This is a genomic window from Bacillus sp. FSL W8-0640 (assembly GCF_038007725.1).
In the GTDB taxonomy this organism is placed as follows: Bacteria; Bacillota; Bacilli; order Bacillales; family Bacillaceae_G; genus Bacillus_A; species Bacillus_A cereus.
Map to the genome: position 1 here is coordinate 5,163,874 of NZ_JBBOXT010000001.1, position 110,162 is coordinate 5,274,035.

Genomic DNA, 110,162 nt, shown 5'->3' on the forward strand with positions numbered 1-110,162 from the left:
ATCTGTAATCCCCATTAACGATGGCGAAGCAAGTGGATTTCGCGTCATACCTTGCATAATTGCTCCTGATACCGCTAAAAAGGCACCTGCAACTACGCCCCCTATTGCTCTAGGCATGCGAAGCTCTTGAATTACATTATGATGTGTAATAGATCCATCAAACTGAAATACAGCTTGCCATACAGTCTTTAAACTAATATCTGCAGCCCCAAAAGAAATAGAAACTGCCATGCTTAAAGCTAACAAAACTGTACCCGCTACTAAAATAATAGAAGCGATAAGCGGTCTGCTCTTAATCTCTTTAACATTCTCTTCTTGCTGTTCTATACTGCTTGCGCTCGCTTCCATCCCTCAACCATCCTAACTAACAACATATATTTATTGAAATGAAATTTATTCTCAAATAGTAATAAAAAAATTAGGTGAATTGTTATTTTCCTGATAATGATTCTCAGAATCAGACACTTCTATTCTACCTATCGCTTTAAAAGACTGTCAACCATTATTTTGAAATATAAATTTATACAAATTGGAATTTTAATACAAAAGTTGTGTCTATCCTTTAGAAAACGTTCGTCCATACAAGAGTACTTTCGCAGAATAAATTATTCCTCTTATGGGCATAAAAAAGAAGAGTAATCTTTTCACTCTTCTTTTTCTTACTTATTTAACTTTGCTTCAATTTTTGCGATTAACTCATCTTCTGTTGGAGCCGCAACTGGACGGTTATTTACAAATGCGAATGATTTTTTACGACCAGGACCACAGTAAGACTGACATCCAACTTCAATCGTTGCACATGAATCTACTTTTTTTAACTTCGGAACTAACGTTTTAACGTTCGTTGCCTGACAGTCATCGCACACGCGAAACTCGTTTCCCATTATATAACACTTCCTCTATTTTAAACTTTTCTCAAGTACGTTTAAAAATAAACACTAAATGGTATTTTACCGCTCTTTGAAGCTCGTTGCAAGTTTCCCTACAAAGCCTATTCTCTACATAATGCTACATATTTTATATGCTCTCCTACAGAAGCGCTCACCATTCATGGGAAAATTTTTACCTTTCATCGAAATCTACCATATTTTTAAAAGCTTTGTATAAAAGTTTATTTTTTTGCCCATTATAAAAATAGGAAGTTCATAAAAAGAAAGGGAGTTGAATCTATGAAAGTAAGACAAGATGCTTGGACAGATGAGGATGATTTATTACTTGCTGAAACGGTACTTCGTCATGTTAGAGAAGGAAGTACGCAATTAAATGCATTTGAGGAAGTAGGGGATCAGTTAAATCGTACATCTGCTGCTTGTGGTTTCCGCTGGAATGCTGTTGTTCGCTATAGCTATGAACAAGCTCTTCAACTAGCAAAAAAACATCGTAAAGATAAAATGCGTGCTGCAAGCGGTGAACAAGCGAAAAAACGTTTACTTTATACACCACCAGCTTCAGATTCGATAACTGATTATGAAGAATTAGTACAAGAAGAATCAATCGTACAATATAAAGAAGCTATTCCATATCAAGAATCTACTGCTCCTGCTGCAAGAAGCTCTATGACAATGCAAGATGTTATTTATTTTTTACAAACAGTCGGATCTTCAAATATAAAAGTGACAGCTCTTGAAAACGAGAATACGAGATTGAAACAAGAAATTAAAGCACAAATCCTTCGGAATGAGGAACTAGAAAAGAAACTAGAAAAATTAGAAAAGCAATCTCATACTGTACAAGAAGATTACGAAACACTTATGAACATTATGAACCGAGCTCGTAAATTGGCAGTCATGGATGACGAAGAACGTTCTCAAACATCTTTCCGAATGGACCGAAACGGTAATTTAGAAAAAATTGCAGAATAAAAAGGATGCATGTAATGCATCCTTTTTATTATTTCACCTATAAGCTCCCCCTTTATATGTGAGAAAACTCCATTCTTCATTTTTTGCTATAATAGAGATTGTCATTTTAAAGATAAGGGGTTAGTTATATGAGCAATTCCCGTTCCATTTTATCTCAGCCAGAGTGGCGCATTGTAGATCAATCTAGTTTAGGACCAACATTCCATGCACTTCAGTCATTCGCAATGGATGACACATTATGCACAAGCATTGGAAATGGCAAGTCAGCGGCAACAATGCGTTCATGGGTTCATCACAATACAATTGTCCTTGGCATTCAAGATTCACGCCTTCCGCATTTAGAAGAAGGTATTTCTTTTTTAAAACAAAACAACTTCAATGTTATTGTCCGTAATTCTGGCGGGCTTGCGGTCGTGCTTGATGAAGGTGTTTTAAACGTATCACTTTTATTCCAAGAAACAGAAAAAGGTATCGATATTGACCTTGGATACGATACAATGTGGCATTTGATTAAGGAGATGTTAAAGGATTACGACGTTACTATCGAGGCAAAAGAAATTGTCGGCTCTTACTGTCCTGGTAGTTATGACTTAAGTATTCGCGATCAAAAATTCGCTGGTATTTCACAACGTCGTATTCGCGGAGGTGTCGCTGTCCAAATCTATCTCTGCGCTACCGGAAGTGGCTCTGAGCGTGCCGCACTCGTTCGTGATTTCTACAACCTAGCAATTCAAGGGGAAGAAACACGCTTTACGTACCCTGAAATTGTACCAAGTACGATGGCCTCACTCTCAGAATTACTTGGTGAAACCATTACAGTACAAGATTTAATGATGCGTCTTTTAAAAACATTGCAGCAATTCGCTCCAAAGTTAACACCATCTCAATTAACAATAGATGAGATTCCTTTATATGAGACGAATTTACAACGTATTATTGATCGTAATAATAAAGCACTTGGTTTAGAAAAATAAAGACCGTCGCTATAATAGCGACGGTCTTTATTTCAATTCATTATAGAATTAAAGTGCTTGAGCTGCTGTAATTAAAGCTAACTTGTACACTTCTTCCTCGTTACATCCACGAGATAGGTCATTTACAGGCATGTTTAAGCCTTGTAAGATTGGTCCTACTGCTTCGAAGTTACCTAAACGTTGAGCGATTTTGTAGCCGATATTACCAGCTTCTAAGCTTGGGAATACGAATACGTTAGCATCACCTTTAATTGTAGAACCTGGAGCTTTTTTCTCAGCTACAGATGGTACGAATGCAGCATCGAATTGGAATTCTCCATCTAAAGTTAACTCAGGAGCCATTTCTTTTGCAATGCGAGTTGCTTCTACAACTTTTTCTGTTTCTGGAGATTTCGCAGAACCTTTTGTAGAGAAGCTTAACATAGCAACGCGTGGATCAATGCCGAATAACTCAGCAGTTTTCGCACTTTCGATACCGATTTCAGCTAAATCTTGGCTGTTTGGTGCAATGTTAATTGCGCAATCAGCGAATACATATTTCTCTTCTTCACGTACCATGATGAATACGCCAGAAGTTTTTGTAACACCTGGTTTTGTTTTAATAATTTGAAGTGCTGGACGAACTGTATCAGCTGTAGAGTGAGCTGCACCACTTACTAGACCGTGTGCTTTGCCCATGTATACAAGCATTGTACCGAAGTAGTTTTCGTCTTTAAGGATTTTGCGAGCGTCTTCTTCAGTTGCTTTACCTTTACGGCGTTCAACGAAAGATGCTACCATTGCATCCATTTCTTCGTATGTAGCTGGGTCGTAAATATCAACGCCTGCTAATGTTAAATTCATGCTAGCAGCTTTTGCGCTAATTTCTTCTCTCTTACCAACTAAGATTGGTTTTACTAACTCTTCTTTTGCTAAACGCTCTGCAGCGCCTAAAATTCTTTCATCAGTTCCTTCAGGAAGTACGATAGAAATGCCTTTTCCTTGAACTTTTTCTTTTACTGTTGTAAATAAGTTGCTCACGAATAAACCCTCCTACATATGTTAAAAAAACTCTATCTTTAAGAATACTGCTTTTCTTCTATATTTTAAACTTATAGCTCCCAAAAAATAGATAAAATAAAAATGATTATATTTTCATAAAATTCAGCCGTTAAATTCACCTTGCTTAAACACTTAAATGTGACAATTTTATGCGCCAAGGTTTTATATAGATGATTTTAAAACTATATATGCTATAGTTAACGTGTAAAACTATCATTAACTGAGGTGAATAGAATGAGTGAAGCAACAACAACGTTAGATGGCTGGTATTGTTTACATGATTTACGTTCTATTGATTGGGCTGCATGGAAAACATTATCTAGCGACGAACGCGGACAAGCAGTGTCTGAATTTTTAAATGTCGTTGAAAAATGGAACGAAGTAGCTACTGCGAAAAAAGGTAGTCACGCAATGTATACAGTTGTTGGCCAAAAAGCTGATATTATGCTTATGATTTTACGTCCAACAATGGAAGAGTTAAATGAAATTGAGACAGAATTGAATAAAACAACTTTAGCTGAATATATGGTTCCTGCATATTCTTACGTATCTGTTGTTGAATTAAGCAACTATCTTCCAGCTGATGAGGATCCATACCAAAACCCGCAAATTTCAGCTCGCTTATATCCTGAATTGCCGAAAGCAAATCATATTTGCTTCTATCCAATGGATAAGCGTCGCCAAGGTGATGACAACTGGTACATGCTTCCTATGGAAGAGCGTAAAAAAATGATGTACAGTCATAGTAAAATTGGTCGTCAATACGCAGGTAAAATACGCCAAGTGATTTCAGGATCTGTTGGATTCGACGATTTCGAATGGGGCGTAACATTATTCGCTGACGATGTTCTTCAATTTAAAAAACTTATATATGAAATGCGCTTCGATGAAGTAAGTGCTCGTTATGGTGAATTTGGAACATTCTTCGTTGGAAACATTTTACCAGACGAAAAAGTAGAGAAATTTTTACACATATAAATGGTGAAAAGGAACGAAATTCGTTCCTTTTTTTATTCTTCTCTATATTTATCCTCAAAAATCTCCTTTTTTCTGCACTTTTGAAGAAAAACCGACATTTTTTCAAATTTATTGTAAAATTGTAACCTTTTTATATATAAAGATATGCTAAAATGATACGAGCTATGTGCTAAATAACGATGCGAAGGTGATAATCTATATGAAAAAAATTTTGTCTATTTTACTATTGCTTTTATTGTCAATTTCTTCCTTAGTAGTAACAACATCCCATGCGGAAGAAAAAATACATATTGAGGCAGCCGCTGCACTTTTATTTGATGCAGATACAGGAAAAATACTTCACGAGCAAAATCCAGATGAATTGCTGGCTATTGCTAGTATGTCGAAATTAATTGTTGTTTACGCTGTTTTAGAAGCAATTAAAGAAGGAAAAATCACATGGGATACGAAAGTAAATATTTCTGATTACGCTTATGAAGTCTCTCGTAATAATGAATTCTCTAATGTACCGTTCGAAAAAGGACGTCAATATACTGTAAAAGAATTATATCATTCTATTGTTATATTCTCTGCAAATGGATCTAGTATCGCTTTAGCAGAACTTCTTGCAGGAAGTGAGAAAAACTTCTTAAATCTTGCAAATGAACATGCTAAAAAGCTAGGATTAAAGAAATATAAATTTGTAAACGCTACTGGCTTAAATAACGCTGACTTAAAAGGAAAACATCCTGAGGGTACTGATCCAAATGCAGAAAACTCTATGTCAGCTCGTGATATGGGTATGCTTTCAAAAGCAATGATTACAAAGTATCCAGAAATGCTAGAGGATACAAAACAAAGATTTAGAAACTTCCCAGACAATCACCCAAAACCAATTCGTATGGAAAACTGGAATTGGATGTTACCAGGAGCTGCTTTCGCTTATGAAGGTACTGATGGTTTAAAAACTGGAAGTTCTGATACAGCTGGATACGGATTTACTATTACTGCTAAACGTGGTGATGTACGTCTTATCTCGGTTATTATTAAAACAAAATCAATGGATGAACGTTTCACAGAATCTCGTGAATTAATCGAATATGGATTTAATAACTTTGAAAAACAAAAACTAAAAGTTAATAAGAACAATACAATCTCTGTAGTAAAAGGGAAAGAAGACCAAGTAACTGTTGCACCCGAAAAAGAAATAACAGTAATTGCGAAAAAAGGTAGCAAAGAACCTTATAAAATTGGGACTGAATTAGATAAATCTCTTGCTGAAGATGGACATTTAGTTGCTCCTATTAAGAAAGATGCCAAAGTAGGCTCAATTACTTTAGAATCAACTGATAAATATGGTTTCTTAGACGGTAGTAAAAGTATGAAAGTTACTGCAAAAACGACAGAGGAAGTTGAAAAAGCAAATTGGTTTGTGTTAACAATGCGCTCTATTGGTGATTTCTTCTCAAACTTATGGTCTAAAGTTTTTTAATAAAAAAGCTGGCTCACGCTAGCTTTTTTTATTTTCCGCTCTCAATGTAAAACTTCGTTTGGTTGTCATATCTGAGCCCTTTTCCTCATACGTATGAACTAGTAATTGTTACACACTTCATCTAGAGATAAACCTCTTTCCAAAAGGTATTCCAAAAAGAGAGGTGACACATAATGGGAGTTATTGCTTATAACGAAGAAGATGTAAAGTTGTTAGCTAGACTGATGCGTGCTGAAGCCGAGGGAGAAGGACAACAAGGAATGTTAATGGTCGGAAACGTTGGGGTAAATCGTGTCCGCGGAAATTGTTTAGACTTTAAAAGCATTCGTAATTTACGTCAAATGGTTTATCAAAACCCCGGCGGTTTTGAAGCAACGCAAAAAGGATACTTTTATCAACGGGCACGTGAACAAGATATTGCCCTAGCAAGACGGACCATTCAAGGGCAACGTTTTTGGCCTGCCAACTTTGCCTTATGGTTCTTTAGACCTGAAGGGGCATGTCCACCGACTTGGTATAACCAACAAAACTCTGGTCGCTTTAAAAAGCACTGCTTCTTCCAGCCATCTGCTGGAGACTGCCCTAGCGTATATTAAGGAATAAAAATGAGGAGGGATTTTTGAATGGCACAGCAACAAAATCCGTACTATGGAACAGGTTTTTATCAACCATCTGGAACTTATGTACAACCGCAACAAATGACTCAACAACAGCAGCAAGCGATGCAACAACAAACAGCTCAAGCTGCGCAAGCTCAATATGCAATTTCTCAAGGCATGTTACCTCTAGAGCAATCCTATATTGAAAATATCCTTCGTTTAAACAAAGGTAAGCAAGCTACGGTTGTAATGACTTATGAACGTGGCAGTTCCCTTGGTACACAATCTTATACAGGTATTATTGAAGCAGCTGGCCGTGACCATATTGTTATTAGTGAACCGCAATCAGGAAAACGCTATTTACTACTAATGATCTACTTAGATTACGTAGAGTTTCCAGAAGAAATTACGTATTTACCTAGTCAACAAGCAACTTATACTCCAAGACCATAAAAAAAGCTGGCAAATGCCAGCTTTTGTTTTTTTATAATCCTTTTACAACTGCAGTCCCTACTAGAATCCACGCCACAATAAACGCTACACCACCAAGAGGTGTAATTGGACCAAAGAACTTAATGCCTGTCGTACTTAATGCATACAAACTACCTGAGAACATAATAATTCCAGCTACCATTAGCCAACCAGCAGTAGTTAAAAGTGATGATTGAACCTTATCCATCAATAAAGCAACTACGAATAGTCCACCTGCATGAAACATTTGATATGTAACGCCTGTTTTCCAAACTTCTAACATTTTTGCAGAAATTTTATTTTCTAAACCGTGTGCTCCAAAGGCCCCTAACGCAACAGATAGCCCCGCTGCAATACAACCTAGTAAAAAGAAAATTTTCATCTTAATTCCCCTTTTTTACCTTTATCATAAGCAATTTTTGCATATAAGCCAAACGATTTATCTTCTAAAAATCAAATAAAGAATTACCGTTTGCATCACTTTCTTTTATATATACTGGCTCCCCAGAAACAGGTGCAATTGGTTGCATAGTTGTTACTGGTTGTGATCCAATTACTTGCGATTGAATTTTCGGTTCTCTATATGTAGATGTTTCAACTTGTTCATCTAATAATAAGTCACATAAAGCACGCACAACTAATAAATGTTCTTTTGACTTTTGTCCTTCACTACTTTTTGCCTTCGCAATTTCATTCGCCATTTTATTTAAAATCTTGTCGCTAGATATTTGCATTCCTTATCACCTCGTACTTTGTAATTCTTTCTCGAATTGTCCCAATTTTTCTACTGAACCAAATACTATTATCATATCACGTTCTTTCAATTTTTCCTGCCCTGCCGGATTATGTATAATATTCCCATTTCTTGAAATCGCTAATATTGTTACATCAAACTGATTCCTTACATTACTCTCTAGTAACGATTTACCAACTAATATTGAATCTTTTCCAACTAGAATTTCTTCAATGACAAATGACTGTTCTACTCCATACAACACTGTATCAATATAATGAACGGTTAATGGATTTGCAATACCTTTTGCGATATGAATACCCGCCATACTAGATGGATTAATAACCTTATTTGCACCAGCACGCCTTAATTTCTCTTCAGTTTCTGGCTTTTCAGATCTCGCCACAATTTTAATCGTATCGTTTAACCCTCTTGCTGTTAATGTAATAAATACATTTTCGGCATCATTTGCAACAATAGCAACTAAACCAGCTGCTTTTAAAATTCCGGCATTATGTAATACTTGATCTTCCGTTGCATCTCCATGTACAAATAAAAGCTTTTCCTGCTCCAATATACTTTCATCTTTATCAACAACGACAAATGGAATATTCTTTTCTTGCAATTCATGTACAACTTGAAGCCCCACTCTACCGCAACCACATACTATAATATGATTTTTCAACTGCGCTATTTGTTTATCCATCTTCTTCCTCCGTACTGCATGAAATAAATTCCCTTCAATAATCATAGCTGCCACTACCCCAATTGCATACGTAACAATACCTACGCCAACAGGAATAATAAGAAGCGCAAATACTTTCCCCGTTTGCGTTACAGGAACGGCATCTCCGTATCCAACAGTCAATACAGTAATCATTGTCATCCAAAATGCTTGAAACAAACTAATCTCTTCAATCGTCATAAATCCTATCGTTCCTAGAATTACAACAAAAGTCATACATATAACTGCTATCCATAATTGCTTACGTGCATTCATACTGTGTTTCAACTCTTTTCTCTATCTACAATCTTTGCCAGTGGAAATAAAATACGTATATACTAGATACGGAATCTATGAAAGAGGTTGATATAATGAAGACATTTCTTTCCGCCTTACAATGGGCACTATTTATTTTAGCTGGAAGCCTTATTGTACCAATTAGTGTCGCAACTAGTTATGGTCTTAATGGCGCTGAAGCCATCGCATTTGTACAAAGAACATTATTTGTTCTAGGTTTTGCTGGTCTCTTGCAAGCTATATTTGGGCATAAACTTCCTATTCAAGAAGGTCCTGCTGGCCTTTGGTGGGGAATTTTCTCCCTTTACGCAAGTTTAGGCGTCGTACTATTTGGATCAAATAATGAGACACTTAAAGTTCTTCAATATGCTTTCTTATTAAGTGGTATTATTTGTATTATTCTTAGCGTTTTTGGACTTATTGATAAACTCGTTCGCTATTTTACACCGACAGTCATTGGAACGTATTTATTTCTTCTTGTCGCGCAGCTTAGTGGCTCCTTCTTAAAGGGAATGTTTGGCCTTGATGGAAAACATACAGAAGTACAACCTAACGTATTTATTCTTTCACTCATTGTTATTTTACTATCCTTTTTCATCATGAAGCTACCTATTATTGGACAATATTCCGTTCTTTTCAGTATCGTATGCGGCTGGATATTATTCGCATGCTTCGGATTATCTAATCCAATAACACCAGTGACAGACATAATCCGTTTTCCATCCTTATTTGTTTTCGGAATGCCTCGTGTTGAATGGAACATGGTAATTACGGTCATTTTCGTTACGCTCTTACTTCTAACAAATATGTTAGCAAGTATTCGCGTTGTACAAAAGGTTGTCTCTAAATATGAAGAAAGCGCTGCATCAGATCGTTTTAAACAAGCTGGCATTATAACAGGAATCAACCAATTGCTAGGCGGCCTATTTTCAGCTATTGGGCCTGTCGCTATTTCTGGATCAGCAGGTTTTATTGCAACGACTAATATTTATAAACGTCTCCCGTTTATATTAGGGTCAAGCTTTATTATTGTCGTTAGTATATTTCCAAAGATTACTTCATTCTTTGCAGCAATCCCTGTTGCAGTTGGTTATGCCGCTATTTATCCTGTATTCGCAAGCATGATTGGCCTCGCCTTTCGAGAATACGAAACTGTCCAGGATAAAGAACGATTATTTAAAGTAGCCGGTCTTTCAATCTTTACGGGAGTCGGAGTTATGTTTGTTCCAGCAGGAGCATATTCCACACTTCCACCATTTCTAGCATCGTTTTTAAGTAATGGTCTCGTTCTTGGATCTGTAATGGCAATCTTGCTAGAAATACTATTTTCTCGTTCCACAGCAAAACAAATATCTTAAATTGGAAAACTTCCATTATTGCACTCTACCTTTAGAGTTGTTACGATAAAATCAAACTTTAATCATTGGGGTTTTATTCATCCCCAATGATTATTAACCAATATTATGAGCAACACACTCATAATAATTTATCTACTTCTTTTCAAAGAGGTTTGATGTCTTACTATTATTCCTCAATCTCTTCATGAACATGTATTTTGATTTCAATTAAAGAAAGGAATTTTCTATATGACTTATAAAATGATTGTTTTAGATTTAGATGATACTTTATTACGTGATGACCATACTATTTCACCTCGTACGAAAGAAGCGTTAATGACTGCACAAGAGCAAGGCGTAAAGGTTGTACTTGCTTCTGGACGTCCAACGTTCGGTATGCGCAATGTAGCGAAAGAACTTCGTTTAGAAGAATACGGCAGTTTCATTTTATCTTTTAATGGTGCAAAAATTATTAACTGTAAAACAAACGAAGAAATCTTTAGTAGTACACTATCTCCTGAAATCGTTCACAACCTATTTGAAATTAGTCAAACTGAAGATGTATGGATTCATACTTATATGGGCGATGATATCGTAACGGAAGAAAATAATCCTTATACTGAAATTGAGGGCGATATTACTGGTATGCCAATTGTTGTAGTAGATGACTTTAAAGCTGCAGTTAAAGAGCCCGTAGTAAAAGTATTAATGAATAAAGAAGCTGAACGCCTTGTTGAAGTTGAAAAGAAACTACAAAAACAGCTAGAAGGCCAATTAAGCGTGATGCGTTCGAAACCATTCTTCTTAGAATTTACTGAAGCTGGTGTTACAAAAGGAACGAGCTTAAACAAACTGATCCAAAAGCTTGGCATTAAGCGTGAAGAAGTTATCGCAATGGGCGATAGCTATAACGACCAAGCGATGATTGAATTTGCTGGTCTTGGCGTTGCAATGGGCAATGCACCTGATGATATTAAAGAAATTGCAAACTACGTAACAGATACAAACATGAACGATGGTGTTGCAAAAGTTGTAGAGAAATTCGTTTTAAAAACGGATGTACTTGTTTAATATTTTCATTCACAAAACCTATTTGAAGTCAAATACTTCAAATAGGTTTTTATTTAAATTCTCATGCTTTTGTGACTATATTTTGAACTTTGCACTATTCTCGTAGTGTAAACTTTCTTTTTGTATATAATGAAACAAAATAGACTATTTTATTTTGAAAAAGAATACAAATTTACTATATACAAGCATACGTTAAAGGAGGCTACTTTATGTTATCTACACCAATCGGACGATTAAGAGCAATTGGACTAGTTGAGGGTATTTCTTTCCTATTACTATTATTTGTAGCAATGCCATTGAAATATTTCGCAGGATTTGCAACAGCTGTTAAAATTACAGGCATGGCTCATGGTGTTCTATTTATTCTATTCATCTTTGCAGTAATTCAAGTAACAATCGTACACCGTAAATCAATTTTATGGGCACTTGGAGCATTTGTTTCATCAGTTATCCCATTTGGCACTTTTGTACTAGATGCAAAATTAAAGAACGAGCAACAATAATAATAAAAAGGTAGTTAACGACTGTTAACTACCTTTTCTATTTATAAATTTGGAATTTCCCAATCAATTTCTCTTTCGCCCATATTAGCTAAAATCGTATTTACTTTAGAATATGGCTTACTACCAAAGAAACCACGTCTTGCCGATAATGGGCTTGGATGTACAGATTCGATAATATGATGATTCGGATTCGTAATTAACTTCTTCTTCGCCTGCGCATGGCGCCCCCACAATATGAAAATAACTGGCTTTTCACGTTCATTCAACAGTTCAATTACACGATCTGTAAAGTGCTCCCATCCTTTTCCCTTATGAGAATTTGCTTCGCCTTGCCGAACTGTTAATACGGTATTTAGTAATAATACTCCTTGTTCCGCCCATTTTACTAAATAACCGTTATTCGGGATTTCATAACCATATTCATCTCGAAGTTCTTTATACATATTTAACAATGACGGTGGTGTTTTAACACCAGGTTGCACAGAAAAGCTTAAACCATGCGCTTGATTCGGTCCATGATATGGATCTTGTCCTAAAATAACAACCTTTGTATTTTCATAACTTGTATACTGAAGAGCGTTAAAAATATCTTCTACCTTCGGATAAACAACATGCGTGCTGTATTCTTCTGTCAAAAAACTGGATAGAGTAAGATAATACTCTTTCTCGAATTCTGGTGCCAATAGTGGCTCCCAATCATTCTTTAAAACATTTTCCATACTGTCACTTCCTGTCTAATTAATTCACCATATCCTGTCTTGTAAATACTACGAACGAAATAACAAGAGAAACAACTGCCCAAACAGTTAAATTCATCAAAGAAAATCCCATCGATAAACCTTGTAATGCAGGTAATTTTCCTGATAAATAATCCGTTAATGATAAATTCACACTAAAAATATATTTGGCGCCTTCCCAAGATGTTGCGAACGAGCTTAAAATACCGCCTGCAATTAATGCAGCTAGCATAACGCCCATACCAGCTGGTGTATTACGAATTAAAACAGAGACCATAAATGATATAGTTCCGACAACGATAGCAACAAACCATGCTAGTCCATACGCCATTAAGATGTATTGCCACTGCGGAATAAGATGCACAAAGTTCGTATTTAGCGTTTCCTTATCAATAACAAATCCTGTTAAAACAGGTAAATTCCATCCCGAGTATCCAAATACAAGCCCTGATAATATGTAAGCAAACAAACCTACAAGAAACAGTATGAGCGAAATGAAAAATAACATCGTCACGTATTTACTAAGGAGTATTTTCCAACGCCGAATTGGCCGCGTAAGTAACATCTTCATCGTCCCATCACTTCGTTCTCCTGAAACGATATCAATGGCTACAATCATTACAAGAAGCGGAATAAATAATGTAATTCCTTGTTCAATAAATGCTCTGACAAAAGTCGGTGCACCCGGTGCCATCGGATTAATATCATGATCTAAATAATATTGTTGTTGCTCAACTCTTACCTTTAACCAATCACGCCATTCTTCTGGCAACCTAGAATTGTTCAACCGGTTCTGAGAATCAACAATTTGCTGTTGCAATGAAACCTTCCAATCAGTTGTACCGAGTCTTTTTTGTGTCGTTTCTATTTCACGATACTGCGCATACACAAAAAGCGGGATCAAGATTGCTAAAATAAGCATGACAACAAAAATACGTTTCTTGCGGTAAATCTTTTCTGATTCATTTAAAACTAGATTCGCAAATTCACGCATGCTGCTCACCCCTTGTGAGTTCAATAAATAAATCTTCTAGCGTAAATACAAGCTCCTTAACGCTATGTACATCTATTTCATTTTCGACAAAGTGTTTATTCCAACTACTTATAGATGCAATATCCATGCGGCATAGTAATCGATCGCCTTCTACACTCACTTCCCTTACTTCTTCGGCCGCTTCTAGCATATCTTTCGCCTTAGAAATTGGTGTAACAATCCATTCTACACGATCACTTGCTGTTTTAATTAATTCTTCAACCTTGGCAACTGTTATCATTTTTCCTTTATGAATAATAGCAACGCGATCGCATATCATTTGCACTTCACTTAGCAAGTGACTTGAAATAAACACGCTCATATTTTCTTCTTTTACAAGCTTATGTATAAATTCCCTAAGTTCTCTAATCCCTGCTGGATCTAAACCATTCGTTGGCTCATCTAATATGAGCAATTTTGGATTCCCAAGGAGCGCCTGCGCAATTCCAAGGCGTTGTTTCATACCAAGTGAGTACGTTTTTACCTTGTCATGAATTCTTTCATCTAAATGAACCATTTCAGCAATTTCAATAATACGTTCATCTGATATATCACCTAACATACGAGCAAATTGCTTTAAATTTTCCCATCCCGTTAAATATGTATACAACTCTGGGTTTTCAACGATACTCCCAATTTGACGCATCGCTTCTCTGAAATTTTCCTTAATCGAATAACCACCAATAGAAATCGTACCTTCTGTCGCCTTAATCAATCCGACTAACATTCGAATGGTAGTCGTCTTTCCAGCACCATTTGGTCCTAAGAACCCGAACACTTCTCCTTGCTTTACATCAAAGGAAATATTCTCTACAAGAGTCTTCTTTCCAATTACCTTCTTCAAATCTCGTACGGAAAGTATCGTCGTCATTTTACCCCTCCTTGTTCTAGTTTTAATTTACTTACAACATTTTGAACTAAACGTTCTGCCATATACGTATAACCTACTTCGTTCGGATGAAAATGATCAGAGTATAATAAATCTTTCCCACGGTTTTGGAATAAATCAAATGTCGGTGTAATATATACATTTTTATCGTTTAGCGCTAACTTCTCTAAAGATGCATTCCAGTCCACAACAATGTTTGAAGACCCTTTTAAATCTTCTACATCTTCAAAAGGATTGTATAAACCAAGCCAAAAAATCGGACTATCTGTATTTAATTTACGAATTTCTTCTATAATTTTCTTTGCTTCATTTTGAAACGTTTCTGTGTCAGGACGATACGTCTCTAAATCTATTTTCCCAAGCGATTCCCAGCCTGGGAACAAATCATTCCCACCAATCGTTAACACGATTACATCTGCTTGCTTAATTGAATATTGAGCGCCATTACTTTCAATTTGTTTTAATAAATCGGGCATTTTTGCACCACTAACTGCTAAATTTGTTAATGCAATTTTTTGCTTATAATCTTTTTGTAAATCCTCTTTCATTCGCCCAACATAGCCAATTCCTTCTTTATCACCAACGCCACGCGTTAATGAATCACCTAAACTAACGATTTGTAACGTTCCCGTTTTCTTTTTCTCTTTTGCCACTACATCGGTCTTTTTAATTAAATTTGAAGCTTTCGGATTTAATACATCATTTACACCTGAAACAAAGCCATATGCAAATAAACAGAAAGATGCAATTGTAATGAGTAGAATTACTTTTACTACTTTTGATCTCATATCAAAACCCCTTTTAGCCCTCATAGATTGTCCATAATTATACCAAACGAAATTTTGAAAAGCGATTTTCACACCTTCTCAATTACGTCGTTTCTCTATTTACTAACTCTGGTAATAACTCTATATGCTTCACATCTAATTTCTCTTCATTAATCTTTTCATATAATAATTCAAACGCTTTTACTCCAACGTTTTTACTAGAATGCGAAATCGTCGTTATACCCAATATATCTGCCACCTCTTGATCATCACACCCGATAATCGTAATATCCTCTGGAATACGAATTCCTTGTTTTTTTGCTTCTGTAACCATCCCCGCTGCAATATGGTTACAAGATACAAGGAACGCCGTCGGTTTTACTGACATATGAGCCCATTCTCTAATTACATTGCGTCCATCTTCCACTGTAAAACAACCCTCAAATTTCCAGGTCTCTAACGGTGTTACGATACTCTGTTGAAGCGAATCTTCATATGCCTTCTTTCGTCTTTGGCTATTAACACTATTACTTCTTCCAATACAATATCCAATATGTGTATGACTGGCATCTATTAAGCTTTTCATCCCAAGTGAAAATACTTTGTAGTAATCGATATGGACACTTGAAATGCATTTTGAATCTATTTCTTCACACATAACAATCGGGCCGAATTTTGTATATTCTTCAAGCTTCTCCTTACTATTTGCCCGAGAACAAATAATAACCCCATCAAGCTTTTTCATTTTTAACATATTTAAAATCTCTAGTTCTCTTTCTTCGCTATAATTCGTCTGGCAAAGCATCATATTATAATTATTCTTTGCTGTCTCTTTTGATATCCCCTCGATAATAGCGCTATAATATTGATCATTTACGTGTGGCAATAAAACGCCAATTACATTCGTTTTTCCTTTCACTAAATGAATTGCATTCACATTTTGCGTGTAATTTAATTCTTCTATAATCGCTAAAATTTCTTTTCGTTTCTGTTCATTTACGTACGGATGATTATTTAGTACACGTGAAACAGTTGAAACAGATACTCCAGCAAGTTCAGCAATCTTTCTTATATTTGTCATCTCATTTTCCCCTTCTCACAAAAATTCTCCCTTGACCTGGTAAGCTTTCCACAATATATCCTTTCCTAGCAAATACATTTAGAAAGGATATACAACTATGCTTCGATTCAAATTAGAATATATATTTTTCATTGGCGGTTTACTCATTCTTGCCATCGGTATTAATATGATGACGACAATTACTTCCTTTGGACTTAGCCCTTATGATTCCTTCTTTATTGCACTATATCAAAATTTTGGCATAAGTATTGGTTTTTGGATTTTTATGATTAACTTTGCCTTTACACTTATCGTACTCTTTTGGAATAAAAAACAAATTACAATAGGTACAATTGTAACGATGGTTCTTATTTCTCTTTTTGTTGATTGGATTGGTTCCATTACAACTATTATGGACGCTATCCGCTCTCTTCCAAAATATATAACACTTATTTGCGGAAATCTATTCGTTGGAGCTGGAATTGGTCTTTACATCTCTACAAACCTTTGCGCAGCGCCTCAAGAAGCTTTCGTTTTAACGGTTGCTGAGAAGAAAAAATGGACGTTTAGAAGAACAGAGATTTCATTAGCCTTTTTATTTTTAACGTTAAGCTTTTTATTAGACGGACCTATCTATTTTGGAACAATCATCTTATCCTTTACAACAGGCTGGATTATCCAAGCATTTATTCAAGTTGGTACGCAGATTTTAAATAGAAAAGAGCCTATTAAGCAAGCTGCTTAATAGGCTCTTTCTGTTTTATGGTAAGGATACTACTTAGCATCCCCTTCAATTCGATAGTTCGCTTTCAAACAATCTATTTCTTCATACCCTTGCAACGTATGTAGAATATAATCATAATCAGCAAGAGACGCACGATGCGTTACAATTACAATTTCAGCCTTTCCTTTCTCTTCAAGCGGCATTTGAATAATTTTCTCAAAGCTAACTCCGCGCTCAGAGAACAATGAAGTAATTTTTGCAAATACACCAATTTCGTCTTTTACATGCAGTCTTAAAAACTTTTTCACGACAATTTCGTCTGGCTCTTTTAATACTTTTTGATATTGTGGGACTACAGCACTATTTCCTGTTACCCCTAATCTAATATTTTGCATTACAGCAACTAAATCCGAAACAACAGCTGTCGCTGTTGGTAAACTTCCTGCGCCTGGTCCATAAAACATCGTTTCCCCAACTGCTTCACCATACACATACACAGCGTTATATTCATTTTGTACTGCCGCAAGAGGATGTGTATTTGGAAGTAAAGTTGGTTCAACTGTAACCTCCAATTTTTCACCATCTCGTTTTGCAAGACCGATTAATTTAATTGTATAACCTAAGCTCTTACTATATTCAATATCTTCCTCTGTAATAGAGGTAATCCCTTTTACTTTCACGTCTCCAAGCTCTACATTTGTAGAGAAACCGAGAGTAGCTAAAATCGTCATTTTTCTTGCTGCATCTAAACCTTCTACATCTGATGTTGGATCTGCTTCTGCAAATCCAAGTTGTTGGGCTTCTTTTAACACGTCGTTATATGCTCTCCCTTCGTCTGACATTTTCGTCAAAATAAAATTTGTCGTTCCATTTACAATTCCCATTACTTTCGTAATAAGATCTGAGGAAAGTCCTTCTACGATACTGCGTAAAATTGGAATTCCCCCTGCCACACTCGCCTCATAGAATAAATCAGCCTTATTATCTTTTGCTGTCGCTAATAATTCAGCTCCATGTAATGCCATTAAGTCTTTATTTGCAGTTACAATATGCTTTCCGCTCTTTAAAGCTTGTAAAATATATGATTTTGCATCATCAATGCCACCCATCACTTCAATGACAACATCAATATTTGGATTATCTAAAATTTCATTTGCATCTTGTGTTAATAGAGTAGAAGGTACCTCTACCTCTCTCTCTTTCTCAATGTTTTGCACTAATACTTTCGTTACCTTCACTGGACAACCTACTTGGTGTATGAGTCGTTCTTGATGATCCGTAATAATACGAACCACACCACTGCCAACTGTCCCAAGACCTAATAACCCAACTTGAATTTCTTTCATAGTACTGTCCACCCCTCAAAAATTGTGTTTAGATGAAATTATATGAGTAAAAAATCTGAAAAACAATGTATTTTGAACATTCGGAAAAATAAAGTTTAATCTTTACAAGGAAAACGTTGCCACGTGTTACACAATCCTTCTTTACAATATATAAGGGGTTTCTTGATACACGTAATAATTCAACCAATTAGAAAACAATAAATTACCATGACTCCTCCACCTAACAAGCGGCTTTTCATCTGGATTATTATGTTTAAAATAGTTTTTTGGCACATCAATATTTAATCCCTTGTCACGATCTCGTTCGTATTCTTGTTTTAACGTCTCACAACTATATTCGCTATGTCCAAGGGCAAACACTTGCCTTCCTTCTGGCCCAATAACAAGGTGAACACCTGCTTCTTCAGAGTTTGCTAACAATGTTAAGTCTTTCACTCCTCTAATATCATTCTCTCGTACTTCTGTATGACGAGAATGCGGAGCAAAAAACAATTCATCAAATCCTTGTAACAATTTCACATGTTGCTCGCAAACTTCATGTTCAAATACACCGAACATTTTTTCCTTAAGGGGATACTTTGGAACACCATAATGATAGTACAAGCCAGCCTGTGCTCCCCAGCAAATATGGAGCGTAGATGTTACATTCGTTTTTGAATACTCCATAATATGTTTAAGCTCTTCCCAATAATCTACCTCTTCAAAAGCAAGGGTCTCCACTGGCGCTCCTGTAATAATGAGCCCATCAAACTTTTCATTTTCAATATCACGAAACGTTTTATAAAAGCTTGTTAAATGTTCTTGCGTTACATTACGAGATAGATGTGATTCCATATGAAGCAAATGAACATCTAATTGTAACGGTGTGTTTCCAATTAAGCGAAGTAATTGCGCCTCTGTGTCTTGCTTCGTTGGCATTAAATTTAATATAGCAATTTTCAAAGCGCGTATATCTTGTGTTTCCGCTCGCTCCTTCGTCATTACAAAAATATTTTCTTTTTGTAACACTTTGCGAGCCGGTAAATCTTTATCAATTATGATCGGCATGTGTTTTGCCCCCAACTAGAGCTGCTTCCAAATCTGCAATAATATCAGAAACATCTTCTATACCAACTGATAAACGAATTAAATCAGATGTAACACCAGCTAAACGCTGATCTTCAGCATTTAATTGTCTATGCGTCGTACTAGCAGGATGTATAACGCAAGTTCGTGCATCAGCTACGTGTGTTACAAGAGTTGCTAGTTTTACATTTGCGATAAATTCTTTTGCTGCTTCTAATCCGCCTTTAATACCGAAAGTTAAAACACCACTAGCACCTTTTTTCAAGTACTGTTGTGCCAATGAGTAATTTTCATTACTATCTAAGCCCGGATAATTCACCCATTCAATACGTTCATGATTAGCAAGCCACTTAGCAACTGCAAGAGCATTTTCACTATGACGTTCCATTCGTAAATGCAATGTTTCTAAGCCAATATTGCTAATATATGCATTGAATGGGCTCATACAATTTCCATAATCTCTTAATAGCTGAACACGTGCTTTCACAATATACGCTGCTGCACCAAAGTTTTGAACGTAACTTACACCGTGATAACTTGGATCTGGTTCAACAAGTTCAGGATACTTTCCATTTGTCCAATCAAAGTTTCCACCGTCAATTACAATACCGCCTAAGGAGCTCGCATGCCCATCGATATACTTCGTCGTAGAATGAACAATAATATTTGCCCCATGTTCAAACGCCTGGCATAAATAAGGAGTTGCTAATGTATTATCAACGATAAAAGGTACCTCTAATTCTTTAGCAGCAGCTGAAAATTCTTTAAAATTTAAAACATTCATCGCTGGATTTCCTAACGATTCTGCATAGATAAGTTTCGTCTTGTCATTAGCAAGCGCCGTAATTTCATCTGCCGTTAAATTTGGATTAAAGAACGTAACATCAATACCCAGTTTACGCAAACTCACTCCAAATAAATTAAACGTTCCCCCGTAAACCGTTGAAGAACAAAGTAAATGATCCCCACTACTACAAATATTTAAAACTGCGAGCATAATAGCTGCTTGCCCAGAAGCCGTTGCAACAGCTCCTACACCGCCTTCTAAATCTGATAACTTCTGCTCAAATGCGGCTAGAGTAGGATTTCCAATACGTGTATAAATATATCCTTCTGCCTCTAAGTTAAATAGGGCTGCTAAATCATCTGAAGTATCGTATTTATATGTTGTACTTTGATAAAGTGGTAAAACACGTGGTTCACCATTTTTTGGCGTATAGCCACCTTGCACACAAATTGTTCCTTTTCCCCATGATTCTCCCATCTCTCATTCTCCTTTCTTTTATACAAAATAAAAAACTGCCCCTTTCCTGAAAACAAGAAAGGAGCAGTTTGAAAACACGCTCTAAAGGCTCTTTCTTATCTCTCAGGATTACTACCTGCAGGATTTGGCACAATTCCGTTATACGGCTGTTGCCAAGGTTTCATCGGGCCTGTCCCTCCACCTTTTCTTGATAAGACTATGCAATTACCGTTGATTTTATAGCAATAATTTCCTAATGTCAAACATTTTTCTGAATGTTCTAAAATAAATGTTAACAGTTTCATATAAAGCAACAAAAGAAATATATTCTAGTCTATTTCAAAAAAGACCTTTAAAAACCTCAAATCAGTCTATAAAATTAAATAAGTAATTTAACCTATAAATTCAAATTCCCCTAAAGTTAGCCTATATATTGAATAGGCCATCTTCTCAAAAAGATACTATATATATTCAATCCATTTTTCACTAGTATATTTCACTTTTTTACCTACTAAGATTTACATAACGGAGGTATAACATGACAAATAAAAAAGATATGCAGTACATACTTGCTCTATATGGCATTCTTCTAGGATCTATAGTAGGAGCTACAGTCTGGTTATTTTTAGTCACAATAAATATTGGAATCCACTTTATTTGGGGATACTTGCCTGAAGTTCTCTCTTTTCCCTCTTATTACACCCTTTGCGTAACAATAATTGGCGGGGTCCTTGTTGGTCTATCACAAAAACATTTCGGTACATACCCACGCCTTATGCCTGAAGTGATGGCTGAATATAAAAAAACTGGTCGAATCGAATATCGCTTTGTCCATCAGGCTACTTTAACAGCGATTATTGTTTTAATTTTCGGTGCTAGTCTTGGTCCAGAAGCCGCACTAGTTGGAATTATAGGCGGACTGTGCACATGGGTAGGGGATCGCTTTAAATTTGCCTTAAAGGGTATGAATGAGCTAACCGAGATCGGAATTGGAGCTACTTTAAGTGTCATTTTTAACGCACCATTATTCGGTTATTTAGCACCAAATGAAAATGAGGGGGAACAAATTGCTGCTTTTTCTAAAGGAAAAAAGGCGATTGTATACTTAGCTACTACTTTCGCAGGTTTTTCTGTTTATTTACTACTGAGTAAACTCGATAATCGTGGATCCTTTATTGTTGATTTTGGGGAAGGTGCACTTTCTTTCAATGAATGGATCGCATTTCTTCCACTTGCTAGTATCGGTGCTATAGTTGGTTTCTTTTATTTCAAGTTAGAATTCACATTAGAGAAGTTAATTCACCCTTTTAGGGAATACAAACTGACACTCGGAATTATCGGTGGTATTTTATTAGGAATTGCGGGAACTTTTCTTCCGTACACATTATTTTCAGGGGAACATCAATTAAAAGAATTAGTTGTTGAATGGAGCCATTTATCTTTTTGGATACTACTTCTTTCAGGGATTTTAAAGTTGTGCATTACTGCCGTTTGTTTGAACACAGGGTGGCGAGGTGGACATATCTTCCCAATTATATTTTCCGGGTCAAGTATCGGATACGCTGTAGCATCTATTCTTCCTATAGATCCAGTAGCATCTGTTGCCATCGTAACGACAGCAATTTCAAGCTATGCGTTACGAAAGCCAATAGCTATAACATTACTATTACTTATGTTTTTCCCGCTTAATTTACTATTGCCCATGCTTGGTGCAGCTGCTATCGGGAATGCCTTTCCGCTGCCAAAACATAACGAAAATAAAAATTAATAAAAATAGGCAGTGGGGATGAAAGCTCCACTGCCTATTTTTTTATTACACATGCTGCTTTAATAACGCTTCTAACTCCTCAAAATTATGCACTTCATATGTCGGTATAATCCCACTATCATTTAATTTCCTTTCTGGATTAAACCAACAAGTATCAATTCCCGCTACATATCCACCTTTAATATCCGCGCTTAATGAATCTCCAATAATCAGCCCTTCTTCAGGTGCAAAGTTAGGAATCCGTTCAAAAACATAATCAAAATACTCTTTCATCGGCTTTTGAAAACCTGTATCTTCCGAAACAAAAACATCTTTAAACAATGAATGTAACCCTGCATTACGCAAACGTTTATCTTGCGTCTTAGAAACACCATTTGTCACTATATACAACTCATACTCCCCTTGAATTTGATTTATAAATTTAAACGCACCTTGCATGAGTTGATTTCCTTCTTCTAAGTAGTTACGGTAATTATTTTCGAATAATATTCCGTCTACTTCTTCTCCATACTCTTTAAACAACAGAGAGAATCGTGTATTTACAACTTCATTGCGTGATAGTTCACCTTTTTCAAAAGCATCCCAAAGACCTTTATTTATTTTTTTATAACGAGCCTCTATCTCGTCTGTTAAAGGGATTCCCTTCTCTTCAAAAAGCACCCGTAAAGCCACTTTTTCAGCCTTTTGGAAATCTAATAATGTATCATCTACATCAAATAGCAATGTTTTATATTTTTTCATAAACTCATCACACTCTCTTTTCTACAAAAACAAATTTACATAAATCGTATCATTCCTTCTTGTAAAGATAATAGGAGATATCTCATACTATACATAGGGGTGAAAATATGAAAATCAGCAAAAATGAGGAAGAAATTTATCAATACATGCAAATCCATCAATTCCATACCCTATTTTCATTTCATGTCTTGCCATATGTAGAGCTACATTCTTTTCAAACGAAAGAGATGATATGTAGCGAAGGAAATACTCTCCCTTATCTCTATTACTTAATTTCTGGGAAGGCAAAAATATATATGAGTCATAAAAACGGGAAGGTTTCATTAATTAATTTTATTCAAGCACCATCTTTTATCGGGGAATTAGGATTAATAGGAGTAGAAAATATTACTAAGTCCGTTGAAGTACTAGAAGATTGTGTGTGTTTGGCACTTCCTCTTAAAGATTGTCAGCAACTTTTATTACAAGATGCAACGTTTTTACAGCACTTATGTAAATTTATTGGAGAAAAGACAATTACTCGCACTGAAAATTACGCAAAAAACTATAGTTATCCTTTTGAAAATCGATTAGCTGCTTTTATTTTATTAACAGAGCAAAATAATTGTTATATAGAAAAGCATACCGAGGCCTCGGAATATTTAAATGTCAGCTACCGTCATCTTTTATATGTATTAAATCAGTTTTGCCAACAAAATTATTTAAGAAAAGAAGGCCGAACATATTATATACAAGATCGAAATACATTAGAAAAACTTGCTGATGAACTAAAAATATAAAAAAACAGCATTAACGTTTACATGTTAATGCTGTTTTTTCGAGTGACGATTATACTTTTAATTAAAATTTACTTGCTACTTTAGCTGCTTCTTCAAGACCTGCAGCAATGATTTCTTCTGCTTTATCTGGGAATTGGTTATGCCCTTCAATAACTACTGTTTCCATGTTTGTTGCGCCGAAGAAGCCCATCATACTTGCTACATATTTAACAGCCATTTCTACCTCAGCTGCTGGACCTTCTGAATATACGCCGCCTCTTGCATTTAATAATGCAATCTTCTTATCTCCGATTAGGCCAACTGGACCCTCTGGCGTATATTTGAACGTTTTACCAGCACGGTTTAAATAATCAATATATGTGTGCAATACTGCTGGAATCGTTAAGTTCCATAATGGGAAGCCGAAAACAACTTTATCAGCTTCTAGGAATTGATTTAAATACTTATCAGCAACTGCTACTGCTTTTGCCTCTTCTTCTGTTAAATCAAATCCTTTACCTACCTTGAATGTACCATTAATCATATCTACGCCTACATATGGTAATTCTTCTTTATATAAATCAAGTTCTACTACTGTATCATTTGGGTGTGCTTCTTTATAGTTTGCTAAAAATGCCTCATATAATTTTACACTAACTGCTTGTTCCGCTGGACGGTTATTTGCTTTAACGAATAAAACTGTTGCCATTATTTATTCCTCCTAGTACTCACTCTTATGTTGTTATATGCTTTCAAAAAAGGTATCCCTTGTAATTGTTGTTTTGTTGCTTACAAACATATTTTATCTTTATATAATGACAATTTCGTCCTCACATAGACGTATTTTTCCATAAAAAAAGTCCACCTTCCAAAGGCGAACTTGGTCTTACGACTTTCGTCTTATACAATTCCATTTTTCACTGCATATAATGCCGCTTGCGTACGATCAGATAAATTCAACTTACTCAAAATGCTACTTACATGCGCCTTAACCGTCTTTTCTGTAATAACTAAAACAGATGCAACTTCCTTATTGCTCATCCCTTTCGCTAATAGCTGCAATACTTCATTTTCTCTCGCTGTTAGCACATCCACTTGAATAGAAGGTTCTTCTTCCTTTTCTTCTACAGGTAATGTTTGAGAGAGAAGAGCATTTGCTATATCCGGATGTAATTGAATATTACCTTTATATGCGCTTCGAATAGCCTCAACAAGCTGATCTGGTTCTACATCTTTTAAAATATACCCACTTGCTCCAGCCCTTAATGCAGGTAACACATGCGCCTGATCAGAAAAGCTAGTTAATACAATTACTTTCACATTTGGATACTCTTTTTTAATATATGCCGTCGCCTCAACACCATCCATTTCAGGCATGTATAAATCCATTAATATAACATCGGGAGTTGTTTCTCCTACTTTCACTAACGCTTCTTTCCCATTATTCGCTTCTCCAACTAACTCTAAATCTTCCTGTGTACTTAAGAAAAATGCTAATCCTTTTAAAACGACTGTATGATCATCAACTAACAATACTTTTATTTTCACAAACTTCCCTCATTTTCACATCATAATGGTACATTTACTTTTACGCTCGTTCGTTTATTACTACTTACAATTTTAATTGTTCCACCAACTAATTCTACTCTTTCACGCATCGTAGTCATACCTAGTGATTTCTTTTCTTTTATATTCTTTTCCACAAATCCCTTTCCTTGATCAACTATTTCTAATGATACATTTTTCTCATTCACTGTAAAATAAATCGTCGCTTCTTTTATACCTGCATGCTTACTTACATTGTTCAGTGCTTCTTGGCCTATGCGCCACAAAGCTTCTTCTACTACACGAGGTAAATCACGAACACCCGTAACTTGCTCCCTAATTTTCAGTCCCAAATTTTCACCGTACTGCTTTAGAGCTGGCAATAATCCTTTTTCTAATCCCGCCGGACGAAGCTGCCAAATTAATGTCCTCATTTCTTTCAAAGCTCCTTGCGCAAGTTCACGCATCTCATGCAAAGATTGATCTACCTTTTCATTTTTACCTTTTAAAACTGCCTCGGCGCCTTTTGTCATGAAGGTTAATGAAAATAATTTTTGCGAAACAGAATCATGTAAATCTCTTGCTAACCGATTTCTTTCTTCCATTCGCACAAGTTCACGGCGCTGCTCGTTTAACCTCAAATTCTCTATTATTAACGAAACATGGTTCGATAATGCTTGAATTACGTCTATTGTATTAGCATCAAACTCTCCATTATTCAGGCTAACACATAAAACACCAAATATATGGTTTTGAATATGTATTGGTGTAGCAATAACAGCTCGATTTAGATGTACATTATGTCCTATTTGATGTTTTATTAGAACTGGTTCATCTTGTTCTAACGCCCTCTTGGCCGCCTCTTTTATATCCTCTTTTAACTCTTCCTGAACGTAAGACGCTCGCAGAGATAATTCTTTTTCCTCCCTAATAAAAAGCGCTACTTGATTCCATTGAAATACTTCACCTACGTGATTTACCACTTTTTCAGGTAGTACATTAAACTTATGAATCGTTTTTAAATCTTGAATGAAACGCTCTAATTTCACATAATAATGTGCTCTTCTCTTTTCATTTTCATATAATTTTGTTCGCTTTAAAGCCGTACCAATTTGGAAGGCAACCGATTGGAGTAATACTAATTCTTCTTCTGAAAAATGTGTTTTACCCGGACTTGCAACATTTAACAACCCAAATTTTTCTCCCCCAGCTTTTAAAGGAACCGTAGCATGATGAAGAATGCCCTCCGTATCCCCCCAATTATATTCAATTGCATTATTAATTCTTTTACATTCAATAATATTAACGGCTCTCTCTAATTTTCCATCTACAAAACCTCGTAAACACCAACATTCACCTTCGCACATCGGGCGTTTATTTTCATATGTAAGTGCCTCTGGTAATTGATAATCAATTAACTTCGTATACTTCCCATTTTCATCCGCAAGAAAAATCCATCCTGTCGTTAAACCTGTTACACTTAGTAATTTCTCTAGGACAGCTTGCAATACATGATATGTATCATTTGATGTATTTAATGTTTCTGCAATTTCCTTTAATATAACTAATTCATTTGTACGATTATCTCGAAACATACTCAGTCTCCTGCATACAAGATTTTAAATAGCTCTTAAAATAAATCATCTACTTTTCACTTTGTACTTATTCGTAACATTGATATAATGGTGAGAACATAGTTTTCATTATATCACTCGAGGGGGCTTTCATAATGACATTAAATAAAGCACTTACTATCGCTGGTTCTGACACAAGTGGCGGTGCTGGTATACAAGCAGATTTAAAAACATTCCAAGAACTGGGCGTATACGGAATGACATCTCTTACAACAATCGTAACGATGGATCCACATAACGGTTGGGCACATAACGTATTTCCAATCCCAGCTTCTACATTAAAACCACAATTAGAAACAACAATTGAAGGTGTTGGCGTAGACGCTTTAAAAACAGGTATGCTTGGATCAGTAGAAATTATTGAAATGGTTGCAGAAACAATCGAAAAGCACAATTTCAAAAATGTAGTAGTTGACCCTGTTATGGTATGTAAAGGTGCTGATGAAGCATTACATCCTGAAACGAATGATTGCTTACGTGACGTTCTTGTTCCAAAGGCATTAGTTGTAACACCAAACTTATTTGAAGCTTACCAATTAAGTGGCGTAAAGATTAATTCTCTTGAAGACATGAAAGAAGCAGCGAAAAAGATCCATGCTTTAGGTGCGAAATACGTCCTAATTAAAGGCGGTAGCAAACTTGGTACGGAAACTGCAATCGACGTCCTATATGATGGAGAAACATTCGACCTTCTAGAATCAGAAAAAATTGATACGACAAATACACACGGCGCAGGTTGCACATATTCTGCTGCAATTACAGCAGAACTTGCAAAAGGAAAACCTGTGAAAGAAGCAGTAAAAACTGCTAAAGAATTCATCACAGCTGCTATTCGTTACTCATTCAAAATTAACGAATACGTAGGTCCAACTCACCATGGTGCATATCGTAAATTTGTTGTATCAAAAGAACTTGTCTAATATATAAATAAAAAACACTCACAAAGTTCATACATTGCCTCTGTGAGTGTTTTTTATAAGCTTTATGTCTTCTGGTCATCTTATCTTTAAGATACAGAGCTGACCTTATTCCTACCATTTCGTTTCGAGTAGTATAACGCATCATCCGCCGCTTGAATAAATTGCTCCGGTGATTCTTCATATTCTGAAACCCCCACCGAAACAGTAATTTTTATTTTCGTTTCATCTAACAATTGAAATGAGTGACTTTCAACAGCTGTACGAATTTGCTCGCCCGTAAGAATTCCGTAAGCTAATCCCTTATTCGGTATCAAAAGCGCAAACTCCTCTCCACCCTTTCGAAAAGCCAAATCTGGAAATTGTGAAGTTTCTCGTAAAATACATCCTACTTGTTTTAGCACTTCGTCCCCTGCAGGATGCCCGTACGTATCATTTACATACTTAAAGTGGTCAATATCTATAAGTAGTAAACAAAACGAATCATTTTTCATGTTCTTATTACTAATATGACGATTCATCTCTAAATCAAACTGTCTTACGTTTCCTAAACCTGTCAATGCATCTATCGTTGCGTATTGTTTCATCTTTTGAAATAACTCATTGGATTGTAAAACATAATTTGCACTTATGAATGTTATGTAACCTGTAATAATACTAGAAATTAAATATAATCCCACTATGTGGATCTCTTTAATTAACCATATATATAACGCTGGGATTAGAATAGATAAAATATATGTGTGTAACCATACCCACTTTCCCCCTAAAGAAAGCTTCATGCGCGAAATAAAGATACTCCCTATTCCTATCGCAATGATTGTATAAAAAGCCACTTGAGAAGCTAATGAATAATCCATAAACAACAGCCTAGTTACTAAAATCATACCAATTGTTATGGTACTCGCTATCGGTCCTCCAATAATAACAGCTAGAATAACAGCTAAGTAGCGTAAATCCAATAGAATGGTACCAACACGAACACTGAAATACATTAATACTATACCTAGTATCCCAGTAAAAATGCCTACTACACATTTCTGCCCAAAAGAGAATCCTTCTTTTAACGGCTTATCCCTTAAAAGCTGACCTCCAATAAAAATAAAGGAAAGAATAATTGTTGTATTTACAAATAAGTCCCTTAACATAAAATAATCTCCCTACTTTTCCATCTATCCCCTTCCTCACCTTATTGTATACGAAATACCTTTAATTCCCAAATATTTTGTTTATTTTTGCTGTTCCACGTGAAACAGCAAAAAAATAAAAAGGGCGAAAACTCGCCCTTTTTCATTAACAACAGCGTGATATTTTTCCACCCTTTGCATTAAATCTTGCTTCTTGTGCCTCAGCAAAAAATTGCTTTTGACATACAACCTCTTCTTCAGGATGATGCTTTTTCATATGCTCCACATATACTTCATAACTTGGTACCCCAACGAGCAAACTAATAAAGCGTTTTCTTTCACCCCATACTTGCCACAACTTTTTAAGCATAGTTCCTCGACTCACTTTCATCTCTAGGAATATATGGTGCCTCTTTTAACGGCATTGGCTTATTTCTTAATACTTGGATCCAAATTCGAAGTGCTGAAATTAACACAGCGATTACAACTATCATAAAAATTCCGCAAAGCGCTGCATCGATATAATCATTGAAAATAATTTGCTTCATTTGAGCAACATTTTTTGCTGGCGCTAACACTTTTCCCTCATCTAATGCTCCCTGAAATACCTTTGCATGCGATAGAAATCCAATTTTAGGATTTTCATGAAATAGCTTTTGATATCCCGCCGTCATCGTTACAATCAGCAACCCGACAGTTGGAATAAGTGTTACCCAAACGTATGCCTTTTTTCCCATTTTGAACAAAATTGTCGTTCCAAGTAATAATGCAATACCTGCTAGCATTTGATTTGCAATACCGAAAAGTGGCCATAATGTATTAATTCCACCGAGCGGATCTATTACCCCTTGGTATAAGAAATATCCCCACCCTAATACACATAATGTTGTAGCAATTACATTCGCTAATGTAGAATCCGTTTTCCCAAATGGCTTATATACATGCCCTAAAATATCTTGAATCATAAATCGGCCGACACGCGTTCCGGCATCAATTGTTGTTAAAATGAATAGAGCTTCAAAGAGAATCGCAAAATGATACCAAAATGCCATCATGGCCGTTCCACCTATTACTTGTGAGAAAATATATGCCATACCTATCGCTAATGTTGGCGCACCACCTGTACGTGATAAAATTGTTTGCTCTCCAACATTTACAGCGAGATCTTTTAGTTCATTTGGTGTAATAGCAAATCCCCATGAGGAAATAACTTGAGCTGCCTGCGAAACATCTGTACCGATAAGTGATGCGGGGCTATTAATTGCAAAATACGTTCCCGGTGTTAATACACAAGCCGCAATCATCGCCATCGCTGCTACAAACGACTCCATTAACATTGCTCCATAACCGATTGGCTGTGCGTGTCCCTCTTGCTCGATCATCTTCGGCGTCGTACCTGATGAAACGAGAGCATGGAATCCAGACACTGCACCACAAGCAATAGTAATAAATAAGAACGGGAATAAGTTTCCAGAAAACACAGGACCAGTTCCATCAATAAATTTCGAAACTGCTGGCATTTGTAAATCTGGTGCTACAATTAAGATACCGATTGCTAACCCTACAATTGTTCCGACTTTTAAAAATGTACTTAAATAATCACGTGGTGCTAAAAGCATCCAAACTGGTAATGCCGATGCGATAAATCCATATACAATAAGCATAATAGCAATTGTTTCACCACTAAATGTGAACATACTTGCAAGTGTTGGATTTTCTGCTACATACTGTCCTCCAACAAGAGATAAAATAAGTAGGATAATACCAATTACTGATCCTTCTCCAACACGACCAGGCCTAATATAGCGCATATAAACTCCCATTAAAATAGCGATAGGAATCGTTGCTGCTATCGTAAACATTCCCCAAGGACTTCCGATTAGTGCCTTTACTACGACTAACGCTAATACTGCTAATAAAATAATCATAATTCCTAAAATACCTATCATTGCAATTAGTCCTGTAACAGGTCCAATCTCATCCTTAATCATTTCTCCTAACGATTTACCATTACGTCTCATCGAAGCAAATAAAATGACAAAATCTTGGACAGCCCCCGCAACAACTACCCCAACAATAATCCAAATGGTTCCTGGTAAATATCCCATTTGTGCTGCTAAAATCGGTCCTACTAAAGGTCCCGCCCCAGCAATCGCTGCAAAGTGATGTCCAAACAATACCCACTTATTTGTTGGAACATAGTCTTTCCCATCGTTTAATGTATGGGCTGGTGTTTGCCGATTATCATCTAAATTAAAAACCTTTCTCGCTATAAATCTACTATAAAAGCGATAAGCAACTGCATATACACATACGGCAGCTACTAAGAGCCATACAGCATTAATGGTTTCACCTTGTGATAAAGCTACTACCCCAAAAGCACCTGCTCCTACTGCTGTAATAATGCCCCAAAGTAAGATCGATTTCAATGTCTTCACATACAATTCCCCCAATACTATTTCTTAGTGGAGATTGTACTAAATTTTCTGAATATTTAACTTGAATCCTCCCTATCATGAAGGATTTTCAGTTTATCATGTTAAAATACTCTCATTACCTACTATAATTCAATGTTATTTCGAAGGCGTTTTACATAATTACGACTGACTGGAATCGGTTGCTCATCATACCTATCTAAATACAAATTATACGTGCCATTATAATAAGGTTTCAGTTCTTTTACATATGACATATTAATTAAATAGCTTTTATGTACACGTAAAAAATCATATACATTTAGCTTATTTTCTAATTCCTGAAGTGTATATGTTGAAATATACTGATTATTCGTTGTGTAAATTGAAACAGTTTTATTTTCTTTATTTTTACTTACATATACAATATCTTCTGGGAGAATATATCGTATACCCTCTTGACTTTCTATCGGTAGTTTCCGCAAATAACTCTTTGCTTTCTCACCTTGTTCTTTACCTATTTTATATAAAAGAAATTGTAAATCTTCTTCACGAAATGGTCGCAATAAATAATAAAATGCTTGGAAACGAAAAGCTGTAATAGATTCTTCTATGTTTTCACCTACAAAAATAAATTTTGTATAGCAATTTATTTCTCGTAATAAACTTGCATATTCAAAACCAGTACCATCTAGTAATTTGGAACTTAAAAAAACAAAGTCTGGTATATGTTTTTTCATCATAAATAAAGATTCTGTTCCTGTCTTTGCTTCAAAACATTCTACATTTCTCATATTTTCAGTGAAATTTTCAGCTAACTCTCTTCTCTCTTCTGCCTCTTCCATGATCAGTAAAATTTTCATTTCTTCAACCACCTAATTCTTTGTCCATATGTCCTGTTGTATACATTCGCTTTTATAAGAAATAATCCCTTTTTCTTACTATACCATTATTTATCTAAAAAAACAGAAAAAAGGAAACCACTTCGGTTTCCTCTCCCCTTTTATCCCGCACTAACTGCCTATAAAGATCCGAGTAGTGTAGGATAATAAACGGTCAGGGATACGTTTAAATTTTCACTTTATACTAATTCTCGTTGCTTCGTTTCCTGTCCAAGTATTATTACAGCGAATACACCAATTAAAATTGATCCACAAAAAATCGTAAATATTAATGATAGTGAAGCTTCTGAGGCAACTAAATATCCCACTAATAGTGGCCCAAGAATACCACCAATACGACCAAATGCCGCTGCCATTCCTGCACCTGTACCACGAATAACCGTTGGATACTGCTCAGGTGTATAGGCGTATAATGCTCCCCAAGCACCTAAGTTAAAGAAGGATAGTAACATACCTGCCACGATTAATACTGTTAATGAATCCGCAACCCCAAACAAATAAGCACTGCAAGCTGTCCCGATTAAATACGTAACCAAAACAAATTTACGACCGAGACGTTCAATAAACCAAGCAGCTGTGAAATATCCTGGAAGTTGAGCTAATGTCATAATAAGTACGTATTGGAAACTTTTTATTAAACTAAATCCTTTTAGCACCATTACACTCGGTAACCAAAGGAACATTCCATAATAGGAAAAAACAACACAAAACCATAGAATCCATAGCATAATTGTTGCTTTACGATATTCCCCAGACCAAACTGATTTTATATTTTCAATAACAGATGGCCTTTTTTCAACTTTTTGGAACCTTGGGGAATCCGGTAAATTCCATCTTAAATATAAAGCATATAATGCTGGAACTGCACTCAATACCATCGCAACTTCCCAACCATATTTAGGAATAACAAAATACGAGATAAGAGCTGCAATTAGCCATCCACCTGCCCAAAAACTTTCTAATAACACAACAATTTTCCCACGTTCATGCGCTTCAACACTCTCTGATACTAGTGTAGAGGCAACCGGAAGCTCTCCGCCAAGCCCCATACCAATTAAAAAGCGTAAAACGAGAAACATCGCAAGTGTTGTTGTTAATGCAGTTAAACCACTACCGATAGAAAATAATAATAATGTAATAATAAAGACTGATTTTCGCCCTATTTTATCTGATAGTATCCCAAAAATAAGCGCTCCTACTGCCATACCGATTGAGTTAATACTGCCTATCCAGCCCATTTCTTGCGTACTTAATCCCCAATCCTTTTGCAAGGCTACCATTACAAATGAAAGCATTCCAACATCCATTGCATCAAATAGCCATCCAAGCCCAGCTATACCTAGTAGTTTGCGCTTCGAAATTTCTTTAACCTTGCCCACTAGAAGTCCTCCTCACACAGGTGTCTTTACACATCATTTTACATGTGTGAATTGTATAAGTAAAATACTTTTGTGTAAAAAATTCTCCTTCATCATTCCCAAAAAGTAAAACGTCTATCCCGATTGGTGAGAGCTAATAATCTGTGGGGATGCCTCACTGATTAAAGTTTCAATTTATTAAAAATGAACAAATAAAAAAAGCAGCGATATTTCGCTACTTTTTCGAACGCATTACTTCTTTTAAAAATTCCGCTAATACTAACTGACGACGCCAGCGTGTTGGATTACTGCATAATCTATAAAACCACTCTAAATGAATCGCTTGAATCCATTTTGGTGCACGTTTTACCTCTCCAGCCCATACGTCTAAACTTCCACCTACTCCAACAGCCATTTTCGTTTCTAAACGATGCTTATTGTTTTGGATAAAGTTCTCTTGTCTCGGGAAACCAAGTGCAACAAGTAATAAATCTGGTTTTGCTTCTTGAATGCGAGAAATAATATTCTCTTCGTCTTCTTGTTTAAAATAACCATCTTGTATACCGGCGATGGATACAGCTGAATATGTCTTTGTTAAATGATCTGCTGCAGCTTGTACAACATGCGGCTTTGCACCTAATAAGAAAACAGATACCGGCTTACTATCTTCTGATAACTTCGCAAGTAAATTACACATTAAATCAAAACCTGCTACACGTTCTTTTAAAGGTGTACCAAGCATCCCGCTTGCCTTTACAACCCCAATACCATCAGGTGTAATTAAATCTGTATTCAATAATGTTTGATAGAACTTTTCATCCTTTTTTGCACACATAACAATTTCAGGGTTTGCTGTTACTACCTGAAACGTATGAGTTCGCTCCGCTTCTAGTTGTTCTTTTAAATATTGGACCGTTTCATCCATTGTCATTGTAGAAAAAGGAACGCCTAGAATATCAACTGTTTGTACTGCCATAGTTAACTATCCTCTCTATCATTACAAGTTTTTCGCTATTAATTGCTTATATGTTTCCTTTGTATCTTCATATAGTTTTTGAAGTGAGAAGTTCATAGTAGCATGCTCATAAATATGTTTACCCATTGCTGCTAACTCTCCAGTTTTCCACTTATCATACGCTTCTTCTAAAGCTAATGCTAATGCCTTTCCATCACCTGTTGGCACAATCCATCCGTAAGTTTCATCTACGATTAATGGTTCAATTTCTCCAGCCCTAGTCACAATTGATGGTACGCGTTGATTTGCCGCTTCTAATAAAACTAGTGGGAACCCTTCACTATGGGAAGTTAATAAATTTATATGTGACGACGCAAATAATTGTTTTACATCTTGACGATGTCCTAAAAACTCTACTTTATCGTTAATCCCTTTTTCAGTAGCTAATGACTTTAGATTTTCTTCTAATGGGCCATCGCCAACTAATAATACTTTAATTTTCTCTAATTTTGTTTGTTGTAACGCATCGAATAAAACTTCATGTCCTTTGACAGGATGTAATCGTGCTACTTGGATTGCCGTAAATACATCTTCATCAATATTGAACATTTCTTTTTTATTATAGCCTTCTGCTTTTTCCTTATCGTATTCAATTCCATTATAAATAACATGCATCTTTTCATTTGAAATACCTAATGCTGCCAGGCTTTTTTTCAATCTATTTGTTACAACGAAAAATAAGTCTATATTTTTTAAGGCTTTCAAATTTAATTTCGTAAAAATCCAACCTTTTAAGCCCTGTTTAGTAAAGTCTTGAAATGGATCACTATGAATAGTCGTTACCCATTTTGCCTTTATTCTCTTTTTCATTAAAGAAACATAGAAATTAGCCCTAGGGCCATGTGTATGAACTACATCAAATTTTTCTTTATTAATAAATTCACTTATATTCTTTAAAATGGATAAATCATAGCGCGATTTTTGTGAAAACACATGGACTTTTATCCCTAACTCCCTTGCTTCCTTCGCAACAATTCCATCTTCAAATACTGCTAATTCTACTTCACCAGTTGGAAACTGATCGAGAAGTGAAATAATATGTGTTTTCCCTCCTCCATCTTCTGCTCCTGCATTCATATGCAATATTTTCATATTTTTTCCTCCTTTAAATCCTCGCTACGTTTCCATCTATTTTTATTTTACTGTACTAAAAAATAAAAGCTAACAAAAGTTAGCTTTTATTTTTATCATTCAATTTCTAGGTCTACTATTAGATAAGCTAACACCACTACAAAGTAAATCCCAACTCCTGGTGCTGTTAAAATATGTCCTGCAATATAAGCAATACCTAACGCTAACAATAAGCTTGCTGAAATCATTCCATATTTTATATTAAATATGTCCTTAAATCTCGTAGCAAATGCTAGTAGAATTCTTAGCCCGTAATAAATAAATGGAATCATTAGTAATACAAAGCCAATAATCCCGAAATCATAAAACCAATCATGGAAGTCCATTTCAATTAGTTTTGGATCTGGCTGCTTTTGTTCATTGTATTTAAAGTTACCTGCATAACCCATTCCTAATAACTTTTGTGACATTGGCGCTTCTTTAAAGAACTGCTTATGTCTTTCTTCATATACTTGACGTCCACTGAAAATAAGATTTTCTTGATTTTCTTTCTTTTGCTCTTTCTCAAGCTCTTTCTTAACTTCCTCTTCTATCTTCGCCTTTTCTTCTGGCTTTTCAACTTTATGATGATTTTCTTCTTTTGCTTTAAGTTCTTGCTCTTTTTTCAGCTTCTCTTTAATTTCTTTTTCTTTTTGACCTTGCTGCGCCACATTTTGCTCTGATAAATAATTATTGTGAATACCCATATTTTGTGCTAATGGCGTTTGTTTAAACGTTCCGACTACACCAGCTAATAGGACAATAGCAATTACTGCATTAAGTGCAAGGGATTTTTTGTTCGGATTTTTTCTATCAAATAATAATTGTAGTAAAATAATCCCGATTGCTGCCACTAACGTAGCACCAATTGAGCCCATTCCTACTTTTGTACCAACTTGAATTAGCGAATAAATCATTAAAAGTGATGGAATCCAATATAAAATGTGTTTCCAGCTCTTTGTTTTTTGAATAGAATATAGTACTACAATAGGGAAAATAATAGCTAAGATTGAACCTAGTTCATTCCCTGCATAGAACCAACCTCGAGAACCAACCTTCATCCATTCATAACTACCAAAGTCAGTAGATGTTGAAATAGAAATAACCATAATTGCGTTAATGATTAATGTAGAATATACAATACTATTTCGAACCTTATCACTAATATTAACTGTCTTTTTCAATGATTTTAAAGCTAAAATGTATGATCCCAGCATGATATATATATATAATGCTTTCGCAACGAATTTAACCTCTTCACTAAGTACAATAGGATCCTTAACTAGTTTGTTATTAATAAATCCTATCCCTAAAACTCCGGCTAACAATATAAGATAAATTAAAAACTTTCTATTTTCCTTCTCTTTTGCCTGAATTAAAATGTAAATACCACCAACAGCCATAATAAGGAATCTTACTAAAATTCCAACGGTAGCATTTGACTTTAATAAAGTGATGCTAAGAGACGTTAATAAATCTAAAACAGGCTGTAAAATAATAAAAAAGAGCAAAAAATGCTCAAATCTAACCCTAGCTTGATTTGCTAACATTCCAAGACCTCCATACAAAATCTTAACATTATCTTTTAATCATAATTTTTTATCATTCAAACACACCTAGCAATTATAACATAACTCATATTCAAATCGAGAACTATTTTTCCAGCTAAAACTAGCCAGGACAAGTATTAATCAGTAATAGAAATTATCGTCCTTTAGCTATACTCCCCTATTTTTATAAAATCTATCTAACAACCACCCCCTTATTTTTGTCAGTATATAAATATTTTTTTATCATTTTATACAAATATAAATAACCTACCTATAATTGTAATGTTTTAACAAATAAACAACATCAAAAAATGTAAAATTAATCTTTTCATATCTTTTTCAAATTACTTTATGGCTATTTTCCAAACATTTTCAAACGCTTTCTTTATGAATTTTATCCGTTTTTCTACATGTAGCGAAAAGTAATTGTTATTTCCAATACTTTAGTGTATATTTTTTCTCTGGAACATCTTTAAGAGGAAGGGATTAAGGCCATGTTATTAATCGATATATTTACGTTTCTTGGCATTATCGCCGCTGCCATTTCTGGTACATTAGTTGGTTTAAAAAAAGATTTAGATTTATTTGGTGTCCTTTGTTTAGCTGTAGCTACTGCGCTCGGCGGCGGTATTATTCGTGATATCATGATTGGTAACCTGCCCCCTGTCGCATTTGTAAAACCCATTTACTTTTTCGTAAGTGTATTATCAGCATTATTTACTTGTATGTTTTTTGAGCGCATCAATAAACTTCAAGTCGTTATTATGCTTTCTGATGCTGTTGGCTTAGGTGTTTTTACAGCTATTGGTGCAAATGCGGCAATGTCACATCATGTTGACGCCTCATTTCTAGTTGTTTCAATGGGAGTCATTACAGGTATTGGAGGCGGTATTTTGCGTGACATTTGTGCTCAAGATATCCCTTACGTATTCCGAAAAGAGATTTACGCAATCGCTTCTATCTTAGGAGCAATTAGCTTCCTAATCACACACGCTATGGGGGCGCACGTGTTAGCTTTCTATGTTTGTTTATTAGTAACATTCATTATTCGTGTCGTCACTGTAATATATAATGTTCATTTCCCTGTTTTCTTTAAAACACATGCTAAAATTAATAAAGGCCATTAAGAGAATTCTAGATAGAATTCTCTTAATTTATATACTATTCAACGAACTAATATAGAGTAATTATATATAAGCATATATAATTACTCTATATTAGTTTTAAAATTGAAAACGTTTTATATACAGGGGGAAGAATGATGCTTGGGGTTTTCAAAAAAAATATTAATAAAACAAATGCCAGTATAATCGAATTAAGTAAGGACCAACAAATAACTTTTAATGTCCCTACTAATTCTGAATTAAAAATTCAAATGGATATGCTACATATTTCAAAAGAAGATTTACAAGTTGTAAAAGTACTACAGCCTTTTATTTATGCAGAAATTGATTGGATTACTGAAAAATTCTATGCCAACATTACAAAACAACCTAATTTAATTACTATTATTGAACGTTACAGCTCTATTCCAAAACTAAAACAAACTTTAAAAACACATATTAAAGAATTATTCAGCGGCAATATGCATGAAGATTTTATTGAACAGCGTGTTAGGATTGCCAAAAGGCATGTACAAATTGGTTTACATCGAAAATGGTATACTGCTGCTTATCAAGAATTGTTCCGCTCTATCATGAAGATTTTGCAAACAAAAATAACAACAATCGATGATTTTTCCTATTCTATAAATGTTATAAATAAATTATTTACTCTTGAACAAGAACTTGTTCTTGCAGCTTATGAATCTGAATATGAAAGAATGCAAAAAGAGCATGAGAAAGAAAAAGAACTAACTGCTATGACAATTACGCATATCGCAACAGAACTAGCTGCTGTATCTGAAAAAACAAGCTCTTCTATTCAAAAACTAACCGCCAAATCTGAAACTATTGTAGAGATTGCTAAAACAGGTACATCATTAGCTACAACATCTGAAGAAAAAGCCAATAAAGGGAAAGAACAATTAAACCAGCAAAACAAACGAATGGGATCTATTCAAATGAATATGGAAACGATTATTACAGATACTCATGAACTCCTTAATATTTCTAACAAAATTAATGAAATCATAGATATTGTTAAATCGATTGCGGAGCAAACCAATTTACTCGCACTAAATGCAGCTATCGAGTCTGCACGTGCTGGAGAATTTGGGAAGGGGTTTTCTGTTGTTGCTGGTGAAATTCGAAAATTATCAGAGCAAACGAAAGAATCTATATTTAACGTTACAAAGCTCGTTGAAAAAACAAATGAACAAATTACCCGTGTCTCGTCTTCCGTGAAACAAATTAGCTCTCTCGTATCGGAAGGAACGGATAGTATGTCAGCAACAGATCGATACTTCCAAGAAATTGTAAAAGATATGTCTAACTCAAAAGAACAGAATAAGAAAATTGAACACGAGCTACAAGCTATTTCACAAGTAATGAAAGGAATTCAAGATGATTCCTCACAAATGGCTCTAACAGCCGATAATTTACAACTAGAACTAAATCGATAAGATAAAGTGAAACTTTAATCAACGGGGGTTTTGTTCATCCCCCGTTGATTATCAGCCCTCACCAATCGGGCTTTTACGGGCAGCCCGCCCCCCACCTAACTTCTTTGCTTTCGCTGATTTTGAGGTGGGGGTCTTACTGCCTGGAAAATAGCGGGATCAAATTCAAGTCAGGCATACTTTTCATCTGCACTGACTACTAAATTTCATCTTCCATCAAAAAAAGAATCCAGAATGGATTCTTTTTATTTTCTGAAAAATATTTTTTGACAATACACATAACTCATATAAACACCAAAGCTCTGCAAAATGAACAATGCCGGCATAATTACATTGTAATATGCCATATCTACTTGAAAGAGCTTTAACAATACGTAGCCACTAATTAAAAATAAGAACAACATATATCCCTCATTTTGTTGTTTCTTAATAAGGAAGTGTAATAGAGCTATAGTCATAAACAATGTTACGGCTATATATATCAGTTTTTCACATTTGAAAAGAATAGAATTTACCCCTTCATCTGAAAACTGATTTATCATCGGCTCTAAAAGTTTAAATCTTTCTCCCTCAATCTCTTTTAACTTTTGATCAATATGCTCTGTTACACTTTGATTTTTCGATATTTTTTCTTCATGTTGCGTCTTTCCAATTAAAACAGATTGAACATACGTCTCATTTGAAATCGTATATTGTGACAATCCCATTGCCTTAATTCCATAATTCACACTAAAATGGGCACTATAAAATAGAATAAGTATCCCTATCATTTTTAGTAACACCTTTTGTTTCGTTGCTGATTGAAATACTTCGATTAATAATACATATACCGTAATAAAAATAGGAAGAAATAATCCCATTGGGAAAACCATATTACTAAATGCAAATAAAATCGCTGAAAACACCCACATATAAGGATGATCTAATCCTTTATATAAAAGTATGTAACAAGCAAAATAAAATAAAAATATTGCAAGTGATTCAGGAGTTAATACGGAACTCATGAATATATTTGGAATATACAGAGCATAAAAGATAGAAGCAATACGACCGCATTCTTCTCCAAAAACCATTCCCGCAATACGATAAATAAATAATGCTGTTCCTGTGCAAAATAGCACATTAAATAGTTGTAAAGCGAATAATGAATCACCAAATATACGAATAATTACCGACTCATATATAATAAAAGGCAAATGAGTTACAGTCCCTATATTATTACCAATTGCAATCTGCTTTGCAGACTCATACATCACTTTCATATCACCAATTATTGGAGCATCTACAAATAACAGCATACTAACCCTCACAACTATAGATATACTTATAAGAAAAATAAGAAATTGTTTATCTGTAAAACGATATTGTAGAATTGATGCCACTAACAAAATAAGTATGACGAAAATTGCTAATATGATTGTTACACTTGTTGTACTTCCTCCAAAAAATTGCTTACTTGTCTCAAATGCTGCCCAACAACTATAAACAAAAAATGCGAGCATCGCACCGATTGTAATTTTATTGAAGAAAGATGAAAAATTTGTTTGTATATGATTCATATGTCCATTGCACCTCTATTTCCATTCATAACAAAACGATTCTATCATGAATGGGGACACGGCTGATAGGGAATTTCTATGACAAATACATAGTCATTACTTTTTACTTGCAATGTAAGCGAATCCTCTTTTACACTACATTTTAGATAAAATAAATTTTCTTTCAGTTACATGAATACAAATACAGAAGTTTAAATAATCCTCTTTTGGAATACACTTTACTTCATTAAATATCTAATATGAGTAATCTGCTTACACATATTATTCTGATTGAAAACAGACTATAGGGGCTGAATATATGGAAAAGAAATTCATGCGAGAATCTAAAGCAATTAAGACAACACGTGTTTTTCCTAACGATTTAAATAATCACCAAACACTTTTTGGAGGGAAATTATTAGCAGAAATTGATAGTATTGCTTCAATTGCGGCTGCAAGACATAGTCGTAAACATTGCGTAACAGCATCTATTGATTCAGTTGATTTTTTAACTCCAATTCACCAAGCTGATTCTGTTTGTTATGAAGCATTTGTATGTTATACAGGGAAATCTTCAATGGAAGTTTTCGTAAAAGTAATCGCAGAAAACTTATTAGCAGGCGAGCGTAGAATTGCTGCTACTTGCTTCATTACATTTGTGGCAATAAAAGATGGAAAACCTTCATCCGTACCACAAGTACTTCCTGAAACTGAAGAAGAACATTGGTTACACACAACCGGTTTAGAACGCGCGGAAAACCGAAAAAAGGGACGTTTAAAAAGTAAAGAGATGGCTGAAGTTTTAACTTTAAGTAAGCCATGGAATATATAATACGATACTCTCACTTCATACATGCACAGGTTTATTTCATCCTTGCATGTATTTTTTATTGTAAAAAATTCCACCTCTTATCTTTTATTTACTGTTTGTCTCCTAAAATAATCCACCAGTTTTTCCTTTATTTTGCTATACTATTAATGGTATATTAGATAAGGTTCGTTTAAAAATAACTATAATATAATTAAGTATATAAGGGATGGTGCGATAATGTCTATTGAGGTACCAATTTCAATACCAAAAACGTTAATTATTATTCCTGCGTATAACGAGGAAGAAGCAATTGCAGATACATTAACAAGATTATTAAAACTAAAACAGCATTTTACAGAATTAAGCATTTGCGTTATTAATGATGGATCACATGATAAAACAGCTCAAATCGTAAATGATTTTCCTGTTCACCTTGTGAACTTACCATATAACCTAGGTATTGGCTCAGCTGTACAAACTGGTTATAAATACGCTTATGAGAATGGATATGATATTGCGATTCAGTTCGATGCTGATGGGCAACATAATCCTGATGATTTGTACAAAATTATAAAACCTATTGCTGAAGACCAATGCGATATGGTGCTAGGTTCACGTTTTACAGAGAAAACAGCCTATAAAGGTAGTATTTCTAGAAGAATTGGTATTTTTTATTTTACTGCTCTACTGAAAGTACTAACAAAACAAACCTTTATGGATCCAACTTCTGGGTATCGTGCTATCAATAGAGAAGTAATTAAGATTTTTGCACATAATTATCCAAAAGATTATCCAGAACCAGAAGTCCTTATTCATTTAAAAAAGAAAAAATTACGCATTAATGAAATATCCGTAAATATGCAAGAGCGTCAAGGGGGACAATCTTCTATCACACCTCTTAAATCTGCATATTACATGATTAAAGTAAGCCTTGCTATATTGATGCAAAAAATTGTGAAAGGTTGATAATAAATGCCTATAATTACCTTTTCATTTATCTTCATTCTATTATTATTTTTATTAATTATTAATTCCATTCGTCGTGGAGCTTTAGAAACTAAATATGCTATTTTATGGATTTTTGTTTGTGTTGCAATGGCTATTTTAAGTTCTACTGAAAAAATTATAAATTGGATTGGCCAACTATTACACGTAGAATATCCTCCATCTGTTTTATTCTTATTTGGACTATTATTCTGTTTCATATTAATTTTTGACTTAACAAGAAAAATTTCTAAATTACATCATCAACTTGTAACGTTAACGCAAGATTATGCGTTATTAAAGCAAAAATTAAAAGTAACGCAACCTGAAACCGATAAAGAATAGTTTTCTATTTAAATATGAATATATACAAAAAAACATCTTAATTTTTTAAAAAAATTAAGATGTTTTTTATTGCAAACTATTTTTTTCTAATTAATAATTTACTAATTTTCATAACAGTTGCCACGGTCCCAACTCCAATTATAATAAATAAGAATGGTATTAACGGTAATGCATATCGTTCATATGCAACATAAAAACATGTTAAAGCTGTTTGCAATAAAAGGATTGACCATAAAAATGTAGTCTCTCTCCACCTTTTTAAAAGGAAAATAAATGAAAGTACTGTACATATTAAAAACGTCGTCTTAATAAAATTATATATTTCATTCATATCCTTTGCAGAAACATTGAATACTTCAATATTATGCTCTATAGAATAATACGGTTTTTTCCAAAGAATTTCTGGCTTCAAAACTAAATAACTCTCTATCATAGATTCCTTATCAGTTTTCCACCATTCCTTCATTTTATCAATCGCTATTTTTTCTTCTAATTCCATAAATTCATGTGCTTCAAGATTAGGGTATTTTGCATGTAACTCTATTTCAAGTTCCCCCATATCCTTACCTTCTGGGTAACCTTTCCCTTGATACGTTCCAAGTAATAACGGATTCCCTGCCCCAGCAGTTAGTGGGATAAATTTATCAAATTGAATGTAATTGCGAGCCCACCATGGTCCAAGTACGATAAGTCCTATTCCTATGCTTATAATCGCTTGCTTCATCATAATACGGAATGGGTAGCGTTTCATTAAAAGATACCCAAATAGTAAGATTGGATATAAGGCAATTTGTACACGGAGGTACAGTGCTAAAAAGTAGAAAATTAATACAATCAGAAGATGTTTCGTTTTATGAGTATCAGCTAATTTTAAACTCCAATATACTAATCCTAATGAAAGGAATAGAAACGGTCCTTCTGTTAAAGTTAAATTTTCCATAACAATCTCTGGAGGATACACAGCTAATAAGAAAGCACCTATTAATCCTGCAGCAGAATTCAATAAATAAGTACCAATCTTATAAGTTAGCAAAATACTAAGTACCCCTAATAGGATAATAATTAATTTTGCTACAAAAAGACCTTCACTGCCATTTCCAAAAAAATAAAATACAACAGCTAATAAAGCTGGAAAACCCGGCATAATATGAATCGTTGGTTTATCTGGTTCATGATATGTTAACATCCCTGTTTCCAATAAAATATTTGCCGTTTTTTGATAACCTATATCATCGCTAGCTATAGATAGATCTGCACCATGTGTTTGTAAAGTTGCAAAACGAAGTGCAAAACCGACTATCATAATAATCCCTAAAAGGATTATATTAGATTTGCGAGTAAATCGCCCTAACATCTCATCTTCTCCCTTCAGATACATAATTTTCAAAATATATTTCTATATTTTTACAACACAATACGTTCTATAATAAATACTTTTTATACAAAGTACAACAATAGAAAGTTGATTTACAAAGTTTATATGCGTTAAACTTATACAGATGTTCTTGTAATCTTCTTCCTTCCAAAAGGCTTGTATATATGATGCAAGACATAAAAAACTTGAGGAGATAAAAATTCTATGATGGAACAAAAGCAACTTGTTTCTGTTGTCATACCCCTGTATAACACGGAAAAATATATTGAAGAAACGATGCAGTCAATACTAGATCAAACATATAAAAACATTGAAATTGTAATTGTAGATGATGGAAGTAAAGATCAATCACCTTCTATTGTGAAAAACCTTGCTGAAAAATACCCAGGGCAAGTAAAATACGTTCATCAAAAAAACCAAGGTGTTTCGGTAGCCCGTAATACAGGTATCGAAAATGCTAGCGGAGAATATATCGCTTTTCTTGATAGTGATGACTTATGGCATCCAACTAAAATTGAGAAGCAAGTCGAAAGTATGCATAAAAACGAAATGGACGCGTGCTATTGTGGTTATATGAATTTCTACGAAGAAACAGGCGAGAAGGTTGAACATACAACAAACTTTATTAAAGGTGATATGGCAAAAGCATTCCTAACACATCAAGTTGTTGCTCAAACAAGTACTTGGATTTTCAAACGATCCATCGTAATGGATCATAACATTCGTTTTACACCAGGATGTAGTTGGGGAGAAGATTTAGAGTTTTTATTTAAACTTATGAGTTTGACAAATGTATGTTATGTCGATGAATACTTAACTTATTATAGAATCTTATCAGAAGGAAATCTTTCTTCTAAGTATAAAGATTATGAATTAAAAACAACAAAAGAGCTAGAAGTATTCAATCGTATGAAAGATTGGGTACATAATAAATCTCAAGACTTCATTACGAAAGACCCTCAGTCACTGATTGAGATTCTTGAGACTTATTTATTCCCTTATACAGTCATCAATAACGCTTGTATATATATTAAAGAAAACTCTCGATTAGATAAATCACAAGTTCAATTAATCAAAAAAGATATAAGGAAATATTGCCGTAAAATCTATTCAAAGAATGGAAAGCGTAGTAAAAAACTATATGCAATGCTTTGGTTTGTACGAATTAAATTTCTGTTTTCTTAAACTGAAAATATAACGATACTCTCTCTTTCTGTGAACAAATTAAATTTACAAATAGGACAAACTAACCGGGTCCTAAAGAATAGAAAGGTCTTTTCTCATGAAAACAAATAAAATTCTAAAAAACGCATCCTACCTCTTTGTAGGAAACATTACTGTCCGCTTTGTACTGGCTATTGCAACAATTTTCTTTGCAAGATATGTTTCTCCAAGTGATTACGGTATGTTTACAACTGCGTTAGCAGTTTCAGCTGTTATTTGTTACTTTACAGATGCAGGTTTAACACATACGTTTATGCGTGAAGGAACGAGAAGCGATGCTAATATTAGTGTGCTAATAAGTAGTTATTTACGTATTCGTTTAATATTAGCTATCGTAATTTCTGTACTTTTCGCTATTTTTGCCCAGTTCTTCTATCCCGATGCTTACTTACGTGCGATGGTATATTGGGTTGTCCTACCAACAATGTTCGGAGCAACCTTACAAGGTGTTGGTATGGCTTACTTCCAAGTAACAGAACGCATGCAATTTACAGCTATTATTTCTGTACTACAAGGTGTAACAGCTGCTGCTGCCCTATTACTAGGGATGTCTTTCCAATGGTCACTTATGATGGTTGCTGCCATGTACGGGGTATCTAGTCTTGTAACAGGTGTTATCGCCTTTATAATGACAATACGTTACACGAAAGTCCATAAGGGTTGGGATAAAGGCATTTTAGATCAACTACTTATTTTCACGATCAACGGAATCATTATTATGCTCTTACCACAATTGGGCCCTATTATATTAGAAAAGGTTTCAACATATAAGCAAGTTGGATTCTTTGGTGCTGCATCTAAAATACCTGCTGTACTATATCAAATACCTGGAGTAATTGCAGCTGCTTTTTATCCAAGACTTTTTGCTTTTGGTAATGAGAAAAATATTGAAGAACATAGAAAATTATCAAGTTTTGAATTAAAACTTATGTCTTTTTTAGGAATGGGAATTTCTATCCCCTTTATTGCTGATCCAAGTTTCTGGATTGTTAGTTTATTAGGAGAAAAATACGCTCCCGCTGGTGACGCTCTTGCTATTCTAGCGTTTATGGTTATTTTACAATCAATTAACTATCCACTAGCCGATAATTTAACAACGATTGGCCAGCAATGGAAACGTGCAACAACAATGACTATTGGATTAGTTGTTGCCATCATAGGTTATATTGTATTAGGTAGTAAATATGGAATGATGGGGGCAGCTGCCGCAGCCATCATTACCGAAATTACACTATTAATTGGATTTACCCTCTTTATTCGTAAAGGCATGCAATTATTAGTTAAAGGAATTATATTTAATTCCTTAGCCTTTATTATTAGTTACGGTATATACCGAATTGCATTAATCAACTTACCACCATTAGTTGCTTTAACTCTTACTGGTATACTATACGGTATAATCGGAATTGTAATTGATCCTCAAATACGTGGATTCGTTTTAGGATTTATAAAACAAAAGCTTATTCGCAAACATGCTTAAAAGCAAAAAGCTTTTCCTATTTAAAAATGGAAAAGCTTTTTGCTTTTTTATATACCATCATTTTTCTTCAGTAAAAAAATGCTATATATTCCAGCTCAAATTGACTTACTTTCTGAAAATGCCTTATACTAAATTACATGTAAACTATGAACTTCAACGCTTGTAAAAATATATATGCTTCAACAAAAATATATATTTTCTCATGTTAAAACTAAAGAACACACCTTTAAAAATTGGTGTGTTTTTATATGCTACCTAAAAACTAGTTGCTACATGTAACGACTTTCAAAGGAGGATTATCAATTTTTATGAGCATAAAGCCGAATAATAAATTCTTTTCCAAGAAAACAATAATAATTATGCCAATATTATTATTGTGCGCTTTTGCTTTTCATTATTTCTTTTTAACATCTAATCAAGCCTTTTCTGGTACAGGGGATGCGTTACGTCAATTTGGTTTTTTTACGTTTCTTCTACAACATGCCTTTAAAGATGGCAACCTTTTTTGGTCTTTTGATTATGGATTAGGTGGAGATTTATTTGGAGAGTTTAGTTATTATTACAGCACATCACCGTTTTTCTGGATTACACTGTTACTACCTAAACTAAGTCTTGAGCAAGTATATGACGTGAAATTATACATGAGTATTTTAAAAAACTTTTTAGCTATGGTATTCATGTATGGTTCTTTACGTTACCATAATAAAACAGCATTCTCATCTTTTGTTGCTGCTATTATATATGGTGGTTGTATTACTTTCATCCGCCACTCTTTACTATGGGATTTCATGGCTGATGCCATTGTATTTTTACCATTAGTAATATGGGGACTTGATAAATATATTATTGAAAAGAAGCGCGGACTTTTCCTAATCGCTGCTACTTTAATGTTAGCATCAAACTTTTATTTTGCTTTTATCACAAGTATTTTCATATTTATTTATGCATTATTCCAATACTTTGCGACACAACAAAATAAAACGATTGTCTCTTTTCTAACTTATTATATTAGAATCGGTTTATTGTATGGATTATCACTCGGTTTAGCCGCCGTTTGCTTCCTCCCATCAGTTAATGCCGTATTTAGTGCTGATCGACTATCAAAAAAGTTTGAGATACCATTATTATTTGAAGATAAATTTTATAAAGATTTAATGGAAAATATTTTCTTCATGTATAATGCTGAAAATCATCAATTAGCTTTACCAGCTTTAATTTTATTCTTAATCGTATTTGGAATGTTTATACGTGATAAACTCGTTAAAAATAAAGTATTCTTTACGTTATTCATGTTCATTCTGTTTATGCTTCCATATACATATTCTGTGTTTAATGGTTTTTCAGCAATGCAATCTAGATGGTTCTATTTATTTGTATTTGTAATTGCCCAAACAATTGCATACATTCTAGATTGGATGATTATTCATAAGAAAGACTACAAATTACCTTATTTAATAAGTTTATTAGTGTCTATTGGATTATTCATTTATGCATTTTATAGAAAAGCAAATATAAATGTAACTGATAAACCTTTACAAGACGTTGATAACATTTTACTCGGAACTGTCGTTCTTTCTGTTATTACAGTATGTTTATGGCGTTATATTTCCAAACCTTTCATACAATTTTTAGTTGTATTGAATGTACTCGTTAGCACAATTTCTATGAATTATATGTATGCGAATAATATACTTAGCACCGTTTACGGACAGAGCCAGATTTCAACTGAAAAGTTACACGAACCAGGCTATGATAATAAAGAAGAAATTGCTGCAATTCGCTACATACAAGAAAATGATAAAGACTTTTATCGTATTCTTAATCCATATAGCGAATATAACACACCAATGCTACAAGGTTATCATGGCTTAAGTACGTATCAAAGCTTAGTTAATTATTATGTCCATGACTTTATGAAAAATAAATATGGTGTATTCCAAATGTACGATACACCTTCAATGTTTTATCAAGCTGATAGTCGACTACTACTTGAAAATATGCTAGGTGTAAAATATCGCGTATTAAGTGCTGATACAGATTCAAGGAATGTGCCTTATGGATATAAACTATTACAGCAAGTAGGACCGTATAATATTTACAAAAATGACTATGCTTTACCGTTAGGATATGTATATGATTCGGCTATAAGTGAGGAAGAATTTTCTAAATTAAACTTCGCTCAGCGTGATCAATTATTATTACATGCTGTTGTCGTTAATAATACAAAAGAATTTTCATTAAACCATTTTAATAAACAAGACCTTAAATCAAAGGCAGTATCTATTAAAACGGAAAAAGCAAAATTCGAAAACATGGAAAAACAAGAAAATAAACTAATTGTTCATGGCTTTGGAAATATGATTGTACCTATCAATTATCCTGATACACCTGGTGATCTACTGATAGAATTAAAATTAAAAAATGCAGGCACATTCAATGCAACTGTTAATGGAAAAACGATAGGAAAAGGGGACGATGCTGGTGCATACTCTTATCCGTTAGAAAGGTTTGTTTACAATTTGGGCAATGAGCGTCCAGAAAACCTAACTATCTCTATTGATATGGCAGGTGAGTATGAATTAGGTGACTTGCAAGCAAATATTGTAAACTATGAAAGTGTACAAAAAGAAACAAAAAAACTAACTGAAAATAGGCTTGAAAATATTTATTATAAGAACAATTATTTAAAAGGGGATATCAAATCAAATAAAGACGGGCTCTTATATTTATCTGTCCCATATAGTAAAGGCTGGACTATAAAAATTGATGGAAAAGAAACAGAATTTACGAAAGCGAATTCTGCCTTTATCGGTGTTCCCATTACAAAAGGTTCACATGTAATCGAAATGACTTACGTTACACCTTACTTCAAATTAGGTATGATTATATCAATCATCTCACTAATTATCTGTATAGCTTTACTAATTTTCAAAAATCCAAAAGCACGACGAAAATTTTCTTTTAAAAAGCAATAATGAGCAATCAATGAATCATGAATCTATCCAATTGGATAGATTCATATAAAAACGCATAACATTGTTTTAACCCACTACAAACAAGGAGTGTCAAAAATGACTCTTTCAATCGTTGTACCATGCTACAATGAAGAAAAGGTGCTTCGAGCCTTTTATTCAGAGACTTCTCTTGAAATTCATAAATTAACTACCGATTATGAATTTGTTTTTGTTAATGATGGTAGTAAAGATGATACTTTAAATATTTTACGTGATTTAGCTAGTTCAGATTCGTCAGTACACTACATATCATTTAGTCGAAATTTCGGAAAAGAAGCTGCAATGTTAGCTGGTTTAAAATATGCTACAGGCGATGCAATTGTTATTATGGATGCTGACTTACAACACCCTCCTACGTTAATAAAAGAACTGTTAGAAGGATATAACGACGGCTACGACCAAGTCATTGCAAAAAGAACAAGAACTGGTGATTCACCCGTTCGCTCTTTCGTCTCTCGTCTTTACTATAAAGTGATGAATAAATTTGTAGATATTGAATTAGTAGACGGTATTGGTGACTTTAGACTTTTAAGTCGAAGAGCAGTAGATTCTTTATTATCTTTAAGTGAATACAACCGATTTTCAAAAGGCTTATTTTCTTGGATCGGTTATAACGAATTAATCATTGAATATGAAAATGTATTACGTTCTGATGGAGAAAGTAAATGGACCTTCTCGAAATTATTAAATTACGGAATTGATGGTGTAATTTCATTTAATAATAAACCGTTACGTCTATCTATATATCTCGGATTACTAACAACCATTTTAGGACTTTTATACGTAATCACTACGTTCGTTCAAATCATCCTTGGTGGTGTGGAAGTTCCTGGTTACTTTACTCTCATTTCCGCTATACTATTTATTGGCGGTATTCAACTCATATTCCTAGGTGTTATTGGTGAATATATCGGTCGTATTTATTATGAAACAAAACGTAGACCGCATTTTATTGTAGCTGAAAAGAAAGTTAGTGAAGTTAAACAAAAGGCATAACCAAAAAGTTACTTCTGTAGGTAGAAGTAACTTTTTTATATACTAACATTTACAAACACTTCTTTTGAAAAAATATACATTTTGAAATGATGGCATTATATGAAAGAATTTAGTATCATGATTCAAGGTACTATTTCAAGTTGGACGGAGGATACTATGAGCTTATTAACAGTTGAAAAATTAGGACATACATTTGGTGATCGTACATTATTTAAAGATGTATCTATGCGATTATTAGCAGGTGAGCACGTTGGATTAGTTGGTGCAAACGGTGTTGGTAAATCAACATTCATGAATATCATTACTGGTCAGCTTATTCATGACCAAGGTCGTGTAGAATGGACACCGGGCACACATTACGGCTACTTAGATCAGCATACTGTTTTAACGCCTGGACGTACGATCCGTGACGTACTAGCGGATGCATTTTTACCGTTATTCGAAAAGGAAAAAGCTTTAAATGAAGTTACAGAAAAAATGGGAACTGCTACACCAGAAGAACTAGAAGAACTTCTTGAACAAATGGCAGAAATACAAGATGCACTTGAAGCAGGTGGTTTCTATTTACTAGATATGAAAATTGAAGAGGCTGCACGTGGTCTTGGAATTGATGCTATTGGTTTAGATCGTGATGTTTCAGCACTAAGTGGTGGACAACGTACAAAGGTATTGCTTGCAAAGCTATTACTTGAACAGCCAGAAGTATTATTGCTTGATGAACCTACTAACTATTTAGACGTTGAACATATTCATTGGTTAACAAATTATTTAAAAGAATACCCACATGCATTCTTATTAATTTCTCATGATACGGAATTTATGAACAAATGTGTTGATGTTATTTTCCATCTAGAATTCACAAAAATGACACGCTATACAGCGACATATGAAAAATTCCTAGAACTAGCAGAAATCAATAAAAACCAACATATAAACGCTTATGAAAAGCAGCGCGAGTTTATCAAAAAGCAAGAAGACTTCATTGCAAAAAACAAGGCTCGTTATTCAACGACAGGTCGTGCAAAGAGTCGTCAAAAGCAACTTGATCGCATGGAACTTATTGATCGCCCAGAAACAGCAATTAAACCTGAATTCTCATTTAAAGAAAGTCGCGCAAGTAGTCGCTTCGTCTTTGAAGGTGAAAATGTAGAAATCGGATATACACATCCGCTACTACCAAAGCTATCAATGACGATCGAACGTGGTGAAAAAATTGCTATTGTTGGATGTAACGGTGTTGGTAAATCAACGTTACTAAAAACAATCTTAGGTAAAATTAAGCCTTTAAGCGGTAAAACAAGCCTTGGTGACTTCTTAGAGCCTGCATACTTTGAGCAAGAAGTTAAAGCTGACAATATAACACCAATTGATGATGTATGGAATACATTCCCTGGTTTAGACCAGCATCAAATTCGTGCGATGTTAGCAAAATGCGGATTAAAAAATGAACATATTTCTCGCCCATTAAGTCAATTAAGTGGTGGAGAACAAGCAAAAGTTCGTTTATGTAAGCTAATGGGTGAGGAAAGTAACTGGCTACTATTTGATGAGCCGACAAACCATCTTGATGTTACAGCAAAAGCGGAACTTAAGAAGGCTATGAAAGCATATAAAGGAACAATCCTCCTTGTATGTCACGAACCGGACTTCTATGAAGATTGGATTACAAAAGTTTGGGATGTTGAAGAATGGTCTCAAAATAGTAAATAGTCTTTAAGAAAAAACTCCTTGTGTAGACAAGGAGTTTTTTACTTATTTTTATTAAGAATTTTTTATATTGTAGTATCCTATAAGTCGTAATCGAAATTCTTTTAATTCCGGATACGCCTCTAAATTTGCTAACATACCTCTAATTACTGGAATTCTTGGATTAAGCAATCGTATTTCCGCCTCTAAAACATCTAACGTTACTAACAACTCATCATCCTCTAATTGATCAGCTAAACTACGCTTAAATACAATAATTTCTTTTAAAAAATGCTCTTTAACTTGTTCCTTAATAAGCTCTGATTTACAAAGGAATTCTCCAAGCTTTTCTTCATGTAAAATAGGTTCTTCCGAAGATTCTACTAAGCCATCTACTAAATGATCTACTCTTTTTAAAATAAAAGCAGCGACATACGATAAATCAATTTCTGGTGCTTGTAAAATAATTAACTCTAAATAACCACGGCATATGCCTTCTACTATAATTACTAAATCCAATAAATATGGCATAACCTTTTCACCATAAATGGACAATAAACTATTCCGATAAAATGCATGAGACTCTAACTTCATCCGCATCATAAATTCTTCTACTTCTTTATTAAACGGAATTGCATTTTCTCTCGCATGCATAATAATAAATTCTTTATGCTTTTGTATATCATTAAACTGACAATGTAATTGTTTTGCAAATTTTTCACGTGGTAATAAAGACTCTTGTTCAATATCCAGCATTTTCTTTTGGATTTTGTCATAATAATATCGAAGTGTCGCTAATAAAAGCTCATCTTTCGATTTAAAATATAAGTAAAAAGCTCCCTTAGATATACCACTAGCTGTCACAATTTCCTGCACTGATGTCGCATTTACACCCTTAGTAGCAAATAACTTCATAGCCGATTCTATAATTAAACGCTCTTTTTCTTTCATATCTTCTCTCCTAAATTTAATCTCGCATCTTATTATAAATGTATTATACCATCCCTTTTTATTGACGATTGACCGAACGGTCAGTTATATTATGTATTAGACTGACCAGTTGGTCAATATAATACAAAGGGAGCGCAAACATGAACAAAATCATCAATTTCTCGTTAAAAAATAAGTTCGCAGTTTGGCTACTAACCATTATTGTTACTATTGCGGGGATCTACTCTGGACTCAATATGAAGCTGGAAACAATTCCTGATATTACAACACCGATTGTGACAGTAACTACGGTCTATCCTGGTGCTACACCAGAAGAAGTAGCTGATAAAGTTTCAAAGCCGATGGAAGAACAACTACAAAATTTAAGCGGTGTTAACGTTGTGAGTTCATCATCTTTTCAAAACGCATCTTCTATTCAAGTAGAATACGATTTTGACAAAAATATGGAAAAAGCAGAAACAGAAATTAAAGAAGCTCTCACAAATGTAAAACTCCCAGAAGGTGTTAAAGATCCTAAAGTTTCACGAGTAAACTTCAATGCTTTTCCCGTTATTTCGTTAAGCGTAGCAAGCAAGAATGAATCTTTAGCTACTTTAACTGAAAATGTAGAAAAAAATGTTGTACCGGGATTAAAAGGACTTGATGGTGTTGCATCTGTTCAAATTGCTGGTCAACAAGTAGATGAAGTACAGCTCATCTTTAAGAAAGATAAAATGAAAGAACTAGGACTAAGTGAAGATACTGTAAAAAATGTGATTAAAGGATCGGATGTATCTTTACCACTTGGCTTATACACATTTAAAGACACGGAAAAATCAGTTGTTGTAGATGGCAATATTACAACGATTAAAGCATTAAAAGAACTTAAAATCCCAGCTATACCTTCCTCACCTAACGGTCAAGGTAGTCAAAATGCTGGCGCTGGTGCACAAACGCCACAAATGAATCCAGCCGCTATGAACGGGATTCCAACAGTTACATTAGATGAAATTGCTGACATTAAAGAAGTTGGGAAAGCAGAATCCATTTCTCGAACAAATGGAAAAGAAGCAATTGGAATTCAAATTGTGAAGGCCTCTGATGCAAATACAGTTGATGTTGTAAATGCAGTAAAAGATAAAGTAAAAGAACTTGAGAAAAAGTATAAAGACTTAGAGATTATTTCAACATTCGATCAAGGTGCACCTATTGAAAAATCAGTAGAAACAATGCTGAGCAAAGCAATTTTCGGTGCTATCTTTGCGATCGTTATTATTATGCTGTTCCTACGAAATATTCGAACAACGTTAATCTCTGTCGTTTCAATACCACTTTCTTTATTAATTGCTGTTTTAGTCATAAAGCAAATGGATATTACGCTTAACATTATGACACTTGGAGCAATGACCGTTGCTATAGGCCGCGTTGTCGATGACTCAATTGTTGTTATTGAAAATATTTACCGCCGTATGTCGTTATCAGAAGAGAAATTGCGCGGAAAAGATTTAATTCGTGAAGCTACGAAAGAAATGTTTATCCCAATTATGTCTTCTACCATCGTAACAATTGCTGTATTTTTACCACTTGGACTAGTAAAAGGTATGATTGGTGAAATGTTCTTACCATTCGCCTTAACTATCGTCTTCGCTTTATTAGCATCATTACTAGTAGCAGTTACAATCGTACCGATGCTAGCTCACTCTTTATTTAAGAAAGAGAGTATGAGGGAAAAAGAAGTACATCATGAAGAAAAACCAAGTAAATTAGCAAATGGGTATAAACGCATACTTGCATGGGCTTTAAATCACAAAATTATTACATCAAGTATCGCTGTCCTTCTATTAGTTGGTAGTCTTGCACTTGTACCAGTTATCGGTGTAAGTTTCTTACCTTCTGAAGAAGAAAAAATGATTATCGCAACATACAATCCTGAACCAGGTCAAACGTTAGAAGACGTTGAAAAAATTGCAACAAAAGCTGAGAAGCACTTCCAAAATAATAAAGACGTCAAAACAATTCAGTTCTCATTAGGTGGAGAGAATCCAATGAGTCCTGGTCAATCAAACCAAGCAATGTTCTTCGTGCAATATGATAACGACACGAAAAACTTTGAAAAAGAGAAAGAACAAGTCGTTAAAGATTTACAGAAGATGTCTGGCAAAGGCGAATGGAAAAACCAAGACTTCGGAGCAAGTGGCGGTAGTAACGAAATTAAACTATACGTTTACGGAGATAGCTCAGAAGACATTAAGCCTGTCGTAAAAGATATTCAAAATATCATGAAGAAAAATAAAGACTTAAAAGATATAGATTCTAGTATTGCAAAAACATATGCAGAGTACACTTTAGTCGCAGATCAAGAAAAGCTGAGTAAAATGGGCTTAACGGCTGCTCAAATTGGAATGGGACTTTCTAATCAACATGATCGCCCTGTTCTGACAACAATTAAAAAAGACGGTAAAGATATCAATGTATATGTAGAAGCTGAAAAACAAAATTATGAAACAATCGATGACTTAACAAATCGTAAAATTACAACACCACTTGGTAATGAAGTGGCTGTGAAAGATGTTATGACTGTAAAAGAAGGTGAAACTTCGAATACAGTGAAACACCGCGATGGCCGTGTTTATGCAGAAGTAAGTGCAAAACTAACATCTGATGACGTTTCAAAAGCATCTGCCGCTGTTCAAAAAGAAGTAGATAAAATGGATCTTCCTTCTGGCGTAGATGTTTCTATGGGCGGCGTTACAAAAGATATTGAAGAATCATTTAAGCAACTTGGCTTAGCGATGTTAGCTGCGATTGCCATTGTATACTTCGTTCTTGTCGTTACATTTGGCGGTGCCCTTGCACCATTCGCAATTTTATTCTCGCTACCATTTACAATTATCGGAGCTCTTGTTGCCTTATTAATCTCCGGTGAAACATTAAGTGTGTCTGCAATGATTGGGGCGCTTATGTTAATCGGTATCGTTGTAACAAACGCAATCGTGCTTATCGACCGCGTTATTCATAAAGAAAATGAAGGACTATCAACACGTGAAGCTTTATTAGAAGCTGGTGCAACACGCCTTCGTCCAATTTTAATGACTGCAATTGCAACAATTGGTGCTCTTATCCCGCTTGCATTAGGATTTGAAGGTAGTGGCTTAATTTCTAAAGGACTTGGTGTAACGGTAATTGGTGGATTAACAAGTTCAACGTTATTAACACTTCTTATTGTTCCAATCGTTTATGAAGTATTAAGCAAATTTAAAAAGAAAAAAACAAAATAACAAAAAATAACCTCGCTAACTGCGAGGTTATTTTTTATTTCCAAACAAGACTAGAAAATCACCATAGCCTTCTTTCTCTAATTCCTCTTTTGGAATAAATCGAAGGGCTGCAGAATTAATGCAGTAACGAAGTCCATTTGGTCCTGGACCGTCTGGAAATACATGCCCAAGATGTGAATCTCCTTCCTTACTTCTCACTTCTGTACGCGTCATATTATGACTCACATCCATCTTTTCTTTCACACTTGCTGACATAACTGGTTTTGTAAAACTAGGCCATCCACATCCACTATCAAATTTGTCTAGAGAAGTAAATAGCGGCTCACCTGAAACGATGTCTACATAAAGACCTTCCTCTTTATGGTTCCAATACTCATTTCGAAATGGTGGTTCTGTACCATTTTCCTGCGTTACATAAAACTGCATCTCATCGAGTTTTTCTTTTAAATGAGCATTATCCTTTGGCCAATGTTGCTTAATAAAAGCATCTCGTCCTGAGCCTTTACGATATAACTCATAGCGGAATGTGTTTTTCTTATGATATCCTTGGTGATATTCTTCAGCTGGATAAAATGTAGCTGCTGGTAGTATTTTTGTCGCAATTGGTTTTGAAAAGCGCCCACTCTGCTCAAGTCCTTCTTTTGAGGCTTCTGCTTTTTTATGTTGTTCTTCATTATGATAAAAAATCACTGTTTCATAAGACTGTCCGCGGTCGTGGAATTGTCCTCCAATATCGGTCGGATCAATTTGTCTCCAATATATATTTAACAATTCCTCATACGACATTTTATTTGCATCAAATCTAATTTGTACCGCTTCATAATGTCCTGTTGTTTCTGAGCACACTTCTTTATACGTTGGGTCCTCTTTATGACCGCCTGTATAACCTGAAATAACCTGTATAATGCCCTCCATCTCTTCAAATGGAGAAACCATACACCAGAAACACCCTCCAGCAAATGTAGCTAACTCTACCTTTTCATTTACAGCCATTACTTCACCCCTATTCTATATTCTCCTTACAGTATGGCATAAGAAACATAATGTTATAAAAGAAAAAGCATCGAACATCGATGCTTTTTCTTACTTCACTTTATTTTTTCCAACATCCTTCTCCATTTCATCACTTGTCACGTCTAAAACATCTAGTAAGAAAATGAAGATTGGAATACCGATAATCAGTCCCCATACACCTAAGAAGTGCTCTGAGAAAATTAATACCATAAAAGTATAGAAAATCGGTAAATTTGTTTTTTGCGACATAAACTTCGGATTTAATACGTAACTTTCAAGCGCATGAATCACTGTTACGATAACTAAAATATAAACAACGTACATAATACCGCCAATATTGTAAGCAATCATACAAAGTGGGAATAACGAAATGATAACCCCCGCTACTGGAATTAATCCAAGCAAGAAAATCATTAATGCTAAACCTAATAATTGCGGGAATCCTAATATCCATAATGCGATAACTGAAAGAACACAGTTAACAACAGCAATTAAAAATTGTGCTTCGATTACCTTTCCAAATGAACGTGCAAATTTCTTTCCGAAGTACTCAATTTCAGTATAGAAAATTGCAAGCCTGCTTTCTTTAAACTTTGCAGTAAAACCAACAATACGAGATTTTTCTAATAAGAAAAACAAACTCAAAATTAAAGAAAGTAAAACCTGAAGGCCAAATTTACCAACATTCGTAATCGATTTATACAAAATGTCTACGCCTTGTCCTACATATTTAGAAAGCTCCATATGATTGACAGCATTAACTGCATACTTAATTAGTTCACTATCTGGTGGGTTTCTTAAAAATACATTGAATTGGTAAATCAGTTGTGAAATTTGTATCGTCAATACTGGTAAATATTTAAATAGCGTAATAGCAATTCCACCAATTAACATTACATATAGAAATGCTATAATAATTTTTCGATTAATAGGCATGAAATGATCTAATTTGCGGGAAATAAACTTTTGGAATCGATCCATTAAATACGTGAGAATAAACGTAATTAATATTAAATTCAACATACTTTGCAGCCCGTATAACACGAGAGCAAGTATTACTAATACGAGTAACCTCTGAAATCCTTTACTTTGAAACAGGTTTTTTATTTGCATAATCGACGAATACTCTCTCCTGTCCTATAAACTAAAACGTTAATAAGTAGATTTCTCTCTCTTTTCTACTTTTAATTATTCATTCATATTAAGATTTTTATAAACTCATTATATGCCTACCTTAACAGGTATATAGTAGCTTACTTCTTATTTTACAATACAATGACCTAATTCAAAACGTATTCTACATAGTATTAATGAAGATTTAAGGAAACTTATATTTTTTTAAATAGGTCTTACCACTACTGTAACATAAAAAGCAAGCTATCAGTAGAAATCTGTCCTACAAATAGCTTGCTTTTCTTGTTTTTTAAGTAAGTTTTACTATCCAATGAATGGTATGAACATTGGGATGACAACTACTGTTACAACCCCAACTACTGTTACAGCAATACTTGCCATCGCTGCCTCTACCTCACCCATTTCAATTCCTACCGCAACTCCTAATGCATGACCCGCTGTTCCAAGTGCTAAACCTTTTGCAATCGGATGTTTCACTCTAAATGTTTTTAAGAATAATGCTCCTAATGCGTATACGATAACTGCGTTGAAAATAACTGCAAACGATGTAATTGCTGGAATACCACCAATACTTTCTGAAATTGGTAACGCAATTGCTGTTGTTGCTGCTTGTGGTAGCATTGAATTCATTAATGCTGTATCTAAACCGATTGCTTTTGCAACAATGAACACGACAATTACTGAGCAAATAGATCCAACCACGATAGCTGATAAAATTTGCCACCAATATTTTTTCAACTTATCAACTTGTTTATAGAGTGGGATAGCAAATGCAATTGTTGCTGGCTCTAAGAAGAAACTAATCATTTTTCCGCCAGTATTATATTCTTCAAAAGTAAAGTTACCTACCTTTAGAAAGACAATCCCTAATACCATCGCTACGAATAATGGTGTAAATAGGAAGAACCCTTTTGAATGCTTGAATAATAATGTTCCGATTCCGTATGCGATTAATGAAACGACGATTCCGAAATATGGAGTCATTGTGCTTGCCATGTTCATTACCTCCTAACAATATATAAATGCAATGGTTACGCAACCTTTCCGTGCTTGCGTCCTTTATTTACTACTTTCAATTCTTTTGTATCTTCTGTTTCTTTTTCATCTTTTCCTAAAATAAATTGTGCAAATAACCCTGTTACAGCAAGTAAAATAACTGTTGCTACAACAATTACAGTTAAAATTTGTACAAAGTATTGCCCCATTACACCAAGAGAATTAATAACTGAAATACCTGATGGGACGAATAAGAATCCAATAATACCTGTTAAAGCTGTTCCGAGTGATTCAACTTGCTCCAATTTAATAACTTTTAAACATAATAGACTAAATAAAATAACTAACCCGATTACCGATGAAGGCATTGGAATTGGTAAATGTGTTGCAATAATATTAGAAATTAACATAATAGCTGAGAATATGAATGCTTGTGATAAGAAACTATATACTTTTTTCGTACTCATTTTGGCCACCTCTTTCGATTTGGTACCTTTATTGTATAGGATACAAACGTATAAGTAAGCGTTTACATAACAGAACGTCAAATATACAGAATCAGTTACAAATATAAAAGGATGAAATACAAAAGCTGCTTCTTAAATACGAAGCAGCTTCTTGAGTTCTTTTGCATATGTACGGCTAACAGGTACTTTCGATCCTTCTTTCATGATTAAATTATAAGTAGAATTAAACCATGGCTGAATTTCAGTAATATGATTAATATTCGCAATAAAGCTACGGTGTACGCGCATGAAGCTTGCTTGTGGTAACTTCTTCTCTAAAATTACAAGTGTATCATGTGTTACATACGTTTCCCTCGTTGTTTTTACTGTTACTTTCCCATCTACAAGCCCTACATATATAATATCTTCAATATTCACAAGTACGATTGATTCTTCAATTGGTAATGCTAATTTATGCATCTCTGCTGTTACATCTGTCCCCTTTATTTCGTGCTTCGTTTCTATTTGCGCTTGTTTTTGTTTTTTATACTTCTTTAATGTCTGCACAATACGCTCTTCATCAAATGGTTTTAAAATGTAGTCTAACGCATCTACTTCAAATGCTTGCAGCGCATATTGATCATAGGCAGTAGCAAATACAATTGCAGGTGGATTTTTCATCTTCTTTAATATATTCGCGATTTCAAATCCGTTATCATCGGATAATTGAATATCTAAAAACACAATATCTGGTCTACTTTGCATTAGTTCTTCTAATGCGTCTTCCACACAATCAGCCTCACCAATTATCTCAACTTCTTTCGTTCTCTCTAATAAATACTTTAGTTCATCACGTGCTAACATTTCATCGTCAACTACTAATACTTTTAACACCCGGCTCTTCCTCCCCTACTTTTTTTGGAATAATAAAGGTAATCTCCGTCCCTTTATTTAATTCACTTTCAATATGAAGCATCGTTTCTTTCCCAAATAACCCAATAAGACGTTCATTAATATTATATAAAGCTGTTCCAGTCCCTTTCTTTGACGAAACTACCATCTTTCCTAATTGTTCTAAACGTTCTTCCTCAATTCCCTGTCCATTATCTTTTACTTCAAAGTGAACCATACCCTCTTTTTCAAAAACATGCACTTCCACTTCGCATACTGGTTGCTTCTTCGGAAAAGCATGTCGCAATGCATTTTCAACCAATAGTTGAAGAACAAATGGTGGTACTAAAGTTGTCTTTAGCTCATCTTCAATATACATCTTTACCTCATACTTATTTGGGAACCTTGCTTGTTCTAGTGATAAGTATGCCTGTACATGGTTTAATTCTTGTTCTAGTGGAATCAATAACTGACGTGCCCCTTGCAAATTACAACGGAAATACACGCTAAGCTGTAATAATAACTTCCTTGCTTTTTCTACATCTGTTCGGCATAAAGCTGATACTGTATTAATCGCATTAAATAAAAAGTGTGGGTTAATTTGCGCTTGTAATGCTTTTATCTCCGCATCTTGAAGTAATTTACTTTGCAACTCAGCTTCTCCTAACTCTAACTGCGTGGAGAATATTTTTGCTAACCCTTCTGCTAATTCCTCTTCCACACGACTTAACTGGTTAGGATTTTTGAAATAGAGTTTTAATGTCCCTATCGTATTTCCATGCGAAGTTAGTGGAATTACAATCGCCGCTTGCAAAGGGCAGCCTTCATGTTGACAATTAATAACCTCACGTGATTTCGCTTTCATTATTTTCCCTGTGTTTAACACTTCTTTCGACAAACCGGTTATTAAACTATGTGAAGGAATATGGTGATCTGATGCTAATCCAACATGAGCTAATATTTTCTCTGTATCTGTTAAGGATACCGCATCTGTTCCTGTAAAACGGTGAATAATTTGTGCCACATGCTTACATGATTCTTCTGTTAAACCTTGGCGGAAATACGGTAACGTTTTATCTGCAATACGTAATACTTTATGAGTCTGAAGTGCCTTTGCATTCTCCTCCTGACGCAAAATAGCTTGTATCATAGAAAGTAAAATAAAACTTCCAAAACTATTTACAAGAATCATTGGTATCGCTATTGTTTTCACAACGCTAATTCCATCCTCTATAATTAATAAAATCATAAGCATTTCTAAAGATACGATAAAAACACTTAAAACTGCTGAAAATTTAGGAGTAATTGTACGATTATATTTTTTGAAAATATATCCGATATAACCAGTTATAATCCCAGCTAAAATAGAAGAGATTGCGCAGCTTAGCGCTGTCGTACCACCAAGCATATAACGATGAATACCAGCAATAAATCCGACTCCAACCCCTACAATAGGGCCACCAAGTAAGCCGCTAATACCAACACCCATAATACGCGTATTCGCAATTGTACTTGAAGAAGAAACACCTTGTAACCAGTTTTCATTCATAATCGTATTTCCTGCTATTTCAATCCCAGTGTAATTGCTTACAATTGTAAATACCGAAAAAATACAAATAAGCTTAAGCTTATCTACATAGCCATCCTGTTTATGAAGGAGGCGTCTGAAAGTTTTAATATGAGAGAGTAAAAATCCTAAAATAACTATAAGTCCGACTCGTTCGATCATCATGAGTACTAAATTTAGCATCTTTGATTCATTCCTTTTTATTTAGTTAGTTTTATTATGGGAAAATAATGAAGTCGGCGTCAAGAAGAACGAAATATTTTTCGAAATATTTTACACATAATAACTTCCTCTTTATTTGACAATACAATAGAAGAGTGCTAAAAATAAAGTAATATAATACAGTCCTTTAACCCAACCCCGTGAGGTTGAGAAGGAAGTCGGAATATAATATACGTATGTTCTTTTTTGGGGATACGTATGCTTTTTTGGCCTTCTCATCATATCAGGTGAGAAGGCCTTTTGTTATTCTTCCATAGCGACTGTAGAAAATAAGGAGGAGTAATAATGAACGTCACTACTGATGTACAACAAACAACAGAGGAGACGAAAGCGAAAAGATATAAAACATTATTTGGTTCTGCGCTAGGATATGCAGCAGAAGGTTTAGATATGTTGCTATTATCTTTCGTACTTGTCTATATTTTAAAAGAGTTTCACTTAAGTCCTGTTGAAGGTGGAAACTTAACATTAGCTACCACAATAGGGATGTTAATTGGTTCTTATTTATTTGGATTTATTGCTGATTTATTTGGCCGTATTCGTACAATGGCCTTCACAATCTTACTGTTTTCACTAGCAACCGCACTCATTTATTTCGCAACAGACTACTGGCAATTATTAATTCTGCGCTTTTTAGTTGGAATGGGAGTTGGTGGTGAATTCGGAATCGGAATGGCCATCGTAACAGAAACCTGGTCTAAAGAAATGCGAGCTAAAGCGACATCTGTTGTTGCACTTGGATGGCAATTTGGTGTACTGATTGCTTCACTCCTTCCAGCATTTATTGTCCCACACTTTGGATGGAGAGCCGTTTTCTTATTTGGATTAATTCCAGCTTTACTAGCTGTCTATGTCCGTAAAAGTTTAAGTGAACCGAAAATATGGGAGCAAAAACAACGCTACAAAAAGGAACTGTTGCAAAAAGAATCTACAGGTAAATTAACAACTACTGAAGCAGAACAACTAAAACATATAAAAAAATTCCCACTTCGAAAGTTATTTGCCAATAAAAAAGTAACAATTACAACAATTGGTCTTATTATTATGTCGTTTATCCAAAACTTCGGATATTACGGAATCTTCACATGGATGCCCACTATTTTAGCAAATAAATATAACTATACATTAGCAAAAGCAAGTGGCTGGATGTTCATTTCTACCATCGGTATGCTAATTGGAATTGCAATCTTTGGTATTCTAGCTGATAAAATTGGTCGCCGTAAAACTTTTGCAATCTATTATATTGGCGGTACAGTATACTGTCTCATTTACTTCTTCTTATTCACAGATTCAACATTATTATTATGGGGAAGTGCATTGCTTGGATTCTTTGCAAATGGAATGATGGGAGGATTTGGAGCAATTTTAGCTGAAAACTATCCTGCTGAAGCTCGCTCTACCGCTGAAAACTTTATTTTCGGTACAGGACGTGGGTTAGCTGGATTTGGGCCTGTTATTATTGGCTTACTCGCTACAGGTGGCAACCTACTTGGAGCAATGTCCTTGATTTTTATCATCTACCCAATCGGGTTAATTACAATGCTACTATGTGTACCAGAAACAAAGGGAAAAGTATTAGATTAAACGTAAAAGAGGAAGCATCTCATTTAAGATGCTTCCTCTTTTACGTTTTTATTTATTTTGATTTACTAGCCTTCTGAAATAAGAATGCAGTTTTATCTTCTTCTTTTACAATACCTTGTTTTAATGCTAATTCTCCCGCAACTTTAGGCGCTAACCATAGCATTGGGAATAACAAAATTGATACCGGAACTGCCGTCACCACGATAAACGATTGTAGCGCATTAATACTTCCTTCACCCATATATAAAAGAATTGCTGCAACTGCGCCCATAATAAGCGACCAAAAAATTCGCAAACTAATTCTAGGATCTCCGTCTCCAGTCACTGCCATTGAAATGGAATACGCCATTGAATCCCCTGTTGTCACTACAAATAAAATTGTTAATAAAAGAAATGCTGGTCCAATAATATTAGAAAGTGGCAATTGTCCTGTAATTGCAATCATAGCTGCCGGCATACCAGATTCACTTAATGCGTCCGAGATAGACCCAGGATTCATCAACTCATAAAACACGCCTGATCCACCTAATATAGTAAACCAAAACGTTGTAATAATAGGTGCGATAATTCCAATTGCAACGATGATTTCTCGAATCGTTCTCCCTCTTGAAATTCGACTCACTAAAATTGCCATCATTGGTCCGTATCCAATAAACCATCCCCAGAAAAAGATTGTCCAAGATCCTAACCAACTTGCATCACCACGGTATGTGCTCATCGGTATAAATTCATTTACATAAAATCCAAACGAAGAAACAAACGAATCAATAATAAATCCACCTGGCCCAAATAGTAATATGAATGCCATTAATACAATTGCTAATCTAACATTTAAATTACTTATAATTTGAATCCCTTTATCAATACCTGTTACTGCCGATATGGTAGACACGGCCACCACACAAACAATAATTGCTAATTGAGTAGTAAACACATCAGAAATTCCAAATAATTCTTGTAATCCATAACTTGCTTGTAAACCTAAAAATCCAATTGGGCCAATTGTACCTGCAGCTACTGCAATAATTGCAGCTGCATCAATTATCGTTCCAAGCAGGCTCTTTCTTAATTTTTCCCCAAAAATAGGATATAAAAGCGTTCGAGGTTTTAGCGGCATATCTTTATGATAATGTCCATACATCATAACTACCGCACTAATTGTACCTAAAATCGTCCATGCTAAAAATCCCCAATGCATATAACTTTGTGCTAAAGCAGGCATGACTGCTTCTTTCGTTCCAGCAGATATACCATCATGTATTGGTGGCACCGTCATCAAATGATACATTGGCTCTGCTGCTGCCCAAAAAACGCCACCTCCGGCAAGTAATGTAGACATAATAATAGCAAGCCATTTTGCCGTACTAATCTCAGGTTTTTCTAATCCTCCAAGCTTAACTCTCCCATATTTGGAGAACGCCATACACATCGCAACAATAAATGTACCTAATAATAAAACTTGCCAGAAGGCACCGAAATATTTAATTGAAAAAGCGAAACTTTTATTAATCACACTCTCTACATAATCCTTGTTCAAAAAAACTGCAATTACAAATAATAAAAGTGAACCACCACTAATAATAAATACAGGCCAATCAGTTTTTCGACTCTTCATCCTCATTTACACTTCCTCCTTCCTCAGCAATCTAAAAAAACAACTTTATTATGTTTTATTGTTTAAAACCAAAACACAATAATTATATATGCATAACATTTTATCGACTTCCCACACACTTATGTTGTCCCTAAAAATATGCCAAATCCCTTATTAAAAAGAAAGAATTTCTTCCTCTTACATAAAAAAGCAAAACAAAAGACCTTATATTTCTATAAGGTCTTCGAAACAGAAATTTGATTATAACATAAGGAACTCCTTGGTTCAAAAAGCCTCTTCCAAAAATAACCGAGAGTAAAGGCTTCCATTTGCTACATAACAGTAATTAAAAAAAATTATATTTCACAGAAAAAACCTACACTAAATATCATTTATGAAAGAAATTTGGCTTCAAAATTTCATTCGGATACGGTTTATGATAAATGTGGGTGGTAGCTGGAGATAATGGTGGAATAAGCCATACCCAATTACCTGTTACAACACGACCACAAGCAGCTTCTTGCTTCTCAAATTGCTGAAATTGTTGTGCAGCAGTATGGTGATCAACAATACTAACTCCTTGTTTTTTAAAGGAGTGTAGTACGGCAATATTCAACTCAATTAGCGCCTTATCTTTCCATAAGGTACCGTTTCTCGATGTATCTAAATCCATCATCTCCGCAACAGCCGGAAGTAAATTATAACGATCATGATCTGCTAAGTTGCGCGCCCCAATTTCTGTTCCCATATACCATCCATTGAACGGAGCGGCTGTATAAGAAATACCGCCAATTTCTAAACGCATATCTGAAATCATTGGAACACCATACCATTTTACTCCAAGTGATGAAATAGGGTATTCCGGGTGTTCAATTGGCACTTCTTTTACTTCTTCTCTCGGAATTTCTTTATATATAGGCGCTTTTCCATCTATAGAAAACACAAGTGGCAATACATCGTAATTCGTACCTTCTCCTTGCCAACCAAGCTCCTGACAAAAGTCCGTAAATGTAGCGGAATGAGAATCACCAATCACTCCCGTTTCTGTTTTATATCCTGCATATCGAATCAATTGGTGATTATAAATTCTTATATTATTTTCTTCACCTTGATATTGCTTAAAAATCGTAATGGTTGGTTTAACTTTTCCGTCGTTCGTTGCATATTTAATATGATGAATTAATGCATTATATACACCCTCTTCATCATTTACTTCGCGCGCATCTAATATGTGCATCTTACTCCAAAATAGTCTTCCAATACATCTATTACTGTTACGCCATGCCATTCGTGAACCATGAACAAGTTCTTCAAATGTATGCTCATATGTCCCTGTCTTCTCTATCTCAATTTGAATTTCTTTTATACGTTCTTCTATCAATTGTTCTTTATGAAGCTCCTTATAACAAATCGTAATAAAATTACTTGCTTCCTCTATTAATTGTTTCGTTTTACTCATAAACAATCTCCTTCTATTTCAACAAAACCCTGCTACTTTACAGTATAAGCAAAAAGGATAGGAGTCACAAATGAAAGTGAGAGTGTTACTTTTATTGTAATATTTTTCAGAAAATTAATGGAATTACTATTGACTTATATGGAAAATGGGTGTATTTTTGACTCAGGTAAAGTATTTTTACCTAGACCAACTTTTTAAGTCGAAAGGAGGGAATGTTATGTCTTCATTTCAATTGCCAAAGCTTTCATATGACTATGATGAACTAGAGCCACATATTGATAGCAATACACTTGCCATTCATCATGGAAAGCACCATGCGACATACGTAAACAATTTAAATGCTACTTTAGAAAATTATACTGAATTACATAATAAATCTTTAGAAGAATTGCTATGTAATTTAGATGCTTTACCGAAGGAAATTGTTACAGCTGTACGAAATAACGGTGGTGGTCACTATTGTCATAGTCTTTTTTGGGAAGTGATGAGCCCACGAGGTGGCGGTGAGCCTAATGGAGACGTTGCAAAAGTAATTGATTATTATTTCAATACCTTTGACAACTTAAAAGATCAACTTTCCAAAGCAGCTATTAGTCGTTTTGGAAGTGGCTATGGATGGCTTGTTCTTGACGGTGAGGAACTCTCTGTTATGAGTACACCAAATCAAGATACGCCTTTGCAAGAAGGGAAAATCCCCTTACTCGTAATTGATGTATGGGAACATGCTTATTATTTAAAGTATCAAAATAGGCGCCCAGAGTTTGTTACCAACTGGTGGCATACAGTAAACTGGGACCAAGTAAACGAGAAGTATTTACAAGCAATTCAATCACAAAAACATTAGTCGTACGTATAAGGTAAATTTGGTAATGTAAAATCAGTATTGTCGAAATCCTCCAGAATCCCCCGGATTGCCACCGGGGGATTTATGATTACTTCATTGTATTTATATAATGTTTTAAAATATTTTTTATTTCTAGTTTCAGCTCTCGGAACAAAAATCCGAATTCACGAGCCTTTCCATTATGTAACGTACAGTTAGTTACCTCATTATAAGGAGCTATATTTCCCCCAGCTTTCTGAATGAGTGCTTTTATTCCTGTCTTCTCTTCTATGAAATGAATAATTTCTTCCATAGAAACTACTCCGTTACTACAGGCGTTAATTGGTCCTCTCACATTTGCCATTCCGCACCAAGCTAGAAACTCTCCTGCCTCTTTTTCATGTATAAATGACAAAGTTCCATCTACATGATCCACAACGATAGGTTTTTGGTTCACAATACATTCAACGTAAAATTGTAACCTTTTCGTATAATCATTTTCTCCAATAACAACTGGAAAACGCACTGCAACGACTGGGAATGTTGCATGTTGAAATACAACGGCTTCAGCTAATCTCTTTCCTTCACCATAATTGAAGTCATTCCTATCTCCATACGCGATTGCATACTCGTATGGATTAAAGTCTTCTTCTGATAAGCTTAGGGCAGGTTCATAGACGGCCATTGAAGATGTCATAACATATTTCTTCGTTTTCCCTCGTAACACTTCACATATTACCTTCGCTGCATTCGAGCTATAGCATAAATTATCGTATACAATATCATAACTTTTATCTCCTAGACGCTCTGCTAGTTGTTTTTCATCTTCCCTATCTACAATAAGTCTTTTTACTCTACTGCCAAAAGAATCTTCCGTAATTCCTCTCGTCGCAATCGTTACATCGTGCCCCTCTTGCAAAAGTGCTTCTACTAAATATTTACCAAAAAATCTTGTTCCCCCTAGCACCAATACTTTTTTCAACTTCATCATCCCCACTTTAGCAAATTGTAAAATACTACCTCTCTATTATAAGTGCTAACATATAAAAAGCATGGAATTCGTTTAACGATTCCATGCCTTTATACAGATAATATATTAACGTACTCGATATTTATAAATACAATAACAGAAGTATAAAATAGAAATTACAGATACATAAACCCATAATTCATATACGAATCCCTCTCCCCACACTCCCATAAAATAAAAGAGTGAAGGTAAAGTCAATGTTACCCATGATTGTACGAAGGCAATCCTTCCAAGATATTGATTAATGTTCTTCTTTTGTGTATTTAATACAAAGAATAAATACCAAAGTAATGCCCACATAAACCACGTTAACGCATTAACAACATCATGGAATTGAACAAATGAAACAACCATATAGAATAAGGCTATAATTGCTACCCAAATACAAAACCATCCTAGACCACTACTATCCATTCCTTTTATAAAAGTAACACCTACATATAAATAAGTTAATCCAAATAAGAAAGTAGCCGCATATGAATACACTGTCCAATTGCTTTGGTCAGAAATCATAATCAAATAAAACGGAATAATAATTTGTAGTGCACCCACAAATAAATTAAAAACACCCGCACTTTTCATCTCTGCTTTCCCTAATATAACAAGACTATTTAAAAATAAAGCTGCTCCTGAAAGTAATAATCCTACATAACCCATATATATTCGTGTGAAAATCTTTACCTTTCACACTTTTAACCTCCCCACACTATAAAATGATACTTATATTATTTTTCTTCCCATTTAAAACTACATACATAATTTTTCACCTAAATAAGTCAGACCTCCTACCTCAAAAAAAGGAGTGAACTTAAAACGCTTTCAATAATAAATAATCCTATCAAAACATGAACTAGGATTCCTTGATTATAAACGTACTCTAGCAATGATACAAGTGTTGGAATACATTTCAATAATACGCTTTCAATTCCCATAAAAAATTAATAAAATAATACATTACTCTATCTCATTCTACTACCTTCTAGCATAAGATATTGTAAAATCATATCATTTAAAACAGCGAACGTTCTTTTCTAGGTTCGCTAATAAACTTAGTAGAAAATGAATATAAAAAATGACCTCTTGCTTTTATGCAAAGGTCATTTTTTATATTCATCATTAAACTTCTAAATAGCCATTTTTATTATTTGATTGCCATTTCCAAGAGTCAGCACACATTTCTTCTAATCCGCGTGTTGCCTCCCAGCCTAATTCACGCTTTGCTTTCGATGCATCAGCAAAACATACTGCCACATCACCTGGGCGACGCTCTGTAATTTTATAAGGAACTTTCTTGCCCGAAACTTTTTCAAACGCTTCAACCATCTCTAGTACACTATAGCCCATGCCTGTGCCCAGGTTATAAGCATCTACTCCTGTTGTACTCAGTACTTTCTCAAGCGCCTTTACGTGACCATTTGCTAAGTCCACAACATGGATGTAATCACGGACTCCTGTTCCATCTTTCGTTGGATAGTCATTTCCGAATACGCTTAATTCTTTTAACTTACCTACCGCTACTTGCGTTACATATGGCATTAAGTTATTTGGGATTCCATTTGGATCTTCTCCGATACGCCCACTTTCGTGTGCACCAAATGGATTGAAATAGCGAAGTAATGCGATACTCCATTCTGCATCTGCAAATGCTACATCACGCATAATTTGCTCAATCATTAATTTCGTTTGACCATATGGATTTGTTGCACTTAATGGAAACTCCTCCGTAATCGGTGACGTTTCCGGGATACCATATACAGTTGCAGATGAACTAAAGATTATCTTCTTTACATTATGTTTCTGCATTACTTCACATAGCACTAACGTGCTTGTAATGTTGTTATGATAATATGTTAATGGAATCGCTACTGACTCCCCTACAGCTTTAAATCCTGCAAAGTGAATAACTGCTTCAATTGAATTTTCTTCAAAAATTGCGTCAAGCGCTTCGCGATTTAAAACATCTTCTTTATAAAACTTAAATTGTTTTCCTGTTATTTCTTTTACTCGATTTATAGATTCTACCGAGCTATTCGAAAGGTTATCCACTACTATAACTTCGTAACCGCTATTTAGTAATTCTACACATGTATGACTACCAATATATCCTGCTCCACCTGTTACAAGTATTGCCATAATTATAGTCCTCCATATTTCATTCATTATAAACTTCTCAAAGTATATCACATATTTCTTATCCTATGTTTAACATGCGAACACAGAAACTTACATTTTATCCCATAATAATTTTATAACATATACGATTCTAATCAGGTAATAAAAAAATGCCACATAATAAAAATTATGTGACGTTTTTTATTAAATTACGTAACAATATACACTTAGAAAATGCGCAAGACTACCTAATAATACAAAAACATGAAAAATTTCATGATGCCCCATATATTTAAACTCTAACCATTTTGGCTTTGTTCCATAAATAAATCCACCAATTGTATAAAAAATGCCCCCAAGTACTAAGAAAATAATGCCTCCTGTACTTAAATTCTCAGCTAACGGTGCAAAGAATAAAACAATTAACCAACCCATCGTAATATAAATTGCTGTCGATAACCACCTTGGACAATTAAACCAAAACATTTTAAATACAATGCCACAAATCGCAGTTGCATAGACTAAACAAAATAATAGCAAACCACTTGCTGAATTTAATGTAATTAAGCAAAAGGGTGCATATGTACCTGCAATTAATATAAAAATCATAGAATGATCTAGCTTCCTAAAGAAGTATATAACACGTTCATTGGCCACAACACTATGATATACAGCTGACGCCGTATAAAGGACCATCATTCCAATACCAAACAAAATAACAGCTGTAATTGCAGCAAATGATGGCATCTTGATAGAAACTTTCACAAGCATAGCTAATAACGCAATAAATGATAATATCGCTCCACCTAAGTGAGTAAATGCATTAACTGGTTCCCTTACATAAGCATTCATAATAACACCCCTCATATAATTACATGTAGTTTTGATAACTACATGTAATTATATACACATTTCTTTTTAAGGTCAACATTTACAATTCATTTGTTTCGTAATACCATATTTAAAGATATATTAAACATTAAGTTCCACTAAGTTATAAAAGTGAGGGATTCTACGTGGAAAATATAAATGAATTACTTAAGACATTACATTTAGAAAAAAACATTAAACTTGAGGATATTCCAAATGTTGACTTATATGTAGACCAAGTTGTCCAACTATTTGAGAATACTTATGCAGATACAACGAGAACTGATGATGAAAAAGTATTAACAAAAACGATGATTAATAATTACGCAAAGGGGAAACTATTCATCCCTATCAAAAATAAAAAGTATTCAAAAGAGCATATGATTTTAATTAGCCTAATTTATCAATTAAAGGGAGCTCTCTCCATTAATGACATAAAAAGTTCATTAGAAACTATAAATGACTCCTTATTAAATGATGATTCATTCGAATTAAATACGTTATACAAAAATTATCTTGCTCTTACTGAAAGCAATGTCGAAAGCTTTAAACAAGACGTAAATAACCGTGTTACAGAAGTAAATGAGATTTCTTCCTTAGAAGATACAAAGCTAGAAAAATTTCTACTACTAACATCCTTCGTGACTATGAGTAATATGTATAGACGTTTAGCTGAGCAACTAGTGGATGATTTAAAAGAATCATAAATAAAAAACTATCCACCTATTAAAGTGGATAGTTTTTTATTTACTTAATTGCTTCATGAACTTTTAGTTGTTTCCCTTTAATCGTTGTAGTCTTCATGACTTTCAAGACAAGTGGTCCTTTTCCATTTAATATTTCAACGTAAGAAACATTATCTTGTATCGTAATAATACCTATATCTTCTGCTGTAACACCTTTAATTTTAGCAATTGTACCGACGAAATCTACCGCCCTAATTTTCTTTTTCTTCCCGCCATTAAAGTACAGCTTCATAATGCCTTTGTTGATATCTGCATTTTTATCTTTCTTTATAATTGGTTTAGCATGTATCTTTTCTTCAAATGCAGCTTTCTCTTTCATAACTTCTTCTTTTGAAGGTCCAATTGCCTTTGGAATTTCAAATCCAATATACTCCTCAATCTCTTCTAAAAATCTATTTTCATATGGTGTTATAAATGTAATAGCTTTTCCACTATTTCCAGCTCGTCCCGTTCTTCCAGTACGATGTACATAGCTTTCTTTTTCAAGTGGAATATCATAATTAATAACATGTGTAATATTATCAATATCAATTCCTCTCGCAGCTACATCTGTGGCTACTAAATAACGGAATTTTCCTTTTCTAAAATCATCCATGACTTCAAAACGATCTTCTTGTACCATACCACCATGTATTTTGTCACAAGGATAGTTAGCTCGTTTTAATTGTCTATATACATGATCTACATTTTCTTGTGTACGACAGAAAATAATACAGCTATCAGGATTCTCAATCGTTGTTACATCTTTAAGTAGTGAAAGCTTCTCGTCTTCTATCACCTCAAAAAGAGTATGTTCAATTTTATCCGTCGTAATCCCAGCTGCTTTAATTTCAATATGAATTGGTGAATTCATATATGTACGAGACAATTTCTCAACATCTTCTGGAAGTGTTGCTGAAAATAACATCGTCATTCTTTTTGTAGGTAATTCATCAATAATTGCCTCTACTTGATCGATAAAGCCCATATTTAGCATCTCATCTGCTTCATCAATAACTAAATACTTCAAACACTCTAAAGAAAGGGTACCCTTCTCAATATGATCCAACACACGACCAGGAGTACCAACTACAATATGTGTCTTTTGCTTTAATTCTAATTTTTGACGTGCAAATGGAGATTTCCCATAAACTGCCGCAGCCTTAATCCTTTTGAATCGACCTATATTTGTAATATCTTCTTTTACCTGTACCGCAAGCTCTCTCGTTGGTGTTAAAACTAATGCTTGTGGTTTATTCTCTTCCCACTCCACCATTTCACAAAGTGGAATACCAAATGAAGCTGTTTTTCCACTTCCAGTCTGGGACTTCACAACAAGATCCTTCTTTTGTAATGCAACTGGAATAACCTCACCTTGTACTTCTGTTGGATGATCATACCCTAACCCAGTAAGTGCCCTTACAATTTCCTTACTTAATTTATAATCAGAAAAACTTTTTTTACTCATATATTAACCTCATTTTATTCTGTATTATTTTCTTTTTTATCTTTTGTATACGTTACTATCACCCTACTTATTATACTTGAAACCTCACATAAAAAGGTGAATCATGCCAGATTCATCTTTTTATATAGAAACAAACCTTTTCATTTCATATATTGTTCAACTACTTGATAACATCTTTTGCTTGCATTGTTAGCATTAACCTTTTCATAGTATCCTACATCCACTCCAAAAAAATAAAAAGAATACATACAACCTTGTGTAATTATCTTAATTTTTCAACCTTTTTCATAAACGAACAATAAAAATAAAAAAACGTTTTAAATTCGTTTTTAACGTTGTTTTTCAGGTATAAAATCTACTTTTTCAAAAAATGTTAAGAAATTCTTTGACTTCTTAATAAAAATAATGTAAATTATCCTATGGACGAACATTTTTAATTAATAAAAATAAAATATTCGTATTTTAGGGGTGTAAATGATGGAAAACGTATTCGACTATGAAGATATTCAATTAATTCCTGCAAAATGTATTGTAAATAGCCGCTCTGAATGTGATACAACTGTCACTTTAGGAAAACATAAATTTAAATTACCTGTCGTACCTGCAAATATGCAAACGATTATTGATGAAAGAATTGCAACTTATTTAGCTGAGAATAACTACTTTTATATCATGCATCGTTTCCAACCAGAGAAACGAATCTCATTCATTAGAGATATGCAATCACGTGGATTAATCGCTTCTATCAGCGTTGGTGTAAAAGAGGACGAATATGAATTCGTACAACAATTAGCTGCTGAGCAACTGACACCTGAATATATCACGATTGATATCGCACACGGTCATTCTAATGCTGTGATCAACATGATTCAACATATTAAAAAACATTTACCAGAGAGCTTCGTTATCGCTGGAAACGTTGGAACTCCAGAAGCGGTAAGAGAATTAGAAAATGCTGGTGCCGATGCAACAAAAGTTGGTATTGGACCTGGTAAAGTTTGTATTACTAAAATTAAAACAGGCTTCGGAACTGGTGGTTGGCAGCTAGCTGCACTTCGCTGGTGTGCAAAAGCTGCAAGTAAGCCAATTATCGCTGATGGTGGTATTCGTACACACGGCGACGTAGCTAAATCTATTCGATTTGGGGCAACTATGGTCATGATCGGTTCTCTATTCGCTGGTCACGAAGAGTCTCCAGGGGAAACAATTGAAAGAGATGGCAAACTTTATAAAGAATACTTCGGTTCTGCTTCTGAATTCCAAAAGGGTGAGAAGAAAAACGTTGAAGGTAAGAAAATGTTCGTTGAGCATAAAGGTTCTTTAGAAGATACGTTAATCGAAATGGAACAAGATCTTCAATCTTCTATCTCTTACGCTGGTGGAACAAAATTAGATGCTATTCGTACTGTAGATTATGTTGTCGTGAAAAACTCGATTTTCAATGGTGACAAAGTATATTAATTCTTAAATTAACTTGAAGGACAAGTATTTTCATGCTTGTCCTTCTTTTTTGTATATAAAAATGAAAAAAATTTTAATTTAACTGAATTTTTTATCATTATATTTTTAGATAGTCTTAAGAAGGAGTATATACGACTTGAAAAATGTAATAGAAAATCGTCTTAATTGCGCAGAGGTACCTGCTGAACTAACATGGGATTTATCCGATTTGTATAATTCTGATGCCGAATAGCATACTGCATTAAACGCATTGGAAAATGATATACAGAAACTTGATTCATTTAAAGGACATTTACATACTAGCTCCCATACTTTATTAAATTGCCTACTTTTAGAAGAAGAACTTTTAATGACGTTAACAAAACTGTACTCATATGCAAATTTAAAAGAATCTACTGATCGTACAAATCCAAGTATTCAAGCGAACTCTTCCAAAATTGCTGCTTTATGGACGAAAGTACATACTGCACTATCCTTTATTCATAATGAAATCCTCTCATTCGGCGAAGGAACAATTGAAAAATATTTAACTGAAGAAACAAAACTTGAACCTTTCCGTAAATCGTTACTAGAAATACTACAAAAAAGGCAGCACACACTGCATCCACTGCAGTAGCTCAAATGATTAAAGAGGAAGGACAACCTGCTTATTGATCGCTGGTGGTACAATGAAACATGCCTGAGTAGATATGTCAAAACCAGATGCAATCCGTAAAGCTGTTTCTTACGTTGGTTCATTAATTGATAAATTAGAGCATTCTTATCAAGTATAAAAAATAAACCCTCGCTTTATGAGGGCTTATTTCATATTTACTTCCCAAACCGTTTGCGATATCCACATTTCCTGCAAAGTTCTTCAACCGCAACTCTTTTCGAAAATCCATCGACAATGTTTGTTGCTCTTTCACCTTCGATAATGTTAGAAAATGAATCATTATTAATATTCCCAAGGTTAATAATCCCTTCACCATCTAAACAACAAGGAATAACTGTTCCATTCGCTAAAATACCCGCTTGATTACGAAGTCCATGACAGAATCCTTTCCCATCATCCTCTTCTTCATGTAATGCTGGCCACTGGAATTCATAGTCTTGATTAATAAAGACACGTTCTGCAATTTTTATACCTTTTCCTGGTGTAAGCTTCTCTTCAATTTGATAAGATAGATCAAATTCATTTTCAATTATAGATAATAACTCTCTATTTTTCTGGATTTCAGCATTCGTTTTATTATCCTGAGTTAAATTCCATAACCTTAACGATACAATTAAATCTGATTGACTTGTCGCTTCCCTAATGAATGAAAGTATACTCCTTACATAGCCCTCTTTATCTTGCGAACCTGGATGTCCATCAAAACTATGCAGTGAAAAATTCATTTGTCTTAACGCAGGCTTATTTAACAGCCTATGTCTTCTCTTATTAATTAACGTTCCGTTCGTTGTAATATTAACTTTAAACCCTTTTTCATGACTTAAGTCTAATAGTTGATCTATTTTCGGGTGGAGCAACGGCTCACCCTTCACGTGCAAATAAATGTAGTCTGTGTGAGGTTTAATTTGGTCTAATCTTTTAGCAAAATCCTCCACAGAAATGAATTGCTTCTGCCTTTCCGTCGGCGGACAAAAGCTACACGCAAGATTACATACACTCGTAATCTCCAAGTAAAACTTCTTAAACTTCTTCACCTTTAATTCCTCACTTCTCTAACTACTTATACTTTTTCCTCTTCATATTACAGCATATTTTTATGGAAATAGAAACATACTTATTTTAGGAAATCTACATACCATCTAATAATATTTAAAAGACCATCGGTAATTTTTGTCCAATGGTCTTTTTATCCTTTTATATGCAAAGAATAAATTTATTTATGATACGGTTCATCGTAACTATTCTAAATAAGGTTATTTTTTATTATTTTCATAATTAAATTTAACAAAAAAGGTAGTGCCTTCCGATCCTGTTTGAATTTCTATTTTTGCATTATGGCGGGCAGCAATGGCATAACATACACCTAACCCCAATCCAGTTCCATTATCTTTGGTCGTGTAAAACGGCGTACCCAGTTTCTCTAATACTTCAGGCCTGATACCTTTTCCTTGATCCCGCACTGCAAGCACCACACAATTTTGACCTTCCTTGTAAGTGCTAATGGTTAGAACTTTCCCTGTATTCATCGCTTCTAAGCCATTACGATATAGATTCATTAATAATTGCCGTATTTCATTACGATTTAAAAGTAATTCTGGAATGTCATTTGTATCGACTTGAATATATTTATTTTGATTGTACGTATCAATCTTTATTAAAGGAATAATATCGTGGATAATTGAATTTAAATCTAACATCTGCAAATCCGATTTCCTTGTATTACCCATTGAGAGAAATTCAGTAATAATAGAATTGGCACGGTTAAGTTCTTCAATCATTAAATGAAAGTACTTATTATGTTTCTCATAGGTATTCTCTTCTTTTAATAACTGTAAAAATCCTAGTACTGTTGTCATTGGATTTCTAATTTCATGGCTGATACCTGCTGCCATTTGCCCTATTAAATCTATGTTGGATAATCTTTTCAATTCCTGTTCATATTTCTTTTTTTCCGTTATGTTTTTAAAAATACAACAAATACCATCATCATACGGGTATGCAATAACTTCGTGCCAATATTCATCTGCAGTAGAAAGAAATTCGAAATGAACTGTAGTTCGCTCTGACATCGCACGATGAAATTCCTTATACATAACTGTGTCGATTTCACTCGGGAAAACATCCCATATATTCTTTCCTAATACATCTTTTGCTGTTTTTCTTTTCGGAAAATATTGGTGCTTATTTACGTACGTAAATTCCCATTTATTATTTAAAATAAAAAATCCATCCGTAATACATTCAATCACACTTGTAACTTTTTCATTAGCAGCAGCTAGCTCTCTCGTTCGCTCTTCCACTATGCTTTCTAGTTGATCCATATATGACAAATTCGAAAACGTAGGGGCTGTGGCATCAACGATAGATTTTGCTAGTTGAAGTTGAGAATGATCATAATTGTGAGCTTTTCCTTCTTTGCCAACGACGATTACCCCTAATACTTCTCCAATTGAAACCAATGGAATCATCAATAGACCCTTACTATCTATATTTTTTGTTTGAATAACTTCTTGAATCTTGGCTTCATAGCTTTTCTCTGTCCAATCCGCTTCTGTCCAATAACAACCCTTACTTAATTTCGTTGTTTTAATTGTTGTTTTATCTAGCGGATCTAGAAGATGGGCAGTCATATTTTTACTCTCTAAAATCTGTTCTAGGTAAAAAAAGCATTTATCAAAACTCTCCTGTATCGAGGAACACATTGATAAATCACGTGTAACATTTAGTAACAGCTGCTTCTCAGCAATAAGGTTTTCCTTTTGTTTTAAATTATTTGTGTTTTGAATTGCAACCGCAGCCATATTTACATAAGCTTCAACACTTTGAATTTCTGAATCTGTTAAGTTCATCGGAATTCCATAATCAAATAAAAAAACTAGACCAAATAACTCTTGCCCAAATGAGATAGGCAGAGCTAATAAGGACTTAATTTTGAATGCATTAACCGGTCTCGGATCTGGTCGATGATCCTTTGAGGTATCAGGAATATAGATGGTTTTTTTCGTTTCAATAACCTCTTTTGCCAGTAAGTCTATTTCAGGATCAATTACTTGAGTATCGAGCGTTACGCCATTTATAGTCTCTGGTTTTCCTGCAAACCCTCTAAATGTTCCATCTTCCTGGGGTAAATAAATTCCAACAGCATCGCACCTAACAATTTCCTCTGATATCGCCATTGTCACACGCTGCAATACGTCACGTAGTTCTAATTTCGTATTTATTATTTTTGTTATATTTGCGAGTCTAGAATATCTCGTCTGATCACTTACCATTCACATAGCCTCCAATTATAGGCATAATAAAATAAATATGATAATATCAGTGTTTTACATAGAATACATTACTTATGATACGGTTCTCCACGATTAATCCGAAACGCTCTATACACTTGCTCAAGCAACACTAATCGCATTAATTGGTGTGGTAATGTCATCTTTGAAAAAGAAAGTGATTCATTTGAACGCTTCATCACTTCTGAGCTTAGTCCAAGTGATCCACCAATTACAAATGCGACTTTACTCTTTCCGTATGTAGCAAGGCGATCTAGACTTACCGCAAATTCTTCTGATGACTTTTGCTTTCCTTCTATAGCTAATGCAATCACATGCGTGTCATCAGAAATTTTATCGAGTATACGTATACCTTCTTTTTCCTTTACAATTAACATTTCTGCTTCACTTAAATTTTCTGGCGCCTTTTCATCAGGTAATTCAATTACTTCTACTTTTGCGTATGCAGATAATCGTTTTAAGTATTCTGCTATACCTTGTTTCAAATATTTTTCTTTTAATTTCCCAATTGAAATAATCGAGATATTCACACGTATCCTCCACCTTACAAACATGTTATCCACAAAACTTATCCACATATCCACAAATACTACCCACATATTGTGTGGGAATCTGTGTTCGATACAACATATGTCGCCTCATTTTGACAAAATTCACATGTTTTTTTCTCTTTTCCCGAGTTATCCACATTGTTGATAACTGGTGCAACTTCACACTCATCCACAATAATATCTAACGCTAATTCAACATGTTCTAAACAACAAGGTAAATTCATTTTCTACACCTCACTTTTCTACAATAGAAAACAGGAGGTAGGCCCTCCTGTTTTTAATACTTTTGAATGCCTAATTTCACTGTTGTTGTTACTCTTTTTGTACCACGATAAAACGTAAGAGTCATTTTATCATTAATTTCCTTATCATATAAGGCCGTACGGAATCCAATAATATCGCGAATCGGTTTTCCATCTACTGCCACAATAACATCATGTTCTCTTAAACCAGCATCCGCACCTGGCGAAGGACTTTTCACATCCAAAATACAAACGCCCTCTGTTACAGTACCTGGTAAATGTAATGTTTTTGACCAATAATAGTTTGGGATTTCATTTAATGACCTAAGTTCAATCCCAACATACGGTCTTCTTACTTTTCCATACTTCTCAAGTTCATTCATAATCGGAACAGCTCTAGTCACCGGAATAGCAAGGCCGATTCCTTCTACTTCTTTTGCAGCAATTTTCATTGAATTAATACCAATTAATTGTCCTGCTGCATTTACAAGCGCACCACCACTATTCCCCGGATTAATCGCTGCATCTGTTTGTAACACTTCTACTTGCCAATCATAATGTCCATCTTGATCTAAATCTACAGGGACAATACGTTCATTAGCTGAAATAATACCTTGTGTAACTGTTCCAGAAAATTGCAGTCCAAGTGGGTTTCCAATCGCAATAACTGGTTCTCCTCTGCGAACAGTATTAGAATCGCCAATTTCAATTATTTTTTTCACATGCTTTGCATCTATTTCTAATACAGCTAAATCTGTGACTACATCGGTTCCTAATACTTTTCCAGGAACCTTCTTACCATCACTTAGACTTACTTCAATACGATTCGCTCCAGCTACAACATGATTATTCGTTACAATATAAGCTTGACCATCTGTCTTTTTATAAATTACTCCTGATCCTGTACCGGCCTCTGAATCTGCCTCTGAAAAATTATCTCGTTGAATGTTAATAACACCCACAACAGCTTCAGATGCACGATCAACAGCATCTACAAAGCTAATCTGTTTAATCCCTTGAGCTTCAGCCATATTACTTCCGCTTGCTTCAGCTTGCGGAAGCGTATCAGCAGAATTCGAAAATAAAGGCGCTCCAAACGCAAATAAAGAAGCTCCTACAATTGTTCCCGCTATACTCGAAAGAACTATACCTTTGTGCTTCTTTTTTCCTGCACGTTTCATACGATAACTTTCTTCATCAATAAAGGACATATTTGTTCACCTATCTTCCTGAAAACAACTATATTCACCTTTATTGTTTACTAAAATGAAGAATTATACGTATTGAATTTTTGTAGGCATTTTTGGATCTGTATCGTGAATTTCAAAGGATTCACCCACTCCAAATCCTTTTTCCTCTAGTACTTGTGATACTGACATACGCGCTAGTTCTTTCATGTTATTATCTAAGCTTAAATGGGCTAAATAAATATGCTTTGTCTCATCTGTAATTACATCTGCCATCGCTAATGCAGCATCCTCATTACAAACATGCCCAACGTCACTTAAAATACGTCGTTTAATGCTCCATGGATAACGTCCCATACGAAGCATTTCTACATCATGATTACTTTCAAATACAAAAGCATTAGCTCCCTTAATAACGCCCTTCATACGGTCACTTACGTATCCCGTATCTGTAATAAGCGCTAATTTCCTATTATTGTTATGGAAAGCATAAAACATCGGTTCTGCCGCATCATGAGAAACTCCAAATGACTCGACTTCAATATCACCAAATGTTTTCACATCACCAACTGAGAAAATAAACTTTTGTTCAGTTGGGATATTTCCTATTAAATGTTCCATTGCATTCCATGTTTTCTCATTCGCATAAACAGGTAAATCATATTTACGTGCCAATACACCTAATCCTTTAATATGATCACTATGCTCATGCGTTACAAGAATACCTGATACATCATTTATATTTAGTTCTGCTTGTTTAAATAAAGCCTCTGTTGCTTTACCACTTAAACCTGCGTCGACTAGTAATTTTTTTTCATCGGTTCCTACGTATAGCATATTTCCTGTACTTCCACTTGCAAGTACGCTAAAATGCAACCCCATTCTTTCTCACTCCAGTATGTTCATCAACCACTTGATTTTCCTTTTCTCCTAATTCCATAACTTGTCCTTCAATTGCATTCACAAAGAAGTCCTGCTTCTGCTCCGTTTTTAAATTCCACGTTGGAGCAAGTACTTGGTTATTAGAAGTAGATGCGGTAAGAGTGGCATAACCAATTTGCGCTTCTTTAACATGCGTATTTCCATGAATTTTATTTTTTAAATACAAATTTTCTAAAGCTGTTTGAGCCGTAATAATTTCTTGCTCTTTCGTTTTTTCACCTTCGCCCATTTCTTTTAAATCAGTTAGCATTGTCTGCGTATATGAAACAAGTTCATTTTTTTCATTTAATTCCACAACAATCATCGCCTGATTATTATAGAAAATAGGCTTATCTTTATATTTTTGGAAGAAATAAATTTTAGAGTCTTTCACCGCTCCAAATTCATACTTTTGTCCATCCAATACATAGTTCTTCAAAAATTCATTATACTTATCTTTTGATAATGATTTCGTATTTAAAAAAGGCTCTTTTAGCTTACTTTCTATCTTGTACATATTTTGTATATGCACCGTTTGATTTTTCAAAGACTGTATATCTTCTTCTTTAAAGGCTTTATTTTCCGCTCTAATAAATGACTCTTTTTTCGGTTCTTTAGGGATATTTCCCATCGTAATTTTATTTGCTTTTAATTCTTGATCTATCTTTGTTTCTGCAATAAGCTCCAATTGATTACTATCTTGCTTTTGAATGAATTGGAAAATGAGAAAGAGGTCCAAAACAAAAAAGGTCACAATAAATATGGTTTTAATCCGATCCCAATCCATTTAGTCCTCCCTCACTCCACTCATAGATTTTCTGTTTACCTGTTTCATCTTCAACAAGCTTTACATACCAAATTGGTTGTAGTCGAACCACTTGCCCATCTAGTGATAACTTGTATCCAATGCCAATATCCTTAATTAATTGTTTCTTTATCTCTGGGTTATTTTCTAGGGATGCTATTACAACATGCCCTGACGGAAGAGTAACCTTCTGTTCTATACCTTTAGTATTTAAAGACAGCAACGGTCTTTCATATTCCATTACTTCTTCTGATCCCCATACTTGTCTTAATTCCGCTAATCCATCTGCATTGAATACTGGATATCCATCTTCATTTAAGCGAAATACTGTCTCTCCTTTATTCATATAGTCCAAACGATATGAATCCAAACTGCCACTGTGACCACTTACAAATTCAAAGCTTTTTTGTAAAAGCATTAAATTATCTATCGTTTTCTCAGTTAAAACAGAAGAGTTTTTATACTTTAGCATGTGACGATCGTTTTCAATTTCCATGGATCTAATACCATCTGTAAATGTTTCTTTCGACATCTCGGTAATCGGACTTAAATAACGAGGATCACTAAACAGAGTATTCTTAAACGTATCAACTGCTAAATTAGATGAAATATATGTTATATTGCTTAACTCTGTCGTTCCATCTGGTAAAAATAATTTTTTCATATCATTAAGTTGATAATCAAAATAAGGTTTTGCTGATACTATAAATTGATTTTGGGCATTTACAATATCTTTTAAATACAAGCCACTTAATTTTGCCTCGTATATTTTAAAGTTATCACCATCAGAAACAAAGTTAATTTTAATTTCTTGATCCTTACTTCTAGAAGGATCAAGGAGAATACGATTAAAATGTTTAGGCTTATCTGTACTTTTCTCTTTCATGTTGAACATGGATTTAACTGCATCAAATGGGATATCGGTAGGAAAAACAAGTTCAACTTTCCCTTCACCATGCACATATGAAAGGAAATCCCCCTTAGTGATTGATATCTCTCTAAAACCATGTAGTTCCCCTACTTCTAGAGGCTTATAGATTGATTCTATATCTGCCTCTCTTCTGCTCCCATAATGATTTTTATCTTTATGCACGATGATAGAAGTAGGACGGACAACATCGGAAATTTTAGTTTGGTTCATTCCTTCATTCCCCTGTACAAATTTCGCGTTTTGCATGGATGTAGAATCTGGCACATACGTCCATAGATTAAAAGTAAGAAATAGGCTAATTACAACTAGGTTAATTAAAACTATTGTTTTAAAGTTTTCCATACTCATTCCCAATCGTCCTCTTCATCTGCTGCCATTGGTAACGTGAAATAAATAGTTGTCCCTTTTCCTTCTTCACTCTTCGCCCAAATAGAGCCACCATGTGCCTCAATCATTTCTTTTGCAATTGCTAATCCAAGTCCCGTACCACCCATTTGTCTTGAACGAGCTTTATCTACGCGATAAAAACGTTCAAAGATTTTATCAACGTTTTCTTTTGGAATACCCATTCCTTGGTCACTTACACTAATTTCTAATAAATCACCGCGATCACGTAAACGATATGTTACTGTTCCACCTTCTGGTGAATACTTTAATGCGTTAGAAATAATGTTATACAGCACTTGAGTAATTTTGTCAGTATCCATATCAATAAATCTAGATTTCTTAGAGAAAGATCGTTTGAAACTTACATTTTGCTCTTTAGACATTTCAAAGCGATCAATAATATTATTAAAGAAATCAGTAAAGTCGACCCATTCTTTCATTAAACGATGCTCTGTACTATCCAGTTTAGATAGCTGTAACAACGCATTTACAAGTCTAATCATTCTTTCTGTTTCTTCTTGTGTAACCGTTAAAAATTGTGGTGCAATATTTGGATCCTGCCATGCTCCATCTGTAAGTGCCTCTAAATAACTGCGCATCGTCGTTAATGGCGTCCTTAATTCATGAGAGACATTTGCCACAAACTCACGGCGTTCCCGTTCTATACGTTCCTGCTCTGTTACATCATATAGTACAGCAATTAAGCCGTTTGCCTTCCCTGTTTCTTTTTGAATAACAGAGAAACTAGCACGTAAAATATATGGTTCGTTTCTCGTACTAAAATCTAATAAAACAGAATCTGGCTCTTCATATAAATGATCGAGCGTAAATTCTTCCTGTATCCCTAATACCTCTAAAACAGATTGATCGAGCGCTGTTTCACGAGAAACATTTAACATCTTTTCCGCAGGGTCATTTAGTAAAATAATATCCCCTTTTCGATCAGTAGCAATTACTCCATCTGTCATATGTGATAAAACAGATGATAATTTACGCCTTTCACTTTCTGTAGAAGAACGAGCTTGTTGTAATTTTTTCGATAAATTATTGAAGGATAATGCCAGTTGTCCAATTTCATCATGGCTATGCACTTTTACTTTTCTGGAATAATTTCCTTTTGCCATTTCAATTGCTTGTCTCCGCATATCTGAAATTGGTCTTGTAATTGTTTGAGCCAATAAAATCCCAAGTACGGCCGTTACTAATAAAGCAATTACTGTTCCCGTAGCAAAAATTTGATTTATATCCTTCATTTGTTTATATACATCTTCCATAGATGCCACAATGTAAATAACACCAAGCGCATCCTTACCGTTATCATCTAGAATCGGAGTAAGCATAACTTGAACACGATGACCTGTACTACCATCCTTCTCAATTTTCACTTCTGGCTTTTTTTGTACTAACACTCGCTGAACAGCTATATCAGTTGATGTTCGATTCACCTTATTCTGCTTTGATTCATCTGAAATAGCCAGTAACTTTCTGTGCGAATCAAATACACTTACCTCTTGTATAACTTTCTTCTGATCAGAGGCAAATTTTCGAATTGACGTTTTAATCGTTTCATCTGTTGACTCTGTTTCTGCTTTTGTATAACTTTTTTTAAACTCTTGCTTCAAATTATATGATAATAAGTTTGTTTGCTGCGTTAAAGAATCCCTAAAACCTTGTACTAAGCTCTTCTCTAATTCCCTTACGAAATATACTCCAATAACTTGCATCGCTATTAATATTAATAGCATATATATAAGCACAAATTTTAAATGAATAGATTGAAAAAAACCAACTTTCTTCATATACTATTCCTGCTCTGGGTCACGCAAGTAATACCCTACTCCACGTCTAGTTACAATTAAAGTAGGATGGCTTGGATTATCTTCAATTTTTTCACGCAAACGACGTACTGTAACGTCTACTGTGCGCACATCTCCAAAATAGTCATAACCCCAAACTGTTTGTAATAAATGTTCGCGTGTCATAACTTGTCCTAAATGTTTCGCTAAATAATGTAGCAACTCAAATTCACGATGTGTAAGCTCGATATTTTCCTCGCGCTTCGTTACACTATATGCATTTGGATTAATCACAATTGGTCCAATAACCATTTCTGTATTTTCTTCTTTTTCCGCAGCACCACCTTGTTGATGGCGGCGTAAATTCGCCTTCACACGAGCAAGTAATTCCCTTGTACTAAATGGCTTCGTTACATAATCATCTGCCCCAAGCTCAAGCCCTAATACTTTATCAATCTCAGAGTCCTTTGCTGTAAGCATAATAATCGGCATTTCTGAGCTTTTACGTATTTCACGGCAAACCTCTAAGCCGTCTTTACCTGGTAGCATAATATCTAATAAAACCATATCTGGTTGCTCTTCATTAGCCTTTTCAATTGCTTCATCACCATCATGTGCCATTACTATTTCAAAACCTTCTTTTTCTAAGTTAAACTTCAAAATATCTGCAATCGGCTTTTCATCATCAACTACTAAAATTTTCTTTCCCATCATCGTCTATTTCCTCCTTATAAAAATATGGTCAATAATCCCTAAACATATTGATGTTTACATAGTATGTCCTATATGATCGCATCCTTTGTTTAAGTATTTTCTCCTCTATTCTCATAGACTCATGTATGATCCACTTTTACACGGCATCTTATACGATCTATAGAAAAACCTCTAGCTTCAACTGCTAGAGGCTCCCCGTTCTATTTTAAAATAACTACTCAGTTTTGTAAAATTACATAAATAAAAAGGATATTAAGTGGGCCCACTTAATATCCTGAGAGTGGCTCGGGACGGAATCGAACCGCCGACACGAGGATTTTCAGTCCTCTGCTCTACCGACTGAGCTACCGAGCCAAAACTATATATAAAACCACTAATGGTGGTATAAACAAAAGTGGCGGTCCCGACCGGGGTCGAACCGGCGATCTCCTGCGTGACAGGCAGGCATGTTAACCACTACACCACGGGACCAAAAATAAGCAAAAAAAAACATGACCCGTACGGGATTCGAACCCGTGTTACCGCCGTGAAAGGGCGGTGTCTTAACCACTTGACCAACGGGCCACGAAAAATAAAATGGTGAGCCATGAAGGACTCGAACCTTCGACCCTCTGATTAAAAGTCAGATGCTCTACCAACTGAGCTAATGGCTCATACTCACCAACGTCATATTTTCGTGACGACAAGATGTATCATAACATGTATTCTGTATTTATTGCAATACTTTTTTTGTTTTTTTATAAAAGAATAAGAAAAAACTCATGCGGACATGAGTTTTTTCTAAATACTATTAATTAAGCTTCGTATACGTTACGAACAATATTTGTTTGGTTACGATCTGGTCCAACTGAGAACATAGATATTTGAATTCCTGTTAACTCAGAAACACGTTCTACGTATTTTCGTGCATTTTCAGGAAGTTCATCTAATGATTTTACACCAGTAATATCTTCTTCCCAACCTGGAAGCTCTTCATATACAGGCTCACATTTTGCTAAAATGTTTAAGTTAGCTGGAACTTCATCAATAACTTCACCATTGTATTTGTAAGCAACACAAATTTTAAGAGTTGGAATACCTGTTAAAACGTCGATAGAATTTAATGATAGATCCGTTAAACCACTAACACGACGTGCATGTCTTACAACAACGCTATCGAACCAACCTACGCGGCGTGGACGACCAGTTGTCGTTCCATACTCGCGACCAACTTCACGAATTTGATGACCAATTTCATCATGAAGCTCAGTAGGGAATGGACCATCACCAACGCGGCTTGTATATGCTTTACATACACCTACAACGCGAGTAACTTTCGCAGGACCAACTCCAGTTCCAACTGTTACACCACCAGCAATTGGGTTAGAAGATGTAACGAACGGGTACGTACCGTGGTCAATATCAAGCATAACACCTTGCGCACCTTCAAATAATACACGGTGATTATTATCTAATGCATCATTTAATACAACAGATGTATCACATACATATTGCGCGATTTGTTGCCCGTACTCGAAGTACTCTTCGAAAATTTCTTCTACAGTGAAACCTTCTGTATCGTACATTTTTTCAAATAAACGATTTTTTTCTACTAAATTGCGCTCAAGCTTCTCTTTAAATGCTTCACGGTCTAAAAGATCAGCCATACGAATACCAATACGAGCAGCTTTATCCATATATGCAGGACCGATACCTTTTTTCGTTGTACCGATTTTGTTATCACCTTTACTTGCTTCTTCTAACTCATCTTGCTTTAAGTGGTAAGGTAAAATAACATGTGCACGGTTACTTACACGTAAATTATCAGTACTTACACCACGATCGTGTAAGTATTTTAACTCTTCAAGTAATGCTTTTGGATCTACTACTAATCCGTTTCCGATTACACAAATTTTCTCTTTATAGAAAATACCAGATGGAATTAAGTGTAATTTATATTTAACTCCGCCGAAAACAATTGTATGTCCCGCGTTATTTCCACCTTGATATCTTGCAACTACTTCCGCATGCTCAGAAAGAAAATCAGTGATTTTACCTTTTCCTTCATCGCCCCATTGTGTTCCTACAACTACTACTGAAGACATTATTAAAGCACCTCCGCAATTTTCAAACGATCTATTCAAACAATATAATTGTACCAAAACCGAAAGAGAAGTCAACCGAAAAGCGAACATTTTTTCACAAAAAAACATTTTCGTTCGTAAGAATTATATATTTAACTTATGAAAGCCTTATCTTTCTTATAAAAAAAAAGAAACACATCTTATTATAAGAAATGTGTTTCTTTTTTATACTGCCTTTATGCCGGTGGAGCATGTCCATCCTCAAAACGACGTTCTAAGTTAACGAACTTATTGAACTCTTTGACGAATGCAAGTTCCACTGAACCTACTGGACCGTTACGTTGTTTTGCAATAATAATTTCAATTGTATTTTTGTTTTCCGTTTCTCGATCATAGTAGTCTTCACGATATAGGAAAGCTACAATATCAGCATCCTGCTCAATACTTCCAGATTCACGAATATCAGACATCATCGGGCGTTTATCTTGACGAGATTCTACACCACGAGATAACTGTGATAAAGCAATAACAGGCACTTGCAATTCACGTGCAATCCCTTTTAAGGTACGAGAAATCTCAGATACTTCCTGCTGACGGTTTTCTCCTGATTTCCCACTTCCTTGAATAAGCTGCAAATAGTCAATCAAAATCATACCAAGACCTTGTTCTTGCTTTAATCTACGACATTTTGCTCGAATCTCATTTACTTTAATACCTGGCGTATCATCAATATATATACCAGCATTTGAGAGACTCCCCATTGCCATTGTTAATTTTGCCCAATCATCGGAAGTTAATGAACCAGTACGAAGTCTTTGTGCATCAATATTCCCTTCTGCACAAAGCATACGCATAACAAGCTGATCAGCACCCATCTCCAAACTAAAAATCGCTACATTTTCATCCGTTTTCGTCGCTACGTTTTGTGCAATATTTAATGAAAATGCCGTTTTCCCTACTGATGGACGTGCTGCCACGATAATTAAATCATTTCGTTGGAAACCTGCTGTCATCTTATCTAATTCAGTAAACCCAGTTGGTATCCCAGTAACTTCACCCTTTTGATTATGCAAAAGTTCAATTTTGTCATAAGCATCTACAAGAACATCTTTAATGTTTTGGAATGCTTTTGCATTCGTTTGATGGGATACTTCTAATATTTTTTTCTCAGCCTCATTTAAAAGACCATCCACATCATCTTCTCTCTCGTATCCATCCGATACAATATGAGTCGCCGTGCGAATTAAACGACGTAAAAGCGCCTTTTCAGCGATGATGCGTGCGTAATATTCTACGTTAGCTGCAGTTGGCACAACTTCTGCTAACTCTGCTAAGTAAGAAACCCCACCAACTTCTTCTAGTAATCCTTGATCAGCCATTGCTGATGTCATCATTACTAAGTCGATCGGCTCTCCCTTATCAGATAGCCCAAGCATGACTTCAAAAATCTTTTGATGTTTCGTTCGATAGAACGAATCAGGTACCAATAACTCTGATGCTGAAGTTAACGCATCTTGATCAATCAATATGGCCCCTAAAACCGCCTGCTCAGCCTCTATATTATGCGGAGGGGTACGATCAGCAAGTACATCACTCATACGCAATCCTCCTTGCTTAATTTATTTTTATTGTTCACTAACATGAACTTTTACTGTTGCTGTTACTTGTGGATGCAATTTCACAGTAACGTTTGTATAACCTAACGCGCGGATTGCATCGTCCATTTCAAATTTACGTTTATCAAGCTTAATCTTGTGTGATTTTTGCATTGCATCTACGATTTGTTTGCTTGTGATAGAACCAAATAAACGGCCACCTTCTCCAGATTTCGCCTTTAATTCTACAGTTAATTTCTCTAAAGTCTCTTTTAACTCTTTTGCATTTTCAAGCTCTGCTGCTGCATCTTTTTCTTCTTTACGCTTTTGAGCTTCTAAAGTTTTCATACTGCTATTTGTTGCTTCAGCAGCTAATCCTTGTTTTAATAAGAAGTTATTTGCATAGCCATCTGGTACGTTTTTTACTTCTCCTTTTTTACCTTTACCTTTTACGTCTTTTAGAAAAATTACTTTCATGATTGTGTGCCTCCCTGTAAATAGTCATCAATAACAAATCGAAGCTTCTCCTCAGCTTCATCTACTGTAACATTTTTCATCTGTGTGGCTGCATTCGTCAAATGCCCGCCACCGCCTAAGTTTTCCATAATTAGCTGCACATTCACTTCACCTAAAGACCTGCTGCTAATTCCAATGAGATTCTCGCCACGTTTCGCAACAACAAATGATGCAATAATCCCTGTCATCGTTAATAACGTGTCTGCCGATTGCGCAATAAGCACTTGATCGTAGTAATCATCACTATCAACTTTAGCAATCGCAATTCCATTTTTATAAATGTACGCATTTTTTATAGCTTTTGCAACCCGTAAATACTGATCCATATCTTCCTTTAAAAGTTCTTGTACAAGTACAGTATCTGCACCATGTGAGCGTAAATAAGAAGCAGCATCAAATGTACGAGCCCCTGTCCGGAATGTGAAACTTTTCGTGTCGACAATAATACCCGCTAACAATGCCGTCGCTTCTAACATTGTCATCTTTAAATTTTTAGGTTGATACTCAAGTAATTCTGTAACCAATTCTGCTGTTGAAGAAGCATATGGTTCCATATAAACTAGCAATGGATCTTCAATAAAATCTTCTCCACGGCGATGATGATCAATAACTACTACATTTTCAATTTTATGTAACAGTTTTTGCTCCATCACCATAGAAGGTTTATGCGTATCGACAACAACAAGTAACGACTCATCATTTGCAAATTCCATCGCTTGCTCTGGAGTAATAAAACGAGACCATAACTCCTCATTTTGTTTCACTTTGTCCATCAAACGCTTAATTCCTTTATCGGAATCATTTTCATCTAACACAATATATCCTTTACGCTCATTTAATTGAGCCACTTTTAAAATACCAATCGCAGCACCAATTGCGTCCATATCGGGAGCCCTATGCCCCATAATAATGACATTACTACTTTCTAATACTAAATCCTTTAACGCATGCGAAATGACCCTAGCGCGTACACGGGTACGTTTTTCAACCGGATTTGTCTTACCTCCATAGAACTTAACTTTACCTGTCGCTTGTTTAATAGCTACTTGGTCTCCCCCACGCCCAAGCGCAAGATCTAAACCAGATTGAGCCATTGCTCCAAGCTCTGATAAAGGTAAATCACCTGATCCGACACCCACACTTAATGTAAGTGGTATATTCCTTTTAGATGTTTCTTCACGCACCTGATCTAAAATGCTAAATTTCCCTTTTTCCATCTGCGTCAAAATACTTTCATTTAGCACAACGAAGAATCTTTCTGAAGATGCACGTTTTAAATACGCCCCATACTTAAGTGCCCATTCATTTAGTCGCGATGTCACAAGACTTGTTATATTCGTACGTAATTGATCATCTAATCCTTGTGTAACTTCATCATAATTATCCAAATAGATGACAGCTAAAACAGTCCTTTGATCCTCGTACATCTTTTCGATTTCTGTTTGTTCCGTTACATCAAAGAAATAAATTAACTTTTCTTCTTTCCTTACAAAAACGCGAAACTTTCGATTATTTAAAGAGACTATATCATCAGAAGTTTCTCCTTTAATGAAAAGAAGTAATGTTTCTGATACATCGTAAAGGTGCCATCCAGCTAATGCATGCTGTCCCAGACATGAAGATAAATAAGGATTTGCCCAATCAATCCCATAATCCTTATTGTATAACAAAATACCAATCGGCATTTGGTTAAATGCTTCATTACTTACTTTCTTTACTCTTGTAATCATATCTGTCGTATGCTTTTCGAAATTCCTTTGAAAATTAAGTTCAAATCGTATAACGATAAAGAATACGATACAAAAAATGACAAAAGCAGCTATCCCCATAATTAAATGAAAATAACAGAGAATTGAAATGAGCACAAACACAAAAAATGCCAATACATAAACAGGATATAAAAACCACTGTTTCTTATCAAATTCAGGCATGTATACAACTCCTATAAAGTAAAACTAACTCACCTTCCAGTTAGTTAAACAGATTAAAATAGTATAAGGAATATTATTTTATCCCCCTATTTTAGAACGCAATGAAATCCCTAAGTCAATTATACCTAAGATTGTCACAAGAGGAAACAGCATCGGAATAAACATGCATGCAATAAAACTAATAATAGGAACCCCTTTAGTAAAACCTTTTCTATACGCTAAAAAGGCGATAAATGTCAGACCTTGCAGTACAAGCAATAGTGCAAATATGACATTTAGGTTAGAAAATACCATATGTAAATATGATGTTGGTTCTACTTTTATAAAAGTTGCTAACAAAATAAATATAACGTAATACCAAATGATACTCTTTGGTAATTGTATATCTTTAAATTTAGGCCAAGATATAACGTCATGTTTTAACTTTTTCAAAACACTACCTGATATTATCACTGTAATCCAAGAAAAACATACTGAAACTAGCACAAGTATACTCGGAAGTAACGATTGTAATATATCGTTCATTTGTGCAAGTAACTCTTTTTGTTCCTTACTAATCGGCATACCTGTAGCACTTACTATCTTTTCGCTTTTCGCCATACTTTCACTAAATATACTTTGCATTTGCTTCATTATATCTATGTTGAAAAACTTTATACTCGCAACATAAATAAGTACAAAACCAATTAAGTATGCAAGCGTCCCAGCTATTAAGATTTCCACTGGCTTTTTTCTTGTTTTATACATATATCCTAAAACAATCCCTATCAATCCAAACATAATTGTCTTCACTAAATTCATCGGTTGACTCACAATAACAGTAACAAAAAGTGCCGCTACAAAAACCACGAGCACATTAGATAGTTTATGTCTTATCATTAATAGTATAAATGGTAACGGCAACGCAAAAGTTACAACTGTACCCAAAATCGGAACATACATAGATATAAGCAATAACATTGCATATATAGCCAACAACGCGGCACCTTCAGTAATAAATCTTGCTTGTTTCACATTTTAACCTCTCTTTCAAAAAAGAAAAGCATAGCAAAATGCACAGTAGAGTCCGACTCTACTGTGCATTTCATACGCTATTATTCACCAACATATGGTAAAAGTGCCATTTGACGAGCACGTTTAATTGCAACTGTAAGTTTGCGTTGGTATTTCGCGCTTGTTCCTGTTACACGACGAGGTAAAATTTTACCACGCTCAGAAACGAAACGTTTTAATAAATCAACATCTTTATAGTCAATGCGAGTGATGCCGTTAGCTGTGAAGAAACACACCTTACGACGTTTCGCACGTCCACCTTTGCGTCCTGCCATGTCTATTTCCCTCCATTCTTTGTTAAAACTAACAAATTTACTGTATTAGAACGGTAAATCGTCGTCGGAAATGTCGATCGGTTGACCTACATTTGAAAATGGATCGTCATTCTTCGTAAATCCAGAGTTACCTTGGTTACCTGAATTACTAGATTGACCAAATGGGTTAGAGCCTTGGTTACCGAAACCAGCTCCTGATGGTTGCTGATTAAATGAACCACGTTGCTCCCCACCGCCATTACGCGGCTCTAAAAATTGCACGCTTTCCGCAAGAACTTCTGTTACGTATACACGTTTACCATCTTGTCCCTCGTAATTACGAGTTTGAAGACGTCCATCTACGCCTGCTAAGCTACCTTTTTTCAAATAATTTGCTACGTTTTCTGCTTGTTTACGCCATATTACACAATTAATAAAGTCAGCTTCACGCTCACCTTGTTGATTGGCAAATGCGCGATTCACAGCTAACGTAAAAGTAGCTACTGCAACACCATTGGGCGTGTAACGTAAGTCAGGGTCCTTAGTTAAACGACCAACGAGGATAACACGATTCATCAATCGAACCACTCTCCCTTATATATCAATTATTTTTCTTCTTCTTTAACAACGATATGACGAAGGATGTCTTCGTTGATCTTAGCTAAACGGTCGAATTCGTTAATCGCTTCTGCGTTAGATTTCACGTTTAAGATCATGTAGAAACCTTCACGTAAGTCGTTGATTTCGTAAGCTAAACGACGCTTACCCCACTCTTTCGTGTTAATGATTTCTGCACCATTGTTTGTTAAAACACCTGCAAAACGTTCAACTAAAGCTTTTTGAGCTTCTTCTTCAACGCCAGGACGAATGATGTACATAATTTCGTACTTTCTCATTACACTTTCACCTCCTTTTGGTCTAAACGGCCCGTAATGGGCAAGGAGCAATTAATTTATAGTAATTACTCACGAGTTTAGATTATATCATAGTAAGTTATATGAATCAACTCACCAATACATAAAAAACTTGGCAAACATATAATATATTTGCCAAGCTCATATCTTTATTTTTCCTAGGAAATATTAAATTAAACGTTAAAACGGAAGTGCATAACATCTCCGTCTTTTACGATATATTCTTTTCCTTCTAAACGTACTTTTCCAGCTTCTTTTGCAGCTGTCATAGAACCGTTTGTCATTAAGTCATCGTAAGAAACTGTTTCTGCACGAATAAATCCACGCTCAAAGTCTGTATGAATAACACCAGCACATTGCGGTGCCTTCATTCCTTGTTTAAATGTCCAAGCACGTACTTCTTGAACGCCAGCTGTAAAGTAAGTAGCAAGTCCTAATAGGTCATATGCTGCACGAATTAATTGATCTAAACCAGACTCTTCAATTCCTAATTCTTCAAGGAATACTTTTTTCTCTTCTTCGTCTAATTCAGCGATTTCTGATTCGATTTTTGCACATACAACGATTACTTGAGAATTTTCATTTGCTGCAAATTCTTTTACCATTTGTACGTATTTATTTTCCGAAGGATCGATAACATCGTCTTCACTTACATTCGCTACGTATAACATTTCTTTTGTTGTAAGTAAATGAAGGCCTTTAACAACCTTCATCTGCTCTTCTGTAAATTCAACAGTACGAGCTGGTTTTCCCTCTTCAAAAGCTTCTTTTAAACGAACTAAAATTTCATGCTCATATACCGCTTCTTTATCTTTTTGTCTTGCTAATTTCGCAACACGCTCGATACGCTTATCAACAGACTCTAAGTCCGCTAAAATTAGCTCTAAATTGATTGTTTCAATATCATCAATTGGATCTACTTTCCCTGAAACGTGCGTAATATTTTCGTCTTCAAAACAACGAACAACTTGGCAAATTGCATCTACTTGACGAATGTGAGATAAGAATTTATTTCCTAAACCTTCACCTTTACTAGCACCTTTTACAATACCTGCAATATCAGTAAACTCGAATACAGTCGGAACAGTCTTTTTCGGTTCTACTAATTCCGTTAATTTATTTAAACGCTCATCTGGTACTTCTACAATCCCTACGTTTGGATCAATTGTACAGAATGGATAGTTCGCAGATTCTGCTCCTGCTTGTGTAATTGCATTAAATAAAGTGGACTTCCCTACGTTAGGTAATCCAACAATCCCAGCCGTTAATCCCATATTTTTCACTCCTATGTCTCAATCTTTCATCATTATAGATAGTAACGAAAAAAATGACAAGTTTCCGCCAAACGAAAAAAAGTAACAGTTACCTACTGTAACTGTTACTCTCCCTCTATTCTTCGTGCTTCACAAGTATTTTTTTCACCTTACGATCAAACTCTCTTCGAGGAATCATTACTGAATGGTCACACCCCTCGCACTTAATGCGGATATCCATTCCCATACGAATAATTTTCCAACGATTCTCGCCACATGGATGGGCTTTCTTCATTTCCACAACATCATACAAGTTATATTCCTTTTGCTCCACTCTCCAAACTCCTCTCCATACTAAATTGCTTTTCCACTAACTAATTCTTCACGATTATATAAAACCATACGTGGATATGGAATTTCAATTCCATGTAAATCAAGACGATTTTTAATCTCTTTACGAAGTGCCCTTGCAATAACTGCATGTTGCATCGGTTCTACTTCAGCAATAACACGTAATATAACTTCTGATGCAGCTAATGTTTGCACACCTAATAATTGAGGTGTTGTTACCATTTTTTCGTACTTTGAAGGTAATTCTACTAATAAATCTTCAATAACTTGCTCTGCTTTCGCAATATCAGCCTCATATGAAATAGATACATCAACAAACGCTACACTATTACTAACTGAGTAGTTAGTAACTTGAACAATACTTCCATTTGGTAAAGTATGAATTTCACCTGTCCAACTCTTTACTTTCGTTGTACGAAGTCCAATTTCTAAAACGACTCCTTCAAATTGACCGATTTTAACATAATCGCCAACCGAAAACTGATCTTCTAACAAAATAAATAAACCTGTAATAACATCTTTCACTAAACTTTGAGCACCAAATCCGACTGCTAAACCAATTACCCCAGCACCCGCTAATAAACCTGATGCATTAATATCAAACACACCTAAAATCGCAATTAGCATAATGAACATAACAACGTACGCTACAATATTTTCAAGTAATTTCGCTACTGTAACTGTACGACGTTCTGAAATTTGAATTGGAGAACGACTTCCCATGCGAAACGCATTTCGTACAACCGCTCTTGCAATTCGCACAACAACTGCACCAATTGTTAAAATAATACATATTTTTAATGTCGCAACTCCAATATGAGCCCAACGATCAGCATCTAATAAATACTGTTTCATAGAATTAAACCACTTCGCTAATAAATCCATGTACCTCTACCTCTCTAGCTAAAATTTCTTTTTAGTTACCCTTATTATTGTATCAGAAGTCCCCTAATTGCTGAAAAAATTTTATGATTTTAATCCTATTTTATCCCCGACATCCAGGTATAAAATGGAACGAATATATATATACTAGTACTATTATTTCCGTTTTCATTCACATTTTGCAAAAATTACGTACTTATAACTTTCCATTTTCCTCACCATATAACATATATTGAAAATTTATTAAAAGGATGGGTGCTTCATGAATATTGGAAGTTTTCGCTTACCATTTTTTGAGAAAGAAACTCAAAACGTTATGCACCAAGATCTAGAAGCCTCCGAGATAATCAGTAATTTCTTACTTACCCATATTCCTATTAAAACTAATATACCACTCATTCTCGTTTGTATCGGCACAGATCGCTCTACAGGTGACGCACTCGGCCCATTAGTTGGTACAAAACTTGAACAAATAGACATCCAAAACCTCCAAGTATTCGGTACACTAGATGAGCCAGTACATGCGCTAAATTTAGAAGAGAAAATTCAGAATATACAGAAAGAATATCCTACTGCATTTATAATTGCTGTTGATGCATGTTTAGGAAAGTCCCAAAATATCGGATCAATCACTACTGGAAAGGGACCTAGTAAACCTGGAGCTGCTATGAATAAGAAATTACCTGCAGTTGGTGATTTGCACATACACGGTATCGTCAATCTAAATGGGTTTATGGAGTTTTTCGTTCTTCAAAATACAAGATTAAGTTTAGTCATGAAAATGGCTGATGTAATCGCACAAAGTATAAAAGAGACGGATCAAAAATTATCCGCATTAAAAAAAGCAAACCATCTATAAATAATAAGATGGTTTGCTTTTTAATTTTTCTGTGCTAATAGTTCTAAAATACGATTTAAATCTTCTTTATTAAAAAATTCAATTTCGATTTTACCTTTTTCTTTTTTCGTCTCTTTAATTTTCACATCTGTGCCAAACTTTTCTCTTAAGAACGTTTCACGTTCTACGAAAAATATATTTCGCTCTTTTTTCACTTTTTTTGTTTCACGTGAAACGTGTTGATTAATCTCTTGGACGATTTTCTCTAATTGACGAACATTTAATCCTTCTTTTTCAATGCGTTTCAATAAGGACTTCAATTGTTCTTCATCTTTTATCGTAAGTAAAGTTCTCCCATGAGCCATTGAAAGTTGACCATTTGCAATCATATCTTGTACGAAAGAAGGTAGGCTTAATAACCTAGTATAATTTGCAATGTAAGGTCTGCTTTTACCAAGACGTTTCGCTAATTGTTCTTGCGTTACATTTAGCTCATTCATTAACATCTGGTATGCCATTGCCTCTTCCATAGGATTTAAATCTTCTCGTTGTAAGTTTTCTAACAAAGCAAATTCCATCATTTGCTGTTCATTTAATTGTCTTACAACCGCAGGTACTTTTTCTAAACCAGCCTCTTTCGCAGCACGAAATCGTCTTTCACCTGCAACAATTTCATATCCTTTAATGCTCTTCCTAGCAATTAATGGTTGTAGAATACCGTGTTCCTTAATCGAAATTGCTAATTCCTGAATCGCCTCTTTATTAAAGTGTTTACGCGGTTGATATGGATTCGGCCTTAATTCAGTTACAAGAATCTCCTGAATTGTTTCCTCTTCTTTCACATCTAAATCAGGAAAAAACACATTAATTCCTCTTCCTAATCCTTTAGCCACCTGCAATCACTTCCTCTGCTAAATCTATATATACTTCTGCTCCTCTTGATTTAGCGTCATACTGCATAATAGGTTTCCCATGACTTGGAGCCTCGCTCAAGCGTACATTACGCGGAATAATCGAGCGATATACTTTATCCCTAAAATACTTTTTCACTTCATCTATAACTTGAATTCCTAAATTTGTACGGGCATCCAACATTGTTAACAATACACCTTGAATTGCTAAATTTTTATTTAAATGTTTTTGTACAAGTCGAACTGTATTTAATAGCTGACTTAACCCTTCTAGTGCGTAATATTCACACTGTACAGGAATAATAACAGAATCTGCTGCTGTTAATGCATTAATCGTTAATAACCCTAAAGATGGGGGACAGTCGATAATAATATAGTCATATTCATCACGAACTGGCTGTAATGCTCTTTGCAAACGTACTTCCCGGGAAATAGTCGGTACCAATTCAATTTCAGCACCAGCTAATTGAATTGTAGCGGGTAGAACATCTAAGTTTTCAGTTGCGGTTTTCTGTATAACCCCTTGAACATCTGCATCTTCCACAAGAACGTTGTAAATACATTGATCTAATTCAGATTTTTCAATTCCCACACCAGTCGTTGCATTTCCTTGAGCATCAATATCTACAAGAAGGACTTTTTTACCTACTTGCGCCAATCCAGCCCCTAAATTAACAGATGTTGTTGTTTTTCCAACACCGCCTTTTTGATTAGCAATAGCAATGATTTTTCCCATGATGTCACCTACTTTCAACCTTTCTATCTTATTCTAGTAACAATTACGTTTATTGTAACATGAAATAAAACTTTTTCTTTTACGTCCTTTATTAAACTTCAAAATTTATTTCTAAACTCCTTCTTCATTTAACAAGAAAATATAGTAAAAGAGACCTCTCCAATAGGATAAGGTCTCTAGCACGTCATTATTATTTTTTCTTTGGAATTTTAATTGTAATTTGATAGTACTCATCAAATTCTTCTTCCTCAGAATTAACATTCAAACCACTTTCAGTAACCATTTGTAAAGATTGTCTAATTGTATTCATAGCAATCCTCGTATCTCGACTTACTGCTTTTTGCTTTGCCTTACGCTTCGGTTTCGCTTCCTCTAGTAACTTCGCAATTCGTTCTTCTGTTTGCTTTACATTTAGTTGTTTCTCCACAATTTCCTGTAAAACTTTCAGTTGTAATTCCTCATTTTTTAAAGGAATGAGAGCGCGGGCATGACGTTCTGTAATGCTTTTTTCTAATAATGCACTTTTTATTTCTTCAGGCAACTTTAACAATCGCAACTTATTTGCGATTGTAGATTGTCCTTTTCCAAGTCGTTGTGCCAATGCTTCTTGTGTTAAATTATGTAACTCAATCAGCTTTTGATATGCCACAGCTTCCTCGATTGCCGTTAGTTCCTCACGTTGCAAGTTTTCAATTAAAGCTACAGAAGCTGTCTCTGTATCATTTAAGTTCTTTATAATTGCAGGAACCTTTTCCCAACCTAACTTTGTTGCCGCGCGAAAACGTCTTTCTCCAGCAATAATCTCGTACTTATCATCCTCATATTGCCTTACAACAATCGGCTGAATAAGTCCATGTGTACGAATTGTTAATGCTAGCTCATCAATACGCGCATCATCAAAAACTGTTCTTGGTTGATAACGGTTAGGGGTAATATTTACTATCGGAATTTCTTGTATTTCTTCATATACCTTTTTATCTATCTCTTCATGGCTTTCGTCTTGTAATTCGAATTCGCTCTCTTTATCTCCAAAGCCAAATAAACGAGAAAACGTATTTTTCATACATATTCCACCACCTTTTAGGCCTATTGACTATTCTCCATAAAATGTTTCCTATGAAACATTTACGTTTTCATTTATATAATTTAATCTTACGTCTAATAAGATTTATTTTTCAATAGGTAATTTATTGGGTGTTCCCGGTTTGCGTGGATATTTCTTTGGTGTCTTGCGCTTTTTCTCGATTAATAAAATATTACGTTCACTCTCTTCAAACGGTAATTGGAACGTAGACATCTCTTTTAACTCTCCGCCTAGCACCTCTAAAGCATACTTGCCATTTTCAATTTCTTCGTTTGCTGCTGCACCTTTCATTGCAATGAATGTTCCTCCAACTTTTACAAGCGGTAAACATAGCTCACTTAATACAGAAAGACGCGCAACTGCACGTGCCATTACAATATCGTATGATTCACGTACACCTTCTTTTTTCCCAAACGTTTCAGCACGATCGTGACAAAATGCAACATCACTTAATTCTAACTTTTGTGCTAAGTGATTTAAGAAATTAATACGTTTTTGCAACGAATCTACAATTGTTACTTTTAAATGCGGGAAACAAATTTTTAAAGGAATACTTGGGAATCCAGCCCCTGCACCAACATCGCAAATTGAGAATGGTTTTGAAAAATCATAATAAAAAGCAGCTGTAATGGAATCAAAAAAGTGTTTTAAATATACTTCTTCTTTTTCTGTAATAGCCGTTAAGTTCATTTTTTCATTCCACTCTACTAATGTTTCAAAGTAGATTTTGAACTGCTCTAACTGTCTAGAAGAGAGGGTGATTCCCTTCTCTTCTAGCATAGATTGAAATTGTTCTATGTTCATCTAGCAATATCTCCTTACTATTTATTGGTTCGATACGCGTGCAATTTTTCCTTGTTCTATATACACAAGTAAAATGGAAATATCCGCTGGATTTACGCCAGAAATACGTGAAGCCTGCCCCATTGAAAGTGGACGAACATCTTTCAATTTCTGTCTAGCTTCTGAAGCAATGCTAGAAATCGCATCATAATCAATATCTACAGGGATTTTTTTATTCTCCATTTTCTTCATACGCTCTACTTGCTGTAAAGATTTTTCAATATATCCTTCATACTTAATCTGAATTTCAACTTGTTCTTTAACTTCATCACTTAATTCTACTTCACTTGGTACTAAAAGATGAATATGCTCATATGTCATCTCTGGACGACGTAATAAGTCACTTGCACGTATTCCATCTTTCAATTCACTTCCGCCAATATTGCGAATTAATTCTTGAACTTCAGGACGTGGTTTAATAATAATGCTGCTTAAACGTTCCTTTTCCTGTTCAATTTGTAATTTTTTATTTGTAAATCGCTCATAGCGCTCTTCTTTAATTAATCCAATTTTACGACCAACTTCAGTTAAACGAAGATCAGCATTATCGTGGCGTAATAATAGACGGTATTCTGCACGAGACGTTAATAAACGATATGGTTCATTTGTACCTTTCGTTACAAGATCATCAATTAAGACGCCAATATAAGCATCCTCGCGACCTAAAACAACTTCTTCTTTACCTAAAGAACGGCATGCTGCATTAATTCCAGCCATAAGCCCTTGTCCGGCCGCCTCTTCGTAACCAGAAGTTCCATTAATTTGTCCTGCTGTATATAAATTTTTAATCTTTTTCGTTTCAAGTGTTGGCCATAGTTGTGTTGGCACAATTGCATCATATTCAATTGCATAACCTGTACGCATCATTTCAACATTTTCTAGGCCTGGAATTGTTCTAAGCATGTCACGTTGTACATCTTCTGGTAAGCTTGTGGATAAACCTTGTACATATACTTCTTGTGTATTACGCCCTTCTGGCTCTAAGAAAATTTGATGACGTGGTTTATCATTAAATCTTACTACTTTGTCTTCAATAGAAGGACAGTATCTAGGACCTGTTCCTTTAATCATACCAGAATACATAGCTGAACGATGTAAATTTTCATCTATTAAACGGTGTGTTTCTGTACTTGTATATGTCAACCAACATGGAATTTGATCCATAATAAATTTCGTTGTTTCAAAAGAGAATGCACGTGGCTTATCATCACCTGGTTGAATTTCTGTTTTACTGTAGTCAATTGTATTACTGTTTACACGAGGAGGTGTCCCTGTTTTAAATCTCACAAGATCAAATCCAAGCTCCTCTAAATGCTCAGATAATGTAATAGACGGTTGCTGGTTATTTGGACCACTTGAATATTTTAAGTCGCCCATGATAATCTCGCCGCGTAAAAATGTTCCAGTTGTAATTACAACTGTTTTTGCTGTATATTCTGCACCAGCTTGTGTAACTACCCCTTTACATACACCTTCTTCAACGATTAAACGCTCTACCATTCCTTGGAACAACGTTAAGTTTGGTGTTTCTTCAATTGTTTTCTTTAATTCATGTTGGTAAGAGAATTTATCAGCTTGCGCTCGAAGTGCACGTACGGCTGGTCCCTTACCTGTATTTAGCATACGCATTTGAATATGAGTTTTATCAATATTACGTCCCATTTCTCCGCCTAATGCATCAATTTCACGAACAACAATCCCTTTTGCTGGTCCACCAACAGAAGGGTTACATGGCATGAATGCTACCATATCCAAGTTAATTGTTAACATTAATGTTTTTGAGCCCATTCGTGCTGCCGCAAGACCAGCTTCACATCCTGCATGACCTGCACCGATTACTATGACATCGTATGAACCGGCATTGTATCCCATTGTTTATTCCTCCTAATAATCTCTATCTTTCTACAACTTCACTATATTATTTTCCTAAACAAAATTGAGAGAACAACTGGTCAATTAAGCTTTCATGCACTGTGTCCCCAGTAATTTCACCAAGTATTTCCCACGTTCTTGTTAAATCAATTTGTACCATATCAATTGGTACACCATTTTCAATCGCCTCAACTGCATCACCGATTGTTTTTCCTGCTTGTGTTAATAATCCAATATGTCTCGCATTAGAAACATATGTCATATCTGCAGAATCGATTGTTCCTTCAAAGAATAAATCAGCTATTGCCTTTTCGAGTTCATCTATTCCTTGTTCCTCAATTAAGGATGTTGTAATAACACGATTTCCCGCGGCTAACTCTGTAACACGTTCCATATCAATCGCTTGCGGTAAATCAGTCTTATTCACAATAACAATAAAGTCTTTTCCTTGTACCGCACGGAATAGATCTTCATCCTCATTTGTTAAAGCCTCGCTATAGTTGACAACAACTAATACTAAATCCGCTTGGCTCATCATTTCTTTTGAACGTTCCACACCAATTCGTTCAACAACATCTTCTGTCTCCCGAATACCGGCTGTATCTATAAGTTTAAGAGGTACACCACGCACGTTAACGTACTCTTCAATAACATCACGAGTTGTTCCTGCAATATCAGTTACAATTGCCTTTTTCTCCTGAACAAGACTATTTAATAACGATGATTTCCCAACGTTGGGTCTACCGATAATTGCTGTAGCAATACCCTCACGTAAAATTTTCCCTTGTTTTGATGTTTCTAATATTTTTTCGATTTCCGAACGAACATGCGTCGCTTTCTCAATTAAAATATTATGTGTCATCTCTTCTACATCATCGTATTCTGGATAATCTATATTTACCTCAACATGAGCTAATGTTTCTAATATTTCTTGACGCAAAAGACCAATTAATTTAGATAATCGCCCTTCCATTTGATTAATTGCTACATTCATCGCACGATCTGTTTTTGCTCGAATCAAATCCATAACAGCTTCTGCTTGTGATAAATCGATACGTCCATTTAAAAAAGCACGTTTTGTAAATTCGCCCGGTTCTGCCAATCGTACTCCTTGTGCTAGAATAAGTTGCAATACTTTATTTACTGAAACAAGTCCACCGTGACAGTTAATTTCCACTATATTTTCACGTGTAAAAGTCCTTGGTGCGCGCATAATAGACACCATAACTTCTTCAATAACTTGATTTGTATCTAAATCAACAATATGACCATAATGAATAGTGTGAGAAGGAACCTCTGTTAAATCCTTCCCCTTAAAAATACGATTAACTTTCTCAACCGCATCATCCCCACTTACTCGAACAATGGCAATTGCACCCTCTCCAAGCGCTGTGGAAATCGCAGCAATTGTATCAAATTCCATGTCCTTTCACCTCACTTGCTTATTTATCTCTATTTCAACATGATTATTTCTTTCACTAAATTATTAGGATACCATAACGAACCTATCTACAAAAGAAGAATAACTCATTTTATTATATCCCCATGTAAAAAACACTAAACTTATTCACAGTGGATAAGTTTAGTGTTTTTTAGTTATCCACATCTATTTTCCGCTCAAAAAAACCGGCACTCATTTGAGCAACCGGTCATTTAGGAGATATTACAACATGCCGATGTGGTTCATTTCCTTCAGAAGTTGTATTGATACCTTGATGATTTGATAATGCCTGATGAATAATTTTTCGTTCAAAAGATGGCATCGGTTCTAAAATAACTCTTTTTTTCGTATTAAATACTTGTTTCGCTAATCGATAAGAAAGTGATTCTAACGTACTTTTTCTTTTACTACGATAATTTTCAGCATCTAGTGTAATACCGATATACTGCTTCGTGTTACGATTCGCGACAAGTTTTGTTAAATACTGTAAAGAGTTCAATGTATTACCTCTTTTCCCAATTAAAACACCTACATTATCACCAGAAATTGTAAATTCAATTTCGCGTCCTTTTACAATTTTACTAATCTCAACTTCCACACCCATATCGTGAATAACATTTCTTAAATATTCTTCACATTCTTGAATTGGATCTTTCTTCAATACAACTTCTACTACTGCAGGACGATTCCCAAATAAACCTAAGAATCCTCTTTTACCCTCATCGACAATATTTATATCTACTCGATCTTTTGATGTATTTAATTGCCTTAAAGCATCCTCTACTGCCAGCTCGACTGTTTGTCCTTTAGCAGTAATTACACTCACTTGCTTGAGCCTCCAGCTTTGCTAGCCTTAATTTCTGGCCCTTTGATAAAGTACATTTGAGCAATACCAAAGATATTACCAACAACCCAGTAAAGTGATAATGCGGCTGGGAAGTTAATTGCAAAGATTAAAATCATAATCGGCATAAGCCAAAGCATCATTGCCATTTGCGGATTTTGACCAGCTGTTCCTGCCATTGCAAGCTTTTGCTGAATAAATGTCGTAATTGCTGCAACGACCGGTAAGATATAGAACGGGTCTGCATGTCCTAAATCGAACCATAAGAAACTATGTTGTTTAATTTCAGCTGTTCTCATAATTGCATGATAAAAAGCGAACAGAATTGGCATTTGAATAAAGATTGGTAAACAACCAGCTAATGGATTTACACCATTTTTTTGATATAACTGCATCATTTCTTGCTGCAGTTTTTGCTGTGTCGCTTGATCTTTAGAGCTATATTTCTCTTTTAACTTCACCATTTCCGGTTGTAACGCTTGCATCGCTTTCGTACTCTTCGTTTGTTTAATCATTAGTGGTAATAATGCAAAACGAATGATAAGAGTTGTAATAACAATTGCTAAACCGTAATTACTGTTAAATAAGTCGGCAAAATACGTGATTAACTGAGAAAGCGGATATACGAAATATTCATTCCAAATCCCAGTACTTTTCGATGTAATCGGCTGACCCGTTTCACTACAACCGGTGGCAATCGCCATTAATGCAACGACCATGGCTAGTAAACCTAATTTCTTTTTCAAAGCCTACTCCTCCTTGTATCGGTATGTATATAGTGTAATTCATTTCCTTACGCTACTTTTTTATTCTTTTCATACCAGAGCGTTTAAAGACATGAATTAAGCTTTTCTTTACTTCTTCATATGTCATCTCTGCACAAGGCTTCCTTGCTATTATAACAAAATCTTTCCCAGAATCTATCTCATCTTTTAACTCTGTAATAGCCTGACGGACCATGCGCTTAATTCGATTACGAACTACTGCATTTCCAATTTTCTTGCTAACAGAAAGGCCGATGCGAAAGTTTGGCTGTTCTTCTTTATCTAATTGGTATACAACAAACTGACGATTCGCATTTGATTTTCCTTTTTGAAAAACCGCCTGGAATTCATCATTCTTCTTTATACGATGTTTTTTCTTCATATCAATTGACACTCCTGTATTTCATCAGCGGAAATTCACTATTATTAGAAAAAAAGACCACTGAACGATCAGTGGTCTACGCAGATAATACTTTTCTTCCTTTACGACGACGAGCTGCTAGCACTTTACGTCCGTTCGCTGTGCTCATACGGCTGCGGAAACCATGTACTTTGCTGCGCTTACGTTTATTTGGTTGGTAAGTTCTTTTCATTATATGACACCTCCCTGAGGAATATCTGTTAAAGACAGTCCTATAAATTATAGTTAATCAACTAGGAAAATGTCAATGGTTCTAGAAATTTTCATCAAATATTCATTTTGAACCTATTCACATACTTTTACACAGCACCTATATTTCCTTGTGGATAAATGTTTTTTCACGTTTTTTATATCCACAAACTTTTTTCGCACTTTTACACAGTATATCGTGTTGTGGACAAGTTTATTCCACAAGGTATTGATTTTGTGGATAACTTTCTTAAATTCATTGCTATAGCCACTTTTTTTTGATATTATAGTTGTGTTTTCACTTTGAATAAGTTTTCCACACCTTTATTTTATCCACAGTTTGTGTATAACATGTGGACAGTTTTAATCACATGTGGGTAAATAGTTGTCCACATTTGCTTTTTTTGTCGAAAACCCTATCTCATATACAAACGACGTTTTTAGGTTTTAAAATACGTTTCGTATAAATATACATTTTATATTTATTGGGTTGTACATTTGTTGCGCAACCTTATTCTTTTACCATCTTAGTAAAGGAGGGACACCT

The 110,162-nt window shown here is 34.8% G+C and carries 102 protein-coding genes, 4 tRNA genes, 2 pseudogenes and 1 riboswitch (1 of these 109 running past the window's edge); of the genes and pseudogenes, 31 read left to right on the forward strand and 77 right to left on the reverse strand.

Annotation, left to right across the window (positions count from 1 at the left end; genetic code table 11):
• Together N2V80_RS26715 and N2V80_RS26720 are read right to left on the reverse strand one after the other, a co-directional pair.
• Nucleotides 1-348 carry the 5' end (the start) of a FecCD family ABC transporter permease gene (locus N2V80_RS26715; protein WP_061655685.1) on the reverse strand. Its footprint begins 708 nt before the window's first position, so 348 of the gene's 1,056 nt are visible here — the first part of the coding sequence; the start codon lies at nucleotides 346-348; its stop codon lies beyond the left edge, outside the window.
• A 311-nt stretch (nucleotides 349-659) separates the two neighbouring features.
• Nucleotides 660-884, reverse strand: a complete 225-nt coding sequence (locus tag N2V80_RS26720; RefSeq protein ID WP_000526078.1) for a DUF1450 domain-containing protein — start codon at nucleotides 882-884, stop codon at nucleotides 660-662.
• A 285-nt stretch (nucleotides 885-1,169) separates the two neighbouring features.
• Between N2V80_RS26720 and N2V80_RS26725 the strand changes: the two genes are divergently transcribed.
• Nucleotides 1,170-1,862 (forward strand): RsfA family transcriptional regulator, encoded by a 693-nt coding sequence (locus N2V80_RS26725; protein WP_000868358.1) that lies wholly within the window; start codon nucleotides 1,170-1,172, stop codon nucleotides 1,860-1,862.
• A 128-nt stretch (nucleotides 1,863-1,990) separates the two neighbouring features.
• The gene (locus N2V80_RS26730; RefSeq protein ID WP_000071949.1) at nucleotides 1,991-2,836 is read left to right on the forward strand and encodes a lipoate--protein ligase family protein; all 846 of its coding nucleotides are present in this window, start codon (nucleotides 1,991-1,993) and stop codon (nucleotides 2,834-2,836) included.
• 48 nt (nucleotides 2,837-2,884) lie between these two features.
• Here the strand turns inward: N2V80_RS26730 and pta are convergent, their stop codons facing one another.
• Nucleotides 2,885-3,856 (reverse strand): phosphate acetyltransferase, encoded by a 972-nt coding sequence (gene pta, locus N2V80_RS26735; protein WP_061655686.1) that lies wholly within the window; start codon nucleotides 3,854-3,856, stop codon nucleotides 2,885-2,887.
• Nucleotides 3,857-4,111: 255 nt separating this feature from the next.
• Between pta and hemQ the strand changes: the two genes are divergently transcribed.
• From hemQ to gerQ, 4 genes are all read left to right on the forward strand, one after another.
• Entirely contained in the window at nucleotides 4,112-4,855 is a 744-nt protein-coding gene (hemQ, locus tag N2V80_RS26740) for a hydrogen peroxide-dependent heme synthase (protein ID WP_061655687.1), read from the forward strand.
• 199 nt (nucleotides 4,856-5,054) lie between these two features.
• Nucleotides 5,055-6,326, forward strand: a complete 1,272-nt coding sequence (locus tag N2V80_RS26745; protein ID WP_061655688.1) for a serine hydrolase — start codon at nucleotides 5,055-5,057, stop codon at nucleotides 6,324-6,326.
• A 173-nt stretch (nucleotides 6,327-6,499) separates the two neighbouring features.
• Nucleotides 6,500-6,922 carry a cell wall hydrolase CwlJ gene (cwlJ, locus tag N2V80_RS26750; protein WP_000538167.1) on the forward strand — a complete coding sequence of 141 codons (423 nt, stop codon included), beginning with the start codon at nucleotides 6,500-6,502 and terminating at the stop codon, nucleotides 6,920-6,922.
• Between the two features lie 27 nt (nucleotides 6,923-6,949).
• Nucleotides 6,950-7,378, forward strand: a complete 429-nt coding sequence (gerQ, locus tag N2V80_RS26755; protein ID WP_000068652.1) for a spore coat protein GerQ — start codon at nucleotides 6,950-6,952, stop codon at nucleotides 7,376-7,378.
• 31 nt (nucleotides 7,379-7,409) lie between these two features.
• Here gerQ and N2V80_RS26760 read toward each other — a convergent pair whose 3' ends face one another.
• The 3 genes from N2V80_RS26760 to N2V80_RS26770 all read right to left on the reverse strand — a co-directional run bounded on the left by N2V80_RS26760 (nucleotide 7,410) and on the right by N2V80_RS26770 (nucleotide 9,129).
• The gene (locus N2V80_RS26760) at nucleotides 7,410-7,778 is read right to left on the reverse strand and encodes a DUF423 domain-containing protein (RefSeq protein WP_000688315.1); all 369 of its coding nucleotides are present in this window, start codon (nucleotides 7,776-7,778) and stop codon (nucleotides 7,410-7,412) included.
• 64 nt (nucleotides 7,779-7,842) lie between these two features.
• Nucleotides 7,843-8,130, reverse strand: coding sequence for a YwdI family protein (locus tag N2V80_RS26765; protein ID WP_001167349.1), 288 nt, complete (start codon nucleotides 8,128-8,130; stop codon nucleotides 7,843-7,845).
• A gap of 6 nt (nucleotides 8,131-8,136) precedes the next feature.
• Nucleotides 8,137-9,129 (reverse strand): potassium channel family protein, encoded by a 993-nt coding sequence (locus N2V80_RS26770; protein WP_000993988.1) that lies wholly within the window; start codon nucleotides 9,127-9,129, stop codon nucleotides 8,137-8,139.
• 95 nt (nucleotides 9,130-9,224) lie between these two features.
• Between N2V80_RS26770 and N2V80_RS26775 the strand changes: the two genes are divergently transcribed.
• From N2V80_RS26775 to N2V80_RS26785, 3 genes are all read left to right on the forward strand, one after another.
• Nucleotides 9,225-10,508, forward strand: coding sequence for a purine/pyrimidine permease (locus N2V80_RS26775; protein ID WP_061655689.1), 1,284 nt, complete (start codon nucleotides 9,225-9,227; stop codon nucleotides 10,506-10,508).
• A gap of 228 nt (nucleotides 10,509-10,736) precedes the next feature.
• Nucleotides 10,737-11,558 (forward strand): Cof-type HAD-IIB family hydrolase, encoded by an 822-nt coding sequence (locus N2V80_RS26780; RefSeq protein WP_000221395.1) that lies wholly within the window; start codon nucleotides 10,737-10,739, stop codon nucleotides 11,556-11,558.
• Nucleotides 11,559-11,767: 209 nt separating this feature from the next.
• A complete protein-coding gene (locus tag N2V80_RS26785) occupies nucleotides 11,768-12,061 on the forward strand; it encodes a DUF3817 domain-containing protein (protein ID WP_000953396.1) in 294 nt (97 codons plus the stop codon).
• A 41-nt stretch (nucleotides 12,062-12,102) separates the two neighbouring features.
• Here N2V80_RS26785 and N2V80_RS26790 read toward each other — a convergent pair whose 3' ends face one another.
• Genes N2V80_RS26790 through N2V80_RS26810 form a run of 5 tightly spaced genes read right to left on the reverse strand, consistent with a single transcriptional unit; the run spans nucleotide 12,103 to nucleotide 16,568 of the window.
• Nucleotides 12,103-12,780 (reverse strand): uracil-DNA glycosylase, encoded by a 678-nt coding sequence (locus tag N2V80_RS26790; protein WP_000432520.1) that lies wholly within the window; start codon nucleotides 12,778-12,780, stop codon nucleotides 12,103-12,105.
• 19 nt (nucleotides 12,781-12,799) lie between these two features.
• Nucleotides 12,800-13,792 carry an ABC transporter permease subunit gene (locus N2V80_RS26795; protein ID WP_001206477.1) on the reverse strand — a complete coding sequence of 331 codons (993 nt, stop codon included), beginning with the start codon at nucleotides 13,790-13,792 and terminating at the stop codon, nucleotides 12,800-12,802.
• Complete coding sequence (locus N2V80_RS26800) at nucleotides 13,785-14,702, reverse strand: ABC transporter ATP-binding protein (RefSeq protein WP_000207719.1); 918 nt, start codon at nucleotides 14,700-14,702, stop codon at nucleotides 13,785-13,787. Before N2V80_RS26800 ends, N2V80_RS26795 begins: the two co-directional genes overlap by 8 nt.
• Complete coding sequence (locus N2V80_RS26805) at nucleotides 14,699-15,580, reverse strand: SGNH/GDSL hydrolase family protein (RefSeq protein WP_002022849.1); 882 nt, start codon at nucleotides 15,578-15,580, stop codon at nucleotides 14,699-14,701. The genes N2V80_RS26800 and N2V80_RS26805 overlap by 4 nt, the downstream gene beginning before the upstream one ends.
• Nucleotides 15,581-15,590: 10 nt before the next feature.
• Complete coding sequence (locus N2V80_RS26810) at nucleotides 15,591-16,568, reverse strand: LacI family DNA-binding transcriptional regulator (RefSeq protein ID WP_061655690.1); 978 nt, start codon at nucleotides 16,566-16,568, stop codon at nucleotides 15,591-15,593.
• A gap of 97 nt (nucleotides 16,569-16,665) precedes the next feature.
• Between N2V80_RS26810 and N2V80_RS26815 the strand changes: the two genes are divergently transcribed.
• On the forward strand, nucleotides 16,666-17,292 hold the full coding sequence (locus N2V80_RS26815; protein WP_000943410.1) for a YczE/YyaS/YitT family protein: 627 nt from the start codon (nucleotides 16,666-16,668) through the stop codon (nucleotides 17,290-17,292).
• 29 nt (nucleotides 17,293-17,321) lie between these two features.
• On the opposite strand, the gene N2V80_RS26820 is transcribed toward N2V80_RS26815, so the two are convergent.
• The 3 genes from N2V80_RS26820 to N2V80_RS26830 all read right to left on the reverse strand — a co-directional run bounded on the left by N2V80_RS26820 (nucleotide 17,322) and on the right by N2V80_RS26830 (nucleotide 20,946).
• Nucleotides 17,322-18,617, reverse strand: coding sequence for a homoserine dehydrogenase (locus tag N2V80_RS26820; RefSeq protein ID WP_000659107.1), 1,296 nt, complete (start codon nucleotides 18,615-18,617; stop codon nucleotides 17,322-17,324).
• 141 nt (nucleotides 18,618-18,758) lie between these two features.
• Complete coding sequence (gene metA, locus N2V80_RS26825) at nucleotides 18,759-19,664, reverse strand: homoserine O-acetyltransferase MetA (protein ID WP_001121538.1); 906 nt, start codon at nucleotides 19,662-19,664, stop codon at nucleotides 18,759-18,761.
• Nucleotides 19,648-20,946, reverse strand: coding sequence for a bifunctional O-acetylhomoserine aminocarboxypropyltransferase/cysteine synthase (locus tag N2V80_RS26830; RefSeq protein ID WP_000504780.1), 1,299 nt, complete (start codon nucleotides 20,944-20,946; stop codon nucleotides 19,648-19,650). Before N2V80_RS26830 ends, metA begins: the two co-directional genes overlap by 17 nt.
• Before the next feature lie 92 nt (nucleotides 20,947-21,038).
• Nucleotides 21,039-21,143, reverse strand: a riboswitch (SAM riboswitch).
• A 320-nt stretch (nucleotides 21,144-21,463) separates the two neighbouring features.
• Between N2V80_RS26830 and N2V80_RS26835 the strand changes: the two genes are divergently transcribed.
• A complete protein-coding gene (locus N2V80_RS26835; protein WP_000182464.1) occupies nucleotides 21,464-22,693 on the forward strand; it encodes a chloride channel protein in 1,230 nt (409 codons plus the stop codon).
• A gap of 45 nt (nucleotides 22,694-22,738) precedes the next feature.
• Here the strand turns inward: N2V80_RS26835 and N2V80_RS26840 are convergent, their stop codons facing one another.
• A complete protein-coding gene (locus N2V80_RS26840) occupies nucleotides 22,739-23,434 on the reverse strand; it encodes a YjjG family noncanonical pyrimidine nucleotidase (protein ID WP_000760189.1) in 696 nt (231 codons plus the stop codon).
• 107 nt (nucleotides 23,435-23,541) lie between these two features.
• On the opposite strand from N2V80_RS26840, the gene N2V80_RS26845 reads away from it, so the two are divergent.
• On the forward strand, nucleotides 23,542-24,213 hold the full coding sequence (locus N2V80_RS26845) for a transcriptional regulator YeiL (protein ID WP_000703312.1): 672 nt from the start codon (nucleotides 23,542-23,544) through the stop codon (nucleotides 24,211-24,213).
• A gap of 61 nt (nucleotides 24,214-24,274) precedes the next feature.
• On the opposite strand, the gene N2V80_RS26850 is transcribed toward N2V80_RS26845, so the two are convergent.
• The 3 genes from N2V80_RS26850 to N2V80_RS26860 all read right to left on the reverse strand — a co-directional run bounded on the left by N2V80_RS26850 (nucleotide 24,275) and on the right by N2V80_RS26860 (nucleotide 27,332).
• Nucleotides 24,275-24,901, reverse strand: coding sequence for an FMN-dependent NADH-azoreductase (locus tag N2V80_RS26850; protein ID WP_000246735.1), 627 nt, complete (start codon nucleotides 24,899-24,901; stop codon nucleotides 24,275-24,277).
• Between the two features lie 191 nt (nucleotides 24,902-25,092).
• Complete coding sequence (locus N2V80_RS26855) at nucleotides 25,093-25,740, reverse strand: response regulator (protein ID WP_000695813.1); 648 nt, start codon at nucleotides 25,738-25,740, stop codon at nucleotides 25,093-25,095.
• Between the two features lie 20 nt (nucleotides 25,741-25,760).
• Nucleotides 25,761-27,332 carry a GAF domain-containing sensor histidine kinase gene (locus tag N2V80_RS26860; RefSeq protein WP_025966827.1) on the reverse strand — a complete coding sequence of 524 codons (1,572 nt, stop codon included), beginning with the start codon at nucleotides 27,330-27,332 and terminating at the stop codon, nucleotides 25,761-25,763.
• A gap of 134 nt (nucleotides 27,333-27,466) precedes the next feature.
• Here N2V80_RS26860 and pdxK point away from each other — a divergent pair, with 134 nt between their 5' ends.
• Nucleotides 27,467-28,291 (forward strand): pyridoxine/pyridoxal/pyridoxamine kinase, encoded by an 825-nt coding sequence (gene pdxK / locus N2V80_RS26865; RefSeq protein WP_000174252.1) that lies wholly within the window; start codon nucleotides 27,467-27,469, stop codon nucleotides 28,289-28,291.
• 86 nt (nucleotides 28,292-28,377) lie between these two features.
• On the opposite strand, the gene N2V80_RS26870 is transcribed toward pdxK, so the two are convergent.
• The 8 genes from N2V80_RS26870 to N2V80_RS26905 all read right to left on the reverse strand — a co-directional run bounded on the left by N2V80_RS26870 (nucleotide 28,378) and on the right by N2V80_RS26905 (nucleotide 37,764).
• The gene (locus N2V80_RS26870) at nucleotides 28,378-29,436 is read right to left on the reverse strand and encodes a GGDEF domain-containing protein (protein ID WP_000942900.1); all 1,059 of its coding nucleotides are present in this window, start codon (nucleotides 29,434-29,436) and stop codon (nucleotides 28,378-28,380) included.
• A gap of 145 nt (nucleotides 29,437-29,581) precedes the next feature.
• A complete protein-coding gene (locus N2V80_RS26875) occupies nucleotides 29,582-29,785 on the reverse strand; it encodes a YbdD/YjiX family protein (RefSeq protein WP_000914504.1) in 204 nt (67 codons plus the stop codon).
• Complete coding sequence (cstA, locus tag N2V80_RS26880) at nucleotides 29,778-31,853, reverse strand: carbon starvation protein CstA (RefSeq protein WP_061655691.1); 2,076 nt, start codon at nucleotides 31,851-31,853, stop codon at nucleotides 29,778-29,780. The genes N2V80_RS26875 and cstA overlap by 8 nt, the downstream gene beginning before the upstream one ends.
• 122 nt (nucleotides 31,854-31,975) lie before the next feature.
• Nucleotides 31,976-32,692 carry a LytR/AlgR family response regulator transcription factor gene (locus N2V80_RS26885; RefSeq protein WP_000698257.1) on the reverse strand — a complete coding sequence of 239 codons (717 nt, stop codon included), beginning with the start codon at nucleotides 32,690-32,692 and terminating at the stop codon, nucleotides 31,976-31,978.
• Between the two features lie 218 nt (nucleotides 32,693-32,910).
• Nucleotides 32,911-34,110 carry an MFS transporter gene (locus N2V80_RS26890; RefSeq protein WP_000521077.1) on the reverse strand — a complete coding sequence of 400 codons (1,200 nt, stop codon included), beginning with the start codon at nucleotides 34,108-34,110 and terminating at the stop codon, nucleotides 32,911-32,913.
• A 214-nt stretch (nucleotides 34,111-34,324) separates the two neighbouring features.
• Nucleotides 34,325-35,065 (reverse strand): WecB/TagA/CpsF family glycosyltransferase, encoded by a 741-nt coding sequence (locus tag N2V80_RS26895; RefSeq protein WP_000290748.1) that lies wholly within the window; start codon nucleotides 35,063-35,065, stop codon nucleotides 34,325-34,327.
• A 21-nt stretch (nucleotides 35,066-35,086) separates the two neighbouring features.
• Entirely contained in the window at nucleotides 35,087-36,196 is a 1,110-nt protein-coding gene (locus N2V80_RS26900) for a glycosyltransferase family 4 protein (protein ID WP_061655692.1), read from the reverse strand.
• A 95-nt stretch (nucleotides 36,197-36,291) separates the two neighbouring features.
• Complete coding sequence (locus N2V80_RS26905; protein ID WP_061655693.1) at nucleotides 36,292-37,764, reverse strand: O-antigen ligase family protein; 1,473 nt, start codon at nucleotides 37,762-37,764, stop codon at nucleotides 36,292-36,294.
• Nucleotides 37,765-38,258: 494 nt separating this feature from the next.
• On the opposite strand from N2V80_RS26905, the gene N2V80_RS26910 reads away from it, so the two are divergent.
• The 3 genes and pseudogenes from N2V80_RS26910 (at nucleotide 38,259) to N2V80_RS30595 (ending at nucleotide 40,327) form a co-directional block, all read left to right on the forward strand.
• Complete coding sequence (locus tag N2V80_RS26910; protein WP_000924369.1) at nucleotides 38,259-38,891, forward strand: trimeric intracellular cation channel family protein; 633 nt, start codon at nucleotides 38,259-38,261, stop codon at nucleotides 38,889-38,891.
• Nucleotides 38,892-39,025: 134 nt separating this feature from the next.
• Nucleotides 39,026-39,571: pseudogene (locus tag N2V80_RS30590) on the forward strand (protoglobin family protein); the annotation flags it as partial.
• 54 nt (nucleotides 39,572-39,625) lie between these two features.
• Nucleotides 39,626-40,327, forward strand: a complete 702-nt coding sequence (locus N2V80_RS30595; protein ID WP_370658441.1) for a methyl-accepting chemotaxis protein — start codon at nucleotides 39,626-39,628, stop codon at nucleotides 40,325-40,327.
• Nucleotides 40,328-40,569: 242 nt separating this feature from the next.
• On the opposite strand, the gene N2V80_RS26920 is transcribed toward N2V80_RS30595, so the two are convergent.
• Nucleotides 40,570-41,883 carry an ArnT family glycosyltransferase gene (locus N2V80_RS26920; protein ID WP_061655694.1) on the reverse strand — a complete coding sequence of 438 codons (1,314 nt, stop codon included), beginning with the start codon at nucleotides 41,881-41,883 and terminating at the stop codon, nucleotides 40,570-40,572.
• Nucleotides 41,884-42,181: 298 nt separating this feature from the next.
• Here N2V80_RS26920 and N2V80_RS26925 point away from each other — a divergent pair, with 298 nt between their 5' ends.
• From N2V80_RS26925 to N2V80_RS26935, 3 genes are all read left to right on the forward strand, one after another.
• Nucleotides 42,182-42,694 carry an acyl-CoA thioesterase gene (locus N2V80_RS26925; RefSeq protein WP_000412120.1) on the forward strand — a complete coding sequence of 171 codons (513 nt, stop codon included), beginning with the start codon at nucleotides 42,182-42,184 and terminating at the stop codon, nucleotides 42,692-42,694.
• A 216-nt stretch (nucleotides 42,695-42,910) separates the two neighbouring features.
• Complete coding sequence (locus N2V80_RS26930) at nucleotides 42,911-43,639, forward strand: glycosyltransferase family 2 protein (RefSeq protein ID WP_000021476.1); 729 nt, start codon at nucleotides 42,911-42,913, stop codon at nucleotides 43,637-43,639.
• Between the two features lie 6 nt (nucleotides 43,640-43,645).
• Nucleotides 43,646-44,002 (forward strand): DUF2304 domain-containing protein, encoded by a 357-nt coding sequence (locus N2V80_RS26935; RefSeq protein WP_001121767.1) that lies wholly within the window; start codon nucleotides 43,646-43,648, stop codon nucleotides 44,000-44,002.
• 76 nt (nucleotides 44,003-44,078) lie between these two features.
• Here N2V80_RS26935 and N2V80_RS26940 read toward each other — a convergent pair whose 3' ends face one another.
• Entirely contained in the window at nucleotides 44,079-45,356 is a 1,278-nt protein-coding gene (locus N2V80_RS26940; RefSeq protein WP_000901470.1) for a glycosyltransferase family 39 protein, read from the reverse strand.
• 225 nt (nucleotides 45,357-45,581) lie between these two features.
• Between N2V80_RS26940 and N2V80_RS26945 the strand changes: the two genes are divergently transcribed.
• The 5 genes from N2V80_RS26945 to N2V80_RS26965 all read left to right on the forward strand — a co-directional run bounded on the left by N2V80_RS26945 (nucleotide 45,582) and on the right by N2V80_RS26965 (nucleotide 53,801).
• Nucleotides 45,582-46,562 (forward strand): glycosyltransferase family 2 protein, encoded by a 981-nt coding sequence (locus N2V80_RS26945; protein WP_061655695.1) that lies wholly within the window; start codon nucleotides 45,582-45,584, stop codon nucleotides 46,560-46,562.
• Between the two features lie 97 nt (nucleotides 46,563-46,659).
• On the forward strand, nucleotides 46,660-48,081 hold the full coding sequence (locus N2V80_RS26950; RefSeq protein ID WP_000856129.1) for an oligosaccharide flippase family protein: 1,422 nt from the start codon (nucleotides 46,660-46,662) through the stop codon (nucleotides 48,079-48,081).
• Nucleotides 48,082-48,389: 308 nt separating this feature from the next.
• Entirely contained in the window at nucleotides 48,390-51,056 is a 2,667-nt protein-coding gene (locus tag N2V80_RS26955) for a YfhO family protein (protein WP_061655696.1), read from the forward strand.
• A 96-nt stretch (nucleotides 51,057-51,152) separates the two neighbouring features.
• Nucleotides 51,153-52,091 (forward strand): glycosyltransferase family 2 protein, encoded by a 939-nt coding sequence (locus tag N2V80_RS26960; protein WP_000175827.1) that lies wholly within the window; start codon nucleotides 51,153-51,155, stop codon nucleotides 52,089-52,091.
• 156 nt (nucleotides 52,092-52,247) lie between these two features.
• On the forward strand, nucleotides 52,248-53,801 hold the full coding sequence (locus N2V80_RS26965) for an ABC-F family ATP-binding cassette domain-containing protein (protein ID WP_000055410.1): 1,554 nt from the start codon (nucleotides 52,248-52,250) through the stop codon (nucleotides 53,799-53,801).
• Nucleotides 53,802-53,852: 51 nt separating this feature from the next.
• Here the strand turns inward: N2V80_RS26965 and N2V80_RS26970 are convergent, their stop codons facing one another.
• Nucleotides 53,853-54,728 carry a TetR/AcrR family transcriptional regulator gene (locus tag N2V80_RS26970; protein ID WP_000659645.1) on the reverse strand — a complete coding sequence of 292 codons (876 nt, stop codon included), beginning with the start codon at nucleotides 54,726-54,728 and terminating at the stop codon, nucleotides 53,853-53,855.
• Between the two features lie 140 nt (nucleotides 54,729-54,868).
• On the opposite strand from N2V80_RS26970, the gene N2V80_RS26975 reads away from it, so the two are divergent.
• Nucleotides 54,869-57,985: an efflux RND transporter permease subunit gene (locus N2V80_RS26975; protein ID WP_001033487.1), complete on the forward strand. Its 3,117-nt coding sequence runs from the start codon at nucleotides 54,869-54,871 to the stop codon at nucleotides 57,983-57,985.
• A gap of 27 nt (nucleotides 57,986-58,012) precedes the next feature.
• On the opposite strand, the gene msrB is transcribed toward N2V80_RS26975, so the two are convergent.
• The 6 genes from msrB to lytS form a co-directional block, all read right to left on the reverse strand.
• Entirely contained in the window at nucleotides 58,013-58,978 is a 966-nt protein-coding gene (gene msrB, locus N2V80_RS26980; protein WP_000290171.1) for a peptide-methionine (R)-S-oxide reductase MsrB, read from the reverse strand.
• 90 nt (nucleotides 58,979-59,068) lie between these two features.
• A complete protein-coding gene (locus tag N2V80_RS26985) occupies nucleotides 59,069-60,112 on the reverse strand; it encodes an AI-2E family transporter (protein ID WP_001166010.1) in 1,044 nt (347 codons plus the stop codon).
• A 324-nt stretch (nucleotides 60,113-60,436) separates the two neighbouring features.
• Complete coding sequence (gene lrgB, locus N2V80_RS26990; protein ID WP_061655697.1) at nucleotides 60,437-61,129, reverse strand: antiholin-like protein LrgB; 693 nt, start codon at nucleotides 61,127-61,129, stop codon at nucleotides 60,437-60,439.
• Nucleotides 61,130-61,164: 35 nt separating this feature from the next.
• Entirely contained in the window at nucleotides 61,165-61,596 is a 432-nt protein-coding gene (gene lrgA, locus N2V80_RS26995) for an antiholin-like murein hydrolase modulator LrgA (RefSeq protein WP_000104901.1), read from the reverse strand.
• A gap of 132 nt (nucleotides 61,597-61,728) precedes the next feature.
• A complete protein-coding gene (locus N2V80_RS27000; RefSeq protein WP_000921841.1) occupies nucleotides 61,729-62,469 on the reverse strand; it encodes a LytR/AlgR family response regulator transcription factor in 741 nt (246 codons plus the stop codon).
• Nucleotides 62,447-64,216 (reverse strand): two-component system sensor histidine kinase LytS, encoded by a 1,770-nt coding sequence (gene lytS / locus N2V80_RS27005; protein WP_000933590.1) that lies wholly within the window; start codon nucleotides 64,214-64,216, stop codon nucleotides 62,447-62,449. Before lytS ends, N2V80_RS27000 begins: the two co-directional genes overlap by 23 nt.
• A 324-nt stretch (nucleotides 64,217-64,540) precedes the next feature.
• Here lytS and N2V80_RS27010 point away from each other — a divergent pair, with 324 nt between their 5' ends.
• On the forward strand, nucleotides 64,541-65,839 hold the full coding sequence (locus N2V80_RS27010; RefSeq protein ID WP_061655698.1) for an MFS transporter: 1,299 nt from the start codon (nucleotides 64,541-64,543) through the stop codon (nucleotides 65,837-65,839).
• A gap of 52 nt (nucleotides 65,840-65,891) precedes the next feature.
• Here the strand turns inward: N2V80_RS27010 and N2V80_RS27015 are convergent, their stop codons facing one another.
• Both N2V80_RS27015 and N2V80_RS27020 read right to left on the reverse strand, forming a co-directional pair.
• Nucleotides 65,892-67,460 (reverse strand): BCCT family transporter, encoded by a 1,569-nt coding sequence (locus N2V80_RS27015; protein ID WP_061655699.1) that lies wholly within the window; start codon nucleotides 67,458-67,460, stop codon nucleotides 65,892-65,894.
• A gap of 361 nt (nucleotides 67,461-67,821) precedes the next feature.
• Complete coding sequence (locus tag N2V80_RS27020) at nucleotides 67,822-68,892, reverse strand: nitric oxide synthase oxygenase (protein ID WP_000047625.1); 1,071 nt, start codon at nucleotides 68,890-68,892, stop codon at nucleotides 67,822-67,824.
• 217 nt (nucleotides 68,893-69,109) lie between these two features.
• Here N2V80_RS27020 and sodA point away from each other — a divergent pair, with 217 nt between their 5' ends.
• Complete coding sequence (gene sodA, locus N2V80_RS27025) at nucleotides 69,110-69,736, forward strand: superoxide dismutase [Mn] (RefSeq protein ID WP_000094035.1); 627 nt, start codon at nucleotides 69,110-69,112, stop codon at nucleotides 69,734-69,736.
• A gap of 88 nt (nucleotides 69,737-69,824) precedes the next feature.
• Here sodA and N2V80_RS27030 read toward each other — a convergent pair whose 3' ends face one another.
• The 4 genes from N2V80_RS27030 to trhA all read right to left on the reverse strand — a co-directional run bounded on the left by N2V80_RS27030 (nucleotide 69,825) and on the right by trhA (nucleotide 73,709).
• Nucleotides 69,825-70,706, reverse strand: a complete 882-nt coding sequence (locus N2V80_RS27030) for an NAD-dependent epimerase/dehydratase family protein (protein ID WP_080450970.1) — start codon at nucleotides 70,704-70,706, stop codon at nucleotides 69,825-69,827.
• A gap of 105 nt (nucleotides 70,707-70,811) precedes the next feature.
• On the reverse strand, nucleotides 70,812-71,402 hold the full coding sequence (locus tag N2V80_RS27035; protein ID WP_000542569.1) for an AmiS/UreI family transporter: 591 nt from the start codon (nucleotides 71,400-71,402) through the stop codon (nucleotides 70,812-70,814).
• A 459-nt stretch (nucleotides 71,403-71,861) separates the two neighbouring features.
• Nucleotides 71,862-72,878 carry a UDP-glucose 4-epimerase GalE gene (gene galE, locus N2V80_RS27040; protein WP_000996548.1) on the reverse strand — a complete coding sequence of 339 codons (1,017 nt, stop codon included), beginning with the start codon at nucleotides 72,876-72,878 and terminating at the stop codon, nucleotides 71,862-71,864.
• A gap of 183 nt (nucleotides 72,879-73,061) precedes the next feature.
• Complete coding sequence (gene trhA, locus N2V80_RS27045) at nucleotides 73,062-73,709, reverse strand: PAQR family membrane homeostasis protein TrhA (protein WP_000995363.1); 648 nt, start codon at nucleotides 73,707-73,709, stop codon at nucleotides 73,062-73,064.
• A 164-nt stretch (nucleotides 73,710-73,873) separates the two neighbouring features.
• Between trhA and N2V80_RS27050 the strand changes: the two genes are divergently transcribed.
• On the forward strand, nucleotides 73,874-74,434 hold the full coding sequence (locus N2V80_RS27050) for a DUF1836 domain-containing protein (protein WP_000427884.1): 561 nt from the start codon (nucleotides 73,874-73,876) through the stop codon (nucleotides 74,432-74,434).
• 40 nt (nucleotides 74,435-74,474) lie between these two features.
• Here N2V80_RS27050 and N2V80_RS27055 read toward each other — a convergent pair whose 3' ends face one another.
• Nucleotides 74,475-75,920, reverse strand: coding sequence for a DEAD/DEAH box helicase (locus N2V80_RS27055; RefSeq protein ID WP_000039343.1), 1,446 nt, complete (start codon nucleotides 75,918-75,920; stop codon nucleotides 74,475-74,477).
• A 477-nt stretch (nucleotides 75,921-76,397) separates the two neighbouring features.
• On the opposite strand from N2V80_RS27055, the gene guaC reads away from it, so the two are divergent.
• Together guaC and N2V80_RS27065 are read left to right on the forward strand one after the other, a co-directional pair.
• Nucleotides 76,398-77,381 (forward strand): GMP reductase, encoded by a 984-nt coding sequence (guaC, locus tag N2V80_RS27060; protein WP_000432447.1) that lies wholly within the window; start codon nucleotides 76,398-76,400, stop codon nucleotides 77,379-77,381.
• 136 nt (nucleotides 77,382-77,517) lie between these two features.
• A pseudogene (locus N2V80_RS27065) lies at nucleotides 77,518-77,988 on the forward strand (oligoendopeptidase F); the annotation flags it as partial.
• Between the two features lie 203 nt (nucleotides 77,989-78,191).
• Here N2V80_RS27065 and N2V80_RS27070 read toward each other — a convergent pair.
• The 25 genes from N2V80_RS27070 to N2V80_RS27190 form a co-directional block, all read right to left on the reverse strand.
• Nucleotides 78,192-79,070, reverse strand: coding sequence for a radical SAM/SPASM domain-containing protein (locus tag N2V80_RS27070; protein WP_000713633.1), 879 nt, complete (start codon nucleotides 79,068-79,070; stop codon nucleotides 78,192-78,194).
• Between the two features lie 219 nt (nucleotides 79,071-79,289).
• On the reverse strand, nucleotides 79,290-81,308 hold the full coding sequence (locus tag N2V80_RS27075; protein WP_061655700.1) for a GAF domain-containing sensor histidine kinase: 2,019 nt from the start codon (nucleotides 81,306-81,308) through the stop codon (nucleotides 79,290-79,292).
• A 68-nt stretch (nucleotides 81,309-81,376) separates the two neighbouring features.
• A complete protein-coding gene (rlmH, locus tag N2V80_RS27080) occupies nucleotides 81,377-81,856 on the reverse strand; it encodes a 23S rRNA (pseudouridine(1915)-N(3))-methyltransferase RlmH (RefSeq protein ID WP_001027003.1) in 480 nt (159 codons plus the stop codon).
• Between the two features lie 59 nt (nucleotides 81,857-81,915).
• On the reverse strand, nucleotides 81,916-82,101 hold the full coding sequence (locus N2V80_RS27085) for a CxxH/CxxC protein (RefSeq protein ID WP_001052831.1): 186 nt from the start codon (nucleotides 82,099-82,101) through the stop codon (nucleotides 81,916-81,918).
• Between the two features lie 53 nt (nucleotides 82,102-82,154).
• On the reverse strand, nucleotides 82,155-83,330 hold the full coding sequence (locus tag N2V80_RS27090; RefSeq protein WP_000008042.1) for a S1C family serine protease: 1,176 nt from the start codon (nucleotides 83,328-83,330) through the stop codon (nucleotides 82,155-82,157).
• Nucleotides 83,331-83,393: 63 nt separating this feature from the next.
• The gene (locus N2V80_RS27095) at nucleotides 83,394-84,188 is read right to left on the reverse strand and encodes an MBL fold metallo-hydrolase (RefSeq protein ID WP_000522837.1); all 795 of its coding nucleotides are present in this window, start codon (nucleotides 84,186-84,188) and stop codon (nucleotides 83,394-83,396) included.
• Entirely contained in the window at nucleotides 84,172-85,014 is an 843-nt protein-coding gene (locus tag N2V80_RS27100) for a two-component system regulatory protein YycI (protein ID WP_000383740.1), read from the reverse strand. The genes N2V80_RS27095 and N2V80_RS27100 overlap by 17 nt, the downstream gene beginning before the upstream one ends.
• Nucleotides 84,995-86,311, reverse strand: coding sequence for a YycH family regulatory protein (locus tag N2V80_RS27105; RefSeq protein WP_016111063.1), 1,317 nt, complete (start codon nucleotides 86,309-86,311; stop codon nucleotides 84,995-84,997). Before N2V80_RS27105 ends, N2V80_RS27100 begins: the two co-directional genes overlap by 20 nt.
• Complete coding sequence (gene walK, locus N2V80_RS27110; protein ID WP_000755367.1) at nucleotides 86,308-88,149, reverse strand: cell wall metabolism sensor histidine kinase WalK; 1,842 nt, start codon at nucleotides 88,147-88,149, stop codon at nucleotides 86,308-86,310. Before walK ends, N2V80_RS27105 begins: the two co-directional genes overlap by 4 nt.
• Nucleotides 88,150-88,152: 3 nt before the next feature.
• Entirely contained in the window at nucleotides 88,153-88,860 is a 708-nt protein-coding gene (gene walR, locus N2V80_RS27115; RefSeq protein ID WP_000971865.1) for a cell wall metabolism DNA-binding response regulator WalR, read from the reverse strand.
• A gap of 281 nt (nucleotides 88,861-89,141) precedes the next feature.
• Nucleotides 89,142-89,214 (reverse strand) — tRNA-Phe (locus N2V80_RS27120).
• 41 nt (nucleotides 89,215-89,255) lie between these two features.
• Nucleotides 89,256-89,331 (reverse strand) — tRNA-Asp (locus tag N2V80_RS27125).
• A gap of 21 nt (nucleotides 89,332-89,352) precedes the next feature.
• Nucleotides 89,353-89,424 (reverse strand) — tRNA-Glu (locus tag N2V80_RS27130).
• A gap of 13 nt (nucleotides 89,425-89,437) precedes the next feature.
• Nucleotides 89,438-89,513, reverse strand: a tRNA-Lys gene (locus tag N2V80_RS27135).
• Between the two features lie 141 nt (nucleotides 89,514-89,654).
• A complete protein-coding gene (locus tag N2V80_RS27140; RefSeq protein WP_000100238.1) occupies nucleotides 89,655-90,944 on the reverse strand; it encodes an adenylosuccinate synthase in 1,290 nt (429 codons plus the stop codon).
• A gap of 215 nt (nucleotides 90,945-91,159) precedes the next feature.
• Entirely contained in the window at nucleotides 91,160-92,521 is a 1,362-nt protein-coding gene (gene dnaB / locus N2V80_RS27145; RefSeq protein ID WP_001286148.1) for a replicative DNA helicase, read from the reverse strand.
• A 27-nt stretch (nucleotides 92,522-92,548) separates the two neighbouring features.
• A complete protein-coding gene (gene rplI / locus N2V80_RS27150) occupies nucleotides 92,549-92,995 on the reverse strand; it encodes a 50S ribosomal protein L9 (RefSeq protein ID WP_000864228.1) in 447 nt (148 codons plus the stop codon).
• Entirely contained in the window at nucleotides 92,992-94,965 is a 1,974-nt protein-coding gene (locus tag N2V80_RS27155; protein WP_001113788.1) for a DHH family phosphoesterase, read from the reverse strand. Before N2V80_RS27155 ends, rplI begins: the two co-directional genes overlap by 4 nt.
• Nucleotides 94,966-95,043: 78 nt before the next feature.
• Nucleotides 95,044-95,979, reverse strand: coding sequence for a YybS family protein (locus tag N2V80_RS27160; RefSeq protein ID WP_000806422.1), 936 nt, complete (start codon nucleotides 95,977-95,979; stop codon nucleotides 95,044-95,046).
• 80 nt (nucleotides 95,980-96,059) lie between these two features.
• Nucleotides 96,060-96,293, reverse strand: a complete 234-nt coding sequence (gene rpsR / locus N2V80_RS27165; protein WP_000918873.1) for a 30S ribosomal protein S18 — start codon at nucleotides 96,291-96,293, stop codon at nucleotides 96,060-96,062.
• A 45-nt stretch (nucleotides 96,294-96,338) separates the two neighbouring features.
• Entirely contained in the window at nucleotides 96,339-96,851 is a 513-nt protein-coding gene (gene ssb, locus N2V80_RS27170; protein ID WP_000981966.1) for a single-stranded DNA-binding protein, read from the reverse strand.
• A 26-nt stretch (nucleotides 96,852-96,877) separates the two neighbouring features.
• Nucleotides 96,878-97,168 carry a 30S ribosomal protein S6 gene (gene rpsF, locus N2V80_RS27175; protein ID WP_001233778.1) on the reverse strand — a complete coding sequence of 97 codons (291 nt, stop codon included), beginning with the start codon at nucleotides 97,166-97,168 and terminating at the stop codon, nucleotides 96,878-96,880.
• A 191-nt stretch (nucleotides 97,169-97,359) separates the two neighbouring features.
• Nucleotides 97,360-98,460, reverse strand: coding sequence for a redox-regulated ATPase YchF (gene ychF / locus N2V80_RS27180; protein ID WP_000524672.1), 1,101 nt, complete (start codon nucleotides 98,458-98,460; stop codon nucleotides 97,360-97,362).
• A 115-nt stretch (nucleotides 98,461-98,575) separates the two neighbouring features.
• Nucleotides 98,576-98,773 (reverse strand): DUF951 domain-containing protein, encoded by a 198-nt coding sequence (locus N2V80_RS27185; RefSeq protein WP_000435485.1) that lies wholly within the window; start codon nucleotides 98,771-98,773, stop codon nucleotides 98,576-98,578.
• A 20-nt stretch (nucleotides 98,774-98,793) separates the two neighbouring features.
• Entirely contained in the window at nucleotides 98,794-99,675 is an 882-nt protein-coding gene (locus N2V80_RS27190; RefSeq protein WP_000364815.1) for a mechanosensitive ion channel family protein, read from the reverse strand.
• 259 nt (nucleotides 99,676-99,934) lie between these two features.
• On the opposite strand from N2V80_RS27190, the gene yyaC reads away from it, so the two are divergent.
• Nucleotides 99,935-100,531, forward strand: a complete 597-nt coding sequence (gene yyaC, locus N2V80_RS27195) for a spore protease YyaC (RefSeq protein ID WP_001020715.1) — start codon at nucleotides 99,935-99,937, stop codon at nucleotides 100,529-100,531.
• 20 nt (nucleotides 100,532-100,551) lie between these two features.
• On the opposite strand, the gene spo0J is transcribed toward yyaC, so the two are convergent.
• From spo0J to rpmH, 10 genes are all read right to left on the reverse strand, one after another.
• On the reverse strand, nucleotides 100,552-101,403 hold the full coding sequence (gene spo0J / locus N2V80_RS27200; protein ID WP_001051829.1) for a stage 0 sporulation protein Spo0J: 852 nt from the start codon (nucleotides 101,401-101,403) through the stop codon (nucleotides 100,552-100,554).
• Nucleotides 101,396-102,157, reverse strand: coding sequence for a sporulation initiation inhibitor protein Soj (gene soj, locus N2V80_RS27205; protein WP_000516114.1), 762 nt, complete (start codon nucleotides 102,155-102,157; stop codon nucleotides 101,396-101,398). The genes spo0J and soj overlap by 8 nt, the downstream gene beginning before the upstream one ends.
• 190 nt (nucleotides 102,158-102,347) lie before the next feature.
• Nucleotides 102,348-103,220 carry a nucleoid occlusion protein gene (gene noc, locus N2V80_RS27210; RefSeq protein WP_000799016.1) on the reverse strand — a complete coding sequence of 291 codons (873 nt, stop codon included), beginning with the start codon at nucleotides 103,218-103,220 and terminating at the stop codon, nucleotides 102,348-102,350.
• A gap of 105 nt (nucleotides 103,221-103,325) precedes the next feature.
• Nucleotides 103,326-104,045, reverse strand: a complete 720-nt coding sequence (rsmG, locus tag N2V80_RS27215) for a 16S rRNA (guanine(527)-N(7))-methyltransferase RsmG (RefSeq protein ID WP_001019628.1) — start codon at nucleotides 104,043-104,045, stop codon at nucleotides 103,326-103,328.
• A gap of 21 nt (nucleotides 104,046-104,066) precedes the next feature.
• Entirely contained in the window at nucleotides 104,067-105,956 is a 1,890-nt protein-coding gene (gene mnmG, locus N2V80_RS27220; RefSeq protein WP_000541055.1) for a tRNA uridine-5-carboxymethylaminomethyl(34) synthesis enzyme MnmG, read from the reverse strand.
• 46 nt (nucleotides 105,957-106,002) lie between these two features.
• Nucleotides 106,003-107,379, reverse strand: a complete 1,377-nt coding sequence (gene mnmE / locus N2V80_RS27225) for a tRNA uridine-5-carboxymethylaminomethyl(34) synthesis GTPase MnmE (RefSeq protein ID WP_000393769.1) — start codon at nucleotides 107,377-107,379, stop codon at nucleotides 106,003-106,005.
• 226 nt (nucleotides 107,380-107,605) lie between these two features.
• Nucleotides 107,606-108,223 carry an RNA-binding cell elongation regulator Jag/EloR gene (gene jag, locus N2V80_RS27230; RefSeq protein WP_000111516.1) on the reverse strand — a complete coding sequence of 206 codons (618 nt, stop codon included), beginning with the start codon at nucleotides 108,221-108,223 and terminating at the stop codon, nucleotides 107,606-107,608.
• Nucleotides 108,220-108,987 carry a YidC family membrane integrase SpoIIIJ gene (gene spoIIIJ / locus N2V80_RS27235; RefSeq protein WP_000727737.1) on the reverse strand — a complete coding sequence of 256 codons (768 nt, stop codon included), beginning with the start codon at nucleotides 108,985-108,987 and terminating at the stop codon, nucleotides 108,220-108,222. Before spoIIIJ ends, jag begins: the two co-directional genes overlap by 4 nt.
• Before the next feature lie 52 nt (nucleotides 108,988-109,039).
• Nucleotides 109,040-109,387: a ribonuclease P protein component gene (gene rnpA, locus N2V80_RS27240; RefSeq protein ID WP_000726621.1), complete on the reverse strand. Its 348-nt coding sequence runs from the start codon at nucleotides 109,385-109,387 to the stop codon at nucleotides 109,040-109,042.
• A 76-nt stretch (nucleotides 109,388-109,463) separates the two neighbouring features.
• Nucleotides 109,464-109,598 carry a 50S ribosomal protein L34 gene (rpmH, locus tag N2V80_RS27245; RefSeq protein ID WP_000831901.1) on the reverse strand — a complete coding sequence of 45 codons (135 nt, stop codon included), beginning with the start codon at nucleotides 109,596-109,598 and terminating at the stop codon, nucleotides 109,464-109,466.
• Nucleotides 109,599-110,162 lie beyond the last annotated feature (564 nt).

Coding starts and splice junctions, on each gene's coding strand:
- N2V80_RS26985 (WP_001166010.1), bottom strand. CDS start 60,112: ATGCAAATAAAAAACCTGTTTCAAAGTAAAGGATTTCAGAGGTTACTC.
- walR (WP_000971865.1), bottom strand. CDS start 88,860: ATGATGGGAAAGAAAATTTTAGTAGTTGATGATGAAAAGCCGATTGCA.
- N2V80_RS26960 (WP_000175827.1), top strand. CDS start 51,153: ATGACTCTTTCAATCGTTGTACCATGCTACAATGAAGAAAAGGTGCTT.
- N2V80_RS26830 (WP_000504780.1), bottom strand. CDS start 20,946: ATGGGAGAATCATGGGGAAAAGGAACAATTTGTGTGCAAGGTGGCTAT.
- N2V80_RS26730 (WP_000071949.1), top strand. CDS start 1,991: ATGAGCAATTCCCGTTCCATTTTATCTCAGCCAGAGTGGCGCATTGTA.
- N2V80_RS26930 (WP_000021476.1), top strand. CDS start 42,911: ATGTCTATTGAGGTACCAATTTCAATACCAAAAACGTTAATTATTATT.
- N2V80_RS26820 (WP_000659107.1), bottom strand. CDS start 18,617: ATGAAAGAAATTCAAGTTGGGTTATTAGGTCTTGGGACAGTTGGCAGT.
- rnpA (WP_000726621.1), bottom strand. CDS start 109,387: ATGAAGAAAAAACATCGTATAAAGAAGAATGATGAATTCCAGGCGGTT.
- N2V80_RS27010 (WP_061655698.1), top strand. CDS start 64,541: ATGAACGTCACTACTGATGTACAACAAACAACAGAGGAGACGAAAGCG.
- N2V80_RS26765 (WP_001167349.1), bottom strand. CDS start 8,130: ATGCAAATATCTAGCGACAAGATTTTAAATAAAATGGCGAATGAAATT.
- mnmG (WP_000541055.1), bottom strand. CDS start 105,956: ATGGGATACAATGCCGGTTCATACGATGTCATAGTAATCGGTGCAGGT.
- N2V80_RS27105 (WP_016111063.1), bottom strand. CDS start 86,311: ATGAGTATGGAAAACTTTAAAACAATAGTTTTAATTAACCTAGTTGTA.
- N2V80_RS26935 (WP_001121767.1), top strand. CDS start 43,646: ATGCCTATAATTACCTTTTCATTTATCTTCATTCTATTATTATTTTTA.
- N2V80_RS26760 (WP_000688315.1), bottom strand. CDS start 7,778: ATGAAAATTTTCTTTTTACTAGGTTGTATTGCAGCGGGGCTATCTGTT.
- N2V80_RS26845 (WP_000703312.1), top strand. CDS start 23,542: ATGAAAATCAGCAAAAATGAGGAAGAAATTTATCAATACATGCAAATC.
- guaC (WP_000432447.1), top strand. CDS start 76,398: ATGGAAAACGTATTCGACTATGAAGATATTCAATTAATTCCTGCAAAA.
- N2V80_RS26885 (WP_000698257.1), bottom strand. CDS start 32,692: ATGAAAATTTTACTGATCATGGAAGAGGCAGAAGAGAGAAGAGAGTTA.
- N2V80_RS27085 (WP_001052831.1), bottom strand. CDS start 82,101: ATGAATTTACCTTGTTGTTTAGAACATGTTGAATTAGCGTTAGATATT.
- N2V80_RS26810 (WP_061655690.1), bottom strand. CDS start 16,568: ATGACAAATATAAGAAAGATTGCTGAACTTGCTGGAGTATCTGTTTCA.
- N2V80_RS26725 (WP_000868358.1), top strand. CDS start 1,170: ATGAAAGTAAGACAAGATGCTTGGACAGATGAGGATGATTTATTACTT.
- trhA (WP_000995363.1), bottom strand. CDS start 73,709: ATGAATGCTTATGTAAGGGAACCAGTTAATGCATTTACTCACTTAGGT.
- gerQ (WP_000068652.1), top strand. CDS start 6,950: ATGGCACAGCAACAAAATCCGTACTATGGAACAGGTTTTTATCAACCA.
- N2V80_RS26955 (WP_061655696.1), top strand. CDS start 48,390: ATGAGCATAAAGCCGAATAATAAATTCTTTTCCAAGAAAACAATAATA.
- N2V80_RS27075 (WP_061655700.1), bottom strand. CDS start 81,308: ATGGTAAGTGATCAGACGAGATATTCTAGACTCGCAAATATAACAAAA.
- N2V80_RS26940 (WP_000901470.1), bottom strand. CDS start 45,356: ATGTTAGGGCGATTTACTCGCAAATCTAATATAATCCTTTTAGGGATT.
- N2V80_RS26770 (WP_000993988.1), bottom strand. CDS start 9,129: ATGAATGCACGTAAGCAATTATGGATAGCAGTTATATGTATGACTTTT.
- N2V80_RS26910 (WP_000924369.1), top strand. CDS start 38,259: ATGTTATTAATCGATATATTTACGTTTCTTGGCATTATCGCCGCTGCC.
- rplI (WP_000864228.1), bottom strand. CDS start 92,995: ATGAAAGTAATTTTTCTAAAAGACGTAAAAGGTAAAGGTAAAAAAGGA.
- N2V80_RS26925 (WP_000412120.1), top strand. CDS start 42,182: ATGGAAAAGAAATTCATGCGAGAATCTAAAGCAATTAAGACAACACGT.
- N2V80_RS26840 (WP_000760189.1), bottom strand. CDS start 23,434: ATGAAAAAATATAAAACATTGCTATTTGATGTAGATGATACATTATTA.
- N2V80_RS26800 (WP_000207719.1), bottom strand. CDS start 14,702: ATGACGACGATACTTTCCGTACGAGATTTGAAGAAGGTAATTGGAAAG.
- ychF (WP_000524672.1), bottom strand. CDS start 98,460: ATGGGATTAACGGCTGGGATTGTTGGATTACCTAACGTAGGGAAGTCC.
- N2V80_RS27055 (WP_000039343.1), bottom strand. CDS start 75,920: ATGAGTAAAAAAAGTTTTTCTGATTATAAATTAAGTAAGGAAATTGTA.
- N2V80_RS26875 (WP_000914504.1), bottom strand. CDS start 29,785: ATGCTTAAAAAGTTGTGGCAAGTATGGGGTGAAAGAAAACGCTTTATT.
- N2V80_RS27095 (WP_000522837.1), bottom strand. CDS start 84,188: ATGGGGTTGCATTTTAGCGTACTTGCAAGTGGAAGTACAGGAAATATG.
- pdxK (WP_000174252.1), top strand. CDS start 27,467: ATGACATTAAATAAAGCACTTACTATCGCTGGTTCTGACACAAGTGGC.
- sodA (WP_000094035.1), top strand. CDS start 69,110: ATGTCTTCATTTCAATTGCCAAAGCTTTCATATGACTATGATGAACTA.
- yyaC (WP_001020715.1), top strand. CDS start 99,935: ATGAATATTGGAAGTTTTCGCTTACCATTTTTTGAGAAAGAAACTCAA.
- N2V80_RS27030 (WP_080450970.1), bottom strand. CDS start 70,706: ATGATGAAGTTGAAAAAAGTATTGGTGCTAGGGGGAACAAGATTTTTT.
- N2V80_RS30595 (WP_370658441.1), top strand. CDS start 39,626: ATGACAATTACGCATATCGCAACAGAACTAGCTGCTGTATCTGAAAAA.
- N2V80_RS26900 (WP_061655692.1), bottom strand. CDS start 36,196: ATGAAAATATTGCATATGAATGCAGGAGCAGAAGATGGAGGAGGGAAA.
- N2V80_RS26775 (WP_061655689.1), top strand. CDS start 9,225: ATGAAGACATTTCTTTCCGCCTTACAATGGGCACTATTTATTTTAGCT.
- dnaB (WP_001286148.1), bottom strand. CDS start 92,521: ATGAGTGATGTACTTGCTGATCGTACCCCTCCGCATAATATAGAGGCT.
- N2V80_RS26850 (WP_000246735.1), bottom strand. CDS start 24,901: ATGGCAACAGTTTTATTCGTTAAAGCAAATAACCGTCCAGCGGAACAA.
- N2V80_RS26795 (WP_001206477.1), bottom strand. CDS start 13,792: ATGCGTGAATTTGCGAATCTAGTTTTAAATGAATCAGAAAAGATTTAC.
- N2V80_RS27190 (WP_000364815.1), bottom strand. CDS start 99,675: ATGGATTTATTAGCGAAGTGGTTTAATTCTATGAAACAGTATTTATTA.
- mnmE (WP_000393769.1), bottom strand. CDS start 107,379: ATGGAATTTGATACAATTGCTGCGATTTCCACAGCGCTTGGAGAGGGT.
- N2V80_RS26785 (WP_000953396.1), top strand. CDS start 11,768: ATGTTATCTACACCAATCGGACGATTAAGAGCAATTGGACTAGTTGAG.
- N2V80_RS26895 (WP_000290748.1), bottom strand. CDS start 35,065: ATGGCAGTACAAACAGTTGATATTCTAGGCGTTCCTTTTTCTACAATG.
- N2V80_RS27035 (WP_000542569.1), bottom strand. CDS start 71,402: ATGGGTTATGTAGGATTATTACTTTCAGGAGCAGCTTTATTTTTAAAT.
- rpmH (WP_000831901.1), bottom strand. CDS start 109,598: ATGAAAAGAACTTACCAACCAAATAAACGTAAGCGCAGCAAAGTACAT.
- N2V80_RS26745 (WP_061655688.1), top strand. CDS start 5,055: ATGAAAAAAATTTTGTCTATTTTACTATTGCTTTTATTGTCAATTTCT.
- rsmG (WP_001019628.1), bottom strand. CDS start 104,045: ATGAACATAGAACAATTTCAATCTATGCTAGAAGAGAAGGGAATCACC.
- rpsR (WP_000918873.1), bottom strand. CDS start 96,293: ATGGCAGGACGCAAAGGTGGACGTGCGAAACGTCGTAAGGTGTGTTTC.
- galE (WP_000996548.1), bottom strand. CDS start 72,878: ATGGCAATACTTGTAACAGGTGGAGCAGGATATATTGGTAGTCATACA.
- N2V80_RS27020 (WP_000047625.1), bottom strand. CDS start 68,892: ATGAGTAAAACGAAACAATTAATAGAGGAAGCAAGTAATTTTATTACG.
- N2V80_RS26970 (WP_000659645.1), bottom strand. CDS start 54,728: ATGAAAGAAAAAGAGCGTTTAATTATAGAATCGGCTATGAAGTTATTT.
- soj (WP_000516114.1), bottom strand. CDS start 102,157: ATGGGAAAAATCATTGCTATTGCTAATCAAAAAGGCGGTGTTGGAAAA.
- hemQ (WP_061655687.1), top strand. CDS start 4,112: ATGAGTGAAGCAACAACAACGTTAGATGGCTGGTATTGTTTACATGAT.
- N2V80_RS26780 (WP_000221395.1), top strand. CDS start 10,737: ATGACTTATAAAATGATTGTTTTAGATTTAGATGATACTTTATTACGT.
- N2V80_RS26975 (WP_001033487.1), top strand. CDS start 54,869: ATGAACAAAATCATCAATTTCTCGTTAAAAAATAAGTTCGCAGTTTGG.
- cwlJ (WP_000538167.1), top strand. CDS start 6,500: ATGGGAGTTATTGCTTATAACGAAGAAGATGTAAAGTTGTTAGCTAGA.
- N2V80_RS27090 (WP_000008042.1), bottom strand. CDS start 83,330: ATGTCCTTTATTGATGAAGAAAGTTATCGTATGAAACGTGCAGGAAAA.
- N2V80_RS26790 (WP_000432520.1), bottom strand. CDS start 12,780: ATGGAAAATGTTTTAAAGAATGATTGGGAGCCACTATTGGCACCAGAA.
- N2V80_RS26860 (WP_025966827.1), bottom strand. CDS start 27,332: ATGTTTCGAGATAATCGTACAAATGAATTAGTTATATTAAAGGAAATT.
- N2V80_RS26835 (WP_000182464.1), top strand. CDS start 21,464: ATGACAAATAAAAAAGATATGCAGTACATACTTGCTCTATATGGCATT.
- N2V80_RS27100 (WP_000383740.1), bottom strand. CDS start 85,014: ATGGATTGGGATCGGATTAAAACCATATTTATTGTGACCTTTTTTGTT.
- noc (WP_000799016.1), bottom strand. CDS start 103,220: ATGAAAAATACGTTTTCTCGTTTATTTGGCTTTGGAGATAAAGAGAGC.
- N2V80_RS26905 (WP_061655693.1), bottom strand. CDS start 37,764: ATGTTAGCAAATCAAGCTAGGGTTAGATTTGAGCATTTTTTGCTCTTT.
- N2V80_RS26945 (WP_061655695.1), top strand. CDS start 45,582: ATGATGGAACAAAAGCAACTTGTTTCTGTTGTCATACCCCTGTATAAC.
- N2V80_RS26870 (WP_000942900.1), bottom strand. CDS start 29,436: ATGTTAAGGGACTTATTTGTAAATACAACAATTATTCTTTCCTTTATT.
- rpsF (WP_001233778.1), bottom strand. CDS start 97,168: ATGAGAAAGTACGAAATTATGTACATCATTCGTCCTGGCGTTGAAGAA.
- N2V80_RS27015 (WP_061655699.1), bottom strand. CDS start 67,460: ATGAGGATGAAGAGTCGAAAAACTGATTGGCCTGTATTTATTATTAGT.
- walK (WP_000755367.1), bottom strand. CDS start 88,149: ATGAAGAAAGTTGGTTTTTTTCAATCTATTCATTTAAAATTTGTGCTT.
- lrgB (WP_061655697.1), bottom strand. CDS start 61,129: ATGGCAAGCACAATGACTCCATATTTCGGAATCGTCGTTTCATTAATC.
- N2V80_RS26815 (WP_000943410.1), top strand. CDS start 16,666: ATGCTTCGATTCAAATTAGAATATATATTTTTCATTGGCGGTTTACTC.
- N2V80_RS26950 (WP_000856129.1), top strand. CDS start 46,660: ATGAAAACAAATAAAATTCTAAAAAACGCATCCTACCTCTTTGTAGGA.
- msrB (WP_000290171.1), bottom strand. CDS start 58,978: ATGGCTGTAAATGAAAAGGTAGAGTTAGCTACATTTGCTGGAGGGTGT.
- N2V80_RS26920 (WP_061655694.1), bottom strand. CDS start 41,883: ATGAATCATATACAAACAAATTTTTCATCTTTCTTCAATAAAATTACA.
- lrgA (WP_000104901.1), bottom strand. CDS start 61,596: ATGAGTACGAAAAAAGTATATAGTTTCTTATCACAAGCATTCATATTC.
- metA (WP_001121538.1), bottom strand. CDS start 19,664: ATGCCGATCATAATTGATAAAGATTTACCGGCTCGCAAAGTGTTACAA.
- N2V80_RS26720 (WP_000526078.1), bottom strand. CDS start 884: ATGGGAAACGAGTTTCGCGTGTGCGATGACTGTCAGGCAACGAACGTT.
- N2V80_RS27140 (WP_000100238.1), bottom strand. CDS start 90,944: ATGTCTTCAGTAGTAGTTGTAGGAACACAATGGGGCGATGAAGGAAAA.
- N2V80_RS27155 (WP_001113788.1), bottom strand. CDS start 94,965: ATGCCTGAATTTGATAAGAAACAGTGGTTTTTATATCCTGTTTATGTA.
- N2V80_RS26965 (WP_000055410.1), top strand. CDS start 52,248: ATGAGCTTATTAACAGTTGAAAAATTAGGACATACATTTGGTGATCGT.
- lytS (WP_000933590.1), bottom strand. CDS start 64,216: ATGCTAAATTTAGTACTCATGATGATCGAACGAGTCGGACTTATAGTT.